Annotated in this window: 103 protein-coding genes (2 of these 103 cut by a window edge); 58 read left to right on the top strand and 45 right to left on the bottom strand. The window is 71.9% G+C overall.

Annotation, left to right across the window (positions count from 1 at the left end; genetic code table 11):
- Positions 1-1,181, bottom strand: partial view of a SulP family inorganic anion transporter gene (locus KV381_RS14495; protein ID WP_030078509.1) — the 5' portion only. The gene continues 331 nt to the left of window position 1, outside the view; the window shows 1,181 of its 1,512 coding nt (coding positions 1-1,181); its start codon is at positions 1,179-1,181; the stop codon falls past the left edge of the window.
- 397 nt (positions 1,182-1,578) lie between these two features.
- Here KV381_RS14495 and KV381_RS14490 point away from each other — a divergent pair, with 397 nt between their 5' ends.
- The 5 genes from KV381_RS14490 (at position 1,579) to KV381_RS14470 (ending at position 7,606) form a co-directional block, all read left to right on the top strand.
- Positions 1,579-1,995 (top strand): MerR family transcriptional regulator, encoded by a 417-nt coding sequence (locus KV381_RS14490; protein WP_193463133.1) that lies wholly within the window; start codon positions 1,579-1,581, stop codon positions 1,993-1,995.
- Between the two features lie 52 nt (positions 1,996-2,047).
- Entirely contained in the window at positions 2,048-3,058 is a 1,011-nt protein-coding gene (locus KV381_RS14485) for an AraC family transcriptional regulator (protein WP_086777311.1), read from the top strand.
- Between the two features lie 87 nt (positions 3,059-3,145).
- On the top strand, positions 3,146-4,273 hold the full coding sequence (locus KV381_RS14480; RefSeq protein ID WP_218785347.1) for a hypothetical protein: 1,128 nt from the start codon (positions 3,146-3,148) through the stop codon (positions 4,271-4,273).
- Entirely contained in the window at positions 4,270-5,094 is an 825-nt protein-coding gene (locus tag KV381_RS14475) for an SDR family oxidoreductase (RefSeq protein ID WP_218785346.1), read from the top strand. The genes KV381_RS14480 and KV381_RS14475 overlap by 4 nt, the downstream gene beginning before the upstream one ends.
- A 163-nt stretch (positions 5,095-5,257) precedes the next feature.
- Positions 5,258-7,606 (top strand): SpoIIE family protein phosphatase, encoded by a 2,349-nt coding sequence (locus tag KV381_RS14470; protein ID WP_218785345.1) that lies wholly within the window; start codon positions 5,258-5,260, stop codon positions 7,604-7,606.
- 126 nt (positions 7,607-7,732) lie between these two features.
- Here KV381_RS14470 and KV381_RS14465 read toward each other — a convergent pair whose 3' ends face one another.
- Positions 7,733-8,800 (bottom strand): M23 family metallopeptidase, encoded by a 1,068-nt coding sequence (locus KV381_RS14465; RefSeq protein WP_030624838.1) that lies wholly within the window; start codon positions 8,798-8,800, stop codon positions 7,733-7,735.
- Positions 8,801-9,101: 301 nt separating this feature from the next.
- On the opposite strand from KV381_RS14465, the gene KV381_RS14460 reads away from it, so the two are divergent.
- The 3 genes from KV381_RS14460 (at position 9,102) to rocD (ending at position 11,844) form a co-directional block, all read left to right on the top strand.
- Positions 9,102-9,632, top strand: coding sequence for an Lrp/AsnC family transcriptional regulator (locus tag KV381_RS14460; protein ID WP_030078502.1), 531 nt, complete (start codon positions 9,102-9,104; stop codon positions 9,630-9,632).
- A 173-nt stretch (positions 9,633-9,805) separates the two neighbouring features.
- Entirely contained in the window at positions 9,806-10,606 is an 801-nt protein-coding gene (ddaH, locus tag KV381_RS14455) for a dimethylargininase (protein WP_218787227.1), read from the top strand.
- Positions 10,606-11,844 (top strand): ornithine--oxo-acid transaminase, encoded by a 1,239-nt coding sequence (rocD, locus tag KV381_RS14450; RefSeq protein ID WP_193463129.1) that lies wholly within the window; start codon positions 10,606-10,608, stop codon positions 11,842-11,844. The genes ddaH and rocD overlap by 1 nt, the downstream gene beginning before the upstream one ends.
- A 140-nt stretch (positions 11,845-11,984) precedes the next feature.
- Here the strand turns inward: rocD and KV381_RS14445 are convergent, their stop codons facing one another.
- From KV381_RS14445 to KV381_RS14435, 3 genes are all read right to left on the bottom strand, one after another.
- The gene (locus tag KV381_RS14445; RefSeq protein ID WP_030624848.1) at positions 11,985-13,343 is read right to left on the bottom strand and encodes a lipase family protein; all 1,359 of its coding nucleotides are present in this window, start codon (positions 13,341-13,343) and stop codon (positions 11,985-11,987) included.
- A gap of 145 nt (positions 13,344-13,488) precedes the next feature.
- The gene (locus KV381_RS14440) at positions 13,489-16,725 is read right to left on the bottom strand and encodes a hypothetical protein (protein WP_256995068.1); all 3,237 of its coding nucleotides are present in this window, start codon (positions 16,723-16,725) and stop codon (positions 13,489-13,491) included.
- 164 nt (positions 16,726-16,889) lie between these two features.
- Positions 16,890-17,243, bottom strand: a complete 354-nt coding sequence (locus KV381_RS14435) for a hypothetical protein (protein WP_256995067.1) — start codon at positions 17,241-17,243, stop codon at positions 16,890-16,892.
- Between the two features lie 328 nt (positions 17,244-17,571).
- Here KV381_RS14435 and KV381_RS14430 point away from each other — a divergent pair, with 328 nt between their 5' ends.
- The gene (locus KV381_RS14430; protein ID WP_030624868.1) at positions 17,572-18,792 is read left to right on the top strand and encodes a S1 family peptidase; all 1,221 of its coding nucleotides are present in this window, start codon (positions 17,572-17,574) and stop codon (positions 18,790-18,792) included.
- Positions 18,793-18,852: 60 nt separating this feature from the next.
- Here KV381_RS14430 and KV381_RS14425 read toward each other — a convergent pair whose 3' ends face one another.
- Positions 18,853-19,971, bottom strand: a complete 1,119-nt coding sequence (locus KV381_RS14425; protein WP_256995066.1) for a helix-turn-helix transcriptional regulator — start codon at positions 19,969-19,971, stop codon at positions 18,853-18,855.
- Between the two features lie 138 nt (positions 19,972-20,109).
- Here KV381_RS14425 and KV381_RS14420 point away from each other — a divergent pair, with 138 nt between their 5' ends.
- From KV381_RS14420 to KV381_RS14410, 3 genes are all read left to right on the top strand, one after another.
- Entirely contained in the window at positions 20,110-21,666 is a 1,557-nt protein-coding gene (locus tag KV381_RS14420; RefSeq protein WP_218785343.1) for a sigma-70 family RNA polymerase sigma factor, read from the top strand.
- 69 nt (positions 21,667-21,735) lie between these two features.
- The gene (locus tag KV381_RS14415; protein ID WP_030624873.1) at positions 21,736-22,215 is read left to right on the top strand and encodes a GNAT family N-acetyltransferase; all 480 of its coding nucleotides are present in this window, start codon (positions 21,736-21,738) and stop codon (positions 22,213-22,215) included.
- Positions 22,216-22,318: 103 nt separating this feature from the next.
- Positions 22,319-23,104 carry an SAM-dependent methyltransferase gene (locus KV381_RS14410; RefSeq protein ID WP_030078484.1) on the top strand — a complete coding sequence of 262 codons (786 nt, stop codon included), beginning with the start codon at positions 22,319-22,321 and terminating at the stop codon, positions 23,102-23,104.
- Between the two features lie 94 nt (positions 23,105-23,198).
- On the opposite strand, the gene KV381_RS14405 is transcribed toward KV381_RS14410, so the two are convergent.
- Positions 23,199-23,693 carry a GNAT family N-acetyltransferase gene (locus tag KV381_RS14405; RefSeq protein WP_030078482.1) on the bottom strand — a complete coding sequence of 165 codons (495 nt, stop codon included), beginning with the start codon at positions 23,691-23,693 and terminating at the stop codon, positions 23,199-23,201.
- A 50-nt stretch (positions 23,694-23,743) separates the two neighbouring features.
- Between KV381_RS14405 and KV381_RS14400 the strand changes: the two genes are divergently transcribed.
- Positions 23,744-24,559, top strand: coding sequence for an exodeoxyribonuclease III (locus tag KV381_RS14400; RefSeq protein WP_098023793.1), 816 nt, complete (start codon positions 23,744-23,746; stop codon positions 24,557-24,559).
- 46 nt (positions 24,560-24,605) lie between these two features.
- Here KV381_RS14400 and KV381_RS14395 read toward each other — a convergent pair whose 3' ends face one another.
- Complete coding sequence (locus tag KV381_RS14395; protein ID WP_218787225.1) at positions 24,606-25,247, bottom strand: MerR family transcriptional regulator; 642 nt, start codon at positions 25,245-25,247, stop codon at positions 24,606-24,608.
- A gap of 168 nt (positions 25,248-25,415) precedes the next feature.
- Here KV381_RS14395 and KV381_RS14390 point away from each other — a divergent pair, with 168 nt between their 5' ends.
- The 4 genes from KV381_RS14390 to KV381_RS14375 all read left to right on the top strand — a co-directional run bounded on the left by KV381_RS14390 (position 25,416) and on the right by KV381_RS14375 (position 29,162).
- Positions 25,416-27,017, top strand: coding sequence for an NAD(P)/FAD-dependent oxidoreductase (locus tag KV381_RS14390; protein ID WP_086779465.1), 1,602 nt, complete (start codon positions 25,416-25,418; stop codon positions 27,015-27,017).
- Complete coding sequence (locus tag KV381_RS14385; protein WP_086779464.1) at positions 27,014-27,967, top strand: alpha/beta fold hydrolase; 954 nt, start codon at positions 27,014-27,016, stop codon at positions 27,965-27,967. The genes KV381_RS14390 and KV381_RS14385 overlap by 4 nt, the downstream gene beginning before the upstream one ends.
- Entirely contained in the window at positions 27,964-28,857 is an 894-nt protein-coding gene (locus tag KV381_RS14380; RefSeq protein ID WP_086779463.1) for an SDR family oxidoreductase, read from the top strand. Before KV381_RS14385 ends, KV381_RS14380 begins: the two co-directional genes overlap by 4 nt.
- A 110-nt stretch (positions 28,858-28,967) precedes the next feature.
- Positions 28,968-29,162 (top strand): hypothetical protein, encoded by a 195-nt coding sequence (locus KV381_RS14375; protein ID WP_030078470.1) that lies wholly within the window; start codon positions 28,968-28,970, stop codon positions 29,160-29,162.
- Positions 29,163-29,330: 168 nt separating this feature from the next.
- On the opposite strand, the gene KV381_RS14370 is transcribed toward KV381_RS14375, so the two are convergent.
- On the bottom strand, positions 29,331-32,735 hold the full coding sequence (locus KV381_RS14370) for a S41 family peptidase (protein ID WP_086779462.1): 3,405 nt from the start codon (positions 32,733-32,735) through the stop codon (positions 29,331-29,333).
- Positions 32,736-32,919: 184 nt separating this feature from the next.
- On the opposite strand from KV381_RS14370, the gene KV381_RS14365 reads away from it, so the two are divergent.
- Both KV381_RS14365 and KV381_RS14360 read left to right on the top strand, forming a co-directional pair.
- Positions 32,920-33,492, top strand: coding sequence for a TetR/AcrR family transcriptional regulator (locus KV381_RS14365; protein ID WP_030078466.1), 573 nt, complete (start codon positions 32,920-32,922; stop codon positions 33,490-33,492).
- Between the two features lie 121 nt (positions 33,493-33,613).
- Positions 33,614-35,848 carry an MMPL family transporter gene (locus KV381_RS14360; protein ID WP_218785342.1) on the top strand — a complete coding sequence of 745 codons (2,235 nt, stop codon included), beginning with the start codon at positions 33,614-33,616 and terminating at the stop codon, positions 35,846-35,848.
- Positions 35,849-36,067: 219 nt separating this feature from the next.
- On the opposite strand, the gene KV381_RS14355 is transcribed toward KV381_RS14360, so the two are convergent.
- Positions 36,068-36,493, bottom strand: coding sequence for an SsgA family sporulation/cell division regulator (locus KV381_RS14355; protein WP_103538843.1), 426 nt, complete (start codon positions 36,491-36,493; stop codon positions 36,068-36,070).
- Between the two features lie 249 nt (positions 36,494-36,742).
- Here KV381_RS14355 and KV381_RS14350 point away from each other — a divergent pair, with 249 nt between their 5' ends.
- The 6 genes from KV381_RS14350 to KV381_RS14325 all read left to right on the top strand — a co-directional run bounded on the left by KV381_RS14350 (position 36,743) and on the right by KV381_RS14325 (position 42,083).
- Positions 36,743-37,807: an energy-coupling factor ABC transporter permease gene (locus KV381_RS14350; protein ID WP_193463114.1), complete on the top strand. Its 1,065-nt coding sequence runs from the start codon at positions 36,743-36,745 to the stop codon at positions 37,805-37,807.
- A gap of 1 nt (position 37,808) precedes the next feature.
- Positions 37,809-38,570 carry a cobalt ECF transporter T component CbiQ gene (gene cbiQ, locus KV381_RS14345; RefSeq protein ID WP_030624902.1) on the top strand — a complete coding sequence of 254 codons (762 nt, stop codon included), beginning with the start codon at positions 37,809-37,811 and terminating at the stop codon, positions 38,568-38,570.
- Positions 38,558-39,349 (top strand): energy-coupling factor ABC transporter ATP-binding protein, encoded by a 792-nt coding sequence (locus KV381_RS14340; RefSeq protein WP_030078456.1) that lies wholly within the window; start codon positions 38,558-38,560, stop codon positions 39,347-39,349. Before cbiQ ends, KV381_RS14340 begins: the two co-directional genes overlap by 13 nt.
- 262 nt (positions 39,350-39,611) lie before the next feature.
- Entirely contained in the window at positions 39,612-40,778 is a 1,167-nt protein-coding gene (locus tag KV381_RS14335) for a serine hydrolase domain-containing protein (protein WP_103538853.1), read from the top strand.
- Positions 40,775-41,572 (top strand): SDR family NAD(P)-dependent oxidoreductase, encoded by a 798-nt coding sequence (locus KV381_RS14330; RefSeq protein ID WP_086779458.1) that lies wholly within the window; start codon positions 40,775-40,777, stop codon positions 41,570-41,572. The genes KV381_RS14335 and KV381_RS14330 overlap by 4 nt, the downstream gene beginning before the upstream one ends.
- Positions 41,573-41,612: 40 nt before the next feature.
- Positions 41,613-42,083 carry a GNAT family N-acetyltransferase gene (locus KV381_RS14325; RefSeq protein WP_218785341.1) on the top strand — a complete coding sequence of 157 codons (471 nt, stop codon included), beginning with the start codon at positions 41,613-41,615 and terminating at the stop codon, positions 42,081-42,083.
- A gap of 31 nt (positions 42,084-42,114) precedes the next feature.
- Here KV381_RS14325 and KV381_RS14320 read toward each other — a convergent pair whose 3' ends face one another.
- A complete protein-coding gene (locus KV381_RS14320) occupies positions 42,115-42,561 on the bottom strand; it encodes an SRPBCC family protein (RefSeq protein ID WP_218785340.1) in 447 nt (148 codons plus the stop codon).
- 127 nt (positions 42,562-42,688) lie between these two features.
- Here KV381_RS14320 and KV381_RS14315 point away from each other — a divergent pair, with 127 nt between their 5' ends.
- On the top strand, positions 42,689-43,225 hold the full coding sequence (locus KV381_RS14315) for a hypothetical protein (protein WP_086779456.1): 537 nt from the start codon (positions 42,689-42,691) through the stop codon (positions 43,223-43,225).
- 7 nt (positions 43,226-43,232) lie between these two features.
- On the opposite strand, the gene KV381_RS14310 is transcribed toward KV381_RS14315, so the two are convergent.
- Positions 43,233-43,679, bottom strand: coding sequence for a GNAT family N-acetyltransferase (locus KV381_RS14310; protein WP_218785339.1), 447 nt, complete (start codon positions 43,677-43,679; stop codon positions 43,233-43,235).
- 126 nt (positions 43,680-43,805) lie between these two features.
- Here KV381_RS14310 and KV381_RS14305 point away from each other — a divergent pair, with 126 nt between their 5' ends.
- Both KV381_RS14305 and KV381_RS14300 read left to right on the top strand, forming a co-directional pair.
- Entirely contained in the window at positions 43,806-44,366 is a 561-nt protein-coding gene (locus KV381_RS14305) for a GNAT family N-acetyltransferase (RefSeq protein ID WP_218785338.1), read from the top strand.
- A gap of 67 nt (positions 44,367-44,433) precedes the next feature.
- The gene (locus KV381_RS14300) at positions 44,434-45,324 is read left to right on the top strand and encodes an aminoglycoside phosphotransferase family protein (protein ID WP_218787224.1); all 891 of its coding nucleotides are present in this window, start codon (positions 44,434-44,436) and stop codon (positions 45,322-45,324) included.
- A 17-nt stretch (positions 45,325-45,341) separates the two neighbouring features.
- On the opposite strand, the gene KV381_RS14295 is transcribed toward KV381_RS14300, so the two are convergent.
- Positions 45,342-46,391 carry a hypothetical protein gene (locus KV381_RS14295; protein ID WP_218785337.1) on the bottom strand — a complete coding sequence of 350 codons (1,050 nt, stop codon included), beginning with the start codon at positions 46,389-46,391 and terminating at the stop codon, positions 45,342-45,344.
- Between the two features lie 328 nt (positions 46,392-46,719).
- Complete coding sequence (locus KV381_RS14290) at positions 46,720-47,160, bottom strand: ATP-binding protein (protein ID WP_218785336.1); 441 nt, start codon at positions 47,158-47,160, stop codon at positions 46,720-46,722.
- A gap of 164 nt (positions 47,161-47,324) precedes the next feature.
- Here KV381_RS14290 and KV381_RS14285 point away from each other — a divergent pair, with 164 nt between their 5' ends.
- The 5 genes from KV381_RS14285 (at position 47,325) to KV381_RS14265 (ending at position 52,610) form a co-directional block, all read left to right on the top strand.
- Positions 47,325-48,203 carry a helix-turn-helix transcriptional regulator gene (locus tag KV381_RS14285; protein WP_218785335.1) on the top strand — a complete coding sequence of 293 codons (879 nt, stop codon included), beginning with the start codon at positions 47,325-47,327 and terminating at the stop codon, positions 48,201-48,203.
- A complete protein-coding gene (locus tag KV381_RS14280) occupies positions 48,200-48,409 on the top strand; it encodes a DUF397 domain-containing protein (RefSeq protein WP_218785334.1) in 210 nt (69 codons plus the stop codon). The genes KV381_RS14285 and KV381_RS14280 overlap by 4 nt, the downstream gene beginning before the upstream one ends.
- Positions 48,410-48,718: 309 nt before the next feature.
- The gene (locus tag KV381_RS14275; RefSeq protein ID WP_218787223.1) at positions 48,719-49,735 is read left to right on the top strand and encodes a CdaR family transcriptional regulator; all 1,017 of its coding nucleotides are present in this window, start codon (positions 48,719-48,721) and stop codon (positions 49,733-49,735) included.
- Positions 49,736-49,759: 24 nt separating this feature from the next.
- Positions 49,760-50,662 (top strand): alpha/beta fold hydrolase, encoded by a 903-nt coding sequence (locus KV381_RS14270; RefSeq protein WP_218785333.1) that lies wholly within the window; start codon positions 49,760-49,762, stop codon positions 50,660-50,662.
- 406 nt (positions 50,663-51,068) lie between these two features.
- Positions 51,069-52,610, top strand: a complete 1,542-nt coding sequence (locus KV381_RS14265; RefSeq protein WP_218785332.1) for a sodium:alanine symporter family protein — start codon at positions 51,069-51,071, stop codon at positions 52,608-52,610.
- A 52-nt stretch (positions 52,611-52,662) separates the two neighbouring features.
- On the opposite strand, the gene KV381_RS14260 is transcribed toward KV381_RS14265, so the two are convergent.
- From KV381_RS14260 to KV381_RS14250, 3 genes are read right to left on the bottom strand one after another with little or no spacing between them, the layout of a single operon-like run.
- The gene (locus tag KV381_RS14260; RefSeq protein WP_030089240.1) at positions 52,663-53,514 is read right to left on the bottom strand and encodes a DMT family transporter; all 852 of its coding nucleotides are present in this window, start codon (positions 53,512-53,514) and stop codon (positions 52,663-52,665) included.
- Positions 53,511-54,038, bottom strand: a complete 528-nt coding sequence (locus KV381_RS14255; RefSeq protein ID WP_218785331.1) for a YbaK/EbsC family protein — start codon at positions 54,036-54,038, stop codon at positions 53,511-53,513. The genes KV381_RS14260 and KV381_RS14255 overlap by 4 nt, the downstream gene beginning before the upstream one ends.
- Before the next feature lie 56 nt (positions 54,039-54,094).
- On the bottom strand, positions 54,095-55,000 hold the full coding sequence (locus KV381_RS14250) for a helix-turn-helix domain-containing protein (protein WP_373461029.1): 906 nt from the start codon (positions 54,998-55,000) through the stop codon (positions 54,095-54,097).
- Positions 55,001-55,051: 51 nt separating this feature from the next.
- On the opposite strand from KV381_RS14250, the gene KV381_RS14245 reads away from it, so the two are divergent.
- On the top strand, positions 55,052-56,212 hold the full coding sequence (locus KV381_RS14245; RefSeq protein ID WP_218785330.1) for an MFS transporter: 1,161 nt from the start codon (positions 55,052-55,054) through the stop codon (positions 56,210-56,212).
- A gap of 109 nt (positions 56,213-56,321) precedes the next feature.
- Here the strand turns inward: KV381_RS14245 and KV381_RS14240 are convergent, their stop codons facing one another.
- Positions 56,322-57,194 carry a triacylglycerol lipase gene (locus KV381_RS14240; protein WP_256995065.1) on the bottom strand — a complete coding sequence of 291 codons (873 nt, stop codon included), beginning with the start codon at positions 57,192-57,194 and terminating at the stop codon, positions 56,322-56,324.
- 159 nt (positions 57,195-57,353) lie between these two features.
- On the opposite strand from KV381_RS14240, the gene KV381_RS14235 reads away from it, so the two are divergent.
- The 3 genes from KV381_RS14235 (at position 57,354) to KV381_RS14225 (ending at position 61,018) form a co-directional block, all read left to right on the top strand.
- Positions 57,354-59,717: an ATP-binding protein gene (locus KV381_RS14235; protein ID WP_256995064.1), complete on the top strand. Its 2,364-nt coding sequence runs from the start codon at positions 57,354-57,356 to the stop codon at positions 59,715-59,717.
- Positions 59,714-60,370 (top strand): response regulator transcription factor, encoded by a 657-nt coding sequence (locus KV381_RS14230; protein ID WP_030089224.1) that lies wholly within the window; start codon positions 59,714-59,716, stop codon positions 60,368-60,370. Before KV381_RS14235 ends, KV381_RS14230 begins: the two co-directional genes overlap by 4 nt.
- Positions 60,371-60,445: 75 nt before the next feature.
- Positions 60,446-61,018 carry a 3'-5' exonuclease gene (locus KV381_RS14225; RefSeq protein ID WP_218787218.1) on the top strand — a complete coding sequence of 191 codons (573 nt, stop codon included), beginning with the start codon at positions 60,446-60,448 and terminating at the stop codon, positions 61,016-61,018.
- A 26-nt stretch (positions 61,019-61,044) separates the two neighbouring features.
- On the opposite strand, the gene KV381_RS14220 is transcribed toward KV381_RS14225, so the two are convergent.
- Complete coding sequence (locus tag KV381_RS14220) at positions 61,045-61,677, bottom strand: TetR/AcrR family transcriptional regulator (RefSeq protein WP_218787219.1); 633 nt, start codon at positions 61,675-61,677, stop codon at positions 61,045-61,047.
- A 54-nt stretch (positions 61,678-61,731) separates the two neighbouring features.
- Between KV381_RS14220 and KV381_RS14215 the strand changes: the two genes are divergently transcribed.
- Positions 61,732-62,595, top strand: coding sequence for an alpha/beta fold hydrolase (locus KV381_RS14215; RefSeq protein ID WP_218785329.1), 864 nt, complete (start codon positions 61,732-61,734; stop codon positions 62,593-62,595).
- Positions 62,596-62,690: 95 nt separating this feature from the next.
- Here KV381_RS14215 and KV381_RS14210 read toward each other — a convergent pair whose 3' ends face one another.
- Together KV381_RS14210 and KV381_RS14205 are read right to left on the bottom strand one after the other, a co-directional pair.
- Entirely contained in the window at positions 62,691-65,087 is a 2,397-nt protein-coding gene (locus KV381_RS14210) for an NACHT domain-containing NTPase (RefSeq protein ID WP_218785328.1), read from the bottom strand.
- 149 nt (positions 65,088-65,236) lie between these two features.
- On the bottom strand, positions 65,237-66,874 hold the full coding sequence (locus tag KV381_RS14205) for a penicillin-binding transpeptidase domain-containing protein (RefSeq protein WP_193463099.1): 1,638 nt from the start codon (positions 66,872-66,874) through the stop codon (positions 65,237-65,239).
- Positions 66,875-67,125: 251 nt separating this feature from the next.
- Here KV381_RS14205 and KV381_RS14200 point away from each other — a divergent pair, with 251 nt between their 5' ends.
- Positions 67,126-68,547 carry a hypothetical protein gene (locus KV381_RS14200; protein ID WP_218785327.1) on the top strand — a complete coding sequence of 474 codons (1,422 nt, stop codon included), beginning with the start codon at positions 67,126-67,128 and terminating at the stop codon, positions 68,545-68,547.
- A gap of 37 nt (positions 68,548-68,584) precedes the next feature.
- Here the strand turns inward: KV381_RS14200 and KV381_RS14195 are convergent, their stop codons facing one another.
- The 4 genes from KV381_RS14195 to KV381_RS14180 form a co-directional block, all read right to left on the bottom strand.
- Positions 68,585-69,430: a hypothetical protein gene (locus tag KV381_RS14195; protein WP_103537499.1), complete on the bottom strand. Its 846-nt coding sequence runs from the start codon at positions 69,428-69,430 to the stop codon at positions 68,585-68,587.
- An 860-nt stretch (positions 69,431-70,290) separates the two neighbouring features.
- Entirely contained in the window at positions 70,291-70,938 is a 648-nt protein-coding gene (locus tag KV381_RS14190; protein WP_218785326.1) for a sigma-70 family RNA polymerase sigma factor, read from the bottom strand.
- A 141-nt stretch (positions 70,939-71,079) separates the two neighbouring features.
- Complete coding sequence (locus tag KV381_RS14185) at positions 71,080-71,229, bottom strand: hypothetical protein (protein ID WP_158688326.1); 150 nt, start codon at positions 71,227-71,229, stop codon at positions 71,080-71,082.
- 221 nt (positions 71,230-71,450) lie between these two features.
- Positions 71,451-73,217: a dolichyl-phosphate-mannose--protein mannosyltransferase gene (locus KV381_RS14180; protein ID WP_218785325.1), complete on the bottom strand. Its 1,767-nt coding sequence runs from the start codon at positions 73,215-73,217 to the stop codon at positions 71,451-71,453.
- Positions 73,218-73,270: 53 nt separating this feature from the next.
- Here KV381_RS14180 and rsmI point away from each other — a divergent pair, with 53 nt between their 5' ends.
- Complete coding sequence (gene rsmI, locus KV381_RS14175; protein ID WP_199786685.1) at positions 73,271-74,152, top strand: 16S rRNA (cytidine(1402)-2'-O)-methyltransferase; 882 nt, start codon at positions 73,271-73,273, stop codon at positions 74,150-74,152.
- Positions 74,153-74,201: 49 nt separating this feature from the next.
- On the opposite strand, the gene KV381_RS14170 is transcribed toward rsmI, so the two are convergent.
- Genes KV381_RS14170 through KV381_RS14150 form a run of 5 tightly spaced genes read right to left on the bottom strand, consistent with a single transcriptional unit; the run spans position 74,202 to position 78,159 of the window.
- Positions 74,202-75,290 (bottom strand): serine hydrolase, encoded by a 1,089-nt coding sequence (locus KV381_RS14170; protein ID WP_218785324.1) that lies wholly within the window; start codon positions 75,288-75,290, stop codon positions 74,202-74,204.
- On the bottom strand, positions 75,287-76,216 hold the full coding sequence (locus KV381_RS14165; protein WP_030633199.1) for a hypothetical protein: 930 nt from the start codon (positions 76,214-76,216) through the stop codon (positions 75,287-75,289). The genes KV381_RS14170 and KV381_RS14165 overlap by 4 nt, the downstream gene beginning before the upstream one ends.
- Positions 76,213-77,244 carry a hypothetical protein gene (locus tag KV381_RS14160; RefSeq protein WP_218785323.1) on the bottom strand — a complete coding sequence of 344 codons (1,032 nt, stop codon included), beginning with the start codon at positions 77,242-77,244 and terminating at the stop codon, positions 76,213-76,215. Before KV381_RS14160 ends, KV381_RS14165 begins: the two co-directional genes overlap by 4 nt.
- Entirely contained in the window at positions 77,241-77,972 is a 732-nt protein-coding gene (locus KV381_RS14155) for a hypothetical protein (protein ID WP_098023827.1), read from the bottom strand. Before KV381_RS14155 ends, KV381_RS14160 begins: the two co-directional genes overlap by 4 nt.
- 10 nt (positions 77,973-77,982) lie before the next feature.
- Entirely contained in the window at positions 77,983-78,159 is a 177-nt protein-coding gene (locus KV381_RS14150) for a hypothetical protein (RefSeq protein ID WP_007455151.1), read from the bottom strand.
- 452 nt (positions 78,160-78,611) lie between these two features.
- Here KV381_RS14150 and KV381_RS14145 point away from each other — a divergent pair, with 452 nt between their 5' ends.
- The 5 genes from KV381_RS14145 to KV381_RS14125 all read left to right on the top strand — a co-directional run bounded on the left by KV381_RS14145 (position 78,612) and on the right by KV381_RS14125 (position 83,207).
- Complete coding sequence (locus KV381_RS14145; RefSeq protein WP_030086337.1) at positions 78,612-78,983, top strand: hypothetical protein; 372 nt, start codon at positions 78,612-78,614, stop codon at positions 78,981-78,983.
- 63 nt (positions 78,984-79,046) lie between these two features.
- On the top strand, positions 79,047-79,913 hold the full coding sequence (locus tag KV381_RS14140; RefSeq protein WP_086779801.1) for a TatD family hydrolase: 867 nt from the start codon (positions 79,047-79,049) through the stop codon (positions 79,911-79,913).
- Between the two features lie 170 nt (positions 79,914-80,083).
- The gene (locus KV381_RS14135) at positions 80,084-81,427 is read left to right on the top strand and encodes a resuscitation-promoting factor (RefSeq protein ID WP_306438216.1); all 1,344 of its coding nucleotides are present in this window, start codon (positions 80,084-80,086) and stop codon (positions 81,425-81,427) included.
- Positions 81,424-82,299, top strand: coding sequence for a 16S rRNA (adenine(1518)-N(6)/adenine(1519)-N(6))-dimethyltransferase RsmA (gene rsmA, locus KV381_RS14130; protein ID WP_086779802.1), 876 nt, complete (start codon positions 81,424-81,426; stop codon positions 82,297-82,299). Before KV381_RS14135 ends, rsmA begins: the two co-directional genes overlap by 4 nt.
- Before the next feature lie 5 nt (positions 82,300-82,304).
- Complete coding sequence (locus KV381_RS14125) at positions 82,305-83,207, top strand: 4-(cytidine 5'-diphospho)-2-C-methyl-D-erythritol kinase (RefSeq protein WP_193463214.1); 903 nt, start codon at positions 82,305-82,307, stop codon at positions 83,205-83,207.
- 1 nt (position 83,208) lies between these two features.
- Here the strand turns inward: KV381_RS14125 and KV381_RS14120 are convergent, their stop codons facing one another.
- Positions 83,209-83,940: a hypothetical protein gene (locus KV381_RS14120; RefSeq protein WP_193463092.1), complete on the bottom strand. Its 732-nt coding sequence runs from the start codon at positions 83,938-83,940 to the stop codon at positions 83,209-83,211.
- 290 nt (positions 83,941-84,230) lie between these two features.
- On the opposite strand from KV381_RS14120, the gene KV381_RS14115 reads away from it, so the two are divergent.
- Complete coding sequence (locus KV381_RS14115) at positions 84,231-85,568, top strand: acyltransferase (protein WP_030633193.1); 1,338 nt, start codon at positions 84,231-84,233, stop codon at positions 85,566-85,568.
- A gap of 3 nt (positions 85,569-85,571) precedes the next feature.
- Here KV381_RS14115 and KV381_RS14110 read toward each other — a convergent pair whose 3' ends face one another.
- The 5 genes from KV381_RS14110 to KV381_RS14090 all read right to left on the bottom strand — a co-directional run bounded on the left by KV381_RS14110 (position 85,572) and on the right by KV381_RS14090 (position 88,874).
- Positions 85,572-85,832 carry a Txe/YoeB family addiction module toxin gene (locus tag KV381_RS14110; protein ID WP_030633191.1) on the bottom strand — a complete coding sequence of 87 codons (261 nt, stop codon included), beginning with the start codon at positions 85,830-85,832 and terminating at the stop codon, positions 85,572-85,574.
- The gene (locus KV381_RS14105) at positions 85,829-86,080 is read right to left on the bottom strand and encodes a type II toxin-antitoxin system Phd/YefM family antitoxin (RefSeq protein WP_006125193.1); all 252 of its coding nucleotides are present in this window, start codon (positions 86,078-86,080) and stop codon (positions 85,829-85,831) included. The genes KV381_RS14110 and KV381_RS14105 overlap by 4 nt, the downstream gene beginning before the upstream one ends.
- Before the next feature lie 106 nt (positions 86,081-86,186).
- Positions 86,187-87,269: a hypothetical protein gene (locus KV381_RS14100; RefSeq protein ID WP_218785322.1), complete on the bottom strand. Its 1,083-nt coding sequence runs from the start codon at positions 87,267-87,269 to the stop codon at positions 86,187-86,189.
- Complete coding sequence (locus tag KV381_RS14095; protein WP_218785321.1) at positions 87,266-88,405, bottom strand: hypothetical protein; 1,140 nt, start codon at positions 88,403-88,405, stop codon at positions 87,266-87,268. The genes KV381_RS14100 and KV381_RS14095 overlap by 4 nt, the downstream gene beginning before the upstream one ends.
- A 94-nt stretch (positions 88,406-88,499) precedes the next feature.
- A complete protein-coding gene (locus KV381_RS14090; RefSeq protein ID WP_103536636.1) occupies positions 88,500-88,874 on the bottom strand; it encodes a hypothetical protein in 375 nt (124 codons plus the stop codon).
- 148 nt (positions 88,875-89,022) lie between these two features.
- On the opposite strand from KV381_RS14090, the gene KV381_RS14085 reads away from it, so the two are divergent.
- The 5 genes from KV381_RS14085 (at position 89,023) to KV381_RS14065 (ending at position 97,823) form a co-directional block, all read left to right on the top strand.
- Positions 89,023-90,849 carry an ABC-F family ATP-binding cassette domain-containing protein gene (locus KV381_RS14085; protein ID WP_030086318.1) on the top strand — a complete coding sequence of 609 codons (1,827 nt, stop codon included), beginning with the start codon at positions 89,023-89,025 and terminating at the stop codon, positions 90,847-90,849.
- A gap of 76 nt (positions 90,850-90,925) precedes the next feature.
- The gene (locus KV381_RS14080; RefSeq protein ID WP_218785320.1) at positions 90,926-92,650 is read left to right on the top strand and encodes a PQQ-binding-like beta-propeller repeat protein; all 1,725 of its coding nucleotides are present in this window, start codon (positions 90,926-90,928) and stop codon (positions 92,648-92,650) included.
- 236 nt (positions 92,651-92,886) lie between these two features.
- A complete protein-coding gene (locus KV381_RS14075) occupies positions 92,887-94,833 on the top strand; it encodes a PQQ-binding-like beta-propeller repeat protein (RefSeq protein WP_218785319.1) in 1,947 nt (648 codons plus the stop codon).
- Positions 94,834-94,951: 118 nt separating this feature from the next.
- On the top strand, positions 94,952-96,844 hold the full coding sequence (locus KV381_RS14070; RefSeq protein WP_218785318.1) for a PQQ-binding-like beta-propeller repeat protein: 1,893 nt from the start codon (positions 94,952-94,954) through the stop codon (positions 96,842-96,844).
- A gap of 250 nt (positions 96,845-97,094) precedes the next feature.
- Positions 97,095-97,823, top strand: coding sequence for a LuxR C-terminal-related transcriptional regulator (locus KV381_RS14065; RefSeq protein ID WP_218785317.1), 729 nt, complete (start codon positions 97,095-97,097; stop codon positions 97,821-97,823).
- Between the two features lie 36 nt (positions 97,824-97,859).
- On the opposite strand, the gene KV381_RS14060 is transcribed toward KV381_RS14065, so the two are convergent.
- Both KV381_RS14060 and KV381_RS14055 read right to left on the bottom strand, forming a co-directional pair.
- Positions 97,860-98,159, bottom strand: a complete 300-nt coding sequence (locus KV381_RS14060; protein ID WP_218785316.1) for a hypothetical protein — start codon at positions 98,157-98,159, stop codon at positions 97,860-97,862.
- Positions 98,160-98,174: 15 nt separating this feature from the next.
- Positions 98,175-99,845: a sodium:solute symporter family protein gene (locus tag KV381_RS14055; RefSeq protein WP_030086306.1), complete on the bottom strand. Its 1,671-nt coding sequence runs from the start codon at positions 99,843-99,845 to the stop codon at positions 98,175-98,177.
- A gap of 236 nt (positions 99,846-100,081) precedes the next feature.
- Between KV381_RS14055 and galT the strand changes: the two genes are divergently transcribed.
- The 3 genes from galT to galK are packed head-to-tail and all read left to right on the top strand — an operon-like array spanning position 100,082 to position 103,295.
- Positions 100,082-101,125, top strand: coding sequence for a galactose-1-phosphate uridylyltransferase (galT, locus tag KV381_RS14050; RefSeq protein WP_218785315.1), 1,044 nt, complete (start codon positions 100,082-100,084; stop codon positions 101,123-101,125).
- Positions 101,126-101,139: 14 nt separating this feature from the next.
- A complete protein-coding gene (galE, locus tag KV381_RS14045) occupies positions 101,140-102,117 on the top strand; it encodes a UDP-glucose 4-epimerase GalE (protein WP_218787216.1) in 978 nt (325 codons plus the stop codon).
- On the top strand, positions 102,114-103,295 hold the full coding sequence (galK, locus tag KV381_RS14040; protein WP_218785314.1) for a galactokinase: 1,182 nt from the start codon (positions 102,114-102,116) through the stop codon (positions 103,293-103,295). The genes galE and galK overlap by 4 nt, the downstream gene beginning before the upstream one ends.
- Positions 103,296-103,331: 36 nt before the next feature.
- On the opposite strand, the gene KV381_RS14035 is transcribed toward galK, so the two are convergent.
- Positions 103,332-103,772, bottom strand: coding sequence for an N-acetyltransferase (locus KV381_RS14035; RefSeq protein WP_030086298.1), 441 nt, complete (start codon positions 103,770-103,772; stop codon positions 103,332-103,334).
- 282 nt (positions 103,773-104,054) lie between these two features.
- Here KV381_RS14035 and KV381_RS14030 point away from each other — a divergent pair, with 282 nt between their 5' ends.
- A complete protein-coding gene (locus KV381_RS14030) occupies positions 104,055-104,840 on the top strand; it encodes a response regulator transcription factor (protein WP_218785313.1) in 786 nt (261 codons plus the stop codon).
- On the opposite strand, the gene KV381_RS14025 is transcribed toward KV381_RS14030, so the two are convergent.
- Entirely contained in the window at positions 104,796-105,293 is a 498-nt protein-coding gene (locus KV381_RS14025; RefSeq protein ID WP_086777481.1) for a MarR family winged helix-turn-helix transcriptional regulator, read from the bottom strand. The genes KV381_RS14030 and KV381_RS14025 overlap by 45 nt on opposite strands.
- 89 nt (positions 105,294-105,382) lie before the next feature.
- Here KV381_RS14025 and KV381_RS14020 point away from each other — a divergent pair, with 89 nt between their 5' ends.
- Complete coding sequence (locus tag KV381_RS14020; RefSeq protein WP_030086295.1) at positions 105,383-106,192, top strand: trans-aconitate 2-methyltransferase; 810 nt, start codon at positions 105,383-105,385, stop codon at positions 106,190-106,192.
- The gene (locus KV381_RS14015) at positions 106,192-106,575 is read left to right on the top strand and encodes a VOC family protein (protein ID WP_218785312.1); all 384 of its coding nucleotides are present in this window, start codon (positions 106,192-106,194) and stop codon (positions 106,573-106,575) included. The genes KV381_RS14020 and KV381_RS14015 overlap by 1 nt, the downstream gene beginning before the upstream one ends.
- A 10-nt stretch (positions 106,576-106,585) precedes the next feature.
- Here the strand turns inward: KV381_RS14015 and KV381_RS14010 are convergent, their stop codons facing one another.
- The 3 genes from KV381_RS14010 to KV381_RS14000 form a co-directional block, all read right to left on the bottom strand.
- A complete protein-coding gene (locus KV381_RS14010) occupies positions 106,586-107,188 on the bottom strand; it encodes a Uma2 family endonuclease (RefSeq protein ID WP_030086291.1) in 603 nt (200 codons plus the stop codon).
- Positions 107,189-107,290: 102 nt separating this feature from the next.
- The gene (locus KV381_RS14005; RefSeq protein ID WP_030086289.1) at positions 107,291-107,977 is read right to left on the bottom strand and encodes a TetR/AcrR family transcriptional regulator; all 687 of its coding nucleotides are present in this window, start codon (positions 107,975-107,977) and stop codon (positions 107,291-107,293) included.
- The gene (locus KV381_RS14000; protein ID WP_218785311.1) at positions 107,974-108,969 is read right to left on the bottom strand and encodes a fatty acid desaturase; all 996 of its coding nucleotides are present in this window, start codon (positions 108,967-108,969) and stop codon (positions 107,974-107,976) included. Before KV381_RS14000 ends, KV381_RS14005 begins: the two co-directional genes overlap by 4 nt.
- Before the next feature lie 403 nt (positions 108,970-109,372).
- Between KV381_RS14000 and ppc the strand changes: the two genes are divergently transcribed.
- Complete coding sequence (ppc, locus tag KV381_RS13995; RefSeq protein WP_030086285.1) at positions 109,373-112,102, top strand: phosphoenolpyruvate carboxylase; 2,730 nt, start codon at positions 109,373-109,375, stop codon at positions 112,100-112,102.
- A gap of 63 nt (positions 112,103-112,165) precedes the next feature.
- Here the strand turns inward: ppc and KV381_RS13990 are convergent, their stop codons facing one another.
- Positions 112,166-112,636: a hypothetical protein gene (locus KV381_RS13990; RefSeq protein WP_218785310.1), complete on the bottom strand. Its 471-nt coding sequence runs from the start codon at positions 112,634-112,636 to the stop codon at positions 112,166-112,168.
- A gap of 113 nt (positions 112,637-112,749) precedes the next feature.
- Positions 112,750-113,299 carry the 3' portion of an aminoacyl-tRNA hydrolase gene (gene pth, locus KV381_RS13985; RefSeq protein ID WP_030086280.1) on the bottom strand. The gene runs 44 nt beyond the window's last position, so 550 of the gene's 594 nt are visible here — the last part of the coding sequence; its start codon lies off the right edge, out of view; it ends in the stop codon at positions 112,750-112,752.

Below are 113,299 nucleotides of genomic sequence, written 5' to 3'. Positions count from 1 at the left end.
ATGGCGGTGACGGAGCCGACGACGACGCCCACGGCGAGGTTGTGCGTGGTCACGACGCAGGCGACGGTGATCAGCATGACGGCGAGCTCGCCGGCGGGCATCCGCCTGAGCGTCCCGGGCGCGATGGAGTGCCAGTCGAAGGTCGCGAACGACACCATGACCATGACGGCTACCAGCGCGGCCATGGGGATGTCGGAGACGACCGGGCCGAAGACGATGCACAGCACCATCAGGAACGCGCCGGCGAGGAAGGTCGAGAGGCGGGTGCGGGCGCCGGACACCTTCACGTTGATCATGGTCTGGCCGATCATGGCGCAGCCGCCCATGCCGCCGAAGAAGCCGGTGACGATGTTGGCGATGCCCTGGCCGACGGACTCGCGGGTCTTGTCGGAGTGGGTGTCGGTGATGTCGTCGACGAGCTTCGCGGTCATCAGCGACTCCATCAGGCCGACCAGGGCCATCGCGAAGGCGTAGGGGGCGATCGTCGTCAGCGTGTCGAGCGTGAACGGCACGTCGGGCAGGCCCGGCACCGGCAGGGAGGACGGCAGATCGCCCTTGTCGCCGACGGTCGGCACCGCGATGGTGGCGCCGACGGTGATCGCGGTGAGGATGACGATCGAGACGAGCGGGGCAGGGATCACCGTGGTGATCTTCGGGAAGAGCACCATGAGGGCCAGGCCCCCGACGATCAGCGGGTAGACGGGCCAGGGCACGTCGGTCATCTCGGGGACCTGGGCCATGAAGATCAGGATGGCGAGCGCGTTGACGAAGCCGACCATCACCGAGCGCGGGATGAAGCGCATCAGCTTCGCCACGCCGAGTGCGCCGAGGGCGACCTGGAAGACCCCGGCCAGGATGACGGCGGCGATGAGGTAACCGAGTCCGTGCTCACGGTTGAGCGGGGCGATCACCAGGGCGACGGCGCCGGTGGCCGCGGAGATCATGGCCCGGCGCCCGCCGACGACGGAGATCACTACGGCCATGGTGAAGGAGGCGAACAGGCCGATCGCCGGGTCGACTCCGGCGATGATCGAGAACGAGATCGCCTCGGGAACCAGGGCGAGTGCGACGACCAGACCCGCCAGCACCTCGGTGCGCCAGACCTTCGGGTCGGAGATCCAGTCGGGCTTCAGGTCGCGCAGGCGCGCGGCCGGGGATGTGGCGGAGTGGGCAGAAGACAAGGAAGCGGCCTGTCGTGCTGGGGCGCACTCGCTGAGCGGGCGGGCGCGCGGGAATGTGGGCAGAGGGCCGGGTGGACCCTTGGGCCGACCCCGCGAGCGGAGCCGGAATACCTGAACGGGACGGAGCGACGACGCACAGCGGTGCGGCCGGGCTCACCTCCGAGGGCGAGGCCTCACGGCGGGCAGGCGGCGGCGCAGGGCGTCATGGGCTCGCGCACGCTCGTCTCCTGCGACAATCGGAACTTCGCCGAGGGCGCCATCGGCCTCGACACGGCACAGGCCGGGGCATCGCGGAGGAGCCTGTCGGCAGTAACTCTACCCTAACGTTAGGGTAGAGCGTGGAGGGTCCGCTCGGGCCGGCCCACGAAGAGCGAGAAGGATCAGAGGGATCACGGGCGTGGACGGCAAGCACATGCAGATCGGCGAGGTCGCCGCACGGACCGAGCTGTCCCTGCGCACCATCCGCCACTACGAGGAGACCGGCCTCGTCGTGCCCTCCGCCCGCTCGCAGGGCGGATTCCGCCTCTACACCGAGAAGGACGTCCAGCGGCTCATGGTCGTCCGCCGCATGAAGCCTCTCAGCTTCACCCTGGACCAGATGCGTGACCTGCTGGACGCCACCGACCGGCTCGACGGCGACGGTGCCGGCCTCGCTCCCGAGGAGCGAGAGGCCCTGCTCGACCGGGTCCGCGGCTACCAGCAGGCTGCCGCCGAGCAGGTCGCCAGGCTGCGCGTCCAGCTCGCCCGGGCCGAGGACTTCGAAGCCACTCTCCGTGGACGCCTGGAGCAGCCCGCGCCGCCATCGGACGCGTAGGCGGGCCCCGGCGCCACGCCGCCATGCCGTCTAGCATCGCCTGGTGGGTGCGATGATCCGGGGGGCCAGCCTGCGCGGGTTCGCGCGACTCGTCGAAGAGCTCGGCGGCGACCCCGCGGAGTTCCTGGGGCGGTTCGCGATCCCTCCCGAGGCGCTCGCCTCCGAGGACGGGCTCATCCCGATCACCAGCCACGACCTGATGCTCGACACGGTGGCCCGTGAGCTTCGATGCCCTGATTTCGGTCTCCGCCTGGCCTGCGCCCAGGACCTCAGCATCCTCGGCCGGCTGGCGCTGGCCGTTCAGGCGTCGTCCACGGTGTCGGAGGCGCTGGCCTGCGCGTCGCGGTTCATGTTCGTACACAGCCCGGTACTGAGCGTCGGTGTGGAGCCCGATCCGCGGGGGCGGCGGGAAGTGGTCGCGCTGACCTACCGGAAGGATCTGCGCGAGTCGCCGTACTCCCCGCAGGCCATGGAGCTCGGGCTCGGCCTCTTTCACCAGGTGGCGTCGGCCCTGGTCGGCGGCACGGCAGGGCTCCGGTCGGTGGAGCTGCCGCACCAGCCCCTTTCGCCGGTGTCGCGCTACACCGAATTCTTCGGCGCGGACGTCAAGTTCGGCTGCCCGGCCGCCGCGCTGCGGGTGGAACGGCGGCTGCTCGAAAAGGAGTTCCGCGGCGCGGACGAGGCGATCCGCCGGCTCGCCGTCGACTACCTGGCCGGCCATCACACCGACCCGGAGCGCCTGGTCTCCACACACGTCCGGCGGGCGCTCGCCGGGAGTATCGGCACCACCGCGGCGGCCATCGGCCCCGTGGCCCGGCTCCTCGCGATGCACCCCCGCACCCTGCAACGGCGGCTCGCCGCGGAGTCGACCGGCTTCGCCGAGATCCTCGAAGACGTACGGCGGGATCTCGCGCTGCGCTACATCACGACCACCGATCTGCCCTTCGGGCAGGTGGCGGCGATGGCGGGGTTCGCCGACCAGTCCGGTCTCGGCCACGCCGTACGGCGGTGGGAGGAAGCCAGCCCGGGAGAGGTCCGCCGCCGGGTCCGTGGCACTTCCTGAGATTGTCGTGCTGGAACAAACCCTGCCCGGCGCGGGAGGGCATTCTGCTGCTCCGACGACGAGAGCGACGAGAGCGAGGAGTGGCCCATGGCGACGTACCGAACCGACCACCTGACCGGGATCGGCGCGCGAGCGATCCCCGAGTTCGACGGCGTCCACGACGTGTGGCCGCGCGGCGAGCGGCTGCGGGCGGTCCGGGAGGCCGCCGCGGCGTACAAGGAGCGCTTCAAGGCCCAGGGGCAGGTGCGCGCGGTGAAGTCGGTGGACATCGCCGCTGCGCCGTACCCGGTGAAGTACGCCTTCCACGACGCCGTCTCGGTGCCCACGCTCCCGCTCATCTCGATGATCAACCGTATGGTCGTGGTCCAGTACGACGACTTCGACGGCCGGGCACGCACGCTGGTCTTCGAGCCGACGGTGCCGGACGGGTCCGCGGAGGCCCCTTTCTACCGCAACCTGCGGAAGATGACCGCCAAGGTCCCGGGCGGGAAAGTGATCGAGCGGACGGTTCTGCGCTACTACGCCGAACCCGGCGACGTCCTGCACGGGCTCGGGCTGGCCCCGGACGACATCGACTTCTGCACCTTCGACCACCTGCACGTCCAGGACCCGCGCATGATCCTGGGGTCCACCGAGACCATCGAGGGCGAGGCCGCGCCGCGCAAGCCGCTCTTCGGCGGTGCGCGGATGCTGGTGCACAGCCGCGAGCTGGCGACCCTGCGGTCGCTCCACCCGATGCAGTGGGCGTGGTACGTCGACGGCGGCCTGGGCGGCGTCGACCCGGACAAGTTCGTCACCTTCGACTCGGACATCGAGCTCGGGCCCGGCGTCGCACTGCTGTGGACCCCCGGGCACACCGACGGCAACCACTCGCTGGTGCTCAACACCCCTGATGGTGTGTGGGTTTCCTCGGAGAACGGGATCTCGCTGGACAACTGGCAGCCGGAGCTGTCCAGGATCCCCGGCGTGCGGCGTTACCACGAGAACTTCGGCCGGGAGATCTGCCCCAACGCCAACACGCTGGAGGACTCCCTCGACCAGTACGACTCGATGGTCAAGGAGAAGACCCTCGCCGACCGCTGCACGGCGGACCCGCGGTGGCTGCAGATCCTGCCCTCGACCGAACTCGCCCCCTGGAAGCGGTTCTGGCCGGTGGTGCCCACGTACGCCCACGGCGGCATCTCCTACGGGGAGATCAAGGGCGGTAGGCGATGAACCGCTCACCCGTGGGCGCGGTGGTCACCGGGGCGGGCCGCGGCCTCGGCAGGCTGATCGCCGCGATCCTGGTCGAGCGGGGCCATCGCGTGCTGGTCACCGACATCGACGAGGACGCGGCACACGCCACGGCGGCCGAGCTGGGCCCGGACGTTCTGTGGGCCGCCGTCGACGTGCGCGACGAAACCCGGACCGCCGCGGCGCGGGACCTCATCATGGCGCGGAGCGGCCGTCTCGATGTCTGGGTCAACAATGCCGGGGTCCTCGCCACCGGGCCCGCCTGGGAGCAGCCGTCCGAGGTGCGCCGGCTGATGCTGGAGGTCAACGGGCTCGGCACCGTCAACGGCACCGTCGCCGCGATCGAGGCCATGCGGGGCACCGGCGGGCACATCGTCAACGTCGTATCGCTGGCGGGACTGACCGCGGTCCCGGGCGAGGCGGTGTACGCCGCGTCCAAGCACGCCGCGATCGGCTTCAGCCTGAGCACACTCGCCGACCTGCGCCTGGCCGGGATCAAGGAGATCGACATCTCCTGTCTCTGCCCCGACGGCATCTGGACCCCGATGCTCCACGACAAACTCGACGACCCCGCCTCGGCACTGTCCTTCTCCGGCACACTGCTCGAACCCGAGGAGGCGGCCGCCGCGGTGCGCAAGGTGCTGGACCGCCCGCGCCCGGTCACCGCGATACCGCGCCGGCGAGGACTGCAGGTACGCCTGGCGGATGCCTTTCCCTCCCTCGGGCTGCGGGCCGTCCCGCTGGCCGTCGCACGGGGCAGGCGGGTGCAGCGGAAGATGCGGGCGGGGGCCGCGCCGAAGTAGTCAGCGGCTGCGCCCGGCGTGCGCCGGCCGGGTGCCGTACGCCGTTTTGTTCCGGGCGCTGGCCGTTCGGGGGAGTACGGCGTGCCGGGCGGCGGACACACGAGCAGAGTGGGAGTGCACGGCGGTCCTGGCCGCCCAGGGATCGAACGGAGTGGGGAGTCCGATGGCACCCGGGAGCGACGACCCTCTCGACGTGGGGCATTCGGCGGGGCTCGTGGTCGACGCGAGCGGCACGATCCTGCGGTGCACGCCGGCCGCGGAGTCCCTCCTCGGGCGCTCGGCGGCGGAGCTGCACGGCAGGCGGCTCCAGGATCTCCTCGCGGCGCCCGAGAGCTGGCCGACGGTCCTGGAGCAGCGCGACGGGCCGGTGTGGCAGGGCCGGGCGGTGCTGGCCCCGTCCCTCGGGGGCGAGGTGGAGTTCCGCGTGCTGCCCCTGACCGGCGAAGGGCCGGACGGCCGGGCACGGGAGTTCCTCGTGCTCGCCGCTCCGCACGTCCTGGTCGCACAGTGGCGCCAGGGCCACGCCTTCCTGCGGGAACTGTTCCTCCAGGACCGCATCGGACTCGCGGTGTTCGACAACGAGCTGCGGCTGGTACGGACGAACACCCATCTTCTGCCCTATCCGGGTGTGCCGGACGAGCTGTACGGGGCCCGGCTGGGCGACTTCCTCCAGGAGGCGGACGCCCGGGTGATCGACACCCGCCTGCGGAACGTCCTGACGACGGGAATCCCCCTGATCGGGTTCGAGGTCACGGTCCACACGCGGGTCGAACCGGGGGCGGGAAGGACCATGTCCCTCTCGGTGTTCCGCCTCCAGGGGGCGGACGGGCATGTCATCGGCGGCACGGGGCTGTTCGTCGATGTGACGGACCAGAAGCTCTCACGCTTCCGGCTCGACCTCCTGCACCGCGCGACGACGGTGCTCAGCACGAACCTGTCCGCCGAGGAGAGCGCCCGTGACCTGGCGGACGTGCTCGTCCCCGCGCTCGCCGACGTGGCGGTCGTCGATGTGGCCGAGGCGGTCTTCACCTACGACGAGCCCGCTCCCGAGGACCACGGCGACCACCTGGTGCGCCGTACGGCCACCGCCGGTGCCGTGCCCGACGGTTTCGCGACCGGCGCGGTGTTCGAGGTGAGCATCGGCGGGACGCTGTCCGACCGCATGTGGTCCGACCGGGCGGAGGAGGGCGCGGAGCCGGCCGACGCGCTCGGCCAGGCACACGGGATGAGTGCGTGGCTGCGAGCACGGGGATCGCTCCTCGGCCGCATCCGGGTGGGCCGCGGCCCGGACCGGCCGCCCTTCACCGCCGACGACCTCGATCTGCTGGCCGAGATCGCCTCGCGAGCCGCCCTCGTGGTGGACAACGCACGCCGCTACACCCGTGAGCGGAACGCCGCGGTCGGGCTGCAGCGCAGCCTGCTGCCGTCCCCGACGACCGACACGGCCACGGTGCACACGGCGAGCGTCTACCTTCCGACGGACACGGCGACGGGGGCCAGCGGCGACTGGTTCGACGTCATCCCGCTGTCCTCCGCACGGGTCGCGCTGGTCGTCGGCGACGTGGTGGGGCACGGTCTCCAAGCCACGGCGACGATGGCGCGCCTGAGGACCGCCGTGCGGACCCTGGCGGACCTCGACCTCGACCCCGACGAACTGCTGACGCACCTGGACGACCTCGTGTCCGCGCTCGCGATCGACTCCGAGGACGACGAGGCCGCCTTCGGGTCGTTCGGCGCGACCTGCCTGTACATGACGTACGACCCCGTCACCCGGCAGTGCCTGGTGGCCAGTGCGGGGCACCCTCCGCCCGCTCTGATGGATCCGGACGGCAGCGCCGCGCACATCGACCTCAGTCCCGGTCCACCGCTCGGGGTCGGTGGCCTGCCGTTCGAGCCCGTCGCGTTCGAGGCGGCGGACGGCAGCGTCCTCGCGCTCTGCACGGACGGCCTCATCACGCGCGGCCATGCCGATCCCGACGCGGGCATGACCGCCCTCCGGCACGCGCTCTCGGCGGCGCTCGTATCCGGCCGGTCCCTGGAGGAGATCGGTCCCGAGGTGGTCGGGGAACTGGTGCCCCGTCCACTGGCGGACGACGTGACGCTGCTGTTGGCGGAGGTGCGCGGGGTGCGCGCACGGGACCACGCTTCCTGGACCCTCGCGGCGGACCCGGCGGTGGTGTCCGAGGCACGCGCGCACGTGCTGGGCCAGCTGTCGCTGTGGGGTCTGGACGACCTGGCTTTCACCACGGAGCTGGTGGCCAGCGAACTGGTCACCAACGCCATCCGCTACGCGGGCGGGACCATCGGTCTGCGCCTGATCCGCGCGGCCTCCCTGATCTGCGAGGTCTCCGACGTCAGCAACACCCAGCCGAGGATGCGCCGGGCCCGTGCCACCGAGGAAGGCGGCCGCGGCCTGTTCCTGATCGCGCAGCTCACCGACCGGTGGGGGAGCCGGTACACGCGCTCCGGCAAGACCATCTGGACGGAGCAGGCGCTGCCGCCGAGCCCGTGACGTCCTGTCCACGGGGCCCTGACCGGGCGGCGTCGGCGGGGCGCCGCACGGCGCCGGAGGGAAGCGGAGTGACGGACCGGTACGGCGACTGCCCCGGCCCGTCACCCGCGGGCGGTACCCCGGGCGTCAGCCGGTGCGGTTGTAGATCGCCGTACCGGGGCAGGCCGTGACGCCGAGGCGGGTGCCGCAGCCGGAGTACTGGAGGGATCCGTTCCACCACGCCCAGCCGCCGATCGTGCGGCCGTTCAGCCAGGTGTACTGGCCGTTGTAGTTGGCGTCGTACGTGCGCAGGGCCCAGTGCACGTGGGCGCCGGTCGCGGAACCGCCGGCGCAGGTGTCGGTGCCGATGCTGCCGAGCAGGGCGCTGCGCGCGATCGACGTTCCGTTGTAGTAGGTCGTGTTGTGCAGGTGGTAGTAGTCCGTGGAGAAGCCGCCGGGGTGGATCACCCGGGTCCAGCCGCCGCCCGCGCCGCACATCGAGGTGGCCGTACCCTCACGCGACGAGCGCACCAGACCACTGGCGTTGCCGCCGGCGAAGTCGAGGGAGCTCCAGTAGCCGGTCGCACCGTCATGTGCGTGGGGGCCGCCGGTCAGGGTCATGTAGTAGTCGGGCATCCAGGGCAGCAGCAGCCCGTTGGTGTTGGCCAGGGCTCCGGCCGGCGAGGCCTGGGCGTCCGGGGTCACCTTGCGTTCGGCGTAGGCGGTCATCGTCCGCCGCTCCGCCGTGCCGACCAGCGGGGAGTCGGCCACGTGGTCGGCGAACTCGGGGTCGCCCTCCAGGCCCGACACCCACCGCCCGTCCTCGCGGTGGGCGATGTAGAGCCAGCCCTCCGGCGCACCGTGCCGCGTGCGCGACGCCTCGACGTAGGCGACGCCGCGGGCCCAGTCGCCCGAGACGTCGCGGACGTCGACGACCACCTTGCGGCCCTCGTCGGCGAGTTCGCCGACGGCGGCGCTCGGGGCGAGTTCCCTGGCGTCGTGGGACCGCGAGAGGACGTCCGCGGTGACGGCGTCCAACAGCGCCCGGCGTTCGGCGCCGAGACGGTCGGCGACGGCGGCCGGCATCTTCACGGCCACCCCGGCGGACGGGTGTCCGGCGCCGGCCGAGGAGTCCGCCGGAGCGGCGGGTGCGGCGGCGAGCAGTCCGGTGACGGCGAGGGCGGTGGCGGCGAGGGCGGTGACGGCGGTTCTCATGTACGCGGACACACTCGGTCTCGGCAGCACGGGAAATCCCCTGTCGTTGGTCGGTCGGTCGGATGGCCAGCTGGCTGATTGTCATGGACCTGATCGAGTGTGGTGCTCCTTGTCAACGCGCGTCAACCAGGCAGGACCGCCGCCATTTGTCGGCCCAATGGCGGCGGAGCGACCGGGCGTGGTTCCTTCGCCGATGGAGGCCGTGAGTTCGGACGTACGCCGTGGGCGGGCCGCGCGAACCGGCAGGATGGGGTGGCAGACGGCCCCTCCCCGGGGCGGCACGAGGAGGAGGTCACCCGCCATGGCCACGAAGCCCACGCCGTTCGACGAGCTCGACCGGAAGATCGTCGCGACCCTGATCGCGAACGCCCGGGCGAGTTTCGCCGAGATCGGCACGGCCATCGGGCTGTCGGCCACCGCCGTCAAACGCCGGGTCGACCGGCTGCGCGCCACCGGGGTGATCACGGGGTTCCGGGCGACCGTCCGCCCGGCCTCGCTCGGCTGGCGCACCGAGGCGTACATCGAGGTGTACTGCGACGGCGCGGCGCCACCCAGACGCCTGGCGGAGGTGGCGCGCAAGTACCCGGAGATCGCGGCGGCCATGACGGTGACCGGGGCCGCCGATGCCCTGCTCCACATCAGGGCCACCGATGTGGAGCACTTCGAGGAGGTGCTGGAGCGGATCCGCAGCGAGCCCTTCATCCGCAAGACGATCAGCTACATGGTGCTGTCCCACCTGCTGCCGGACAGCCCGGAGGCGGGAGCCAGCGAGCCCGCGCCGGGCGCCGGGAAGGGGCCGGGCGGCGACAGTGACGCACTGAACCTGCTCTGAGCGATGCATCTGCGCAGCATTCCTGCGTATGCGTGCAGCTCTTCGTTCTTGTCGGGCGTGCAGGCCGCTTTCTACGGTGAGGGCATCCCCATCGTCACCGGAGAAGGCGGAGGAGAACCGTGCCCGTAGAACGTGGCCCGCTGGACCATGGCCCGAGACTCAGGCGCTATCTGATGTGCGAGCCCCGCTATTTCGAGGTGCGCTACGCCATCAACCCGTGGATGGACACCGGCACACCGGTCGATCTCCCGCTCGCCCGTGACCAGTGGCTGACCCTGGTCGAGGCCTACCGGGGCCACGGCCACACCGTCGAGACGATCGCCCCGGTCGCCGGTCTGCCCGACATGGTGTTCGCGGCGAACGCGGCGCTCGTCATGGACGGCAAGGTCTTCGGCTCGTCCTTCCACGCGCCCGAGCGGCAGCCGGAGGCGGCGGCGTACGCGCGGTGGTTCAAGGAGGCCGGGTACGAGGTCCACCCCTCCCGGTCGGTCTGCGAGGGCGAGGGGGACCTCGTCGCGGCCGGACGGTACGTACTGGCGGGGACGGGCTTCCGTACGCACAGCTCCGCGCACCGCGAGGTGCAGGAGTTCTTCGGCAGGCCCGTGATCGGCCTCGACCTGGTGGATCCGCGCTTCTACCACCTGGACACGGCGCTGTTCCACCTCGGCGGGGAGCCGGACGGGGGCGGCGGGACGGACGCCGGGAACATCGCCTACTACCCGGCGGCCTTCTCCGCGGGCAGCCGCGAGGTCCTGCGGCGGCTCTACCCGGACGCGGTGATCGCCACGGAGGAGGACGCCCTGGCGTTCGGCCTCAACTCACTCTCCGACGGCCGTCACGTCTTCGTCGCACCGCAGGCCCACGGCCTGATCGACGAGCTCGCCCTCCGTGGCTATGTCCCCGTTCCCGTCGACCTTTCGGAGTTCCGCAAGGCCGGCGGGGGCATCAAGTGCTGCACCCAGGAGATCCGCTGATGACCGACACCGTCACCCCTTCCTCCGCCGCCTTTGAGACGCGCTCCTCGGAGCAGCTGATCCGGGCCGAGGCCCCGGTGCTCGCCCACAACTACCACCCGCTGCCCGTGGTCGTCGCCCGCGCGGAAGGCACCTGGGTCGAGGACGTCGAGGGCCGTCGCTACCTCGACATGCTGGCGGGCTACTCCGCTCTCAACTTCGGCCACCGCCACCCCGCCCTCATCGAGGCCGCGCACCGCCAGCTCGACGAACTCACCCTCACCTCACGCGCCTTCCACCACGACCGGCTGGCGGGTTTCGCCGAGCGGCTGGCCGCGCTGACCGGCCTCGACATGGTGCTGCCGATGAACACCGGCGCCGAGGCCGTGGAGAGCGCGGTCAAGGTCGCCCGCAAGTGGGCGTACGAGGTCAAGGGCGTCGCACCCGACCGGGCGACGATCGTCGTCGCCGACGGCAACTTCCACGGCCGGACGACGACGATCGTGAGCTTCTCGACGGACGGGACGGCCCGCGCCGGCTTCGGGCCCTTCACCCCGGGCTTCCGGGTCGTCCCGTACAACGACCTCGCCGCCCTGGAATCCGCCGTGGACGAGACGACGGCGGCCGTGCTGATCGAACCCGTCCAGGGCGAGGCCGGGGTCGTCATCCCGGACGACGGCTACCTCACCGGGGTCCGTGAGCTGACCCGGCGCACGGGGTGCCTGTTCATCGCCGACGAGATCCAGTCGGGCCTGGGGCGCACGGGCCGCACGCTGGCCCTCGACCACGAAGGCGTTGTCCCGGACATGCTGCTCCTGGGCAAGGCCCTGGGCGGTGGCATCGTCCCGGTCTCCGCCGTGGTCGCCCGCCGTGAGGTGCTCTCCGTGCTCGGTCCCGGTGAACACGGCTCGACGTTCGGCGGCAACCCGCTGTCGGCGGCGATCGGTTCGGCGGTCCTCGACCTGCTGGCCACCGGTGAGTTCCAGCGGCGGGCCGCCGAGCTGGGCGAGGTGCTGGACCGCGGTCTGGCCGCCCTCGTCGGCGCGGGCGTCACGGGCTACCGGGCCCGCGGACTGTGGGCGGGCGTGGACATCGACCCCGCGATCGGCACGGGCAGGGAGATCAGCGAGCGGCTCCTCGCCGAAGGGGTGCTGGTCAAGGACACCCACGGCTCGACGGTACGGCTGGCGCCGCCGCTGACCATCACCGAGGAGGAACTCGGGGCGGCGCTCACGGCCCTGAGGAAGGTGCTGTCGTAACGGCGCCGCGCCGGGGGCAGCGGTGCGGTCCCGGTCACGTACACCGGGCCGCACCGCTGCTGTACGAGTTGCTGCACGAGCTGTTGCACAAGCTGTTGCACAAGCTGCTGTACGAGTGGGGCGGTTGCCGTACGGACCGGTCAGTTCGTGACGGTCGGCTTCTCGGGCGCCAGCGAGTTGCCCGCGGGTATGCGGCCACAGCTGGTGGGGGCGGCCTTGCCCGCGAACCGGTCGTCGAGCCAGGACATCGCGCGCGGGGTCCAGTACGGCATGGCGCCGACATGGCTGAGCAGGTTGTACTGCTCGTACCGGATCGAGGTGTTGCCGGTGGCGCAGTACTGGTTGGCCAGCGCCCGCACATCTCCGGCGACCATCACACCGTCGCCCGTGCCGATGCCCGGGGGCCGGTTGAACGTTCCCTCCAGCACGCCCGCGTTTCCCTGCCCGATGAAACCGGGGACGGTCGGGGTGGCCGCCTCGCCGAGGTTGACCTTGTTGACCGCGTCGACGAAGGCGGGAATGGAGTTGGGGTCCTTGTACTCCGGCTTCGCCAGGTCCTTCCAGGTCAGCCCCGGGTAGCGGCCCAGCGCGTCGACGATCGAGCCGTGTTCGAGCTCCTCGAAGACCGCGATGCCCCTCGGGGTCAGATAGCGCTCGATGTCGATGTCGTAGGCACGGGACACGCCGATCACCGCCATCGGCAGCACACCGGTCCACACCACGGAGCCGTCTATGTACTTCAGGTTGTGCGCCGGCGCGACGAGCAGCCCGGCTTCGGCGAACCCGACCAGCTGCCGGTTCACCTCGGGGGCGTACTCGGGGGCCAGGGCCGCCGCCCAGTTGGTGGCGATGGCCCCGCCGGAGTAGCCGAGCAGGCCGAACCTGGTCCCGGCGTGCAGACCCGTCGCCCCGGCCCGGGTGCTCGCCCGGATCGAGTCGAGCGTGTTCGTCCCGTACGCGGGACCGGCCGCGAACTCGGCGGTCTGGCCCTCGGTGTCGGGGATGACGAGGTCGTAGCCCTTGAGCAACAGCGGTGCCATGACGACGGACTCGACGTTGGCGATGATTCCGCCGAGGGTGACCTTTCCGGCGATGGCCCGGGAGGGGCCGTCCTCGGGGTCGAGGGAGTCGTAGAACGACTGGTACGAGACGGCCTTGCTGCCGTCGCCGCGGTGACTGCGGACCACCGTGGTCACGTTGGCCGACGGCCGGCCCTGGGCGTCGGTCGTGCGGTAGAGCAGCTGGACGGCCTTGACCGGCGTCGGGATGCCGAGGACGTGATAGTCCAGCGTGCGCTTCTTCAGCACGTCGCCCGGCGCGTACGAGGACAGCGGCTCGCTGCCGTCGTAACGGTAGAACGGGTCGGACGCCTTGCCGTCGGTCTGCGCGGCTGCGAGGGGCGCGGCCTCGGCGGGTGTGGCCCAGGCCGTCGGCGCCGCGCCGACGGTGAGAGCGGTGACGACGGCGACGGCCAGCAGGCCGGCGGTGCTCCGGTTCATGATTCCCCCGGGATCCGAATCTGAGAGTGGATGAGGCGGCACTACCTGGCGGGCAAGGCGGAACAGCCCTTACCGCGAGGTAACTTACTGGGGGTAACGGTTCGCCGTACAGATGTGTGCGCAGGCTTCTCGGCCGCGCCGGGCCCTAGTGCTCGTTCCGGGACAGGTCCGCCAGCAGGAGCAGATGCTCCGGGGCCACCCCGGCGATGGCCTCGACCAACGGGGCCCAGGGGCCCAGGGCCAGTGCTTCGACGAGCAGGACGCGGCCCTCCGGTGTGGGGCCGTGGGCGCGGGCGATGGCTGCGAGGGCCTTGCTCCGGTGGCCCGGGTCGGTGATGGTGTCGGCCAGGGCGTGGGCTTCGTGCGGCGCGTCGGTCCGGGCCGATGCGCTGACGACCTTCTCCATGGCCTTGTCGCGCAGGCCGGGTACGGGGATCTCGTCGAGCAGGGCGACCGCGCCGGGGACGTCACCCCTGGCCGCCATGCCCGCCGCGAGGTGTATGAGGCTGCGATCGCCTTCGATGGTGCCCGCCAACTCCTCGGCGAGCCGTTCCGCCCACGCGTATTTGCCGGCCGCCACCAGTTTCTCCACGACACCGGAGCGGAAATCCGCCACCACCTCGTCCGGCAGGGAGTCCGTGAGAGCCAAGGCCTTGTCGAAGTCCCCGGCCGCCAGATAGGCGCCGGCCGCGCTGTATCTGTTCCACGCCTGCTGGTACGCGCTGTCCAGGGCGGCCGCGCCGTCCAGGAGCTCCCGGGCCACCTTCCTCGCCAGGTCGGGGTGGCCTGTTTCGCTGAAAGCCTCGGCCACGTGCTGCTGGGATTCCGCGTGTTCCGAGTGGTGCGCTCCCTCCCGTGCTTCTTCGAGCAGGGCGGACAGCATGGTCACCTTGTGGTCGTCCTGGCCGATCGCGTGCAGCCCTCCCGCCACGTCGACCAGACGCAGCAGCCGGGCATACCCGTCCTCCGCTTCGGCCGACTCCATCGCCCAGTTGACGAGCCGGTGTGCCTCGGCCTCGGCGCCCGCCGCCACCAAGGCCCTGGCGACGGCGATCTGCGCGGACACGCTGCCCCGGGGCGTCGTACGGTTCCGGGCGAGAACCGTCGCCGTAGCCGCCACGGCCTCGGCCTGTTCCCTCATGCCGGCCCGGAGGAGGAACTCCGACGTGCTGGTGAGGAGTCCCACCTGCCATACCTGGGCGTACACGACGTCGATCACCGTGAGCACCCGCCGGGCCAGCTGCTCGGTCTCCGCCGGGTCGGCGGACCGCGCCAGCTTCCTGCCGACAGCGACCAGAACACTGGCCCGGTCGACCGGATCGACGAGGCGGTCCACGACCTCCAGCGCCCAGTCCGTGGCACCGGCGCGCGCCGCCGCCCCGGCGGCGGCGCACAGCCCTTCGTCATGGTCGGCCGGATCGGGCAGGACCCGGGAGACCTGTTCCGCGCGCTCGTACTGCCCGGTCGTCGCCAGGCCCTCGGCCACCTGGGGGAAGAGCCACTCGACGCTCCGGGGGTCGTCGATCGCATGCGCCAACTCGGCCGCGTCACGGGCGATGCTCGCGGCGCGCTGCGCCAGACCTGGCGCCGGTGCGAGGCGTACGGCTATGTGACCGAGATTCTGGGCCTGCCGGAACGCCCCTTCGCCGTCCGAACGGTCCCGGACGGCCAGGTCGACCGTCTCCCGCGCCCGTTCCTCGTCCCCGAACAGGGAGAACGCGCAGGCCAGATCGGCGTACAGCTCGCCCTGCTCGACGCCGCGAACCGTCGCGACGGCGTGCAGCGCCTCGGCGAGGTGCGGAGCGATCGTCTCCGCCTCGCCCCGCCCGCCTGCCGCGTGGTCGTCGGCCGCCCGCCTGACCGTCGCGACGAGAGCCTTCGCCGACCGGTCCGTGCCCTCCATCTCCGCGACCGTCCGGAAGGCCTCGCTGTAGAGGCCCGCCTCCGCCAGCCCTTTCGCGATGGCCTCGAGGAAGCGGGCCTCGTCCTCGCGGCTGTCCGCGTCCGCCGCCAGCGCGTCCGCCCGCTCCCGGTGACCGGTGGTGGCGAGACAGGTGGCGACAGCGGTCAGGGCGCTCACCCGGTTGTACGACTTCCGTTGCGATTCCGCCAGGCTGATGGCCCGGCCGGTGTGCCCGAGCCGGGCCCACAGGCCGATGAGATCGGCGGGCAGGACAGCCGTCCGTTCGTGCAGTCCGTCGCGGGCCGCCGCCAGACGCAGAGCGGCCGAGACGTCCAGATCGCCCCGCTGTCTGCCGTGTGCCAGCAACTGGTCCAGCGAGGTCGACAGTTCACTGAGCGCCTCAAGGTCCGCCCCGGTGACCTGCCACAGCCGCTCGTGCCGTGCGGCGTCGCACACCAGCTCCACCAGCCGCCCGGTGTCGCCCAGTTCCCGCAGGAGCTGGGCGTAACCGCGCAGCAGGTACTCGGGCGTCGTGTCCGGCCAGCCCGCGCTCCGGTACGTCCGGGCCCACCGGTGCAGACGCGTGCGGCAGTCCGTCAGCTCCGCGTCCGTGATCAGGTCCGCGGCCCTGCGCTGGATCTCCTCATGGGCCAGGAGGTAGACCTCGGGACCGTCGGGCGCCCAGTGCACGGAGCGGCGGCGGAAGCTGCGGCCGGTCACCGCCGACAGTTCGCGCTCCACGAGGCGGGGGCGGCTTCCGGTCAGTTCGGCGATGTCGCTCGCGCTGAGACCACCGCCCGCCGCCACCGTCAGGCCGACCAGCTCACGGCCCAGTCCGCCGCCGTCGAGCAGGCGCAGCAGGTTCTGCTCCGCGTCCCAGCGGACCGCCTGGGCGTACGGGGAGGGCGCCAGCCAGTGGTTGATCTCCGTGGTCCGCAGCGGATGGTCGCCGGGCACGTCGCCCGGAACGGGCGGGTGCGGGCGCCCGGCCACGATGATCCGCATGCCGTGCGGGGGCGTACGGGGCAGCAGCGCGGCGATGCTGTGGCAGTCGGGACCGGCGGTGACGCCGTGGTCCTCGTCCAGCCCGTCCACCACCAGGACGAGCCGTCGGCCCTCCGCCGCGCAGCGCTCCGCCGCACGGTCCAGGGCGAGCCGCAGCTGTTCGTCCCGCGTGGCCGGCGTGCTCAGCGGCTCCTCCTCCCGCAACAGGGCGTACAGCTGCCGCTGGACGACCTCGCAGAAGGCGGCGGCGTCGTTCTGGCCCGCCATGCGGGAGGTGATGAAGAACGCCACGACGTCGATTCCGGCCGGCGGATTCAGGACGAACTCCGCCAGCAGGGCGGACTTTCCGGCCCAGGCGGGGGCCAGCCAGCGCCAGTAGTTCCTTTCGGAGACGTCTTCCGCAGGTGCCTCCGTGCTGAAGGACGCCAGTTCCGAGAGCTCGGCCCCACGTCCCCGGAATTCGGCCGCCGCCATCCTCTCGACCTGGAGAAGATAGCCCGATACGGCGGGCCGTCGCGGGGGAGAGGAAAGGGTCACCGGGCCGTTGATGACCCCGGTGTTGGAGAGAGCCGCGCCCCCTTGCGCCGACGCGTCGCCCGTTTCCCTCGCCCCGATCCTGCCGCCGGCCACAGCTCCGCCTACCCCTGCCGGAATCCGGTGTTCGCGCTGCCCCCGTCGGCTTCCGCGTCGCCGGTGTCGCTGACGGACACCGAGTCGGGTGCGGTGGTGGAGGCGGGAGCGACGAAGCCGGTGTTGGCCTCGCCGCCGCCGCGGGACACCGCCCTCCCCGTGCCCGAGACCTGCACGTCGGGGCCCCGGGCCGGGCCGAGCGCCCCGTACACGCCGACCCCCAGGGCGGCCACGCCGACCACGGCGGAGACCACTCCGGCCACCTGGTCGGCCCGGTCCCAGCTGAGGAAGGACAGCACTCCCGCGAGCACGGCGACCGCCAGGCCCGTCCACATCAGTACGGCTCTTCGGCCTCTGTTCACGCCGGTGTCCCCCCTCATTCGGAGGGCAACTCTACTGCTGAGGAATGGTGTTCGGGGTGGACTCCGGAGCGGGCGTACGTCCCGGTGCAAAGGTCCGCACCAGCGCTTTTCGCCGATCTCTCTACAGTTCTCGGCCAGTTCTGTAGAAAAGAGCACCACCGCCACTTCTTGTCGCGGCAGTTCCGGCTGCGCCAGAGTTCGAGGCGCGGCGACAGGAACATGTCATCGCCGCCGGGCAGTGTCCATGGAACACATCGCGCTTCCCCAGGCGCGGTGTGGCCACCCCCCCCATTGTCTGGACGCTCGCCTGCGTAGCGGAAGGAATCGCGTGAAGCACAGCAGGAAGAAGAACGCGCGCAGATACATCGTGGCCGCCTCGATCGGCGCCCTTCTGTCGGCCGGAGTCGCCACAGGGGCCTACGCCGGTTCGACGACGGATTCCTCGGCTCCCTCGGCCCCGGCGTACCAGCCGGAGATGGTCAAGGCGCTCGCCACCACCCTGGGCGTCAGCGAGAAGGCCGCGGTGCAGCGGCTGGACCGCGAGGCCCAGCAGCAGGACCGGTTCGCGGAGCTGCGGAAGGACCGGGTCGACACGCTCGGGGCCTTCTTCACCGCCGACGGCTCGCTGGTCGTCAACGCCGCCGACGCGGAGTCGGCCGAAGAGGTCCGCGCCGCGGGCCTCAAGGCCCGGGTCCCCGAGCGCGGTGAGACCAAGCTCGACCGCATCAAGGCCGAGCTCGACGCCAAGGCGCTCAAGAGCGCCCCGGCCGGGGTGTCCGCCTGGTCCGTCGACCTCGCTTCGGACACCGTGACCGTCGAGGTCAACGGTGACTCCGACGCCGCCACCCGGAGCTTCCTCAAGGCCGCGAAGAGCAACGGCGACGCCGTACGCGTGGTCAAGGGGCAGGAGAAGCTGGAGACCCAGGCCGTCGTTCCGCCCGGCAGCCGGATGACCTTCAACGGCTACCTCTGCTCCGTCGGCTACGGCGCCAAGGACCGTAACGGCAAGCAGGTGCTCGTCACCGCCGGGCACTGCATCGAGGACCTGCCCGAACTGGCCTACAACGGCACCCGGTTCGCCAAGGGCACGCACACCCGCTTCGCGCTGGGCACCCGCAGCGTGGACATGGGCATCGCCGCCGTCGACTCCGGCAACTCGATCGGCCTCGACGTCACCACGTACGGCAGGGCCGGCACCGTCCCGGTCAAGGGCAGCAAGCGGGCCCCCTCCGGCGCGGCGCTCTGCAAGTCCGGCCAGACCACCCAGTGGACCTGCGGCAAGGTCGGCTCGTACAACGTCAGCGTCACCTACACCGACCAGAACGGCGGCCCGGACACCGTCGTGACCGGCCTGGCCAGCTCCAGCGTCTGCACCCAGGGAGGGGACAGCGGAGGCGCGTACATCTCCGGTGACCAGGCCCAGGGCATGACGTCCGGCGGTCCCAGCAACCAGCGTTGCAACGGCCAGGTCAACTCGCCCGGCTCGTCCTACTTCCAGCCGCTCGACGACGCCCTCGCGTACTACGGGCTGACGCTCAACACCAAGTAGTCCCACCGCAGGAACAGACCGGCAGAAAAGGCCACCCCCCAGACGCGGGAGACCGTCCACTCATCCTGGGCGGTCTCCCGTTCCATCTGTTCCCGTTCCAGCCGCTTTCGTTCCGGCCGCTTCCGTTCCGCCCGTTCCGCGTCCGTAGTCCCACTCCACCCCGTGGACACCGGGCTTGCACCGGGAGGTGAGCACATGGACGTTGTGCGCGTCGCTCAGCGGGATGCGCCGCCGGCCGCGCGGCGGGGCGCCGACCTTCTCCCGTACGTAGCGGTGGCAGTCCGTCGGCAGGGCGGCCGGGTGGAAGAAGACCTGCTGGAGGTATTCGTGGAGGTTCGTCCGCGACCAGCGTTCGTAGTGGGTGGCCGGAGTGTCGGACGGGCTCACATCGACCGCGTAACTCACCACCGTGGTGTCCAGCTTGGCCAGTTCCCGGCCGAAGTGGATCTCCAGCACCAGGGACTTGAGCCCCTTCAGGTACGTGGCCTCGACGAGGCGTCCGCAGGTGACCCTGATGTCGACGGGCTCGGCCGCCTCGTCGTCGAAGCTGAGCACGAAGATCGCCCGGTCCGCCCCCGCCCGGCTGGCCCGCAGCACGTTCGTGGTGGAGATCCCGCTCAGCGTGCCGGTCTCGCCGACCCTGACGATGTCGTGGACCATCAGCGAGCTGGTCTCCTGGTTGAAGTGGCGGAAGCGGGCGCCGAGCGCCTTCTCCACCACCGAGTCCTCGCCGAGGATCTGCAGCGCCGCACCCTCCGCGTCGGGCGGGGTGGTCCGGCCGCGCGGCCGGCGCGGTCCGAGCAGCGAGCGCAGGGCTCCGGCGGGCAGCTCCAGGATCTCCTCCAGCACCTCCACCGCCCGCAGCGACCGGGCCCGTTCGGGCTGGCTGCGGCCGCGCTGCCAGCTGCTGAGGGTCGCCTGGCTGATGGTGATGCCGCGCACCCTGAGCCGCTCGCTCACCCGCTCCAGGGACAGCCCGCGGCGGTTCAGCGCCTCCCGCAGGACGCCGGGGAAGGTGTCGGCGCCGGTCGCCGCCGCGTGCAGGGCCGAGGCGGTGATGGCCTCGCCCGTCCGCGCCGCGGTGACATGCGCCTCGGTGGGGCGTGGGTCGGTGAGGCACGTATCGGTGACCCGCGCTTCGGGGGCGCGCGTCTCGTCGGTGTCCGTTCTGCTCGACATGTCCCTCCCGTTTCCGGCACTCTCTCGGCGGGACGGCCGACAGGCCCCCGCATACTGGTGGACCACCGGACGGGTGGCGGATAACAAATCCCTCAGGGGTGACCTGTCCCACATCCGGCGGCGAACCGAACGAAGGGCGTGAACGGCGTGGACAGCACCGCTCTGGTCATCGCGGCGAGGAACGGCGACCGGGCCGCCGGGGAACGGCTGGCATCCCAGTACCTCCCCCTGGTCTACAACGTCGTCGGGCGCGCCCTCAACGGCCATCCGGACGTGGACGACGTCGTGCAGGAGACCATGCTCCGGGCGCTGTCCGGACTGCCCTCGCTGCGCGATCCCGCCCGCTTCCGCTCCTGGCTCGTCGCCATCGCCATGAACCAGGTCCGCACCCGATGGTCCGGTCTCGGCCACCGCCCCGCCCCGCTGGAGGAGACCAACGACCCCGCCGACCCCGCCGCCGACTTCGTCGACCTGACGATCCTGCGCCTCGAACTCTCCGGGCAGCGGCGTGAGACGGCCGAGGCGACCCGCTGGCTGGACGACGCCGAACGCGATGTGCTGGCGCTGTGGTGGCTGGAGACGACCGGCGACCTCACCCGGTCCGAGCTGGCCGAGGCGCTGGGCCTTTCCCCGCAGCACGCCGCCGTACGCGTGCAGCGGGTGAAGAACCAGCTCGACGTCGGCCGCACGGTCGTCCGGGCCCTGGCCGCCGACCCCCGCTGCCCGGCCCTGGAGGACCTGCTGGGCGACTGGGACGGTACGCCGACGCCGCTGTGGCGCAAGCGGATCGCCCGCCATGTACGCGGCTGTGCCTCCTGCTCCGACGGCAGTACGGGGCTGGTTCCGCCGGAGGGCCTGCTCTCCGGGCTCGCCCTCGTGGTGCCGCTCTACGACAGCGGGCAGTCGGCGGCGGCCTTCGCCTCCTCGGCCGCGGCATCGGCCTCGTCCGCCGGGCCGGCCACCGGGTCCGCCGTGACCTCGTCGGCCGCGGCCCCCTCCGCGACCGCTCCTTCCGCGTCCGCCGCGTTCTCGGCCGGGAAGGCGGCGGGGCTGATAGCCGGGGCGGCCGCCGTGACCGCCCTCGCCGTACTGATCTGGCCCTCCGCCCCCGCCCCGCCCGAAGCCCGGGGCGGCGGCGCCACCCACAGCCCCGCGCCCCCGCCGCCCGCGGACGCCCCCGCCGAGCCGCTGCCCTCGCCCTCCACGGTCTCGCCCACGCCGTCGCCGTCGCCGAGCCGTACGGCTGCCGCCTCCCGGCCGCCCGCCGCCACCCCCTCGCCCTCCGCGTCGCCCGCGCCCGGCAAGCCGCGCCCCGGTCCGGACACCGGTGTGGTCACCCGGGTCAACACCCTGCGCGCCGCGAACGGCTGCCCGGAGCTGGAGACCGACCCCCGGCTGACCGAGATCGCCCAGCGGCACTCCGAGGACATGGCCGCACAGAACTACTTCGGCCACACCGACTCCTCGGGCCGGGACGCGGGCGACCGGGTCGGCGCCACGGGCTACGACTGGTCGGCCGTGGGCGAGACCATCGCGACCGGGATGAGCGACCCGGCGGCGGTCGTCGAGGAGTGGCGCAACAGCCCCGGCCGCGACGACGACATCTTCAACTGCGACTTCGTCCACGTGGGCGTGGGCATCGCCGACTCCCCGCGCGGCCCCTACTGGACCCAGGTGCTGGCCACTCCGAGGTGAGCGGCCGGGCCGGTTGTCAGTGGCGGGTGCCAGACTCGGTCGGCACAGGGGAACAGCGTGGGGAGCACCATGGAGAACAGGGCGAACAAGGCGAGCGATGTGCGGCTCAGGGACGTCGTGGAGGCGGACCTGGAGGCGTTTCTCGCGTACGAGCACGACCCGGAGGCGGTCCGCAGATCGCGGTTCCCTCCCCGGGAGCGGGACGCGTTCATGGCGCACTGGAAGACGCGGGTGCTGGGCGACCCCGCGAACCTCGTGCAGACGGTCGTCGTGGACGGTGAGCCGGCGGGGAACATCGTGGCCTGGTGGGAGGAGGACCGGCGCTTCATCGGCTATTGGTTCGGCCGTCCGTACTGGGGCCGGGGCATCGGCACCGAGGCGCTGACCGCGTTCCTGGAGCGGGAGACGGCCCGCCCGTTGTACGCGGACCCCGCTGTCGGGAACACCGGATCGGTGCGCCTGCTGGAGAAGTGCGGGTTCGTGGCGACCGGCACGCTGAAGCACGGGGAGAACGAGCACGTCCTCCTGGTGCTGGGCGGGGACACGTGATCAACCGCCCTGCCCGGGTGGTTACTTGAATGTGGGGCGGCGTACGCTTTCCGGGGTGCCGGCGGAGGTCCCGGCCCCGGTTCCGTACGGAGGAGTGGCTTCTGTGACGTCCGCCCCGCAGCGCGACCCGATCGACACGGGCAAGCCCCACCCGGCGCGCGTCTACGACTGGCTGCTCGGCGGCAAGGACAACTACGCGGTCGACCAGGAGGTCGGGGAGAAGCTGCCCGCCGAGGCGAGGGCCAACGCCGCGCGGAACCGGGCCTTCATGCACCGGTCCGCCGCCTGGCTGGCGCGGCAGGGGGTGGACCAGTTCCTGGACGTGGGCACCGGGATACCGACCGCCCCCAATCTCCACCAGATCGTCCAGCGGATCACTCCGACGGCCCGGATCGTCTACGCGGACAACGACCCCATCGTCCTGCGGCACGCGGAGGCGCTGCTGGTCAGCAGCCCCGAGGGGGCGACGGACTATCTGCACGCGGATGTGCGCGAGCCGGAGGCGATCCTCGAACAGGCGAGGAAGGTGCTGGACTTCGACCGGCCGATCGCCCTGTCGCTGATCGCGCTGATGCACTTCCTGCGGGACGAGGAGGATCCGTACGGCATCACGCGGACGCTCGTCGGCGCGCTGGCCCCGGGCAGTTTCCTCGTGCTGTCGCACGGCACGGCCGACCAGCACCCGGAGCTGCGGGAGGAGACGGAGAAGGCGTACCGGAAGGGGGCCATCGCCCTGCGGATGCGGACCCGCGCGGAGGTCGAGCCGTTCTTCGAGGGGCTGGAGCTGGTCGCGCCGGGTCTGGTGCCCGCCGCCGAGTGGTACCAGGAGCAGCCCGCGCCCGCCCAGGAGCGCAGTGGGTTCTACGTGGGGGTCGGCCGGGTGCGCTGACCGGGGGTCGCACGGGGGCGCCGACCTCCGCCCCGGAGGTTCGCACGGGGGCGCCGACCCCCGCCCCGGAGGGTGGTGTCTCCGGGGCGAAGGATCACGCTCCGGGCTGCCGGAGCGGCTTGGCCATGCAGATGCTGCTGTCGTACTCCCGGTAGTGGCCGAACTTCACTTCGCAGACGGTGTAGCCGCACGAGGTGTACAGCGCGACGGCCTCGGGCTGCTGGTCGCCGGTCTCCAGGACCATCCTGGTCCGGCCCGCGGCCCGGGCGTCCTCCTCCAGGGCGGCCAGCATCCGCCGGGCCAGGCCCCGGCCGCGGCCCTCGGGGATCACGAACATCCGCTTGATCTCGGCGTCGCCGTCCTCGTAGCCGTCGGCGTTGCGGTTCTGGGTCCGCCAGCCGCCGGTCGCCACCGGGCGCTCCTGCTCGTCGTAGGCGAGCAGATACAGACCGTGCGGCGGTACGAACATCGACGGGTCGAGCGGTGTGACATCGCCCTCGTCGCCGTAGCGCACGGCGTATTCGAGCTGCACCTGGTCGTTGAGTTTGACGGCGTCGGGGTGGTCGAAGGGCCGAGAATGAATAAGCATGCTGGATATCGTATATCTGTGCGTCGGGGTGGAGTAGGTACTGTTCGGGGATGCTGACCGTTACTTCTGTGAATGTTAATGGGCTCCGCGCCGCCGCCAAGAAGGGCTTCGTCGAGTGGCTGGCAGAGACCGACGCCGATGTGATCTGCCTCCAGGAAGTGCGGGCCGAGCTCGCCCAGCTGCCCGAAGGGGTGGGCGCCCCCGAAGGGTGGCACACCGTCCACGCGCCCGCCGCCGCCAAGGGCCGTGCCGGCGTTTCGCTCTACTCGCGGCAGGCCCCCGAGCGGGTCCAGATCGGCTTCGGCGGCTTCGGGGTGCCCGGCGCCGAGGAGTTCGACACGAGCGGCCGGTATGCGGAGATCGACCTCCCCGGTGTCACCGTCGCGAGCCTGTACCTGCCCTCCGGCGAGGTCGGCACCGAGCGCCAGGACGAGAAGGAGCGCTTCATGGCGGCCTTCCTGCCCTACCTCCAGGGCCTGAAGAGCCGGGCGGCGGCGGACGGCCGTGAGGTCGTGGTCTGCGGCGACTGGAACATCGCCCACCAGGAGGCCGACCTGAAGAACTGGAAGGCCAACCGCAAGAGCTCCGGCTTCCTCCCCGAAGAGCGCGCCTGGCTGACCCGCGTCCTGGAGGAGGCCGCGTACGTCGACGTCGTGCGCCGGCTGCACCCGGACGTCGAGGGGCCGTACAGCTGGTGGTCGTACCGCGGGCGCGCCTTCGACAACGACAGCGGCTGGCGGATCGACTACCAGATGGCGACCCCGGGGCTGGCCGGGCGGGCGGTGAAGGCCTGGGTCGAGCGGGCCGCCACGCACGGCGAGCGCTGGAGCGACCACGCGCCGGTGACGGTCGTCTACGAGCGGTAGGCCTGCGGTACGAGCGGGAGGGGGCAGTCCTGCGGCACGGGGGCCGCTACGCCTTCGGAGGCTGTCTGCCGTCCACGCGGCGCAGCCTCCGGTCCAGGGCCATCGACAGCTCCGCGTCCACCACCGCACGGGCCAGCGGGCGCAGTTGGGCCGGTTCGGTCTCGGCGGCGTGGGCATGCAGTACGCGTACGAAGATCTCGGCGAGCGCGTCCGCGTGCTCGCGGACGCGGCGGCCCGAGGAGAGCACCGTGGACAGCGGCACCCCTTCCCGTACGAGCTCGGCCGACACCTCCAGGAGGCGGCGGCTGATGTGCACGATCTCGTCCCCGTCGGTGGCGAGATAGCCCAGGTCCAGCGCGGTGGCGAGGTTCTCCGGTGTGACCTCGCCCTCGAAGTAGTCCGCGAGCTGTTCCGGGGTCAGCCGGACCGGGGTCTCCTCGGTCGGCTCGCCCAGGCCGAGCACCTCGGCGACATCGCGGCCGCTCTCGAAGGTGGCGGCCAGGTCGGCGATGCCGTTGAGGGTGTGGCCGCGCTCCAGCAGGCCCGCGATGGTCCGCAGCCGGGCCAGGTGGTGGTCGTCGTACCAGGCGATGCGGCCCTCGCGGCGAGGCGGCGGAATCAGCCCGCGCTCCCGGTAGAAGCGCAGGGTCCGCACGGTGATGCCGGCCTCCTTGGCCAGCTCCTCCATGCGGTATTCGCGGTGCTCGCGTCCTTCAGCCACAGGGGCACCCTATGTTGTACCGCCGGTAACTTTCCTCGGTCGGCCCCCTACCCATCAGTACGGTCCTGCTCTACTCTCCGAACCATGCCAGTGATTGCTGGCGTGATCGCGTGACGTACCGCGGGAGGCGGCAGCATGGCCCAGCAGGAGCACGTACGTGTGGCGGTGATCGGAACCGGATTCGGGGGCCTGGGGGCCGCCGTCCGGCTGCGCCGCGAAGGCATCACCGATTTCGTCGTCCTGGAGCGGGCGGACTCGGTGGGCGGCACCTGGCGCGACAACAGCTATCCCGGCTGCGCCTGCGACGTACCGTCCCACCTCTACTCCTTCTCCTTCGCGCCCAACCCCGACTGGCCGCGCACCTTCTCCGGGCAGGAGCACATCCGCGCCTACCTGGAGCGCGTCGCCGACACCTTCGGGCTCCGCCCGCACATCCGGCTGAACCACGAGGTGAAGCTGATGAGCTGGGACAAGGAGAACCTGTACTGGGTGATCGAGTCCGCGGGCGGCACCACCCTCCACGCGGATGTCGTCATCTCCGCCACCGGGCCGCTCTCCGACCCCAAGATGCCCGACATACCCGGGCTCGACTCCTTCCCCGGCAAGGTCTTCCACTCCGCGCGCTGGGACCACGACTACGACCTGGCCGGCAAGCGCGTCGCGATGGTCGGAACGGGCGCCTCCGCGATCCAGATCGTCCCGGCGATACAGCCGAAGACCGCGAAGCTCACACTCTTCCAGCGCACCCCGCCCTGGGTCATGCCGCGCATGGACCGCACCATCAGCAAGGCCGAGCGCGCCCTCCACCGGGCGGTCCCCGTCACCGGCACCGCGCGCCGCGGACTGCTGTGGGGCATACGGGAGTTGCAGGTCAGCGCCTTCACCAAGCACCCCGACCAGCTGGGCCTGGTGGAGAAGATAGCCAAGTCCAACATGGCGCGGGCGATCAAGGACCCGGCTCTGCGGGCCAAGCTGACCCCGGACTACCGCATCGGCTGCAAGCGGATCCTGCTCTCCAGCACGTACTACCCGGCGCTCGCCCAGCCCAATGTGGATGTGGTCGCCTCCGGTCTCAGCGAGATACGCGGCTCCACGGTGGTCGCCGCCGACGGCACCGAGGCGGAGGTCGACGCGATCATCTTCGGCACCGGCTTCCATGTGACGGACATGCCGATCGCGGAGCGGGTCGTCGGCGAGGAGGGCATCACACTCGCCGAGTCCTGGAAGGACGGGATGAACTCGCTGCGCGGCGCGACCGCCGCGGGGTTCCCCAACTGGATGACGATCATCGGCCCCAACACGGGCCTCGGGAACTCCTCGATGATCCTGATGATCGAGTCCCAGCTGAACTACATGGCCGACTACCTGCGGCAGTTGAACGTCCTCGGCGGCCGCGCCGCGCTCGGCGCCCGGTCCGCCTCCGTCACCGCGTGGAACGACAAGGTCCAGCAGCGGATGAAGCGCACGGTGTGGAACACCGGCGGCTGCACCAGCTGGTACCTGGACGATTCGGGCCGCAACACCACGGTCTGGCCGGGCACGACGGGTGAGTTCCGGCGGCAGACGCGTTCGGTGGACCTCGCGGAGTACGACGTCATCCGGGCCGGCGCGGCGGGCGGTGCCCGACGGGCCGCCGGATCCGGGCGCGTACCCGAACAGCCCGGCCGCACCGACCGCGAGACCGTGACCGCCGCCGCGCCGGAAGCCGGTCCCGTCGCCGAGGAGGCCACGCGATGAGCCGCCTCCTGCACCGCGACGCCGTACCTCCAGTGCCCGCCGCCGAGGTGACCGTACGGTCGGCCGACGGCTCGCGGATACACGTCGAACTGCACGGCCCCGAGGACGCGCCCGCCGTCGTCCTCGCCCACGGCTGGACCTGCAACACCCGCTTCTGGGACGCCCAGATACGCGAACTGGCCGCCGACCACCGGGTCATCGCCTACGACCAGCGCGGCCACGGCCTCACCCCCGAACCGGGCCCCGGCGGCTACAGCACGAACGCGCTGGCCGACGACCTCGAAGCGGTCCTCGCCGGGACGCTCGCCCCGGGCCGCAAGGCGGTGCTCGTCGGGCACTCCATGGGCGGGATGACGCTGATGGCCGCTGCCGCCCGCCCCGGGCTGCGCGAGCACGCCGCCGCCGTTCTGCTCTGTTCCACCGGCAGCACGCGGCTGACCGCCGAGGCGCGCGTCCTGCCGCTGCGCGCGGGCGCGCTGCGCACCCGGCTCACCACCGTCGTACTGGGCGCGAAGGCGCCGCTCGGCCCGGTCACCCCGGTCTCGAAGAAGATCCTCAAGTACGCGACGATGGGCCGGGGTTCGGCTCCGGACCGGGTCGACGCCTGCGCCCGCATCGTGCACGCCTGCCCGCGCCGCGCGAGGGTGGAGTGGGGCCATGTGCTCGCCGACCTTGACCTCGCGACGGGCGTACGCGAGCTGCGGGTGCCGACCGCGGTGATCGCCGGCACGGACGACCGGCTGACCCCGCCGGTCCACGCCCGGACCATCGCCGCCGCGCTGCCGGTCGGCCTCGGCCTGACCGAGCTGGCCGGCATGGGGCACATGACGCCGGTGGAGGCCCCGGAGGCCGTCACGGCGAAGATCAGGGAGCTGGTCACCCGGTACGTCGCCCCGGGGGCGGCCGGCACGGGCACGGCCGCCACGGCGGAGAGGGAGGATGTCGCATGAGCAGCAGGCGGAATCTGGAGGGCCAGGTCGTCGTCGTCACCGGCGCGGCCCGGGGCGTGGGCGAGCTGCTGGCCCGCAAACTCTCCGCGCGCGGAGCGACGCTCGCCCTGGTCGGCCTGGAGGCGGACGAGCTGAAGCAGGTCTCCGAGCGGCTGCACGGCGAGAGCGACCACTGGTTCGCCGACGTCACCGACCACGCGGCGATGTCCCAGGTGGCACGCGAGGTGAAGGAACGCTTCGGCAAGGTCGACGTGGTCGTCGCCAACGCGGGCGTCGCCTCGGGCGGCCCGTTCGTCGACTCCGACCCGGACGCCTGGCGGCGGGTCATCGAGGTCAACCTCATCGGCGGCGCGGTCACCGGCCGGGCCTTCCTGCCGGTGCTGATGGAGAGCCGCGGCTACTTCCTCCAGATAGCGTCGCTGGCCGCGATCACCCCGGCCCCGATGATGACCGCGTACTGCGCGTCCAAGTCGGGCGTCGAGGCCTTCGCGCACAGCCTGCGCGCCGAGGTCGGCTACAAGGGTGTCAAGGTCGGCGTCGGCTATCTCTCCTGGACCGACACCGACATGGTGCGCGGCGCGGACCAGGACGACGTGATGCGCGAGCTGCGCCAGCGGCTGCCGTGGCCGATGAACCGCACGTACCCGCTCGGCCCGGCCGTCGACCGCATCGTCGACGGCATCGCGCGGCGCTCCGCGCACGTCTACGCCCAGTGGTGGCTGCGCGGGATGCAGTCGGTCCGGGGCTATCTGCCCTCCGTGATCGCGATCGGCGGACAGCGTGAGATGCGGCGCTTCGAACCGCGCCTGCACACGGTCTCGAAGGGCTTGGTGGGCGCCGGGGGAGCGGCGGACCAGGACGCGCGGGCGGAGCGCGCGGACCGGGGGTGACGGTGGGTAGCTGTCCGACATGCGTGAGATGTCGGGCCGTGTAACGCTGGGCACGGCCCCGCAGGGGGCCATCCCCCACGTACCCCACGCATCCCACAGGAGTGAACAGCATGGGTATCGCAGACCAGTTCAAGGACAAGGCGCAGGAGCTCGCCGACCAGGCCAAGCAGAAGGCCGGCCAGGGCAAGGACCAGGCCAAGGAGCGCGGCGAGCAGGCCCGCGACCAGAAGTCGGACTCCTCCTCGGGCATGAAGGACCGTGCCCAGGACGCGGCGGACCAGGCGCGCGAGCGTTTTGACCGTTGACGGTCGTTGAGGTGTGACGCGTACGCGCTGCGGTTCGCGCGTGCGTACGCGTTACGTCAGGAGGCGCACCCGGGTGACCGGGGGCGCCTCCTTCTTTGTCCTCAAGCGCCGGACGGGCTGAAAGACGCCCTCAAGCGCCGGGCGGGCTGGAGATGGCCGGCGCCGCCCTCAGGCGTTCCGCGGGGGCAGCGGTGGCCTCCTCAGGTCCGGGGCCGTGTCGTACGACGGTGGGGTCGCCGCCGGGTGGGCGGCCAGGAGGTCCAGGGCCAGGCGGACCGCGTCGTCCAGGACCGCGTAGCGGCCCTCCGCCCAGTCCAGGGGGGTGCGCAGGGCCTCCACGTCCGGTTCGACGCCGTGGTTCTCCACCGACCAGCCGTACGTGTCGAACCAGGCGGCGTTCATCGGGACCGTGATCACCGTGCCGTCGCCCAGCCGGTGGCGGCCGGTCATGCCGACCACGCCGCCCCAGGTGCGCTGGCCCACCACCGGGCCCAGTTTCAGCAGCCGGAACGCGGCGGTGATCATGTCGCCGTCGGAGGACGTCGCCTCGTCGGCCAGGGCGACGACCGGGCCGCGGGGTGCGTTGGAGGCGTAGCTCACCGCCTGGGCGTTGCGGGTGAGGTCCCAGCCGAGGATCGTGCGGGTGAGCTTCTCCACGACCAGTTCGCTGATGTGGCCGCCCGCGTTGCCCCGGACGTCCACGATCAGGGCCGGGCGGGAGACCTCCAGGCGCAGGTCGCGGTTGAACTGGGCCCAGCCGGAGCCGCCCATGTCCGGGATGTGCAGGTAGCCGCACTTGCCGCCGCTCAACTCCCGTACGACGTCGCGGCGTTTGGCCACCCAGTCCTGGTAGCGGAGCGGGCGTTCGTCGATCAGGGGCATGATCGCCACCCGGCGGGAGGGGCCGCCGCCGGCCGGGGAGAACGTCAGCTCGACCGTGGTGCCCCCTGCTGCCGTCAGCAAGGGGTACGGGCCCGTCACCGGGTCCACCGGGCGGCCGTCCACGTGGGTCAGGACCGCGCCCTCCCGGATGCCCGTACCCGCCAGCGGGGAGCGCGCCTTGGAGTCCGAGGAGTCGCCGGGCAGGATGCGCTGGAGCACCCAAGCGCCGTCCCGGCAGACCAGGTTGGCGCCGAGCAGACCGATCGCGCGCTGGTAGTGCGGCGGGCCCTCGTTGCGGCGGGCGGGGGAGACGTACGCGTGCGAGGTGCCCAGCTCGCCCAGTACCTCGCGCAGCAGATCCGCGAACTCGTCGGGTGAGGCGACCCGTTGGACGAGCGGGCGGTACTGGTCCAGGACGCCGTCCCAGTCGATGCCGCACATGTCCGGCTCCCAGAAGTAGGAGCGGATGATCCGGCCCGCCTCGCCGTACGCCTGCCGCCACTCCGCGCCCGGGTCGACCTCGTGCAGGATGCGGCGCAGGTCCAGATAGACCGTGGAGTCGGTGTCGCCGGGCTCGGTCGCCGGTACGGCGCGCAGTTCGCCGTCGTCCATCACGACGAGGCGGGTCGCGTCGCCGCTGACCGCGAACCAGTCGAGGTGGTCGACCAGTTCGGCCTTCCGGGCCTTCGCGATGTTGAAGTGCTCCAGGGTCGGCCGCCCCGACATGTCGGCCGGGTTCGCGAAGGTCTCGCCCAGCGCGCCCGAGATCGGCCAGCGCAGCCAGACCAGGCCGCCGCCGCTCACGGGGGCGAGCGCCGAGTACTTGGAGGCGGAGACCGGGAACGGCGTCACCCGGCTCTCCAGGCCCTCGAACTCCACCATGACCGTGGAGCCCTCGCCCGTACCTCCTGCTTCCGGAACGTCTATCGGGTCCAGGCCGCCCGCCGCCGGGCGTCCGTCCGGCGAGAGCGCGAAGGGCGAGGGCGTCGCCGAGGAGAGCGGGACCAGGTACGGGCGGCAGCCGAGCGGGAAGGAGAGGTCGCCGGTGTGAACGTCGTAGACCGGGTCGAAGCCGCGCCAGGAGAGGAAGGCCAGATAGCGGCCGTCCTCCGTGAAGACCGGGTTCTCGTCCTCGAAGCGGCCGTTGGTGACGTCGACGATCACCGGGGCGCCGGGGCCGGAGATCCGGGCCAGCTTGATCTGCCGCAGCGAGCGGCCGACGCCCGGGTGCGACCAGGTCAGCCAGTCGCCGTCGGGGGAGAAGGCGAGGTCGCGGACCGGGCCGTTGACGGAGCGGATCAGCTCGGTGAGGCCCGGGTGCTCGTCGACCGGCGCCGCGCTGTCCGGGGTCGCCGCGCCGGTGGCCGCGTGGAGGTCGGCCCGGGTCGAGCCGCTGGGGGGCTTCTCCGCGGTTTCCAGGGGCTCCGCCGCCTCCGCCTCGGGCTCCGCCGTGTCCAGGAGCAGCAGGCGGCCGTCGTTGGATGCGATGGCGAGGCGTTCGCCGTCCGGGTCGGAGATCATCTCCTGGACCCGGCCCAGCTGCCCGGTGGCCAGCCTGCGCGGCGGGCGGTCGCCGCTGGCGCGCGGCAGATAGGCGATCTCGACCGCGTCCGGCCCGTCCGCGTCGGTGACGTACGCGACCTGCCCGCCGCTGCCGAGCATCTCCGGCAGCCGCACCCGTACGCCGGGGGTGTCGGCGATGGTGCGGGCGGGGCCGTCGCGGTGGGTGAGCCAGTAGAGGCTGCCGCGTACGGTGACGGCGCTGGCCCGGCCCGTCTCGTCGACGGAGAGCGAGTCGACGTTGCTGGCGGCGGGCACCTGGTGGACGCGCCGGCCGGTGCGCGGCCCCCCGAGGCGTACCTCCAGCTTGCGCGGGGTGGCGTCGGGCGCCTCCAGGTCCTCGACGAGCCAGAGGTCGCCGGCGCACTGGTAGATCACCCGGTGGCCGTCGCTGGAGGCGTTGCGGGCGTAGAAGGCGTCGTGGTCGGTGTGGCGGCGCAGGTCGGTGCCGTCCATCAGGCAGGAGTAGAGGTTGCCGACGCCCTCGTGGTCGGAGAGGAACGCGATGCGGCGGCCGACGAACATCGGGTTGGCGAGGTGGCCGTCGATGTCCGGGAGCAGGCGTTCGCCGTGCAGCCACAGGCGGCCCATGGCCCCGCCCCGGTAGCGCTTCCAGGCGGCCGGTTCGTGCGGGGGCGTGCCGGTGAGCAGCAGGGTGCGGCGCTCGCCGTCGATGTCGGCGACCGCGATGTCGGAGACCGGGCCCCAGGGCAGCCGGCCGCCGGGGCTGCCGTCGGTGGGGACGCTGTAGGCCCAGGAGAAGTAGGAGAACGGCTGGTTGTGCGAGGACACGGCGAGGATCTGGCAGGCCTCGCCCGGATCGGGGCTCCAGCCGCAGACCCGGGCGTCGGTCGAGCCCCAGTACGTGAGCCGGCGGGCCGGTCCGCCGGCCACCGGGGCGAGGTGGATCTCGGGGTCCAGCGTGCGCCAGGTCGTGTAGGCGATGGAGGCGCCGTCGGGCGAGAAGCGCGGATGGCTGACCCGGGTCCGGTCGACGGTCACCCGCCAGGCCCGTTCCGGGCGGTGCCCGGCGCGGGCGAGGGGCGCGACCCAGAGGTCGTCCTCGGCCGCGAAGCACAGCAAGTCCTGGTGGAGGTGCGGGAAACGGAGATACGCGACGTCGTCACTCACCCCCCAATGTTTTCGGTGTGCGGAGCCCGGGGCAACTTGTGGTGCACGACACAAGCGAAACGATTTCGTTTCGCTGGGCGGTGGGGGTACGGTTCAGGTGTACGAAACAGTTTCGTTCGATGCCGAGCGGGACTGAGTGAGCATGAGCGGGACACCGGACAGGTGAAGCGAAGGAGGTCGGACCATGGCACGCACCAGGCTGACCCCCGAGCGTGAGGGCGAGCTCTACGAGGCCGTTCTCGACCTGCTCCGCGAGGTCGGCTACGACGCCCTGACCATGGACGCCATCGCCGCCCGCACCCGGTCCAGCAAGGCCACCCTCTACCGCCAGTGGGGCTCCAAGCCCGAGCTGGTCGCGAAGGCGCTGCGGCACAACAAGCCGGGGAACCTCGCGGACATCGACACCGGTTCGCTGCGCGGTGACTTCCATGCCGTGCTGAGCCGGACCGACGACTGCCAGATGGAGAAGGACGCCGCGCTGATGCGGGGTCTGAGCCATGCCGTCCATGAGTACCCCGAGCTGCTCCAGGCCCTGCGCGAGCTGCTGATCGAACCGGAGATGACCGGTTTCGACCAGATGCTGCAACGGGCGGTGGACCGGGGTGAGCTGCGTTCGGACAATCCGGCGCTGAAGTACATCCCGCACATGCTGGTCGGCGCGCTGGCCGCCCGGCAGCTGATCGAGGACCGTCCTGTCGACCAGGCGTTCCTCATCGATTACGTGGACTCCGTGGTTCTCCCCGCCCTCGGCGTCTGACGTCCCCGACCCACCCGCACGGCCCTCTCCCCGACGCTCCACCTGACACGCCGCTCTCGTCGTCGGGCTGGTTCCTCACGCCCAATTTCCACTCATACGACCTGACCGGGAGTACGCCCCCGTGGCCACTTTCCTCTACAAGCTCGGACGGCTCACCTTCCGCCGCCGCGGCTTCGTCGCCCTGATCTGGGTGGCGTTGCTGGCGGTCGCCGGAATCGGTGCGGCCACCGCGTCCACCGCCACCTCCAGTTCCTTCTCGATCCCCGGTACGGAGGCGCAGCGCGCCTTCGACCTCCTGGAAGAGCGCAACCCCGGCGGCAGCGCCGACGGTGCGACCGCCCGGGTCGTCTTCCAGGCGCCCGAGGGCGAGAAGGTGACCGACGCCGGGAACAAGCGCGAGATCAGCGGCATCGTCAAGGAGCTGCAGTCCGGCTCGGACCAGATCGCCGCGGTCGCCGACCCGTTCCAGCAGCAGGCCGTGAGCCAGAACGGTTCGACGGCGTACATCTCGGTCTCCTACAAGGTCAACTCCATGGAGCTGACCGACGCGACCCGCGACGCCCTGGAGGACGCGGGCAAGGAGGCGCAGAGCAGCGGCATGAAGGTGGAGATCGGCGGTGACGCCCTCCAGGTCATGCCGCACACCGGGACCGCCGAGATCATCGGCGTCGTCATCGCCGCCATCGTCCTCGTCATCACCTTCGGTTCGCTGATCGCGGCGGGTCTGCCGCTGGTGACCGCGCTCGTCGGGGTCGGCATCGGGGTCTCCACGATCACCGCCCTGGCCAGCGTGATGGACCTGGGCTCCACCACCTCGATCCTCGCCATGATGATCGGCCTCGCGGTCGGCATCGACTACGCCCTCTTCATCGTCTCCCGCTACCGCGCCGAGCTGGCGGAGGGCCGGGAGCGCGAGGAGGCCGCCGGACGGGCCGTGGGAACCGCCGGATCCGCGGTCGTCTTCGCGGGTCTGACCGTGGTCATCGCGCTGGCCGGTCTCGCCGTCGTCAACATCCCGATGCTGACGAAGATGGGCCTCGCCGCCGCCGGTACGGTCGCCATCGCCGTCCTCATCGCGCTCACCCTCGTCCCGGCCGCCCTCGGCTTCGCGGGCAAGCGGATCATGGGACGCAAGGTGCGCAAGGCCGCCGAGGCGGAGAAGAGCCCCGACGTCAAGCCGAACATGGGCACCCGCTGGGCGCGGTTCGTGCTGCGCAAGCCGGTCTGGGTGATGCTCGTGGGCGTCCTCGGCCTCGGCATCATCGCCGTACCGGCCGCCTCGCTGGAGATGGGCCTGCCCGACGACGGCGCCCAGCCGAAGTCGACCACGCAGCGCCAGGCGTACGACATGCTCTCGGACGGCTTCGGCCCCGGGTTCAACGGTCCGCTGCTGACCGTCGTCGACACGAAGAACAGCTCCGACGGGAAGGCCGCCGCCGACCGGGTCGCCGAGGAGATCGAGGCGCTCGGCGTCAGCGCCGTCATCCCGCCCGTCTTCAACAAGGCCGGCGACACCGCGACGATCACGGTCATCCCGAAGGACCGGCCGTCCTCCCACGCCACGGAGGAGGTCGTCCACGACATCCGTGACGCGGGCAAGGACATCAAGGCCGACACCGGGGCCGAGGTCCTGGTCACCGGCGCCACCGCGATGAACATCGACTTCTCGCAGAAGATGAACGACGCGCTGCTGCCCTACCTGGCGCTCGTCGTCGGCCTCGCGTTCCTGCTGCTGATGCTGGTCTTCCGCTCGATCCTCGTCCCGCTGAAGGCGGCCCTGGGCTTCCTGCTCTCGGTGGTCGCGGCCCTCGGCGCGGTCGTCGCGGTCTTCCAGTGGGGCTGGCTCGGCTCGCTCTTCGGCGTCGAGCAGACCGGTCCGATCATGAGCATGATGCCGATCTTCATGGTCGGTGTGGTCTTCGGTCTGGCGATGGACTACGAGGTCTTCCTCGTCACCCGGATGCGTGAGGCGTACGTCCACGGCGAGAGCCCGGGCCAGGCCATCGTGACCGGCTTCAACCACGGGGCGCGCGTGGTCACGGCGGCGGCCGTAATCATGATGGCGGTCTTCTCCGGCTTCATCGGCTCCAGCGAGCAGATGATCAAGATGATCGGCTTCTCGCTCGCCATCGCCGTCTTCTTCGACGCCTTCGTGGTGCGCATGGCGATCGTGCCCGCCGTCCTGGCGCTGCTGGGCCGGAAGGCCTGGTGGCTGCCCCGCTGGCTGGACCGCGCGCTGCCCAACGTGGACGTGGAGGGCGAGAAGCTGCAGAAGCAGCTGACCGACGAGCACGGCTCCGGGCAGGGGTCCGGTGACGGCGGCGGCGAGGGCGAGCGCGAGCTCGTCCGCGTCTGACCCGATCGCCGTGAGGCCTGCGAGGTTCGTGAGGCCTGCGAGCCCTTCGAGCTCCTGAGCCGTCCGCGCTCCTGAGCACCCCCGGCTCCGGGATCCGCGTCTGAGCGGAGCGCGGCCCCGGAAGCGCCGGTTACCTGTGGGGACGGGGACCGGGGCACAGCGAAAGCCCCCGTGCCGAGACGGCGCGGGGGCTTTCCGTGTTTCCCGGGGCCCGAGGGCTCAGCCGCGGGCCGGCTGAGCGCCTGCCTCCGGGCGGGTGGTGGTGGTCGTACGGGACGGCGGCTGCGGCTCCCGGCCGCCGTCCTTCGGCGCGGTCGACGCCTGCGCGCGGGCGCGGGCGAGGAAGCGCATCAGCGTCCGGATCTCGAACTGGAACACCTCGACGCCGTCGGTCGAGTGCAGCTCCACGATCAGCTGCGTACGGCCGCACGGCCAGACGCGGACGGCGCCGCGCTCGATCGGGGTGCGCAGGCCGCGTTCCAGGAGGTCGAGCCCGAACGCCCAGTCGACGCCGTCGGGCAGCCCGATGTGGACGGTTCGCCGTTCGTCGGCCGGGTCGTAGCGCAGGTCCACGGGGACCGGACGGGTCAGAGGGCCATCGGTGATGAGCCGGGCCCGAGCATGTACTTCGACGACAGGGGACATAGGCCGGCTCCTCCTATATGTGTAGCTCTGCCCTCTAATGTCCCATATTTCGCGGAAGTGGCACGGTGAGCGTGCGCTCACGTGACAGCGGGTGAGCCCGAGGGCTCGTGCGGCCCAGATGCTGGACTGCTGCTCTTGCGCATGGTTCGCAGGAGGGCACTATTATTGATGGGTTCATGACCCCGCCCCGCAGGACCGCGTCCGCAGGGCGCGGAGACCGCGTGGACCCCGCAGGAAGCGGAGCCTCCCATGCATGTACCCGATGGATTCATCGATGCACCTGTCTCCGTGGCCGCCGGGGTGGTGGCCGCCGGTGCGGTGGCGGTCAGCCTGCGCGGCGCGCGCCGCGAGCTGGACGAGCGCACCGCCCCGCTCGCCGGACTCGTCGCCGCCTTCATCTTCGCCGTGCAGATGCTCAACTTCCCGGTGGCCGCCGGCACCAGCGGCCACCTGATGGGAGGGGCGCTGGCCGCGATCCTCGTCGGGCCCTACACCGGGGTGCTCTGCGTCGCGGTGGTGCTGCTGATGCAGGGCGTCTTCTTCGCCGACGGCGGCCTCACCGCCCTCGGCGTCAACATCACCGTCATGGGCGTCGTCACCGTCGTCGTCGCGTACGGCCTGTTCCGGCTGCTGACCGGGGTGCTCCCGCGCACCCGGCGGTCGGCCACCGCCTCCGCGTTCGTCGCCGCCCTGGTCTCCGTACCGGCCGCGGCCGCCGCCTTCACGCTCCTCTACTGGATCGGCGGCACCACCGACATCCCGATCGGCAAGGTCTTCACCGCCATGGTCGGCGTACACGTCCTGATCGGCATCGGCGAGGCGGTCATCACCGCGCTGACCGTGGGCGCGGTCCTGGCCGTGCGCCCCGACCTCGTCCACGGCGTCAGCGGACTCGCCGCCCCCCTCAAGCTCCGGATCGACGGCGAACTGGTCGACGCCCCGGCCGCCACCCGCGACCCCGAGCCCGCCACCGCTCCCCGCTCCAACCGGGGATTCTGGATCACCGGCCTGGTCTCGGCCTTCCTCCTCGCCGGGGTCGTCTCCTTCTACGCCTCCGCCAACCCGGACGGCCTGGAGAAGGTCGCCGCCGACCAGGGCATCGACGAGAAGGCGGAGGAGCACGGCGCGGCCGACTCCCCGCTCGCCGACTACGGCGTCGGCGACATCGCCGACGCCCGGCTCTCCGGCGGCCTCGCCGGGGTGATCGGCGTCAGCGCCACCGTCGTCGTCGGCACCGGGGTGTTCTGGGTCGTGCGCCGCCGCAGGGAAGAGCCCGGCGCGGCGCCCCACGACCGCGACCACGAGAGCGTCTGACATGGGTGCGGGCCACGCCCACAAGCTCTACCGGCAGGGACACTCGCCGGTCCACGACCTGCCGCCGCACTGCAAACTCGCGGCCGTGTTCTGCTTCGTGCTCGTGGTCGTCTGCACCCCGCGCGAGGCGATGTGGGCCTTCGGGCTGTACGCGGCGCTGCTCGCCGCCGTCGCCGCCGTGGCCCGCACACCCGCCGGCTTCCTGCTGAAGCGGCTCGTCGTCGAGGTGCCGTTCGTCGCGTTCGCCCTGCTCATGCCGTTCGTGGTGCCGGGCGAGCAGACGACCGTGCTCGGCCTCTCCGTCAGCGTCCCCGGCCTCTGGGGCGCCTGGAACGTGCTGGCCAAGGCCACCCTCGGCGTCGCCGCCTCGGTGCTCCTGGCCTCCACCACCGAACTGCGCGCCGTCCTGCTCGGCCTCCAGCGCCTCAAACTGCCGCCGCTGCTCGTCCAGATCGCCTCGTTCATGATCCGGTACGGGGACGTCGTCACCGACGAGATGCGGCGCATGGCCATCGCCCGCCGCTCCCGGGGCTTCGAGGCGCGCGGCGTACGGCAGTGGCGGGTGCTCGCGGCCTCGGCGGGCGCCCTGTTCATCCGCTCCTACGAACGCGGCGAACGCGTCCACCTCGCCATGGTCAGCCGGGGATACACGGGCACGATGCCGGTGATCGACGAGGTGACGGCGGACCGGACCCAATGGGCGTACGCGGCGACGCTCCCCGTACTCGCGCTCGCGATCTGTCTGCTGGGATGGACCCTGTGACCCCTGCCGTGGAAGACACCCCGCCGACCGCCCCGTCGCTCGAAGTCAGCGGCCTCGCCTACGCCTACCCCGACGGCCACCAGGCCCTCTTCGGGGTGAACCTGACCGTCGGGCGCGGCGAACGCGTCGCGCTGCTCGGTCCCAACGGAGCGGGCAAGACCACCCTCGTCCTGCACCTCAACGGCATCCTCGACGCCGGCTCGGGCACGGTGCGCGTCGCCGGACTCCCGGTCGCCAAACGGAATCTCGCCGAGATCCGCCGCCGGGTCGGCATCGTCTTCCAGGACCCCGACGACCAGCTGTTCATGCCCACCGTCCGCGAGGACGTCGCCTTCGGTCCGGCCTCCGCCGGACTGCGCGGTCCGGAGCTGGAGGAGCGGGTGCTGCACGCCCTGAAACAGGTCGGCATGGCGGAGTTCGCCGCCCGGCCGCCGCACCACCTCTCCTTCGGGCAGCGCCGCCGCGTCGCCGTCGCCACCGTCCTCGCGATGGAGCCGGAGATCCTCGTCCTGGACGAACCCTCGTCCAACCTGGACCCGGCCTCCCGCCGCGAACTGGCCGACATCCTGCGGTCCTTGGACGTCACCGTGCTGATGGTCACCCACGACCTGCCGTACGCCCTGGAGCTCTGCCCGCGCGCCGTGATCCTCAGCGAGGGTGTCATCGCCGCCGACGACCGTACGCAGGACCTCCTCTGCGACGAGGAGCTGATGCGCTCCCACCGGCTGGAGCTGCCGTTCGGCTTCGACCCGCGTTCGGTCACGGTTCCATCGCCGTAAACAGATCGTGACAGTGCGGTGGTCACGGCGACCCGCTCCGCGAACACCCCGCCGGGACGTGCACCATGGAGGGATGAGCGGGAGCGCGGGAGTGAGTACGACGGGCGCGGAAGCGGAAGCGGAACCGGAACCGGCCACGGAGGCGAGAGCGGGAGCGGGCACGGACGAGGCGGAGGCCGTGAACGCGTCCGCCTCCGGGTCCGGGTCGGGGACGGGGGCCGCGTCCACGTCCGGCTCCGCCTCCGGGGCCGTGGCCGGTGCCGTGGACGTACGGGGCACGGTGGCGCCCGGGTTCGAACCGGTCGCGGACGCCTTCGTCCGCAACTTCGAGCAGCGCGGGGAGCGCGGCGCGGCCGTCGCCGTCTACCGCCACGGGCGCAAGGTCGTCGACCTGTGGGCCGGTACGAGGGACGTCGACGGCACCGAACCGTGGGCCGTCGACACCGTCCAGATCGTCCGCTCGGCCGGCAAGGGCATCGCCGCCGCCGTCCCGCTCCTCCTCCACCAGCGCGGACAGGTCGACCTGGACGCCCCGGTCTCCACCTACTGGCCGGAGTTCAAGACGAACGGCAAGGAACGCGTCCTCGTCCGCGACCTCCTCGCCCACCGGGCCGGGGTGCCCGCCCTGGACACCGCCCTCACCCCCGCCGAGGCCGCCGACGGGGTCTCCGGGCCCGCCGCCGTCGCCGCCCAGCGCCCGCAGTGGGAGCCCGGCACCGACCACGGCTACCACGCCCAGACCTACAGCTGGCTGATCGGCGAACTGGTCCGCCGCGCCACCGGCCGCACCATCGGCCGCTGGATCGCCGAGGAGATCGCCCGCCCGCTCGGCCTCGACTTCTGGTTCGGGCTCCCCGCCGACGAGGCCCACCGCATCGGACGCATCGGCCCCGTGGAACCCCCGGCCGCGGCCGCCTCGTCGGGCGCCCTGCGCGTACGCCCCAAGCGCTCCGTCGTCGAGGCGTACAACGACCCGGAGTCGCTCACCCGCCGGGCGTTCGCCGCGATCGACCCGTTCCCCGACGAGAACGACCCCGCCTACCGCGCGGCCGAACTCCCCGCGTCGGGCGGCATCGCGACCGCCCGGGGCCTGGCCCGCTGCTACGCCGCGATGATCGGCCCGGTCGACGGCCACCGCCGGCTGTTCGCCCCCGCGACGCTCACCCTGGCCCGCACCGAGGAGTCGGCGGGCCCGGACCGCGTCCTGGTCGTCAACACCCGGTTCGGCCTCGGCTACATGCTGCACGGTCCGGCCTCGCCGCTGCTGGGCCCCGGCTCCTTCGGCCACCCGGGACGCGGCGGCTCCCTCGGCTTCGCCGACCCGGAGTCGGGCATCGCGCTCGGCTATGTGACCAACGGTCTCCAGAAGGGAGTCACCGCCGACCCCCGTGCCCAGGCACTGGTCAGGGCAGTACGGTCGGCGCTATGAGACACGAGCGGACATCAGCCCGGTTCGACGGCTACAGCGTCCTGATCACCGCCGCCGGCCAGGGCATAGGCGCGGCAACGGCCCGCCGCCTGGCGGCGGAAGGGGCCTCCGTCCTCGTCACCGACCTGGACGCCAAGCGTGCCGCGCACACGGCGGCGGCGATCCGCGAGGCGGGCGGCAGCGCCGCGTCCCTCGTCTGCGATGTGGCCGACCGGGCGGCGGTGGAGGCGGCGGTGGCGTACGCCGTCGAGACCTTCGGCGGCCTGGACGTCCTGGTCAACAACGCGTACGCGGCGGGCCAGGACGAGCCGCTCTTCGAGGACGAGTCGGACGCGACCTGGGAACGCGACCTGGACATCACCCTCTCTGGCCCGTTCCGCTGCGCCCGCGCCGCGCTGCCGCACCTGGTCGCCTCGGGCCGGGGCGCGATCGTCACCATCGGCTCGGTCAACGGCGAACAGGACTTCGGCGGCCACGCGTACAGCGCCGCCAAGGCGGGCCTGGCCAGCCTGACCCGTACGCTCGCGGGCCACGCGGGACCGCGCGGTGTCCGCGTCAACCTGGTCGCCCCCGGCACGATCCGCACCGACGCCTGGGCGGGCCGCGACGCGGAGTTGGCCCGGGCGGCGGCCCTCTACCCGCTCGGCCGGGTCGGCACCCCCGAGGACATCGCGTCCGCCGTCGCCTTCCTCGCCTCCACCGACGCGGCCTGGATCACCGGGACGACGCTGCGCGTGGACGGCGGGATCCTCGCGGTGAACACCGGCTTCCGGCAGGCGATGGCGCAGCCGTAATTCCGTGGCCGGGTACCGCGAGGGGGCCTACCCTGCGCGGATGATCGACCACGGACACACCGACAAGACCGGCCGCCCCGTCACCCTCCACGAGGTGGACGCGGACAACTGGCGGGCGGTCGCCGACAGCGCCCCCCACGACGACCAGCGCGACTGGGTCCCGGCCCTGGCCGCCCGTTACCTGGTCCTGAGCAGCCGGGAGGACACCTGGCACTCGCTGGCGGTCCTGGCCGGCGACCGGGTGACCGGCCACATCATGTGGGGCCGGGACGAGGAGGACGGCTCGTACTGGATCGGCGGCATGCTGATCGACGCCGCCCACCAGGGCACGGGCATCGGCGGAGCCGCCGTACGCACCCTGGCGGCCTGGCTCTCCGCCCGCGAGGACAGCACCGCCGTACGCCTCTCGTACGCCCCGGAGAACGAGGCCGCCGCCCACCTGTACACCGCGCTCGGCTTCCGGCCGACGGGGGTGGAGGAGGACGGGGAGGTGGTGGCGGAGCTGCGGTAGGACGTCATCTCATCCGGCGAGCCCGGAGGACCTACGAGTGACGGCTCACGATCGAGTCGGCGTAGGACGCGAGATCGTGGACCCAGACCTGCAGACGCCGCCTCCTGGGTGTGTCCAAGAAGGGGAGGGCGTGCCGGTAGGTCGCCGACCAGGTGATGTCGGTGCCGCCACGGGGGGCTCGGGCAAGGTCCACGGACCCGCGATGAGAGGTGAACAGCCCCGAGGTCTGTTCGTAGCTGAACCGCTGGTCGGGAACCATCTCCACGACGCGCTCGTGGCAGTGCACACGTCCGGTGAGGGTGCGGATGGTGCGCCGGTCACCCACGCGTGCCGGTCGGTCGATTCCCGCGGGCACATCCCACTCGACGTCGGCGTGGGCGGACCACAGCGGCCAGGACTCCGCGTGCAGAAGCGCCGCGTAGACGACGGCGGCGGATGCCGATGAGTGCGAAGAGGCAGTGACAGTGAGGGACGACACCCCGACAAGGTAGACCGACGGCACGAGTCGGGAAGGTCTCCCCCGGGAGCACCCTGTGCCGAGGCCGGCGTGACAGGCGCGGGAACGCCCGGGTGGAATAGCTGGTTCCTCACCTAGTCTCCCGATCATGTTCAAGTCAGGGGTGGGGTTCTTCGCGTTGTTCGGCCTCGGCTGGTGGCTGCTGGCCACGAGCGCGTTCGGCGGCACGGTCCGGCTGGTCGCTGTGGGGGCCGGCTGCGCGGTCACGGTGGGGCTGATGCTCGCCGCGCGCCGTTTCCTTCCCGCGTCGGCCGGAGGGCCGTTCCCCGCCGACCGGCGGCGGCGGTTCAACCGGATCAACGGTCTCCAGTGGCTGTTGATCGTCGCCATCGCGGTGGTGTGCTCGCGTGCCGGGGCGCCGGTGCTGATTCCCCCGCTGGTCGCGCTGGTCGTCGGGGCGCACTTCCTCCCGCTCGCCGCGGTGTTCGAGCAGCCCCGGCTCCGGGTGCCCGCGGCACTGCTGGGCGCGGCCGGATCGGCGGGCCTGGCCGTATGGCTGGCGGGCGGCCCGGACAGCGCCGTGCGCCTGACCGTGGGCCTCCTCTCCGCGCTCTGCCTGTGGGGCCTGGCCCTGTGGACGGTCGCCGGGGCGGCTTCCGCCGCCGGGCGCGGCGTCACGGAGTGAGGGCCGGTCAGGTCGTCGGGCTCAGGATCATCAGCATCTTCGGGTCGGACACGGGGACGAACCCGACCTTGGCGTACAGCTCGTGGGCGTCGAGCGTGGCGAGGAGGATCCGCTTGAGTTCGTACGGGGCGAGGTGGTCGCGCACGGCGGTCGCCAGACGTACGCCGAGGCCCCGGCCGCGGTGCGCGGGGTCCACGTAGACGTCGCAGAGCCAGGCGAAGGTGGCATGGTCCGTGACGACCCGGGCGTAGGCGACCTGCGTCCCCTCGCCGTCGTACACACCGAAGTTGAGCGATCCGCGCAGGGACCGCTCGACGAGGTCCCGGCTGCGGCCGAGCGCCCAGAAGGCGTCGGTGGAGAGCCAGTGGTGTACGCGATCGAGGTCGATGCGGTCCGGGTCGGTGTCGACCTCGTACGCGTCGTCGCCGGGCTGGGCGCTGGTCGTGGTGGTCATGGGCCGGGATGGTAGCCGCGGCGCGGAGACCGGGCTGTCGGCGGGGGTGGCCGTCCGTGATGCCCGCACGGCGACACCGCCGATAACGGATGGCGGAGGCGGGCGTCACTCGGCAGGATGCTCCGCATGACGCTGCCCACCCCCGAGTTGCCCACCGAGCGCCTGCGCCTGCGGCCGTTCACCGACGCCGACGCGGAACCGCTCTACGCGCTCCAGAGCGACGCCCACGTACTGCGGTACTGGGACTCCCCGCCGTGGACCGACCCCGCCCGCACCCAGCGCTTCCTCGCGACCTGCCGGAGGATCGAGGAGGAAGGCTCGGGAGCCCGGGTGGCCGTCGAACGAGTCTCCGACGGCTCGTTCCTCGGCTGGTGCGGCCTGACCGGCTTCAACCCGGACTTCCGCAGCGCGTCGCTGGGCTACGTCTTCGACTCCACCGCATGGGGCAACGGCTACGCCACGGAGACCGCGCACGCCGTCCTGCGGTGGGCGTACGACACCCTGGACCTGAACCGCGTCCAGGCCGAGACCGACACCCGTAACGTGGCGTCCGCCCGGGTCCTGGAGAAGCTCGGCTTCGTCCACGAAGGCACCCTCCGCGAGGACTGCGTCGTCAACGGCGACGTCTCCGACTCCTGGGTCTTCGGCCTCCTCCGCCGCGACTGGGACGCGACGGCCGACCACTAGGACCGGGAGAGTTGAACCGGTGAGCGTTCCCGACGCGTTGGCCTCCGACGAGGTCCCGCAGCGACTGATGGCGTCGTACGTCACGGGCTTCGGCGAGGAAGGAAGCGCCTGGATCGCCGAACTGCCGTCTCTGGCAACAGACATGCTGGACCACTGGCAGCTGCGGCGGGATGGCGCGGTCCGGTCCGGCCAGGCCTCCTTGGTGCTGCCGGTACTGCGCCACGACGGCACCCGCGCGGTTCTCAAACTCCAGATGCCCAGGGAGGAGACCACGGCCGCGCTGATCGGGCTCCGTACCTGGAACGGCGACGGAACGGTCCGGCTGCTCGATCACGACCCCGCGAGCGGCAGCATGCTCCTGGAACGGCTGGACGGAGCCCGCACCCTGGCCTCCGTCGACGATGACGACATGGCGATGGGCATCCTCGCCGGACTGCACGCGCGACTGGTCGCGCTCCCCGCGCCGCAGGGGCTGCGCGGCCTCGGTGACGTCGCCGCCGAGATGCTGGAGCAGGCCCCGCAGGCGGTCGCCCAGCTGACCGACCCGGCCGACCGGCACCTCCTGCGGGGCTGGGCGTCGGCCGTCGCCGAACTGGCCGACGACCCCGGGGACCGGTTGCTGCACTGGGATCTCCACTACGACAACGTTCTTGCCGCGCAGCGTGAGCCGTGGCTCGCCATCGACCCCGAACCGCTCGCCGGCGACCCGGGGTTCGACCTGTGGCCCGCCCTGGACAGCCGGTGGGACGATGTCGTCGTCGCGCAGGGCGAGCCGCTGCGCGTGGTGCGACGCCGGTTCGACCTGCTCACCGAAGCCCTCGGCCTGGACCGCGCCCGGGCCGCCGGCTGGACGCTGGGGCGGCTGCTGCAGAACACCCTCTGGGACATCGAGGACGGCAAGACCCGGCTCGCCGCGTCCGCCGTGGTGATGGCGGAGGCCCTGGGCAGCCATCGGTGACCTCGGCGCGCGGCCGGTCAGGCGGCGGCCTGTGCGTGTTCGGCATGCTCTGCGTGTTCAACGTGTTCCGCGCGGCAGTCGCGACAGTGGCCGGGGACGGGTGAGCGGAAGGCCCGGTCGCAGTCGTCGCAGGTCTGGAAGGGCGTGACGGTGACGCGGGGGCGAGCCAGCGCCGAGAGGTCGTCGACGCCGGGAGGTGCGGGCGGGAGCAGCTCGGTGAGCCGGTAGGTGAGCAGCTTGGCCGGGTGCTTGAGGGGGAGGGGCGGGTCATCGGTGAGGGCACGGCGGATGGCGTCCGGACGGGCCGCGCGTTCGAGCCATGCCGCCACGCCGGGAACCAGCCGATGGACGTCGGCCTCGGACAGGGCGAACTGGGGTGCGTGGCGGTGCAGATCGCTGAGGAGCGCGGTGGCTGCGCGGCCGAGCTCCGGGGTGAGTTCGCTGGGCTGGGGGAGTGGCCGACGAGGCGTCTTGGGTGCGGTCGGGGGCGGTACACGCGGTACGAAGAGCGGGGCTGAGGGTGTGGTCGGCGGTACGGAGACGGGCGGGGCCACGGGTGCCGCCTCCGGCGCGGGGGCTTGTACGGGGATGACCGCTGGTACGCCTACGGGGGCCGACGGGATGACCGCCGGTACGCGTACGGGCGCTGGTGCGGCGGGCCGGGGGCGTAACTCCGCCGCCGGGCGACAGGGGTGCACCAGCGCGGCGGGCTGGTTGCAGAAGAGGGTGCGGGTGATGACCTTCTCGCCGGGCAGCCGGTGGCGGAAGCGTTGCAGATAGCCGTGGGCTTCGAGTTCGCGCAGGGCGGCGGCGATGCGCTTCTCGCCTTCCTGGCAGCGGGCGGCGAGCGCCTTGATGCTGACCTCGGTGCCCTGGGGGAGCGACTGGATGCGTACGGCGATGCCGACGGCGGTGCAGCTGAGGTGGGGGTGCTGGGCGAGGTGGTTGCCGACGACGGTGAAGCGGTCGGTGTGCGGGAGGCTGATGTGGATGACGCCGGAGGTGGGAAGAGGTCCGGGAACCTCCGCCAGGGCGCGGGTGAGGGCAGTATTCTGCTGGGTATCCATCGGGAAGGTCGATTCTTCCTAGGTGGTCAGGCCCTCGGTTGGGATTGCAGTCCCGGTCGGGGGCCGACGTATGTGTGGGATGTGGTCTGGCGTGAGCATATGCCGGGCAACCTGCGCGAAAGCGAGCCGAGTTGGGAAATGTCACCCGTGTGAGTGACGAGGCCCCGCACGCCTCTGGGGTCCGTCAGGTGGCCAGCGGGGGTGGGGTCGGGTGGGGTTCTTTCTCTTGGTTCTTTAGTAGTTGATGTCGCGCCGCAGTGGGTCGCGCCGGCGCACGTTCCGGTGGGGCCGCACCGGAACGCGACGGGGCGCGATGCGGTGAGGGCGGCTACCGTACGAGGTCGATTTCCGCCCACACCGTCTTGCGGGGGACCGGCCCGGGGACGACGCCCCAGTGGTCCGCCAGCGCCTCGACGATGAGCAGACCGCGCCCGGACTCCGCGTCGTCTTCGGGCGGCTTCACGGCTCCGGGGCCGGGCGGGAGGCTGTCACCGCGCGTGTCCGTGACTTCGATCCGCAGCCTGTTTGCGCTGACGGTGAGGGCGAGTTGGAAGTCCCGGCCCTTCACGCGGCCGTGGACGGTGGCGTTGGCCGCCAGCTCGGCGACGATGTGCGCCGCCGCCTCTGCCTCCGACGGGAGCCCCCACGCTCCGAGATGGGCGGCGGTGAGCAACCGGGCGAGCCGGGCCCCTCGGCGGGTGGGGGAGAGCAGCACGGTGAACGCGCGCTCGGTGGGCGTGTGTTGGGTGCGGATGACTTCTTGGTTCATGTCACTCAGCGTGTCCGCGCGTGCGTACCGTGCCCAGAGGAAGAGCCCTTGCGTACGGTCGCTGTCCGAGCCTTGTCCGGTGTTGTCCGGGCTGTCGGCAGTGACGTGCGGGGAACGGAAGCGGTTGGGACGAGAACGGCACGCACGTCGGAAGTGGGGCTCGCATGAGCGTGGTCGAAGACGGTACGGAGCACGGCAACGACGCGGTGGACGAGCCCGGTTGGGAGGTCGACCCGGATGACGAGTCCGGGGCGGCGGTCGTCGCGGCGGTGGGCCGCCAGATCAAGACCTGGCGCGAGGCGGCGGGCCTGCGGGCGGCTGAGCTGGGGTCGCTGCTGGGGTACGGCGAGGACTTGATCTACAAGGTGGAGGGCGGAAGCCGTATCCCGCGCCCTGAGTTCATGGACGCGGTGGACGTGGCGGTGGGAGCGGGTGGAAAGCTCGCGGCGATGAAACCGGATCTTGCGGAGGTGCGGTACCCGAAGAAGATCCGGGACTTGGCGAAGCTTGAGGCCAAGGCCGTCGAGCTGGCCGCGTACGGCAGCCACAATCTCCACGGTCTGTTACAGACGGAGGAGTATGCGAGGGCCTTGCTCGGCACGCGACGCCCGATCCTGACGCCGGACGAGCTGGAGCGGGCTGTTGCGGGACGCATGGCCCGGCACTCCATCTTCGACCGATCGCCCGCTCCCCAGCTCGGTTTCGTCCAGGAGGAGGCGTCATTGCGCCGCCCTATCGGCGGGCGTGCCATCTGGCGTCGCCAGCTTGAGAACCTGCTCCGCATCGGGGAGTTGCCCTTCGTCGACATACAGGTCATGCCGACTTCCCGGTGGGATCACGCAGGAACGGGCGGGCGGATCCAAGTGCTGAAGTTCGCCGATGGTTCAGCTGTCGGCCGAGCCGACGACGAGTTCGCCGGCAGGCCCATTTCTCACCCGAAGCAGCTCCGTATCCTTGAGCTAGGGTTTGGAAACATCCGGGCTCGGGCTCTCACGCCGGAGGAGTCCCAGGCCTTCATCGTGCAAGTTCTGGGAGAGACATGACCAACAGGCCCTCTGCCGGGGAAGTTTCCGAGCTGCACTGGTTCAAGAGCAGCTACAGCGACAGCAGCAACCCCAACGACTGCGTCGAGGTCGCGACCGCCCCCGACACCGTCCACGTACGCGACTCCAAGAACCTCCAGGGCCCCCGCCTCGCCGTCACCCCCGCCGTGTGGACCGGCTTCGTCGCGTACGCCGCAGGGCGCTGATCTCCCGCCCGCCACTATGATGCGGGCAACGCGTCGCTAAGCGCGCTGGTGTGCCGGGAAGTCTGGTCGGCGTCGGAGGGGCAGCCGCCCCTCGGCCTGCCGAGACCTCGGAGGGTTGTCCGTCATGGACGAAATCCTGCTCCAGCGACTGAAACGGCCCGATCCACCGCATGCGCCCTGCCGGAGACCTCGGCCCCGCGGTCGCAGGTGAAGCCGCCGCAGGGCGGGCAGCAGGCTTCCGCGTCCGCGTCGAGTGGACCCGGCGGTTCCCCGTCGTCCTGTGCACAGACGTATCCCGGATTCGAAGCTCTGCTGGACGCGGTCGCGGCAACGGGCGTGGGGCCCGCCGAGGCCGAGTTGGAAGGACTCCGGTCGTTCGGGGAGGAAGCCGCGATCAGCGGCATCACTCTGCGGGCCCTGGTCGTGCACCACCTGTCCCGGACCCGGGCTGCCTGGCCCGCCGGGGCCGCAGGCTCCGGCCGCGTGCTCGCCGCCGTGCAACTGGCCGTCGAAGCGCTCTGCGAGGGCTACGAGCGTGCCGAGCAGCTCGCCGTCCGGCAGCAGGAGGCGGCACGCCGGGAGTTCATCGACGATCTTCTGTACGGGAGCGGCGAACCGGGGATCCTGGCCGAACGCGCTGAGCGGCTCGGGCTGCGGTTCTCCGACGCGCACGCCGTCGCTGTGGCCGAAGGTCCCGTCCCGTACGCCGAGGGCGACGCCGTGCCCCGGCTCGTCGAACGTGCCGTGACTCGCCGCTTCGGGGAGCGCAGCATTCTGCTCACCACCAAGGACGGACGGCTGATCTGCATCGCGCCCGGGGACCGACGCCAGGTCCTCACCCACTTCGCCAAGCAGGCCCACGCCGCGACCGGCGGCGGACGGGCCGCGATCGGACGGCCGCACCCCGGAGCGGGCGGCGTCGTCCACTCGTACGGGGAGGCACTCCGGGCCCTGGACCTGGCGGGCCATCTCGATCTGGAGGACCCGGTGCTCCACGCCGCGGACCTTCTCGTCTATCCGGTGCTGACCAGGGACCGGCAGGCCATGGAGGACCTGGTCCGGGCCACCCTGGGGCCGCTTCTGAAAGCCCGGAATGGCCCGGAACCGCATCTGGAGACCCTCGCGGCTTACTTCGACTCCGGTTGCGTCACCACCCAGGCCGCCCGGCGCCTTTCCTTGAGCGTCCGGGCTCTCACGTACCGCCTCGAACGCATCCACCAGCTCACCGGGTCCGATCCCGCCGACCCCCGGCACCGCTACGTCCTGCAGACGGCTGTCATCGGGGCTCGGATCCTCGGCTGGCCCGCACACAAGACCAAGGCATAGAGGACAGCGAGAAGCGTTCCCTTCATGGTCGACGACGACAAGGACGGTCACGTGGCCTCGGTCTACAAGAACGACAACGCGCGGCGGGAGGTGCGGTCCTGGTGTGTGAACCGGATCGCGGACTGGGACACCGCCCATGTCCGCGGGGAGGTGGTGACGCCGGCGGGAGTCACGGGCGTCGTGAGCGCAGGCCCGGAGCCGAGTGGCGGGGGCCTGAGGGTCGTGCTGCTGCCGGGGACGAACATGAACGCCGCGCTGTGCCTGCCACTGGTGGAGGCGATGGCCCGGGAACGGCGCGTGACCGTCCTGGACCTGCCCGGCCAGCCGGGGCTCAGTGCGGGCCGACGTCCTCGCGTCCGGCGCATGGCCTGGTACGGGAGCTGGCTGAGCGAGGCGCTGACGCAAGCCGTTCCGGGGCCGGCCGTGGTGGTGGGCCATTCCCTGGGGGGCGCGGTCGCGCTCGCCTGCGATTCTCCGCGCATCGTCGGCCGAGTGGTGCTCTCCGGCGCCGGCATCACGCGCCTGCGGGTACCCGCCCCGCTCCTGGCCGCCACCGTCCCCTGGCTCCTGCGGCCCTCGGTCGCCCGGTCGACGGCGTTGCTGCGCCGCATGGCTGCTCCGGGGCAGGGCGAGCTACCCGGGCACCTGAGTTCCTGGATGTGCCTGGTCGCACGCCACTGTCGTACCAGCCTCGCCCCGCCGCCTCTGCCGTCGCGCCTGCTCGAACAACGGCGAACCGTGCCGACGCTGGTGGTCGCCGGCCGGTTCGACCCCTTTCTGCCCCCGCGCGCCCTGGGCCCGGCAGCGCGGCGGCGGCTCGGGGCGGAGTTTCAGGTGATCGAGGGAGCGGGGCACCTTCTGCTGGACGAGGCGCCGGTGGAGGTCTCCGCTGTGGTGGAGGAGTTCTGCGCGGCTCTGGAGGACTGAATGCGCCACGCCGGTCTGTGCACATGGCGGCCGGAGGCCGCAACCACCGGCCACTGGAAGCTGCTCAGCCCCGCACATAGGTGCCCGATAAACGTATCTGGAGATCCGCATAACGATGACGTCACCTGCTCAGCATCTTCACCGCCAATATCCCGGAATGTGACCCACACCACTAAAGATTGGGTAAACGGCGTGGTACAAATGCCCAACTTCGCGGGCGGAACCACCGTCCCAGCGGAGTGCCGGGCCCCACTCGGCAGCAGGCCAGAGCGATCACCGTCGTAGCCCACCCGTGCGGCAGGCGGTATCGCCATCCGGACAGCGTCGTTCGCTCATCCCCCCATCGCACACCGACCGGCGAAGGCACCCCCAAGTCCGCCGCTCCCGCGTCATCGAGGTAGCCAACGTGTCACTCGACTCCATCACCGAGAACATCGACGAATCCGTCAGCGGATTCTTCGAGCCCATAGCCGACTGGCTGGGCGGGATCGTCTTCTACTCCGTCACCATCGCCGGGGCGGACGTACCGCTCATCGTCACCTGGCTGGCGGTGGCCGGTCTCGTCTTCACCGGCTGGTTCGGCTTCGTCCAGGTGCGCAAGTTCCGCCTCGCCGTGGACGTGGTGCGCGGCAAGTACGACGACAAGGACTCCGCGGGTGAGGTCAACCACTTCCAGGCCCTGACCGCCGCCGTCTCCGGAACGGTCGGTCTCGGCAACATCGCGGGTGTGGCCGTCGCGGTCTCCATCGGCGGCGCCGGAGCCACGTTCTGGATGATCATCTGCGGTCTGCTCGGCATGGCCACCAAGTTCGTCGAGGTCACCCTCGGTGTGAAGTACCGCGAGGTCCACGCCGACGGCACCGTCTCCGGCGGACCGATGCACTACCTGCCCAAGGGGCTGGCCGAACGCTTCGGGAAGAACGGCAAGAGCCTCGGCAAGGTCCTCGCCGTCCTCGCCTCGATCATGATCCTGTTCTTCGGGCTCTTCGGCGGCAACCTCTTCCAGGTCAACCAGTCGTACGCCCAGCTCGTCTCCGTCACCGGCGGCGAGGACGGTGCGATGGGCTCCTCCGGCGGTGCGCTCTTCTTCGGCATCCTGGTCGCCGCGCTCGTCGGCATCGTCCTGCTCGGCGGCATCCGTTCCATCGCCTCGGTCACCAGCCGGCTCGTGCCCGCGATGGCCGGGATCTACGTCGTCGCCTGCCTGATCGTCATCCTCGTCAACGTCACCGCCGTGCCCGCCGCGATCGGCACGATCATCGAGGGCGCGTTCAACCCCGAGGGCGTCGCGGGCGGCATCCTCGGCGCACTGATCATCGGCTTCAAGCGCGCCGCGTTCTCCAACGAGGCCGGCATCGGCTCCGCGCCGATCGCCCACTCCGCGGTGAAGACCAAGCACCCCGCCAGCGAGGGCCTGGTCGCGCTGCTGGAGCCGTTCATCGACACCGTCATCATCTGCACCATGACCGCCCTGACCATCGTCATCGCCAACCCGGCCAGCTGGGGCGAGGCCCGTGACGGCGAGTCCATCGGCGGCGTGACGATCACCTCGGACGCGTTCGAGACCGTGCTGCCCTGGTTCCCGTACATCCTCACCATCGCGGTGATGCTCTTCGCCATCTCCACGGTGCTCACCTGGGGTTACTACGGCCTCAAGGCCTGGACGCACCTCTTCGGCCGCAGCCGCACCAGCGAGACCGTCTACAAGTCCCTCTACACCCTGTTCGCCGTCGCCGGGTCGCTGCTCACGCTGCAGACCCTCATCGACCTGGCCGACGCGGTGCTCTTCACCCTCGCCGTCATCAACATCATCGGCCTGTACCTCCTCGCCCCCGTCGTCAAGCGCGAGCTGAACAGCTTCCTTGAATACGTGCGGGTCCGGAAGGCGGGCGGCTCCGACGGGACCGGCGGGGACACGGACGATCAGACGACGAAGGTCACCGTCTGATCCGAACAGCTCCTGATGTCCCCATTCCTGCCCGTACGGAGGGATGGGGACATCAACTCGTGTGCAGCATCAGCCCGATGCCCACCACCATCAGCCCCGCCGCCGCGATCCTCGGAGCCCCGAAGCGCTCCTTGAAGAACAGGGTGCCGATCGCGGCGCCCACGATGATCGACGACTCGCGCAGTGCCGCGATCGGGGCCAGCGGGGCTCGCGTCTGGGCCCAGAGCACCAGCCCGTACGCGACCACCGAAAGGGCCGCGCCGAGCAGGCCGCGTGCCGCGAACGGCCTCAGTTGTGGCAGCAGTTCGGCGCGGCGGCGGTAGTACGCGTACGCCGGGATCGCCAGGCCCTCCAGGACCATCAGCCATGCGACGTAACCCAGCGGGGTGCCGGAGGCGCGGACGCCGACGCCGTCGACCGTCGTGTACCCGGCGATGGCGAGCCCCGTGCCGAGGGCCGCCACGATCGCCGGCCAGTGCGGGCGCTTCCCGGAGCCCCGGATGCCCCACAGTGCCAGCCCGACCAGTCCGGCCGAGGCCACCGCCACGCCCGCCGTCGCCCAGCCGTCCGGGCGCTCGCCGACGAACACCGCCGCCAGGACCGTCACCACCAGCGGGGCCGTGCCCCGGGCGATCGGGTACATCTGGCCGAAGTCGCCCAGCGTGAACGAGCGCATCAGCAGCATCATGTACGCCACGTGCAGCGCGGCCGAGACCAGGAGGTACGGCCAGGCGGCCGCCGCCGGGAACGGGGCGAACAGGGCCATCGCCGCGCCGATCAGCAGACCGCCGCCGGAGATCAGCGTGAAGGAGAGCAGCTGATCCTTGATCGCGTGGGCGATGGCGTTCCAACTGGCGTGCGTGATCGCGGCTATGAGGACCGCGAGCGCGACCAGCGGGGTCACTTGGCGGGCTCGCGCACATCCGCGACCGTCGCGCCCGCGTGGGCGATCAGCGTTTTCGGGTCGAGCGGGAACACCGTGTGCGGGGTGCCCGCGGCCGCCCACACCACCGCGTGGTCCAGGAGGCGTCGGTCGGCCAGGACACGGGTCCTGGTGGCGTGGCCGAACGGGGGTACGCCGCCGATCGCGTAACCCGTCGTCTCGCGGACCAGGTCCGCGTCCGCCCGCTTGACCTTCTGCGCGCCGAGTTCGCGGCGTACCAGCTCGACGTCCACCCGGGACGACCCGTCCATCAGGACCAGTACCGGTACGCCGTCCGCCGTGAAGACCAGCGACTTGACGATCTCGCTCAGCTCGCAGCCGACCGCCGCCGCGGCCTCGACGGCGGTCCTGGTCGCGTCGGGGAAGCGGCGCACCTCGACCTGGAGGCCCAGTTCGGCCAGCGCCTCGGCGAACCGGGGGTGGGCGTGGGAGACGGGGGCGGCCGGGGCCGCGGGTGTGGTTTCGGTGGGTTCGGGGGTGCTCATGGCTGCACGCTAGCGGTCGGTGCAGTATGCATGCGAGCGGGTTCCGGAGCGTGGGCTCACCCTGCCGGATGCGAGCCCGGGGTGTGGCCGAACGTACGGCGGAAGACCTCGATGAACGCGCTCGCCGACGACCAGCCGCACTGATGCGCCACCGCGGTCACCGGCGTCCGTTCGGTCAGCAGGATCAGGGCGTGGTGAAGGCGGAGCTGGGTGCGCCACTGCGGGAACGTCATGCCGAGGTCGCTGCGGAACAGCCGGGACAGGGTCCGGTCGCCGGCCCCGACCTGGCGGCCGAGTTCGGCGAGCGTACGGCCGTCGCCGGGGTCGGCCCGCAGGATGGCGCACAGGTCGCGGAGCGGCGGCGCGGTGGGCGTGGGCAGGTGCAGCGGCTGCTGGGCGTCCGACGCGCGCAGTTGGTCGAGGAGCACCGCGCGCAGCCGGGCCCGCTCGGGGCTTTCGCCGTCGTCCTCGGCACGGGTGTAGGCGATGAGGAGTTCGCGCAGCAGCGGGCTGACGGCGAGGACGGTCGGTGCGTCGAGGCCGAGCGGGTTCTCGATGACGGGCAGCCCGACCAGGTGCAGATCGAGTTCGCCGTACGCCCGGTGCGCGTGCACGACGCCCGCGGGGACCCAGATCGCGCGGGTGCCCGGGGCGACCCAGGATCCCGCGTCGGTCGTGACGGTCAGGACGCCGCGGCCCGCGTAGACGATCTGGTGGTCGTCGTGCCGGTGGGCGTCGATCGAGCCGCCGGGGGCGAGCCGGCGGGTGCGGGTCGGGGCCACGGGGGCGTGACGGACGGCGGTCGCTCCACCGACGGCGGCCGGGTGGGCGGCAGCCGGGCGGGAGGCAGCCGGGTGGGAGGCAGCCGGGTGGACGGCAGCCGGGCGGGCGGCAGCTTGACCGGTGGCGCCTTGACCGGTGGCGCCTTGACCGGCGGCAGCGTGGCGGATGTTCGGCATCATCTGGCAGATTATCGAAAGCGCGACAGAGTGCCCTGGCCGGACCATGGCGGCATGCGAAGGAACACGCCGATCGTCCTGCTGTCCGTGGGCCATGCCTGCGTCGACGTCTACCAGGGCTGCGTCGCGGCCCTGGTGCCGTTCTTCATCGCCGAGCGCGCCTATTCGCTCGCGGTCGCCTCGGGCATCGTGCTGGCCGCCTCGCTGCTGTCCTCGGTGGCGCAGCCGGTGTTCGGGGTGCTCACCGACCGGTGGGCCATGCCGTGGCTGCTGCCGGTCAGCACCCTGCTCGGCGGGGCCGGCATCGCGCTGAGCGGGCTGAGCGGGTCCTACCCGCTCACGCTCGCGTTCGTGGCGCTGTCGGGGATCGGGGTGGCCGCCTACCATCCCGAATCCGCCCGCGTCGCCCGTATCGCGGCCGGGGGCAGCCACCGGGCGATGGGCTGGTTCTCCATGGGCGGCACGGTCGGCTTCGCCCTGGCCCCGCTCATGGTCGCCGTCGCGATGGCCGCCGGCGGGCTGCGCTGGACACCCCTGCTCGTGCTGCCGGCCCTCGCCGGAGCCGCGTTGTGCCTGCCGGTGGTCCGTGTCCTGCAACGGCGGCAGACGGCCGACGGCTCCGGTACGTCCCTGGCCGTGGTCTTCCGGTCGATCGCGTTCATCGGCCTGAGCACCTTCATCGCGCTGTACGCCCGCCAGCGCCTGGGCGGCGGCACGGCGGTGGGCACCGCGGCCCTGACCGTGCTCTACCTGGGCAGTACGGTCGGCTCGGTGCTCGGCGGATCCCTGGCCGCCCGGTGGGACCGGGTGGTGGTCGCTCGCTGGGCGTACCTGATCTCGGTCGTGGCCGTCGCGGGCGTGGTGTGGGTGCCGGGCCCGGCCTTCTACCTGTTCGTGGCGCTGACCTCGGCGGGCCTCTACGTGCCCTTCTCCCTCCAAGTCACGCTGGGACAGGACTACTTGCCCTCCCGGGTCGGCACCGCCAGCGGGATCACCCTCGGCCTGACCGTCAGCATCGGCGGCCTGGCCGGCCCGGCCGTCGGCAGCCTCGCCGACGCCACGTCCCTGCGGACCGCGCTGGCGCCTCTGGCGCTGATGCCGTTGCTGAGCTGGCTGTTCTTCCGGAGCCTGCCCGAACCGGGTGTGTCGCGCGCCGAGTTGGCGGAGGGCGCAGCCGCCCCGAGTTCCGGGGGCGGTGCGGTGAAAGCTGGGTGACCATGCACATGAACCGCGTTCGCCACGTGAAAGGTGCGGCCGCCCTCGCCGGGGCGACCGCACCTTTCACGTGGCTCCGCGTCTCAGCGGGCAGCCGGATGTGCGGACATCAGGTCGTGGCGTGCCAGTAGACCGCCAGGCGGGCCTGTTCCACGGGTGAGACGCGCTTGTGGAACTTGGTCCACTTCGTGGAGTACTTGATCCTGCCGTTGTACGAACCGGTGGTCTTGGTGATGAGTTGGCCGTGATTGATCCCGGCCTTGTACTGGACTTCGTGGTTCGCGGTGCCCGCGATGCCGGAGGACTCGGAGACGGTTCCGTCGTTGTACGAGGAGACCGTGGTCCAGTCGGTGCTCATGTTGCCCTTCTTGGTGGTGCTCGGCATCTTGCTCCCGAGCGCCTTGAGGAAGGCGCTGCCCGGCGTCATGTCCTTGCACTGCCGGGCCTTTCCGCAGAGCGTCACCCTGCTCTTGGTGATTCCGGCGTGCGGGGTGCCCAGCGTGACGACGTCCTCGATGTAGAGCTTGTCCGGGAAGCCCTTGGCGCCCTTGTGGGTGTAGTGCAGGGCGGCGCGGACGACGAGACCGCCCATGGAGTGGGCTACGACGTCGACCTTGATGCCCTTCTTCGTGTAGTTCTTGGAGACGTAGTTCGCGAACTTCTTGGCCACGTCCTTGATGGGCGTCTCACGGCTGCCGGTGACATTGGCCGAGCACTTCTTGTTGTTCGTGTAGTAGCCGAAGGTGAGCAGGTTCCCCTTCCACTTCTTGTTCGAGAAGTGCTTGCGGGCGTCCTTGAACGTCTTCGTGCAGTCGTGCTTGCCGAAGGGGGAGTGCCCGTGGACGAAGATGACCCGGGTGCTCGCGCTGTTCGACCGGGACGGCTTGCCCGCCGCGCCGGCCGGTGCGACGGCGAGCATGGTGAGGACGGCTGACAGTGCCGCGGCGAGAAGCAGCGTGAACCGCCTCTGAGTTCTCTGCATGGAATGTTCCCCGATTCCCCGTATACGCGTCTCCGCGTGTGGTTCTCGTCGGGCACGTTAGTCCGGCCCGGTCGAGGGGTGTGACGGTCGTTCGCCCCACATCCGGTGCCGCTCGTTCGCCGGTCAACTAACCTCGCCCTCATGCGGCGTGGGGGTCACGTGGGAAACAGCGAGCGCCTGGTGAACCGGACCGTCGAGCGGTACGGGGTGTGGCTCAGGTCAGCCGTGGTCCTTCTCTGCGGTGCGCTGGGCCTCGTCTGGGCGGGCGCGTCGGATGTACCCCGGGCGCTGGCGCTGCTGGCACCGGCCGTCCTCGCCTGCGGTGTACGTCTTCGGGCGCTGCGCCGTCCGCTTCCGCTCGCCCTGATCTGGACGCTGGACGCGGCGGTGGTCGCGCTGTTGGGGCTCGCGCAGCCCGTCCTCGGCGGTGAGGGCGCGAACGCGATGGTGGAGGTGGCCGTCGGCATCAGCGTCATCGCGTTCCAGTTCGAGTGGGCGACGCGTCCGGCGGCCGGGGCCGCCCTGGCGGTGGTGGGGGGCGTCGCCTGTGTGCTGGGTGACCTTCTCTCCTCGCCCGCGCACGGTCCCGACGTGGTGCCCCTGGTGCGCATGCTGATCCAGGTGGGCCTGTCGAGGGCGGGCTACCTCATCGTCCGGGCGCGGGCCAGGGCGGCCGACCGGTCGGCCGCGGTGAGGGCCGCCCTGCGCCGGGAGGCCGACATCGCCGCGGCGCGGCGGGCGACCGAGCGCGAGTACCTGGCGACCTTGCACGACACGGCCAGCGCGACCCTGCTGATGGTCTCCCAGGGCGACAGCCGGGACTGGGCGTGGCTTCCCCCACGTGCCCGGCAGGACCTGGAGGCGCTGTCCGCCATGCCCGGGTTCGAGACGGGGAGCGTCGACCTCGCGGCGCTCCTGAGCTGTGTGCCCGAGGGGGAGGGGCAGGCCAGGGTGCGGCTCACGACGCACATCGAAGGGCCGCTCGCGATTCCCTCCGGCCCGGGTCTCGCGATATTCAACGGCGTCCGCGAAGCCGTCACCAATGTGTCGCGCCACTCCGGGGTGCGGGAGGCGGAACTCCGAGCGTGGAGAGAGGAGAGCGACGGCGTCGTCGTTGTCGTCGTCGAACTGTCCGACGCGGGACGGGGCTTCGACCCTGACTCCGTCCCGATGCATCGCCGGGGCGTCTCCGGTTCCATCATCGGCAGGATGCGCGCGGTCGAAGGCACCGCCTCCATCACCTCGCGTCCGGGCGCCGGAACCCGCGTGCGGTGGCGCTGGCCCGACGGGGACCGGGAGCCACGCGCGGGGGACGGAGGGCGAGCCGCGGACGTACCGTGTCCGCCCCGCGCCCAGGCACAGCAGACGGCCGCGGTCCGCTTCATCCGCGGACAGCTTCTCTACGGGGCCCAGTTGGTCGCGCTGCTGATCTGCCTGGTGTGGCAGTTCACCATCTCGCTGCGCCGGCTCCTGGCCCACCAGGACGTCTACCACCCCGCGTGGGCACAGACCGCCGGCTTCGTCTGCCTCGTCGCCGTCGCGGTGACCGGCGGTGCCCATCTGCTGCGCGGCAGGCGGATCCCACCGGGGGTGCGCGGCTGGTGCCTGGGTGCGGTGCTGGCCGTCTCGGCGGTGAGCGCGTACACGCTTCCGCCGGGTCACGCGACGGGCCCGGCGGACTGGGCGTTCGGCGTGGTCGGCTGGCATGCGCTGTTCCTGCTGGCCGACCTGCGGGTCAGGGTGTACGCGGCGTTCCTCGGGGCGCACATAGGGATCAACGCGGCAGCCGTGGTCTGGCACGGGGCGCCGGCCGCGGCCGAGGCGGCCGTCCTCGGGATCGCCACGGTCGGCAGCTGCGGCCTCCAGCTCGCCATCGGTGTCCTGATGACGCATCTGCTGCGCGACACGGCTCCGGCGGCGGGGTCGGCGGCCGCGCGGGAGGAGGAACTGCGCACCCGGGAACGTATCCACGAGCACCTGCAGAGCGACCACAAGGAGCGCTACCGCGCGCTGACGGCGACGACCGTGCCGCTGCTGGTGGGCCTCGGCCACGGGGTGCTGAGCCCGTACGACGAGGAGGTCAGGCTGCGGTGCGGCGTGGAAGGCGCCCGTATGCGCCGCTTGTTCGCCGAAGGCGATGCCGTCGCCGACCCGCTGCTGAACGAGTTGCGCGCCTGCGTCGAGGTGGCCGAACACCAGGGGGTCAAGGTGAACCTGGCCGTGCGCGGCCGGCCGGGCGAGGTGCCGGTGGCGGTGCGCAGGGAGCTGATCGACCCGGTGGCGGTGACTCTGGGCCGTACCCGCTCGACCGCGCGCGTCACGGTCGTCTGGACCCCCGCCGCCGTCCGGGTGAGCGTCGTGGGCGTCGAATGCGCGGACGATCGCACCGAGGCTGCGGCCGTCCCGTCGCAGAACCGCGCCGCGGACCCGCGCGTGTCCGTGGTAAGAACCAGACGCGGTGAAAGTGTGTGGGCAGAAGCGAGTTGGAGCAGATCGGTGTCATCGGGAGTTGACCTGCCATGAGTAACGACGCACCGGTCAGCGTGGTCGTCATCGACGATCATCCCGCCATCCTCTCGGGCGTGCAGATGTGGTACAGCGCCTCACCACGGCCCATCACCGTGGTCGCGGCGGGAGCCTCCGTACGGGAGGCCTGGACCGCCCCGGGCAGTACGGCCGATGTGGTCGTCCTGGATCTGCAACTGGGCGAGACCGTCCCCGCCTTCAGCAGCCTCCGGAGACTCGTCGACGCCGGGCGGCAGGTGGTCGTCTACTCGATGCGGGACGACGAGAAGACCGCGCTCACCTGCCTGGACCTCGGAGCCGCGACGTTCCTGACCAAGAGCGAGGGCCAGGAGCACCTCGTCGAGGCGACGCTGGCGGCGGCCGACGAGCGGCCCTACATGCCGCCCGCGCTGGCCGGCGCGCTGGGCACGAACGCCCGCGCGGACCGCCCGCAGCTCTCCTCGCGCGAGGAGAACGTGCTGATCGAGTGGTTCCAGTCGGAGTCGAAGGAACTGGTCGCGCAGCGCCTCGGTATCTCCGTACGGACGGTCAACTCGTACCTGGACCGGGTGCGGATCAAGTACGCGAACGTCGGCCGCCCCGCCCGGACCAAGGCGAGCCTGGTGGCCCGGGCGGTCCAGGACGGCCTCGTCGACGTGGACGACCTCTGAGAGGTCGCGAGAGGCCGTCGTGAAACCCGGGTGACCCGGGGCAGCGGCCGCTTCTACGCTCGCCCCATGGACATGATGGACATGGGGGAGCAGGGCGAACATCTGCTGAACGTCGTCGATGTCGAGGCGACCTGCTGGGAGGGGCAGCCGCCGCCCGGCCAGGTAAGCGAGATCATCGAGATCGGTCTCACCGTCGTCGACCTGCGCGCGGGCGAACGGCTCGCCAAGCACCGGCTGTTGGTCCGGCCCGTGCGCTCGAAGGTCAGCCCGTTCTGCACGGAGCTGACCGGGCTGACGCAGGCGGAGGTGGACGGCGGCCTGCCGTTCGCCGAGGCCTGCCGGGTGCTGGCCGCCGAGTACCGTACGGGGCGGCTGCCCTGGGCCAGTTGGGGCGACTACGACCGTAACCAGTTCATCCGCCAGTGCCGGGCGACGGGTGCGGAGTACCCCTTCGGGCAGCGGCACACGAACGCCAAGATCGCCTTCACCGCCGCGTACGGGCTGCGCCGCCGGCCCGGTATGGCCCAGGCCCTGGAGGTGGCCGGCCTCCCGCTGGAGGGCCGCCACCACCGGGGCGACGACGACGCGTGGAACATCGCCGCCCTGGTGCTGGACCTGGCGGGGCGGGGGGAGTGGGCGGCGGGGTAGGGGGCTTGAGCGGCGTTCCGCCGGTCTTACGTCGCGGCAGGGTGCTGGTGGGCCTGGGGGGCGGGGCCGAACAGCTCGTCCAGGTGGTGGTGCAGGACGTCGGAGGCCGCCTCGCCGGTGCGCTGGCCGCCCAGCACGCTCGCGCCGAGGCCGTTGACCATGGCCAGCAGTCCGGCGGCCACCATGGCGGGATCCTTCCCGGGGTCCACCGCGCCGGCCCCCTGCGCCAGGCGGAGCTGTTCGGCGAGGAAGCCCTCCAGCAGGGCGGGTTGGGGGGTGGCGTGCTCCTCCAGTGAGCTGTCATCGAGGACGAGCGCGTAGTAGGCGGCGTAGATCCGGGTGATCTGACGGCTCTCCTCGTCGGTCGGCAGGATGCTGGAGAGGATGGCGGTGACCGTGGAGCGTGGTTGCGGCGGAGAGCCCGCGGCACGGACCCATCGGTCCATACGGGCCTGGAACCGGGTGCCGAGCCGGGCGAGGGCGTCCAGCACCAGGGCCTGCTTGGTCGTGAAGTAGTACTGCACCAGCCGGAGAGAGACGCCCGCCTCGGCGGCGACCGCCCGCATGCTCACCGACTGAAGCCCCTCGGCGGCGGCGATACGCAGCAGAGCCTCCGCGATCTGTTTTCTGCGTTCCTCGTGATCGACGCGCGCGGCGATGGTCCGACCTCCCGCTAGTGGTACACGTGTACCAAGTTGTGATACGTCTGTACCATGAGCATAGGCGAGTTCAGGAACGACAAGAGCCGTGAGCGTTTCCACGCCGTCTACGGACGCCTGCTCGGCCGGCTCTGGCCGGGCGCCGGAGACCCCCTCGACCTGCCGACGTCCTTCGGCACCACCCGCGTCCACCGTGCCGGACCGCCCTGCTCCGACCCGGTCGTCCTGCTGTCGGGCGCCAACGGCAACTCCCTGATGTGGCACCGGTACATCGAGCCGATCGCCCGCCGTCGTACGGTGATCGCCGTCGACACGGTCGGCGAGCCGGGCGCCAGTGTCCAGAGCGCGGCCCTGACCGGCGCCGAGGACGGTGCCCGCTGGCTGGAGGAGGTACTCGCCGGGCTGGAGGCCACCGCCGCCCATGTGGTCGGCTGCTCCTACGGCGGCTGGCTGGCGCTCGGCCATCAGGTGCACCGCCCGGGCCGCACGGCCGCCCTCACCTTGGTGGAACCCGCCGGATTCGAGGACCCGGGCCGCCGTTTCTACGCCTGGCTCATCGCCGGCGGTCTGGCGGGCATGGCGCCCCGCGTGCTGAGGCCCTGGCTCGCCCGCCGGGTCGGCAACAGCGCCATCCTGGAGACCGAGCTGATGGAACTGGGCCGGGTCTCCGTCGGCTTCCGGCGCGCCCTTCCACCGGCGCGGGTCTTCTCCGACGAGGAGTTGCGCCGGGTGCGGGTCCCCGCGCTCTTCCTGCTGGGGGAGCGGAGCACCCTGCACGACGCATGCCAGGTCGCCGAGCGGGTGCGGGCCCTCGTGCCCACCGCCGAGGCGGAGATCGTGCCCGGTGCGGGCCACGCCCTGCCGACCGACGATCCGGAGCTGGTGATCACCCGCATCCTGCGGGGCGCGGCAGCGTGACGACGTCCTCCCCGACGTGACGGCGTCTCCCCGACCCGGTGGGGCCCGAACCGGGGGCTGTGAAGCCGGAGCGGTCCGGGGTACAGCGCGGCGGATCACCCCGCGCGCGCCGCCGCCTCGTGGAAGCTGCGTACCGCCTGACCGGCCCGGTCCCGTAGAACGGCTTCCGTCTCCGGGTCCACGGCGCCGGTGGCCAAGTGGTCCGCCCACGCGCGCAGCGCCGTTTCGGCCCTCGCGCCCGCTGTGCCGATGCTCATCATGCAGGTGGCGTACAGATCCACGCGGTTCCGGTCGAGCGTGTCCAGCTGCTCCAGCATCCGCCGCCCCGCCCGGGCCGGCCGGTCCGCCGCCGCTTCCCCGGTCCGGAGGGCGGCGTCCGCGGCGGCCAGACACGGGGGGAGGATCTCGGGCCGCCAGTGGGAGCGCCACAGGTACTGCTCGAACTCGTCGTGCCGGAAGCGGTAGGCGTGACCGTCCACGCGCAGCAGGCCTCCCTCGTGCGCCCAGTCCAGGAAGCGGCCCAGCCGCAGCGGAAGACGGCCGCTCAGTGCGGCGCAGATGAGGAAGATCTTGTGGCGCTGTCCGGGCAGCGAGCCCCTGACGGTGGTGTAGGTCTCGGCCGACCGGTTCTGCAACAGCGGGATCCCCAGGAGCGCTCCGGCCGCCGTCGCCACCCACACGGTCGTGGGGACGTCGGGCAGCGGTGCCCGGGTGAGGTTCGCCGAGACGATGAACCCGAACATGCCACCGGAGCAGACACCGAGCATCGGCATGCCCACGGTCTTCATGTACAGGTCGAGCAGCCCGCCCGCCCTTCCGCCCATGCGGATACGGCTCGCCGGGTCGATGTCCGCCCGGTCGGACCACGCCAGGTGCGCCGAGAAGCCCGCGGCGACGACCACGGGAAAGCAGAGCGCGACTTCCAGGGGATCGCGCACGGCGACGACGGCCAGACCCGCCACCACCAGTGCGAAGAGGGTGTACAGCGAACCGTGCAGGGTCCGCACGAGACGACGGCCGCCCAGCGGCCACAACTGGTGCGGGGTCAGATCCGCCCGGAGGCCGGCGATCAGGCTCAGATACCGGGGCCCCGCGAACCTGTCGACGTCTCGGTGCGTCGACAGCAGGGTGAGCCATGCGGAGACCCGTTCGGCCGGGTAGCGGCCGGGGTCGTGCGGATGCTCCGCCACGACGGAGGGGGCGAAGAGCGACAGCAGGTACTCCTCGGCCTCGCTGCTCATGGCGTCCGCCGCTGGGGAGTCCTCCGCACTCCGCAGCCGTTCCTCCGGCGAGAACAGGCTCCACAGCCGCCCGGGCAGGCCGTGTTCGGCGGCGAAGTCCTCCGACTCCGCCCGGTAGCGCTCCCAGAGGACGTCGCGCCCCCACCGCGTCACCAGCTCCGACGGATCCCTGAGCCATCCCGCCCCGCCCTCGCCCCGCACATGGAACGCGTTCGCGGTCATGGTGAGCCGCCACGGGGTGCTCAGGGCGCGCGCCAGCGGCCCCCGGGGCGAGACCCGCATCTCGTCCAGCACGCCGTCCCAGCGCTCGGTGAGGCCGCTGTGGGACCACTCGCTGCGGCTCTTGAGGTAGTCGAGCGCCATGTCCGGCGGGACCGGCAGCAGTTCGGCGCGGCCCGCCCCGGCCAGCGGGGCCGGACCCTCGAACCGCTCGTAGACGTCGCTGCGGCAGGTGACGACCACATGGCGGAAGCAGTCCCGGTTCACCGCGAGATAGCGGAGCAACGCGGCTGCCCGGGGACGTGCTTCCGCCCCTGTGGGATCCAGCTCGTCCAGACCGTCGAGGACGAGGACCGCCTTGTCGGTCAGCGCCTCCTCGACCTGCGCGGAGGGCTGCCCGTACGTCTGGGCGGCCTGCTGGACGGCCCAGCGGCGGAACGCCAGATGGAAGCCCTCGCTCCGCGGATCCTCCCGGTCCGGTGGCCCGTCCCACGAGGAGAGGGAGAGCAGCACCGGCACCCCGTCGCCCGCCGCCTCGTCATGGCGCGCGGCCAGCGCCCGCGTCAGCTCCCTGGCCAGCAGGGACTTGCCCGTACCGGGGCCACCGGTCACCGCGAGCCGCCGTACGGGTCCGGGCAGCCCGAGGTAGCGGTCGACGACGGTCCGCCACTCCTCGGAGCCCGCGGCGTCGGGGCTGCCGTCCGGGGCCGCCGTAAAGCGGAAGCGCACCGGCAGGAAGGCGCTGCCCGGGCCCAGGATGTTGCGGTACTGCTGGTCCTCGTGCCCCTCGACCGCGCGGACCAGGGCCCGGACCGCGCCCTCCCGGCGGCTCTGCCGGTGCTCCCAGAAGGGCAGGAGCAGCCCGGCGACGCCGATCACCGCCCCCACCACGCCGACCAGGGCGCCGAAGGGGTCCACGTCGCCGGTCGGCCGGGAGCGGAGGATGACGACGGCTCCCGCGCCCACCATCAGCACGCCGAGGACGGCCGCTGCCCGACGCCAGAAGGAACCCGGCCGCGGCCGCCGCCCCATACGTCACTCCTCCGTGGTCGAACGTGAATGGTGGACCGTGAGCCGTGAGCCGTGAGCCGTGAGCCGTGAGCCGTGAGCCGTGAGCCGCGGACCGCGTAACCCGAACCCGTCCGGGCCCGGCGCCCGCGCGTACCGGCTCCGGGCTCAGCTCAGCCGCCCGCGCGCAGCACCTCCGCCACGACCGGGCCCGCCGCGTCGCCGCCGTGGCCGCCGGACTGGACGACCGCCGCCGCCGCGAGGTCGTTGCTGAAGCCGGTGAACCAGCTGTTCGAGGTGTCCTGACCGCCGACCTCCGCCGAACCGGTCTTCGCGCCCTTGTCGCCGCCGACCGAGCCCATGGCCTTCGCGCCGGTGCCCCAGGCCGCCGTGGCGCGCATCATCGTGTTCAGCTGCTGGACGACGGAAGAGGACAGCGAGCGCGAGGCCGTCGCCAACTCCCGGTCGTCCAGGGACTGCGGGACGATGATCGGCTGCCGGAAGGTGCCCGTGTGGGCGGTCGCGGTGATGGACGCCATGTTGAGGACGTTCATCTGGACCGTGCCCTGCCCGATGTACTGGGCGGCCGCCTCGCCGCCCACCTCCTCCGGCACGCTGCCGTCCGTGGTGACCACGCCGGTCTTCCAGTCCAGACCGATCCCGAAGACGTCCTTGGCGATCTTCGGGAGAGCGGCGTCGTCCTTCGTGTCGTCGATGAGCTTGATGAAGGCGGTGTTGCAGGACTGGGCGAAGCTCTGGGTGAAGGTGGAGCCGTCCGGCAGATCGAAGTGGTCCAGGTTGTGGAAGGAACGCGTTTGGTACATCACGTCCTTGGGGCACTCCGCCGCCCCGTTCGCCGTGACCAGGCCCTTCTCCAGCAGCATCGCCGCCGTCATGATCTTCAGCGTCGAGCCGGGCGCCTGCTTGCCCTGGAGCGCCACGTTGAACTCGGTCACCGGGTTGTTGGCCACCGCGCGGATCGCCCCCGTGGACGGCTTCACCGCGACCACCGACGCCTGCGCGAACTTCTTCACCGCCCGCTCGGCCGCCGCCTGCGCGCCCGCGTCCAGCGTCGTCTGCACCTTGCCGGGCTTGCCCTTGGACAGGGTCACCAGGTTGACGTCCGGCTGGGACTCGTCGGCGGGCTCGATCCAGGTCTCGATGCCGGCCGAACCGCCCGACGTCTCACCGTACTTCTGGCGCAGAGTGTCCAGGATCGGCCCCAGCGAGGGGTACTTCTCCTTGGTCAGCACCGTCCCGTTGCGGTCGACGGCCTCGATCGCCGGCGTCGAGGACTCACCCGTCTTCAGCGTCGCGCCCTCCGTCAACTGCGGGTGTACGACGGTCGGTTCCCAGTCGACGAGTGCCTTGCCCGTCGTGAGGCCGCGGACGACGGTCAACTCCGAGGCGTAGGAGATGGGTTTCGACTTCCCCTCGTACGCGACAGTTGCCTTGACCGTGTACGGCACCTTCGTGCCGGTCGCCGGGCCCGGGGTGATCTGCACCTTGCCGATGTGGGCGTCCTCGCCGTACGAGGCGAGCACCGGCTCCGCGCCCGACTCGTTGTTGGTCAGGAGCGCCGCCGCCGACGCGTCCCCGGCCGCCCACGCGTCGAAGAAGCCCTTCGACGTCTCGGCTATCTCCTCCGCGCTCGGCGGCCCCGTCTTCACCTTCGACGACTCGGACGCGCTCTGCGTACCGCCCCCGCCGTCGCCCGTGTCACCGAGCATGCTGTACGCCCCGTAGCCGATCCCGCCGGCCACCAGGACGAACGCTCCGCCGATCACGGCGACCTTCGCTCCACTGCGCATCTCGCAGTCCCCCTCCCCAGGAGAGCCCCTTGAACATGTTCAAGGGGCAACTGTGAGGAACCCTAAAGGGCTGTGGCGGATGGTGAGGGCGTTGTTACCGGACCGGAATGCTTGGCCGGAAAGCGCTCTCCGCAGTGTCGCGGAGGACCGTCGTGGGCAGACTGGCGGGGAAACACACGGGGGAGCGAGCGTCGGGGGGCGTGCGGCATGGGCGGCGGCGTGGGCATACGCGGGTGCGCGGCGGTGGACCGGTGACGGCGTATCACATCAAGCATCTGCCGCCCGAGATCCTGCCCGACGGCGGTTCCGTCACCTGGTCCGTGGCCGGAAACGGCACGGTCTCCCGGCTGTCCGGCGGGGTCGCCCGCTGGCCGGCGGCCGAGGCCGAACGGTGGCGGAAGGCAGGGGTCCCGGCCGTGCTCGCCCCGGTCCTGGGCGGCTGGATCCTGGCTGCCCTGGTGGTGGCGGCGTACATCCTCCTGTTCGGGATCGGGGCCGAGCCGGGGGCCGGTTCGGTGGTCCGGGGCGACGGGGACGGAACGGACTGGTCGCGGTATCCGGGCGTGGTCCTGCTGACCGCGCTGCCCTTCTGGTACCGGTACGTTCCGGTCGCGGCCGTTCCGGCGGCGCTGTACGTGGCCGTGGAGATGGCCGTGGAGGCGGGCCTGTCGACGGCTTCGACCGGAGCCTCCGGCGGCGTGGCGACGGCCGGGCGGCTGGTCGTCCTCACCGCCTGCGCCATGACGCTCACGGGAAGCTGTCTGCGGCTGTTCGCCCGCCGTCGGCAGCGGGCCCTGGCCCTCGCCTCGGCCGGAAAGCGTCGCTTCCCGCTGCCCGAGCGCGTCCCGGAATCGGACGGCTACCGAGGCCACGCCCAGGTGTACCTCGGGCTGGCTCTCTGCGTCGTCGCCGCGGGCATCCTGACCGACGGCCTGGTCGAGGACCTGACCTCGGGCGGCATCGCGTACGACGCCGTCGGGCAGCAGCGCATCGGCCTGGTGCTCCTCGTGGCCGGGACGACCTTCGGCGGCTGGGGCCAGCTCGCCCACCTGGCGGCGCGACGGCTGTACGAGAAGGAGCAGCCGGCCCTGATCGTGGGCGTGCGCGCCGGGGCGGACGGACGCCACTGGATCTGCGCGGACGCCCGCACCCGCACGGCGCGGCCGCTGGTCGCGTACGTCCCCCGCAACCGCGACACCCGGCACATGACACGGCTGCTGGGCAGCGGTTCGGCGTACGGGGTGGGGAACGGGCACCACGACATCGACCCGAGGCACGAGCCGTTCGAAGCGGTGCTGTACGGAACCCTCGCGGAGGGCGACGAGGTCGTCCTCGAATACGCCTGCGCCGAATATCACCGCCATCAGGACACGGGCCGGATGTCCGCGACGGTGACCACCGCCCCGCTCCGCCCGGGCCGGCGCCACGGGCTGAGCTCAGGGGAACCGACGGACGGCCCCACCCGGCAGCGCGAGCGGCTCCGCGAGGCCCAGGAAGAGGCGGAACGCCGGCGGGCGGCGGACGAGCGGGCGAGACGCGAGGCGGAGGAGCGCCGCAGGAACCCGCCGCGGTCTTCGTCCGGCCGGTCGAGCGGCAGCGGCAGGAGCGACAGCCACTCCAGCAGTTGCGGTGGCGGCTGCGGATCGAGCTGCGGCGGCTGCGGGGGCGACTGAGCCCGGTCACCGTCGGCGCGGTAGCGAGGCCCCCCGGCTACTGCGCCCAGTCGAAGACGCCCGACTCCAGGTCGAGCTGCGCGTTGCCACCGCCGAAGTTGACCCCGCCGACGCCGTCCTCCAGCTCGAAGACGTACGGCGTCAGCCCCTCCGGCAGCCCCTGGCAGGGCATCACCGTTCCGCCGAGGTGCGAGACGCCGTGGACGGACGACCAGAACGCTTCGAGCTCCTCGTCGTCCGAGGACCAGGCCTCCACATAGCCGCCCTCGCCGTCCTCCGCCGGGGCGATGCCGGTGTTCGGGTCGCCGGTGCGCTCGCCGATCCACACCGTGCTCTCGGGGGCGCTGTCGTCCCAGGCGTTCTGGCCGCGGCTGTACCTGTCGCCGAGCCCGTCCGGCCGGATGTCCGCCGGGGGATCGATGCGCGGGGCGGCGAACTCCTCGGCGGTGAGCCGGACGAGGGCGTACGCGCCGCCGATGAGGTCCTCCAGCTCCTGCTGGAGCGGGTGGCGTGCGGCCGCCGCCGCGATCACCTCGGCGAGGAACGGATCGGCACCCTGCTCCGGGGTGGGCTCGGCGCCCGCCAGCAGCTCGTCGACGCCCTCGATGTCATCGGCGACGTGGTCGTCGGCCTGGAAGAGGGAGACGGCCACCAGGTCCGCGCCCTTGCGCCGGTAGTCCTCCGGCAGTTCGAGGGTGATGACATGGATCATCGGCAGCCCGGTGACCGGACTGCGGGGCCAGGCGGCCGTCCCGATACCGGGCGCCCGACCACCGCACCACCCGGCGACGCGGGCCCCGGGCAGACCGATCTCGGCGCCACCGCCGGGCCGGACCGACAACGCGTCCGCGGATTCCCCGAACCCCAGGTCGTACGCCTTCACCGTGTACCCCGTTCCTCCCGTTCGACTGCGACGGCGCTCAACCTACGCGAGGCCTCTGACACCGGTGCACAGGAACTGCCCATCCTGGACTCCGATCTCGCCGCGTCCACGCGGTACGGCGCACGAGAGGCGCGCTGTTCCCCGCCCCTGTCCGGGAAACAGCACGCCTCAGGTCAGAGACATCCGCGATGAATGTTCCCGAAGACGCCCCCTGGTTCCGCCGTCGAACCTTCCCCCTGGAGTTCCGACGGCGAAGGAAAACCATTCCGGCTCATCGAGAGCCGACTCCTCGGTTTTCTGCCGCGAACGAGTGTTAAAGAGCTGTCACTCTCCTCTCCGGGTGAAAGGCGCCGATCCTGTCCCGCGAAAGGGACATCGGTCGCCATAATCCGGCCAATGCCACACCGGCGAAAAGGAATTGAGCGGTCGGCTCGCCGCCGAACGCGGCAGGGACGAGAGCGGCGCCCAGGACGCCTCCCGCGACCAGCGAGGGAGTGAGAGCGGCCTGTGCGCGCGTGCGTGCCGCGGAAGGGGGGCTCTGCTCCGTGGAGCGGCGATCGTCGTCCCCCTCGTCCTCGTCCAGCTGGTCCTCAACACGGTCGAGGAGTGCTTCCCAGCCGACGGGATCGATTCCCCCATGCCGTCGGCGGGCCGCCGCCCGGCTGTTCTCCGCTGCGGAGCGGAGCAGTTCGAAAGTTTCGTGCATTCGTGTGCTCCTCCAAATGGGTGCTGTACGGGCGCAGTCGGGGTTGCAGCCCTCTTTCCGCGCCGTTCCTTCGGACTACGGGTCGCTAGGACCCAACCTGGACCCACGGGAGAGGGCGTCAGCCCACGGCCTCCCGTGGGTCCGAGAAGTGGCACTAGCTCGTCACGTCCCCCAGCACCTCGTCGTGGACGGTGGCCCTGTGGGGCTCCAGCGCCTCGCCCACCTTCTTGAGGCGACGGCCCACGGTGTGGCGGTCGATGCCGAGAGTCCTGGCGATCTCGCCCTGGGTGAGGCCCTCGATGATCGCCAGGTGGCCGACCGGGTAGAGCTTCTCGGGGAGGTTGTCCCGGAGGAACGTGCCGATCGACTTGAGCCGGTCGTCGCGGACGTGTTCGCCTTCGTCGGGTTCCACCGCCACCTCGTCCGGGATGGCGCCCATCGGCGAGGAGAGGTTGCGGTCGTTGGCCCGCGCGGCATCGGCGATGACGTTCCGCATCACCTTGCGGGCGAAGGCCCGGCCGCCGTCCTGCCGGTCCAGCACGAAGTCGGGGTTCGTCCAGGCGCGGATCAACTGGAGGGCCGCGTTCTGGACGAGGTCGTCCATCAGGTACTCCATGCGCGCCTGACGCGTCATGTTCTCCAGGAACGGCTTCAGGCGGGTCAGCTCGTCGACCTGCTGGGCCGTCAGCCGGCGGCGCGGCTTCGGCTCCGGTAACTCGCGGGCCCGGGGTACGGAGCCCTGCGGCGTGCTCGACAGGTGGTGCGGGTCCGCCGGCCCTCGAATGTCGGGGGCATTGTGCATGGGACCAGTCCTTCCCGTATATCGGTCAACTCGGCTTGGCGAGGCGTCGGTTCGTGCCTCTCGTGTAGGTGTGCCGTTCAGGGCGGGCGGTGTGGTGCGTTCGGGGTGAGAAAAATACGCCGGACGGGCCCGGTGGCCGGGTCAGCCGAGGATCTGGTGGAGGAACAGCGCGACCCCGACGCCCACCAGAAGTGCGGCTCCGAGGAGCGGATTGAGGAAGGCCACACAGGTGACCAGCCCGGCGATGATCAGAATCAACAGGACGCGGTGGAGCTTCTGCACGGGGTCCATGCGCGTTTCTCCCGAGTGAGGGTGAGGATGAGGATGCAGGCGAGGGGGCGGCCTGTACCGGGCGGTCGGCCGGAGGGCCCGCATCGGATGCCGGTACACAGGAAGAAGCCGCCCCGGGGCGACCGGAGGGCGCGCCGCCTTCTGTCGCGCTCATCACACGTGAGGGAGGGCCCGGCGCATGCGCCGGACCCTCCCTCACATTCCCGTCACCCCTGTTTCGCCTACACCCAGGTATCCAGCCACATCCGGTCCCGCCACAAGTCCTCCGGGATCGACGTCCCCGTGTACAGCGGCCAGAAGTAGATGAAGTTCCAGATGATCAGGAGCACCAGCACGCCCACCGCGATCGCGCCCAGCGTGCGGCGGCGTTCGCCGGTGGGGTCGTGGGTGGTGAGGCCCAGTTCGGCGCGGGTGCCCGTGTCCGTCGCCGGGCCCACGATCGCGCCCAGCATCATCGTCACGGCCAGGCAGAGGAACGGGACGAAGACCACCGCGTAGAAGAGGAAGATCGTGCGCTCCTGGTAGAAGAACCAGGGCAGCCAGCCCGCCACCACGCCGCAGGCGATCGCGCCCGCCCGCCAGTCGCGGCGGAAGAACCAGCGCCACACCATGTACGCGAGGGCGAAGCACGCCAGCCACCACAGCAGCGGGGTGCCGATGGCCAGGACCTCGGCGGCGCACTTGCCCGTCGACGACTCCTTGCAGCCCGTCTGCTCCTCGTAGAAGTACGAGACGGGGCGGCCGAGGACGAGCCAGCTCCACGGGTTCGACTCGTAGGTGTGGCCCGAGGTCAGGCCGACGTGGAAGTCGTACACCTGGTTCTCGTAGTGCCACAGGCTGCGCAGCCAGTCCGGCAGCCAGTTCCAGGAGGAGTTCTTGCCCTCGGTGGCCGCCCAGTTGCGGTAGTAGCCCTTGTCCGTGACGATCCAGCCGGTCCAGGACACGAGGTACGTGACGATCGCCACCGGCACCGTGGAGAAGAAGGCGGGGATCAGGTCGCGGCGCAGCACCGCCTGGTACGGGTGGACAGCCCCTGCCGTACGCCGCGCCCCTACGTCCCACAACACCGTCATCAGGCCGAACGCGGCCAGGACGTAGAGGCCGTTCCACTTCGTGGCGAAGGCCAGGCCCAGCATCACGCCCGCTGCCAGCCGCCACGGCCGCCACCCCAGGCGCAGGGTCTCCGCGATCCGGGCGTCCGGGCGCAGCACCCCCTCGTCGTCCATCGGCAGCGCGTCGGAGAGTCTGCGCCGGGCGTGATCACGGTCCACGACCAGGCAGCCGAACGCGGCCAGCACGAAGAACATGACGATCAGGTCGAGCAGCGCGGTCCGGCTCATCACGAAGTGCAGCCCGTCCACCGCGAGCAGCAGGCCCGCCAGGCAGCCCAGGAACGTCGAGCGGAAGAGGCGCCGGCCGATCCGGCAGAGAAGGAGGACGGAGAGCGTGCCGAGCACCGCCACCATGAACCGCCAGCCGAAGGGCGTGAAGCCGATCAGCTGCTCGCCGAAGCCGATGATCCACTTGCCGACCGGCGGATGCACCACATAGCCCGGGTCGGTCGGGATCGGGACGGAGGACGGGTCGTTCAGGATCTGCTTGTCGACGTCCTTGGGCCAGGACCCCTCGTACCCCTGGTTGACCAGCGCCCACGCGTCCTTCGCGTAGTACGTCTCGTCGAATATCACCGCGTGCGGCTGGTCCAGCTTCCAGAAGCGCAGCAGGCCCGCGACCAGGGTGACCAGGAGGGGGCCGCCCCAGCCGGACCAGCGCACCAGGAGGTCCGCCACGTGCGGCGGGATCGCGAGCACCGACCACATCTGCCGTCCCGGCCGGGTGTACGGCGGGTCCAGCCGGTCGCGGAGAGAGGTCTCCGGGCGCGGAACATGGCCGAAGCGGCGCAGCCGCCGTTGCCAGGAGGTCGGCTGTTCGCCGAGCGGGTCCCCGGCGTCTTGGCCCCGCTGGGTCTCGGATGCGGTACTCGTCACCGCGCCATCGTAGGGAACGCATCTGTGCGAAGGGTGCTGCCCGTGCTGCGAGGATGGCTGATGTGACTGGAACGACTGGAACGCTCGTGCTCGCAGGAACCCCCATCGGTGACGTGGCGGACGCCCCGCCGCGCCTCGCCGCCGAACTGGAGCGGGCCGACGTCGTCGCCGCCGAGGACACCCGGCGGCTGCGCCGGCTCACCCAGGCGCTCGGCATCCACACCTCGGGGCGTGTCGTCTCCTACTTCGAGGGGAACGAGTCCGCCCGGACACCCGAGCTGGTCGAGGCGCTGAGCGGTGGCGCCCGGGTGCTTCTTGTCACCGATGCCGGGATGCCCTCCGTCTCCGACCCCGGCTATCGGCTTGTCGCCGCCGCTGTGGAGAAGGACATTCGCGTCACCGCCGTGCCGGGGCCCAGCGCCGTGCTCACCGCCCTTGCCCTCTCCGGGCTGCCCGTCGACCGGTTCTGCTTCGAGGGGTTTCTGCCGCGCAAGGGCGGTGAACGGCTCTCCAAGCTCCGTGAGGTCGAGGACGAGCGGCGCACCATGGTCTTCTTCGAGGCCCCGCACCGGCTCGACGACACCCTCGCCGCCATGGCCGAGGTCTTCGGCGCCGAGCGCCGCGCCGCCGTGTGCCGCGAACTGACCAAGACGTACGAGGAGGTCAAGCGCGGTCCGCTCGGCGAGCTGGCCGTGTGGGCGGAGGACGGGGTGCGCGGCGAGATCACCGTCGTGGTGGAGGGGGCGGCGGATGCCGGTCCCGGGGACCTCGACGCCGAGGAACTCGTGCGGCGCGTGCGGGTGCGCGAGGAGGCGGGGGAGCGGCGCAAGGAGGCCATCGCCGCCGTCGCCGCCGCTGCCGGGCTGCCGAAGCGGGAGGTGTTCGACGCGGTGGTGGCCGCCAAGAACGCGGAGAAGGCCCCGCCGAAGCCGTAGCCCTAGCCGAAGCTTCCTAGCCGAAGCCGAAGAGGTGTACCGCCCGCTCCTACGGTGTTTCCGTCAGCAGTCCGTACGCCGTCGCCACGAACGTGTCACCCCGGTGCACCCGCCGCGTCGCCGTCGCCGCCACCGCCAGACCCGTGTCCGGGCGGAAGCCCAGGAACGCCTGCTGGCCGAGTGTCGCCCCGGCGTGGAAGAGGACCGGGCCGTACGGCGACGGGTGGCGGAACCACGTGAGCGTGTGGGTGTGCGCGTGCCGCCAGCCGCGCCGCAGCACCGGACGCCGGACCTCCGCCAGCGGCCCGGCCAGCGCGGGGTCCGCCAGTGCGGGGTCCCCCGGCCCGGGCCCGTCCGCATGCGTCCCCGGGCCCACGTGCGCCTCCAGGAACGTCAGCAGGTCCAGCGGGGTCGCCCGGACCGCGCCCGCCGCCGTGAAGCCGCCGGTGTCCAGCGCGGGCACGGGCGTGCCGTCGCGGCGGTGGCCCACCGCCTCCGTGCTCTCCGGGCCCGGGCGCACGCGGGTCGCCGCCAGGCCGAGCGGGGCCAGCACCTGCTGGTGCAGCAGGACCTCCCACGGCGTGCCCGTGGCCGCCGCCAGGGTGTGGCCGAGGACCGAGACGGCGAAGTTCGAGTAGCGCCAGCGGGTGCCGGGGCGGTGGCGCGGTCGGGCCCGCAGGAAGGCCCGGACCACCCGGTCGGCCGGGTAGCCGCCGTACGGGTCGGTCGACCAGCGGGGCACCGCCTGCGGGTAGAAGTCCGCGGGCAGGCCCGGCAGCCCCGAGGTGTGGGTGAGTAGATGGCGCAGGGTGATCCGGCGCACCGCCGGGTGCACCGGGAAGCCCGGGGCCAGCAGATCCGCCGCCCGGTCCTCGTACCGCACCCGGCCCTGCGCCACCAGCCGGGCCAGCAGCAGCCCCGCGTACGGCTTCGACGCCGAGCCCAGCTCGTACGCCATCAGCTCGCGCGCGACCGGGCCCGGCTCGGCGCTGCCTCCGGTGTGGACGGTGCGCACGCCGTCGCGGCTCACCGCGAGCACCAGGTCCGGCGCGTCGACGGCCCGCGCCGCCTCGGCCAGCAGGCGGGCGGTGGCCGGGGAGCCGGGGGCGGTCGCGGGGGCCGCCGTCACCTCGGTCATGCCGGGGCCGGGGCGGCGGAGAGGTCGGACAGGGCGCGGGACATCGCCAGCGCCGAGGCGAACGCGGCGACCAGCGTCGGGTGGTAGACGAGGTCGAACACCGACTCCGCGTCGCCCTCCGGCATCCCGCCCACCACCGGCATCGCCCCGTCCGGCTGCTGGGCCTGCGCGAAGCCCTGCCAGGCCGCCGGGTCCAGCGTCGGTTCGGGCAGACAGGCGTCGACCACCAGCAGCTCACCCAGCAGGTCCCAGCGCTTCAGGTCCAGCCAGTCGTCCAGCCAGACCGGCAGCCAGAGGGCCAGGTACTCCGCGATGTCGGCCGGCAGCCCGGCCGGCTTCTCGCCCCAGTCGGTGAGGTGGAACACCGTGTGCGTGATGTCGTAGCCGATATGGCCCTCGGCCGTCCACGGTTCGGGCCGCCGTGCCAGCCAGGTGTGCGCCAGTGCCGCCGTCTCCGGAAGGCTCGGCTCCACCCCGAACCGCCGCTCGATCGCGCTCAGCCCGAGCCGCCGCACCGGCAGCACCTCCAGCGCCGCCCAGCTGGCGAGCCGGTGGTTGAGGCGGATCGCGGACTCCAGGTCCGGCTGCCGGTAGCCCAGCTCCCGGAACGGTACGTAGACCTCCAGCGGCACCGGCGAGAGCGGTTCGCGCCGCTGGCCCTCCAGCAGCCGGGCCCCGGAGTCCAGCAGCTCGTGCCAGGCGTGGTCCAGCAGCTTGTGGGCGAGCGAGGACTGCTGCGATCCGGCCACGCCCTCGCGGAAGATGACCTTCCCGATCAGCGCCAGCTCGCCCAGCGGCTTGAACCGGTCCAGCATTCCCGCCTCCGGCGACGGATCGGCCTCCAGCCGGAACCCCTCCCGGTGTTCGTACAGCCAGCCCAGGGCCTTCGCCCCGACGTCGTGGATCTGCTGGATGCCGCTGCTCATGCGGTGTGCCTTTCCCGGCCGGGCGCGGACCCGTCCGTCTGCCCCGGCGACCGCAGCGACCTCAGGGACAGGGCCGCGGCGAAGGCCGTGACGAGCGTGGAGTGGTAGCAGTCGATGAAGGGGTACGGGTCCGGCGCGGCTGTGTCCTGCGCCGGTGGGCCGGTCTCGGGGACGCAGCCGGTCGGGTGCTGTACGTCCGCGAGCACCGGCCACACCGCGTCCAGCAGCGGTTCCGGGGCCGGGCCCGGCAGCGAGGCCGCCACCGCCAGCAGTTCGCCCGTCAGGTCCCACTGGCCGCTCTCCAGACAGCCGTCCGCCCACGCGGGCAGCCAGGTCCGCAGATAGCCGTCGATCTTCTCCGGCACCCGGTCCGGCATCCGGCCCCAGTCCGTGAGGTGGAACACCGTGTGGGTCAGCGCGTAGCCGGACGGGCCCTCGAACATCCACGGCTCCGACAGACCGCCGAGCCAGGTCCGGGACAGGACCGCGCCCGCGTCGGTGTGGGTCACCACGCCGACCCGCCGCTCCGAGTTGACCAGGCCCAGCTGCCGGTTGGCGTGCTGCTCGGTGTGGGCCCAGGCGCGGGTCGCGGTCAGCGGGCGGGCCAGCGCCTCGAACCCCTCGTGGCGCAGCCCGTACCCGGCGAAGGCGGCGTAGATCTCGTACGGGTACGCGGCGAACGGCTCGGCGCGCAGCAGCTCCAGGAGGAGGTCGCCCGCCGCCACCTGCTCCCAGGCGTACGCGACCAGGTCGCCGGCCCGTTCGTGCTCCGGGGTGCCGGGGGCGGTGGTGCGGCGGATCGTGGAGCCGAGCTGGGCCAGCTCGCCGAGCGGTTTGAGCGTGGCGTTGACCTGGGTGTGGGGTTCCAGGACATCGCCGGGGAGCGCGAAGTCCGCCCGGTGCGCGTCGGTCCAGGCGAGGGCGGCGCGCAGGACGTCGGGGAGGACGGCGAGCGCGGCGCCGGGGGTCCGGGCCCGGTCCGGGCGGCTCTCCGGCCCCGGGCGGTCCTGGGTGGCGGTCGTCGTCACCGTGCCCTCGCCTCGGCCATCAGCCGGGCGGCCCGGATGTGCAGGGTGACCCGGGGGTCGTGGCCGCCCATCAGCTCGACGAAGTCGAGGCCGCGCTCCAGGCCCAGCGTCGCCGGTTCGCCGCCGATCGCCGCCAGCCAGCGGCCCGCGCCCGCCGCCTGGAGCCAGTCGCGCCGCCGGACCGCACGGACGAAGCCGCGGGCCAGGTCGACGGCCCGGTTCGCCGCGGCCCGCTGCACGGCCGAGGGGGCGGCCGGGACGGCGAGCGGCGCGAGCACCGAGAGCTGGTGGGTGAACGCCTGCCAGGGGGCCTGCTCCAGCCAGGAGGCGTCGGGCTCCGCGTACGTCGTTCCGGGTCCGGAACGGGGCGCGTCGGGACCGGCCGCTCCCGACGGGGGCGGCGCCATCCGCTGGAGCGTGGAGATCATGTGCCAGTGGCTCCAGGCCGTGGCCGCCGGGGCATCGGGCTTGGGCGGGAATTCCCGCACCGCCCGGTCGAGTACGGCGATATCACCCGGATGCGGATGACGTCCGTAAAGAACACTGGGCAGCAGCAGGTCGGCCCCGATGACCCGTGCCGCGGCGATTCCGGTCCGATTCTCCTCGTCGATTCCCGCCGCGCCGCACACCGTGGCGAGGTGGTCCCCGCTCCGAAGAGCGAGGACCACCTCTGTTGCCAGGTCATGCACGGCACCCGCTAGCGGGGACGACGCATGTGTCTGGTCCATGTTCCGACGTTCAGCCCTTCTTCGGGCGGGGGGTCGGGGGCGAAAGCAGCAGGGCGCCGCCGCCTGCGAGAAGCGCGAGGTAGGCGCACTCGCGGGAGTCGCGGTACAGACCTTCGACCTCGCCGGGGTTGAGAGCGGCGTCGAGGTCGAGCTCGATGTCGGTGGCAGTGGTGTCCGTGGTGAACATGGGTTGTTCCCCGTCCTGTGGGAAATGGGGTGGACGTAATGAGTGAAAAGGAGGAATGCGGGCGTCGCAAATCGGGGGCGGGCATCCGGGTAAATCACGCATTCAATTGAATGATGAATTCATGGGGTGCGGGCGGGGTGAAAGCCCGGGAATTCCGGGAAGGAGGAGGGTGTGGGCGGGGGTGGTGCGCGGGCGCGTTCACGGTCGGCGCCGGGCGCGCTCGGGGGCGCTCGGTGGCCCGGCGGTCACGCGCTGTCCTGCCGTGGGCCTGTCCCGCGCCATGCGGCGGCAAAGGGCGGCAAAAGGAGGCCAAGAACGCATCAACAATGGCTCTGAGCTGGTGCGTCCGTCCGGGTGCAGGTGTCCACTGGAAGGGACGGGCCACCTGTTCGAACCCCTCGGGCGGGCCGCCCGTCCCCGGAGCGCTTGACCGGCGGCCAGGAGGAACAGGCATGAGCGAGATCGCAGCTACCACTGTCCACGAGGCGTATGCCTTCGCCTGCATGAAGTGCGGGTACGGCTGGGAGCAGTCCTACGAGATAGAGCACCACGTCGACGTCGACGGGCACGCGTTCGTCGTCTACACGGCGGACGGTGAGCGCGTGCCGTCCCCGCTCTCCACGCCGACCTGCACCAACTGTGGTGGACACGTGGTGCGCATCATGCGGGCCGGGCGGGTCGCCGGCGTCCAGGAACTGCTGCGGAAGCAGCAGACGCCGCACACCGCGGAGGCCGTCGCGAAGGACCGTACGGTGTCGACCGCCGCGGACCCGGACCGCCACTGGCGGCTGTCCGACCTGCTGCACCCCTTCCAGCGCAGGTGAACCTCCTCCGGTGCGCCGGAGGCCGACGTCGTACGGGCGCGGGGCCCTCGTAGAGTCGTCGGCATGAGCCGTACCGAAGCCCCGCCGCTGCCCGAGCCCCTGCGGGTGCCGGTCGCCGACTCCCACACCCACCTGGACATGCAGGACGCCACCGTCGAGGAGGCCCTCGCCCGGGCCGCCGCGGTGAACGTGACGACCGTCGTCCAGGTGGGCTGCGACGTGGCCGGCTCCCGCTGGGCCGCCGACACCGCCGCCGCCCACCCCGCCGTCCACGCCTCGGTCGCCCTGCACCCCAATGAGGCCCCGCGCATCGTCCACGGCGATCCGGACGGCACCGCGCGGCAGGGGGCGCGGGAGCCCGGCGGCAAGGCGGCCCTGGACGAGGCGCTGGCGGAGATCGACGCGCTGGCCGCCCTCGACCACGTGCGCGGGGTCGGCGAGACGGGCCTGGACTTCTTCCGTACGGGCCCCGAGGGCATCGCGGCCCAGGAGGAGTCCTTCCGGGCCCACATCGAGATCGCCAAGCGGCACGGCAAGGCCCTGGTCATCCACGACCGGGACGCGCACGCGGACGTGCTGCGGGTGCTGGCGGACGCGGGCGCACCCGAGCGGACCGTGTTCCACTGCTACTCCGGCGACGCCGAGATGGCCCGGATCTGCGCGCGGGCCGGGTACTTCATGTCCTTCGCGGGCAATGTGACCTTCAAGAACGCCCAGCCGCTGCGGGACGCGCTGGCCGTCGCCCCGGCCGAGCTGATCCTCGTCGAGACGGACGCCCCGTTCCTCACCCCCGCCCCCTACCGCGGACGGCCCAACGCGCCCTACCTCATTCCGGTCACGCTCCGCGCCATGGCCGAGGTGAAGGGCCTGGACGAAGACGTGCTGGCCGCCGCGATCTACGACAACACCGCGCGGGCGTTCGACTTCTGACCCCGATCGGGCCCTGTTTCCGACCCCGATCGGGCCTGTTTCCGACCCCGGTCGAGCACGGTGCGTAGCCGTGTCGCTTTGGAGAGTCACCGGGGCTCCGCTATCGTCCCCGCGCACGACGGGGTGGCGGTGAGCGGGTCTCCGGCAGTGGGCTGATCTTCGGGAGCGGCGTGAGTATTTCGCAGGACAGCGGCGTGCGTACGGCGTGGGACGGGCGCTTCGGCGCGTTCCACGAGCAGCTGACCCTGGCCGACGGGGTGGGGACGGCGGGCCCCGCCCACGCCCCGCCCGCCGCTCACGCCCACGCCCCGACGGTCGTCGACACTCCGCTCGCCGGGCCGCCGCCCGTGGTGCCCCGGCAGGGCCCCACCCGTGCCGACGCCCGACGGGCCGCCAAGCGCCGCCGCAGGCTCGTCGCAGGCCCCGAGAACCTCAAACGCCTCGTACCGAAGGCCCTCGTCGTCGCGTTCCTGGCCGGCGGCACCACCGCGTTCGTCGCCCAGGACAAGGCGGTCCGGCTGGAGGTCGACGGCACGCCCCGCACCCTGCACACCTTCGCCGACGACGTCACCGAGCTCCTGGCGGAGGAGGGCGTCGCCGTCGGCCCGCACGACGTCGTCGCGCCGGGCGCAGGCGCCGCCCTCGACCACGGCGACGAGGTCGTCGTCCGCCACGGGCGGCCCGTCACCCTCACCCTCGACGGCGTCCGCCGCCAGGTCTGGACGACCGCCGACACCGTGGCCGGGGCGCTGCGCGAATTCGGCATCCGCGCCGAGGGGGCGCACCTGTCCGCCGCCCGCTCCGCACGGATCGCCCGCACCGGCCTGACCCTCACCGTCCGCACCGAACGCACCGTGACCTTCATGGCCGACGGCCAGGAACGCACCCTGCGCACCAACGCCGCCACCGTCCGCGATGCCCTCGCCCAGGCGGGCATCACCCTGCACGGCCACGACACCACCTCCGTCGACCCCGGGCGCTTCCCGCGCGACGGCCAGACGATCTCCGTCATGCGGATCACCGACACCCACGAGGTGCGCGAGGAGACCGTCCCGTACGCCGTCGAGCGCAGCGAGGATCCCGCCCTGTTCCGGGGCACCGAGGTCGTCGAGCGGGCGGGCCGCAACGGCGTGCGCCGGGTCACGTACGCGGTACGGACCGTCAACGGCGTCCGGCAGAAGCCGCGCAGGGCCGCCGAGGAACTGGTCCACCGGCCGGTCAGCCGCGTCGTGCGCACCGGCATCCGGCAGCGGCCCGACTCCGTCGCCGGGGCGGACGGGCTGAACTGGTCCGCGCTCGCCGCCTGCGAGTCCGGCGGGCGGCCCGGCGCGGTCGACCCGAGCGGCACGTACGGCGGGCTGTACCAGTTCGACACCGGGACCTGGCAGTCGCTCGGCGGCAGCGGCCGGCCCCAGGACGCACCCGCCGCCGAGCAGACGTACCGGGCGAAGAAGCTGTACGTGCAGCGGGGGGCGAGTCCGTGGCCCCACTGCGGCCGTAGGCTTACCGGGTGAGCAGCACAGAGCCCGACGCCCTCCTGGGGCCCGCAGACATCCGCGACCTGGCCGCGAAGCTGGGCGTACGCCCCACGAAGCAGCGCGGTCAGAACTTCGTCATCGACGCCAACACCGTCCGCCGGATCGTGCGCACGGCCGAGGTCCGCCCGGACGACACCGTCGTCGAGGTCGGCCCCGGGCTCGGCTCGCTGACCCTGGCGCTGCTGGAGGCGGCGGACCGGGTGATCGCGGTGGAGATCGACGACGTGCTCGCCGCCGCCCTGCCGGCCACGGTGAACGCCCGGATGCCGGAGCGCGCCGACCGCTTCGCACTGGTGCACTCCGACGCGATGCTGGTCACCGAGCTGCCCGGCCCGGCTCCGACCGCGCTCGTCGCGAACCTCCCGTACAACGTGGCCGTGCCCGTCCTGCTCACCATGCTGGAGCGCTTCCCCAGCATCGAGCGGACCCTCGTCATGGTCCAGGCCGAGGTCGCCGACCGGCTCGCCGCCCGCCCGGGCAACAAGGTCTACGGCGTGCCGTCGGTGAAGGCCAACTGGTACGCGGACGTCAAGCGCGCCGGGTCCATCGGCCGCACCGTCTTCTGGCCCGCCCCGAACGTCGACTCCGGCCTCGTCTCGCTCGTCCGGCGCACCGAGCCCATCGCCACCACCGCGAGCCGCGCCGAGGTCTTCGCGGTCGTGGACGCGGCCTTCGCCCAGCGCCGCAAGACGCTGCGCGCCGCGCTGTCCGGCTGGGCCGGCTCCGCACCCGCCGCCGAGGCCGCGCTCGTCGCCGCCGGGATCTCGCCGCAGGCGCGCGGCGAGGCGCTGACGGTGGAGGAGTTCGCGGCCATCGCGGAGCACAAGCCGGAGGTGTCGTCCCTGTGAGCAAGATCCGTACGGGCGTCACCGTCCGCGTCCCCGCCAAGGTCAACGTCCAGCTCGCCGTGGGCGCCGCCCGCCCCGACGGCTTCCACGACCTGGCCAACGTCTTCCTCGCCGTCGGCCTGTACGACGAGGTCACCGCCACCCCCGCCGACGAGCTGCGCATCACCTGCTCGGGCCCGGACGCCGCCCAGGTCCCGCTGGACGCCTCCAACCTCGCCGCCCGCGCCGCCCTCGCGCTGGCCGGGCGGTACGGCATCGACCCCGCCGTCCACCTCCACATCGCCAAGGACATCCCGGTCGCGGGCGGCATGGCCGGCGGCAGCGCCGACGGGGCGGCCGCCCTGGTCGCCTGCGACGCCCTGTGGGGTACGGGCGCGAGCCGCGACGAACTCCTCGCGATCTGCGCCGAGCTGGGCAGCGATGTGCCGTTCAGCCTGGTCGGCGGGGCGGCGCTCGGCACCGGGCGCGGCGAGAACCTGACCCCGATCGAGGTCGGCGGGACCTTCCACTGGGTCTTCGCCGTGGCGGACGGCGGCCTCTCCACGCCCGCCGTCTACGGCGAGTTCGACCGCCTCACGGCGGAGACGGACGTCCCCGAACCCACCGCGTCGCCCGCCCTGCTGGCCGCCCTGCGCTCCGGCGACTCCGGCGCACTCGCGGGCGCCCTGAGCAACGACCTCCAGCCCGCCGCGCTCTCCCTGCGCCCCTCCCTCGCCGACACCCTGGCCGCGGGCACGGAGGCGGGCGCCCTGGCCGCGCTGGTCTCCGGGTCCGGGCCGACGACGGCGTTCCTGGTGGAGGACGAGGCGGCGGCCCGCAAGGTGGCCGACGCGCTGATGGCCTCCGGAACGTGCCGCGAGGCGCGCGTGGCGGTGTCGCCGGCGCCGGGGGCCACGGTGGCCGGGTGACTCACTGCCAGCGGTACGGCGTGATGCTGGGGTCGTAGGAACAGGTGACCATCGTCCGGTTGGTGGCCATCAGGGTGCGGCCGCGGTCGGCCTTCGCACAGAACTGGCCGTCGACGACGGGGTGGCCGTTGGAGGTGCACGCGAACCCCGGCTTGCCGTCGGAGCAGGTGATCATCGAGCCGCCCGCGGGCTTCGGCGCGGCCTTCGTGGGGGCCGGTGCGGGCGCCCGGGTGGCGGCGGGCTCCGGCTTCGGGGCGGCGGTCCTGGGCGGGACGTAGGCCGGGTCGTTCTTCTGGTGCAGATAGCCGTGGAAGCTGGTCGTGCAGTCGCTGAAGTCCTGCGCGAGCCGGACGGTGACCGTGGCGTCGGCGGTGAGCCGGGTGCCGCGCCCGGGGCTGGTGTCGCAGATGTACCAGCCGTCGTACTTCTGCGGGAGGGTGACGTCCTTGTGCTGGGCGGCGGCCTTCAGACGCGCGGTGGATATGTCCTGGCGGTCGAACTCCGCCCGCGCCTCCGCGTAGGTCCGGCTGTGCAGCGCGGGCACGACCTGATCGGGTGCGACGGTCGCGGTGGGCGTGGGGGAGGGCGTGGCCGTGGGGGTGGCCGAAGCGGTCGGCGTGGCGGCGGACGGGGCCGCCGGGGCGCTGTCGTCGGTCGGGGAGCTGTCCTCGCACCCTGTCAGGGCGAGCACGCCGAGCAGGACGACAGGGGCGAAGTGGCGAGAAAACCGCACGGTGTCGGTACTCCGGTTCTCGGGAACGGCGGGCGTCCCGGCAGATCGCCGAAGGGCCGCCGGCGTGCCCGCCCAAGAGCGGATTTTGTGCTTGTTTTACTCGTCAACGACCGCCCTGTCCAGATCTACGACGCGGTAGGCCGCTTCGACATCATTTTGGCTCTTCCTGGCTCTTTATTCTGCTTCCTGACGCTTTTTGAGCTGATCGGTTCGCCGACTCGGCTACTCAGATGCCGAATTGAGTACGCGCACCCTGCCGCGCCCCACCCGGCTCGCGCGACGTTGAGTCCATGGGATCAAGTGTTCGTGAACTGGCCGGGGCGACGCCCGCCACCCGGGACCGTTACGTCGACCTCCTGCGGGTCGCCTCGCTCGCCGCGGTCGTGCTCGGCCACTGGCTGATGGCCGCCGTCACCCCGGACGGGGTCGGCAATCTGCTCGCCGTCGTCCCCGCGCTCCAGCCGCTGACCTGGCTGCTCCAGGTCATGCCGGTGTTCTTCTTCGTCGGCGGCTTCTCCCACGCGCTGTCCTACCGCTCCCTGCTCCGCAAGCGCCCGGGGGCCACGGCGGACGCCTCCCCGGTCTCCGTCTACTCCGCGTTCCTGCGCGCCCGGCTCCAGCGGCTGCTGCGCCCGACCATGGTCTTCGTCCTGGTGTGGGGCGCGGCCGCGCTGCTGGTCCAACTCCTCGGCGGGGGCGGCGGGCTGACCGGCGTCACGCTGCGCATGGTGACCCAGCCGCTGTGGTTCATCGGGATCTATCTGGCGATGGTCGCGTTCACCCCGCCGCTGCTGAAGCTGCACGAGCGGTACGGCTGGGGGGCGTTCGCCGCCCTGGCGGGCGCGGCCGCCGCCGTGGACGTCCTCCGGTTCGCGGCCGGAGTGCCGTACGTCGAGTTCCTGAACTTCGCGTTCGTCTGGCTGGCGGTCCACCAGCTCGGCTTCCTGCGCGCCGACGGCCACCTCCGCCTGCGCCGCCCCGCCCTGCTCGCCGGCGGCGGCCTGGTCACCGCCTGCGCGCTGGTGGCGTTCGGGCCGTACCCGCTGTCCATGGTCGGGATGCCCGGCGAGAAGGTCAGCAACATGGCCCCGCCCACCCTCGCCCTGCTGGCCCACGGCCTCTGGCTCGTCGGCGCGGTCGAACTCCTCCGCGCCCCGGCCGCCCGCCTGCTGGAGCGCCCGCGCGTCTGGCGCACGGTGGTGGCGGCCAACGGGGTGGCGATGACCGCGTTCCTCTGGCACCTCACGGCGATGTTCGGCGTGTACGGGGCCATGCTCACCCTCGACGTCCCGCTGCCCGAGCCCGCGTCGGCCGCCTGGTGGGCCCAGGTCCCGCTGCGGATCGCCCTCGCGGCGGCCCTCACCGCCGGACTCGTGGCGGCCTTCCGCATCTTCGAACGCCCGGCCCCCGCCCTGCCCGCCCAGGGCCACGGCCCCCTCGCGGCACTCGGCGCGACGCTCTGCCTGCTCGGCGTGCTGGGCCTGTCCATGGTCGGCTTCAACGGCCTGCTGGACGGCCGCACGGCCCTGCTGATCGCGATCCCGGTCAGCGCCCCGGCCGCCGTGGCGATGACCCTGGGCGGCTGGCTGCTGGTGGAGCGGGCGGGGCGGGGGGCGGGGGTGAGGTAGGGGTCAGTTGCCGTAGTGGTAGCGGCAGGCGGCGATGCGGACCTCGTCGCCGACCACCTTGGAGATGAGCCGGTGCTCATCGGTGATGCGGCGGGACCAGTACCCGTGGAAGCCGTGCTTCAGGGGTTCCGGCTTGCCCATTCCTTCGTTGCCGTTCCGGGCGATGTCCTGGAGCAGTGTGTTGATCCTCTTGAGGATCTTGCGATCCTGGTTCTGCCACCAGACGTAGTCGTCCCACGACGACTGGTCCCACACGAACTTCACTCCGCAAGCTCCTGCACCGTGCCGCCGCCGCTCTCCAGGCGGTCGATCGAAGCCAGCAGCCGACGGGCGTTCTCCGGGCTCCGGAGCTGGTACGCGGTCTCCTTGAGGGACTCGTACTCGTCGAGAGCCACTATCACCACGGGCTCGTGCCCGGCACGCGTGACCACGACCTCTTCACGGTCGTCCACGACCGCGCTCAGGGTCTCGGCGTACTTCGCGCGGGACTCCGTGTAGGTCATCGTGCGCATGATCGCCTCCCGTGCTCGATGTACATCATCCCGTACGTACGGGAAAGCGTACAGCCGCCTGGGAGAGTGCGGCAAGGAACCCGGTCGGCCGCAGCCCTCCCCGCCCCTACACCGCCCCCGGCGCCTCGCAGCCGTGCTTCTTCGCCGAGCGCTCGGCGAAGCGCTGGAGCGCCGCCCGCAGCCCCCGGTGGTCCACGACCGGCGCCGCGAGCTTCGGGTTGTCCTCGTCGCCGAGGGTGTCCACCTCGAACAGGGCCGACCCGCCCGCTCCGGGGCACCGGGCGCCCAGCGCGTAGGAGCCGCTCAGCGCGTCCGGTCCCCTGCGGGCGGCGGCGGCGCTGTCCTGCCATTGGTCCAGCCGCATGCGGGCGTACCGGGCGGACGGCCCGTAGGACGCGGTGAAGCCGTACAGGAACGCACCGCGCAGACCGCCCAGGACGCACTCCTCCAGAGGCGCCGGGTCCGCCGTGATCTCCTGCACCGTGCTTACGCCCCACCGGGCGGCGGTCTTCTCGTCCAGCACGCCCGCGCAGCTTCCCGTGGCCGACGCGACGGGTTTGTAGTCCCTGCGGTTCGTCGAGACGCCGACGTCCTTCACCCGCTCGCCGGCCGGTGCCGCGCACCCGGTGCGCCGCGTGTACGCCGTCGCCGTCTCCGTGAGGACGGCCACGAGCCGTTCCCGGGCCACCGGATCGTCGAATGCGCCCCGTCCGAGGTTGGCGTCCACCGTCATCACCCGCCCGTGACCGGACTCCTTGCCGCAGCTCAGCAGCAGGACGGCCGCCGCCTCGTCCGGGCTTTCGCTGTCCGGGTTGTACCGGAAGGAGCCGGTCCAGCCGTGCCCCAGAGGCGCGTCGAAGCCGCCGGAGTTCTCCAGATTCATCATGCGTTCCGTCTGCCCGACCCACAGCGCCAGGCCGATGTCCGAATCGTCGTCGGACGCGCTGACCGTGCAGCGCCGCCGGTCGCTCCAACGGCCCGACGAGGTCAGGGAGATGCCGTCGAACAGCTCCCGCACCGCACCGGCCGCCAGATCGCCGTCGCAGGCCGAATCCAGGGCCCGGTCGTCGCGCCAGGAGCCGTAGCCGCCGGAGACCCAGAAGAGCCCTCCCGCCAGCACCGCCGCGGTCACGGCCCAGGCCGCCGTGCGGCGCACCCGTCGCCTGCGCCGGAAACGGACGTCGCTCACTTCCACACCTTTCCGAGAACCTTCACCGCACGGCAGCCGGACGAGGTCAGATACGCGTCGAGGACCCGGTCGGCCCGGGAGGCGGCGAGAGAAGCCGCGGCCGTCGTCACGGTCACCCGGCTCAGCGTCCGGGCCCCCGAGCACGAGGACTCGGCCCAGACGGCCAGCGTGTACGACTGCTCGCCGCCCACCGGTTCCGGGGCCCGGGACAGGGCGGCCAGCTCGGCCCCGTACGCCGTGCGCGCCTCGGGCAGCAGCGGGCCCCGCCAGCTCACCGAATCCACCTGGGCGAAGTGGTCCAGCCGGTTCGCCGGCTTCGCCCGCGGCACCCTCTGGGAGCAGGCGTCCGCGTCCTCGCCCGTGACGCCTCGGCCGTCCCGCTCGTCGGGGCCTGGTTCCTTCGCGTCGAGCAGCTCCGGCCGGAACCAACGGCAGGCGGGCGGGGCCTCGTCGGACTCCTCGGACCCGTTCTCCGCGGGCCTCGGCAGCGGCCGTACGTCCGAGGGCTCCACCGCCGGACCCCCGCAGCCGCCCCGGTCCCGTACGTGGTTGGCGACGGCCGCCACCGCGTCGCTCAGCTCCTCCGCCGTGCGCACGTGCTCCGGATCGTCGGACCAGGACGTGGCGTGGACCCGGAAGCGGGTCACCGGGCGCGGGTAACCGGGCAGTCCGGCCGGGCAGTCGGCGGTGACCTGGGTGGTGGCGGTCCGGTACGCGGTGGCCCGGTCGGGCTCCTTCGCGGTCCGTGCGGAGAGGATGTCCCCGAGCCGTACGCCGGACAGCGGAACGTCCAGCACCGGTACCGCCGCGAGCTTCAGACTCCCGGACGTGCTTCCCCAGAACGCGTCCCACCCCACCGAGCACCGCAGCAGGGTGCGCGGACCGTGCCCGGACGGCCCGGTCAGGTCCAGGTCGCCGTACAGCTCCCAGGTCTCGTCCCCGGGCAGCAGATCCCGCGTCGTCGCGCGCGGCAGGGCACCCCCGCAGGCCGTTTCCAGGACCTCGGCGTTACGGTCGTCGCGCCGCTCGGACCGTACGAGCAGGAACCCGGCCACCAGCGCCGCGGCGAGCACCACCACGGCCGCTTTCGGCAGCACCCGGTGACCGATGAACCGTTCCCACGCCGATGCCGCCACTCCGACCCCCCAGGCCCCATGATCAGTCGGCGCACGCTACCGCACGTCCCGGAGCCGTCACGGAGAGGGGCTGACCCGTGAGGCCCCCGGGCGCTCACCAGCCCGTCATCACTCCGCCCAGCAGCAGCGGAGCGGCGATCAGCACGAGCGGCTTCACCCGGAACGGCCCGGCGGCCCGGCAGACGACGAACGCGGCGACGATGCCCAGCGGGGCGAGGACGGGCACGGACTCGGTGATCGGCGCGCGGGTGCCGCCCGCCCACTCCACGGCCCAGGACCCGGCGAGACCCGCCAGCACGGCGAGGAACACCCGGTTCATGGCGAACCACCGGTCCTCCAGCACGTCGGCCAGCTCGCCGAAGCCGGTGCCCGCGCGGCGGGCCCGGACGGCGGTGACCAGGAACGCGGTCAGGATGCCCAGGGCCGTCGTGAGAAGGATCCACCGCAGTACCGTCGCGACGACTACCACCCGTCCGCCCCCGATTCACCTCTGCCGCCACACGTCATGGACGAGGGTATGCGACCCCTCCCGCCCGGACGGAGAGGCCGCGGGACCGGCGCCCGGCCGCCGCGCCGTACCCTGGAACGGTCGAATCAACCCACCCGGCAGGAGTGAAATGGCCGTCAATCTGGTCAATGTCGAGCAGGTCAGCAAGGTGTACGGCACCCGTGCCCTGCTCGACGGTGTGTCCCTCGGGGTGTCCGAGGGCGACCGGATCGGTGTCGTGGGCCGCAACGGCGACGGCAAGACCACCCTCATCCGGATGCTCGCCAAGCTGGAGGAGGCGGACACCGGGCGCGTCACCCACAACGGCGGGCTGCGGCTCGGCGTCCTCACCCAGCACGACTCGCTGGACCCGGCGAAGACCATCCGCCAGGAGGTCATCGGCGACCTCGCCGACCACGAGTGGGCGGGCAGCGCCAAGATCCGCGACGTGCTCACCGGGCTCTTCGGCGGCCTGGCCCTGCCCGGCTTCGAGCACGGGCTCGACACCGTCATCGCCCCGCTCTCCGGCGGTGAGCGCCGCCGTATCGCGCTGGCCAAGCTCCTCATCGACGAGCAGGACCTGATCGTCCTCGACGAGCCCACCAACCACCTCGACGTCGAGGGCATCTCCTGGCTGGCCGGCCATCTGCGGGCCCGCCGCTCCGCCCTCGTCTGCGTCACCCACGACCGGTGGTTCCTCGACCAGGTCTGCACCCGCATGTGGGACGTCCAGCGCGGCACCGTCCACGAGTACGAGGGCGGCTACAGCGACTACGTGTTCGCCCGCGCCGAGCGGGAACGCATCGCCGCCACCGAGGAGTCCAAGCGGCAGAACCTGATGCGCAAGGAGCTGGCCTGGCTGCGCCGCGGCGCCCCGGCCCGTACCTCCAAGCCGCGCTACCGCATCGAGGCCGCCAACGAGCTCATCGCCGACGTGCCGCCGCCGCGCGACACCAGCGAGCTGATGAAGTTCGCCAACGCCCGCCTCGGCAAGACCGTGTTCGACCTGGAGGACGTGACCGTCCAGGCCGGGCCCAAGACCCTGCTCACCCACCTCACCTGGCAGCTCGGCCCCGGCGACCGCGTCGGCCTGGTCGGCGTCAACGGCGCGGGCAAGACCTCGCTGCTGCGCGCCCTCGCCGAGGCCGCCCGTACGCAGGGCGACGAGCAGCCCGCGGCCGGGAAGGTCGTCGTCGGCAAGACCGTCAAGCTCGCCTACCTCTCCCAGGAGGTCTCCGAGCTGAACCCGAACCTCCGGGTGCTGGAGGCGGTCCAGCAGGTGCGCGACCGGGTCGACCTCGGCAAGGGCCGCGAGATGACGGCGGGCCAGCTCTGCGAGCAGTTCGGCTTCACCAAGGAGAAGCAGTGGACGCCCGTCGGCGACCTCTCCGGCGGTGAGCGCCGCCGGCTCCAGATCCTGCGGCTGCTGATGGACGAGCCCAACGTCCTCTTCCTCGACGAGCCCACCAACGACCTCGACATCGAGACCCTGACCCAGCTGGAGGACCTCCTCGACGGCTGGCCCGGGTCGATGATCGTGATCTCCCACGACCGGTTCTTCATCGAGCGGACCACGGACAAGGTCATGGCGCTCCTCGGCGACCGCGCCCTGCGCATGCTGCCGCGCGGCATCGACGAATACCTGGAGCGCCGGCAGCGGATGGAGGAGGAGTCCACCCCCTCCGCCGCCGCAGCCCCCCGTCCGTCCGGAGCCGCCGCCCCCGCCGCCGCCCCGGCCGTCTCCGCGCAGGAGGCGCGCGCCGCGAAGAAGGAGCTGCAGAAGGTCGAGCGGCAGCTCGACAAGCTCTCCACCCGCGAGACCACGCTGCACAAGCAGATCGCCGAGCACGCGACGGACTTCGAGAAGGTCGCCAAGCTCGACGCCGAACTGCGTGAACTGGTCACCGAGCGGGACGAGTTGGAGATGCGCTGGCTGGAACTGGCCGAGGACGCCTGACCGGACCCGTGGGGCCGGTGGGGCGGGTGGTAGAACGGGGCGGCAGGGACCGTACGTTCGAGGGGGACCAACACCGATGTCGCAGCCGCCGCCGCAGCAGGGCAGGCCGGGAGAGCCGGAGGGCTTCGGCGCTCCGTACGAACCGCAGCCCGGCGCGTACGGAGCCCCCGTGCCGTCCCAGCCGCAGCAGCCCGGCCCGTACGGTCAGCCGCCGACCGGGCCGTACGGCTACCCGCAGCCGCAGCCGCAGCAGCAGCCGCAGCAGCCCGCCGGGCCGTACGGCTATCCGCAGGCGCAGCCCCAGCCGCCCACCGTGCCCTACGGACAGCCCCAGCAGCAGCCCTCCGGCGGGCCCGGAGGCGGCGGCGGGCGTTCGCGGGGCCGGGTCGCCGGTCTCGTCGCCCCCGTGCTCGCCGGGGTCCTCGTCATCGGGACGGGCGTCTGGTTCGCGGTGGGCGGCGATGACGACGCCGACGACCAGAAGCCCGTCGCGAAGGAGAGCACCGCCCCGACGAAGCCCGGCACCGATCCGAGCCCGAAGCCGACGCCCGCCCCGGGCGCAGCGGAGTTCAACAAGGAGCTCAAGGAGGGCGAGGCCAAGGTCCGCTGGATCCTGAAGAACGACGTGGACGTGCCGTCGGGCGGCGTCCCCGTGCGCGGCCCGTGGACCACGGGCGACATCGTGGCCAAGGCCATGTACCGCACGGCGTCCGGCCACTCCCTCGACGACGGCTCGCAGAAGTGGAGCCTGCGCCTGCCGGCCGACGTCTGCGCCGCGCCGTCGCAGCCGAGCCCGGACGGCAAGATCGTCATCGCCCTCAGGGAAAGCACCGAGGAAGGCGCGGACTGCGAGAAGCTCCAGATGATCGACCTGGTCACCGGCAAGGCGGGCTGGACCGCCACGCTCGACCGTTCCTCGATGTCGGACGGGCTGTCGCACGTCGTCATGGCCATCAACGGCGACGTCGTGACGGCCGGCCGGACGACCCGCACCGACGCCTACCGGATCAGCGACGGCAAGCACCTGTGGGACCGGCTGCCGGGCACCTGCCAGCCGTACGGATTCGCCAGCGGCGACGTCCCGCTCGCCGCGGTCGACTGCCTCAAGGCGCCGAGTGACACGTACGACGAGGAAGTGCGGCGCATCGACCCGGCCACCGGGAAGACCGTGTGGACGTACAAGGTCAAGAAGGGCTGGCGGATCGACAAGTTCTACTCCGTCGACCCGCCGGTCGTCTCGCTGCGGCAGGACGAGCCGGAGCCGAACTGGGCCATCGCGCTCCTGAGCAACGACGGCACCCTCCTCGCCCAGCCCGATCCCGGCAAGGAGGAGTTCGCGATGGAGTGCGGCGAGCGGGACGAGAACCTCGACGACTGCCTCGGTGCGACCGCCGGCGGCGACACGTTCTACCTCGCCACGAAGCCCACGCATGTGAACGGCGCGTTCACCAACTCCGTCGTCGCCTTCGACATGAAGACCGGCAAGATCAAGTGGAAGGTGCCGGCGCCGCCCGGGCAGACGCTGAAGCCGATGCGGGTCGAGAACGGCAAGGCGCTGCTGTACCTCGCCGCGCCGGACTCGAAGGCCACGACCGGCGGCGGCATCATGGCGCTCGGACCGCAGGGCGGCGCCCTGCAGACGGTCCTTCGCCATCCGACGTCGGCCGCGACGACCGAGCACGTCTTCGATCCCACGATCCGCTATGCCGACGGGCGCTCGCTGATCGCCATCGGCCGCGTCGGCGGTGACTCCGACGAGGAGGAGATGGACGTGCGGACGATCATCACCTTCGGTGACTGACCATCACCTCCGGCCTCGGCGTAACGACGGCATCACAAGGCGGTTCTCCCTTGGGAACAGGGGCGGGACCGATCCGGTGCCGGGTGGCGGACGGGTGGTACAAAGAAGCCCCGCCCGACTGTCGTAACACCGCGGAAGCCATGCCCGATTCGCTCCTTTCCGAGGGGGATTGCCCCCACTCGGAATCGCGGGGGAGACCGGATCGGGCACCGGACCGCACGAAGGGGGACGTGCTGATGAGCCAGCCGCCCAGCCAGCAACCGCCGCAGGGAGGCTTCGGGGCTCCGCAGGAGCCGCCGAACGGAGCTCCTCAGCCGCCCCAGGACCAGCCGGACCTGGCGAAGCCGCCGCAGACGCCGCCCGGCCAGCCGCCCCAGGGCCCGCCCCCGGCCCAGCCGCCCGCACCCCCGGCCGGCCCGCCGCAGACGCCCCCGCCGGGCACCCCGGCGTACGGCTACCCGCAGCAGCCCCCGGCGGGGCCCGGTTACGGCTACCCGCAGCAGCCCGGCCAGGCCCCCGGTCCGTACGGTCAGCAGCCCGGTCAGCCCACCGGCCCGTACGCCCAGCAGCCCGGCCCCTACGGTCAGCAGGCCCCGGGCCCGTACGGCCAGCAGGCTCCCGGACCGTACGGTCAGCCGACCCAGCCCGGTTACGGCTACCCGCAGCAGCAGTACCCCGGCACCCCCGGCCCCGGCGGACCGGGCTCCGGCGGACCGGGCTCCGGCGGCGGGTTCCTCAAGAACAAGACCGCCGTCATCGTCGCGGCGGCCGTCGCCGTGGTCCTGGTCGCCGGTACGGGCACCTGGTTCCTCGTGAGCGACAGCGGCGACGAGGACCCGAAGAAGCCGCTGGCCAACACCAGCAACGACCCCAAGCCGCCCAGCGAGTCGCCCACGGTCGACGAGGGCGACGGCAGCGGCGACGGCCGTGAGGGCAACGACGACCTCAACGCCGGGCGCAAGCCGGGCGAGGCGAAGGTCGCCTGGCTCCAGAAGAACGACATCGACCTGCCCCGCAGCGGCGCTTCCGTGTACGGCCCGTGGTTCGCCGGCGATGTGGTGGCCAAGGCCATGTACCGCGGCGTCTCCGGCTACTCGGTCGCCGACGGCAAGCAGAAGTGGACCGTGCCGCTCCCCGCCGACGTGTGCGCCGCGCCCAACGGCCCCACCGCCGACGGCAAGATCGTCATCGGGGTGAAGAACGGCACCACCGACAAGGCCAACTGCTCCGTCCTCCAGATGATCGACCTCAACACCGGCAAGCCCGGCTGGAAGAAGGAGGTCAAGAAGAACGGCAACTGGGACTTCCTGTCGGACATCGGTCTGGCGATCAGCGGGGACACCGTCACCGTGGGGCGCACCAGCAACTCCAACGCCTACCGCGTCAGCGACGGCAAGGAGCTGTTCGGCAACCCCGACGGCAACTGCAAGCCCTTCGCCTTCGCCGGCGGCCCGAAGCTCATCGCCGCGGCCAGCTGCCGCACCGACGACGTCAAGAACCCGCAGCACCAGGTCCAGGAGCTGAACCCGACCACCGGCAAGCCGAAGTGGACCTACCAGCCGCCGCGCGGCTGGGAGATCAGCAAGGTCTACTCGGTCACCCCGCTCGTCGTGCGGCTGGAGCACGAGGAGAAGAAGCAGTACGCCATCGCCGCGCTCACCGAGAACGGCAAGCTCCGCTCCCAGCTCGCGCCCGCCAAGGGCGACAAGCTCACCCACGACTGCGGGAGCAGCTTCGCCATCTTCGGCCAGAAGCTCGAAGGGTGCAGCGGGGTCGCCGCCGACGCCAACACCTTCTACATCGCGACCGAGGACGACAGCAGCGGGACCGCCCGGACGAACAAGGTCATCGCCTTCGACCTGAACACCGGAAAGCCCAAGTGGGAGGCGCCCGCCCCGGCCGAGCGCGTGCTGAAGCCGCTGGGCATGGAGGGCGGTGACCTGGTGCTCTACATGCGGCCGAAGTACGACGCGGCCGGCGCCATCGTGACCCTCCCGCCGACCGGCGGCACCACCAAGACGCTGCTCCAGCACCCGGACGCGACCGGCCGGATCGAGAACGGTTTCTTCTCCGCCAAGGTCGCCTACCAGGGCGGCCGCTCCTTCATCTTCAGCAACCGCGTGAGCGCGAGCAACGACAAGGAAGAGCTGGAGCAGTCGACGATGCTGGTGTTCGAGAAGTGACGGCCCCCGAACCCGGCACGATCCGCACGACCGCTCCCGGCCGCGGCATCCGACCGCAGCCGGCCCCTTCCGGCCCCACGCGCCCCCACACCCACTCGTCCCCCGAGGTACGCACGCCATGAGCCAGCCGCCCCAGCCACCGCAGCAGCCGCCCAACGAGCCGCCGAACACGCCCCCGGGCCCGCCCGCCGGTCCGCCCTCCGGTGGCTTCGGCGCGCCGCAGGACCCGCCGCCCGGAGGGTTCGGCCAGCCGACCCCGCCGCCCGCGGACCCCTTCGGCAAGCAGCCGCAGCAGCCTCCGCAGCAGCCGGACGCGCCCGCCGGGGGCTACGGCACCCCGCCGCCCGCGGCGCCGGGCAACTACCCCACCCCGCCCGCGCCGCAGCCCAACGGATACGGCTACCCCCAGGCCCCGCAGCCCGGGTACGGCTACCCGCAGGGGCCCGCCGGCCAGCCCGGACAGCCCGGCCAGCCCGGGATGCCGCAGCAGGCGTACGGCTATCCGACCCAGCCCATGCAGCCGCAGTACGGGGCCCCGCAGCAGCCCGGCGACGGCAAGAAGTTCTCCACCCAGATGCAGATCATCGTCGCCGCGGCCGTCGCCGTGGTGCTGATCATCGGCGCCGGGGTCATCTACGCCGCCACCGGCGACGACGAGGGCGGCAAGAACGAGGCCTCCTCGTCCGGCTCCACCGGCGGCGAGGCCAAGGGCGGCGAGGGCGGCGGCCTGGCCGGCGGCGAGGAGAAGCCGCCCGCCAACACCAAGTCCAAGGTCGCCCTCCAGCTCCCGGAGCCGCAGGTCACCGACATCACCACGGTGATGGGCTCCTGGATCACCGACAAGGCGTACGTGAAGTCCGGCGTCGCCGAGATCGTCGCCTACGACCTCGACAAGGGCACCAAGCTCTGGTCCGTCCCGCTGCCCGGCGAGGTCTGCTCCGCCTCCCGGCACATGAGCAAGGACTACAAGACCGCGATCGTCTTCGAGGAGACGAAGGCGACCAAGGAGAACAAGTACCCGTCGTGCAACCAGGTCGGCGTGGTCGACATGGCCACCGGCAAGCTCCTGTGGAGCAAGGGCGTCACCTCCGCCACCGGCGGTGACCAGCAGGTCCGCTTCGACGAGGTCACGCTCAGCGGGTCCACCGTCGCCGCGGGCGGCACCTCGGGCGGCGCGGCCTTCAAGCTGGAGACCGGCGCCGAGCTGTGGAAGCCGAAGGTCGGCTCGGACGGCTGCTACGACCGCGGCTACGGCGGCGGCGAGGCCCTCGCCGTGGTCCGCAAGTGCGGTACGTCCGACAGCCCGCAGCTCACCGTGCAGGCGCTGAACCCGACGACCGGCGCACCGCTGTCCTCGTTCCAGATGCCCGCCGGCGTCGACTACGCGAGCATCGTCTCCACCAAGCCGCTGGTGGTCGCGGCCGATGTCGGCGACACCGCCGGCGACGGCAGCGGCATCTCCGACTTCTTCTCGATCGACGCGGCGACCGGCAAGCTGATCGTGCGCATCCCCGCCGACGCCGAGCAGTACGCGGCCCGTTGCGGCTCCACCGAGGTCGAGCGCTGCCAGAACCTGGCCGTCGGCAACAACCGGCTCTACCTGCCGACCGAGAACCACGACGGCACCAGCGAGTACGGCGACACCAACGAGGTCGTCGCCTTCGACCTGGCCACCGGGAAGCTCCTCGGCGCCCGGGCCGACGCGGGCGACCGCTACAGCCTGGTCCCGCTGCGGATGGACGGCACCAGCATCATCGCGTACAAGGAGCCCCCCTACGACAAGGGCGGCCAGATCGTCTCCATCGACGGCGAGACCTTCAAGCAGACCCTGCTGATGGAGAACCCGAGCGACGAGGCGGTCCGTGAGGCGGAGCGGCGCTTCTCCAACGACCACTCCGAACTCCTGTACTCCGACGGGCACTTCTTCAAGTCGAAGCGCCTGGTCAGCAAGCGCAGCGTCGTCGACGCCGACGACAAGCTCTACCTCGTCGTCGGGTACCGCACCGACTGACCGCGGTTCGGTCCCCCGAGCGGCGCGAGCCGTTCGCCAGGCCCTGCCGGTCGATCACCGACCGGCAGGGCCGATCGTTTTCCGCCCAGGAACCGATCACCGGGCAACGGTCAACGAGCCCCGAATGACGCAGAATTCGGCATTCTGGGGGGCTTCTCCCACGTAAGGGCGGCGCGAGGTCGAACAAGCGTGTAACTTGCCGGGTCAGGCGGCCGGGGGGCCGGGTGAACGGGGCTGGGAGGCTTGGTCGATGGGCGTGCGGCTCATGGTGGTCGACGATCACCGACTGCTCGCCGAGGCACTCGCCTCGGCGCTGAAACTGCGCGGGCACCGGGTGCTCGCGGCGGCCGCGCCGACCTCCGGGACCGCGGAACTGGTGGTCAGCAGGGCCCCGGAAGTCTGCCTGTTCGGTACGGCATCGCCCGCCGCCCCCGGGGTCTTCGACCCGATCGTGCGCATCGGCCAGGAGCGCCCGCAGGTGGCGGTGGTGGTCCTCGGCCCGGTGCCCAGCCCGCGCGGGATCGCTGCGGCGTTCGCGGCCGGGGCCGCGGGGTACGTCCGGCACGACGAGCGCATCGAGGGCGTCGAGCGGGCCATGCTCAAGGCGCGGGCGGGGGAGAGCGCCATCGCCCCGCAGTTGCTGCGGGGCGCCTTCGCGGAGCTGCTCAACCCGGCGGCCCAGCCCGACGACGAGGGCCGCCGGCTGCTGCGGATGCTCACCCCGCGCGAGGCGGAGGTGCTGGTGCGGGTCGCCGAGGGCGAGGACACCCGGCTGATCGCGGCCGGCATGGACATCGCCCCGAGCACCGCCCGCACCCATGTCCAGCGGGTCCTGATGAAGCTCGGCGTCGGCTCCCGCCTGGAGGCCGCCGCGCTCGCCGCCCGTACGGGGCTGCTGGAGCGGGCCGCGGGCCACGGCGACCACGGCGACCACGGCGGCACGCAACAGGGGCCGTACGTCCCCGGGCGGAGCGGGTGACGTACGGCCCCTGCGGGCGGCGCGGCAGGCGGCGGGTCAGTCCGCGTCGGACTCCGGGGCGTCCGGTTCCGGGGCCGCGGGGGCCTCGGCCGGGCGCAGCTTCATCCAGGCCAGGAAGAACAGGCCGAGCGCCAGCATGGCCAGGCCCGTCCACAGGTTGATGTGGACGCCCTCGGCCTTCTCCAGGTCGGCGTCGGACGGGCTGATGCCGGCGATGGTGACGATCACTCCGTAGACCACGAACAGGCCGCCGATGATCCGCCGGATGTCGAAGAGACGGGCCGCGGTCGCGGACTTGCGCTCCAGCTCGGAGACTTCCTTGTGCAGGTCGGACATGGTGAGTTCCTCCGATCAGAACGAGTAGGGGATGTAGCACGCGGCGGCGAGGACGACCGCGCCCCAGCCGAGCAGCGCGGGCTTGCGATACCAGGCGCTGTCGGCCTCGTCGAGCGCCTCGTCGGGGTCCGGCGACTCGGTCCCGTACACCAGACCGGCCAGTTCGGCGTCGGGCTTCGGTGCCGTGAAGAGGGTGACGGCGACCATGACGACGGCTCCGGCGACGAATCCGACGATCGCGGAGACGAAGTTGGCGCCCTGGTCGGACGGGATGTCGATGATCCCGCCCTTGTAGATCCAGAAGTAGTTGATCATCGCGGCGGCGGTGCCCGCGACCAGGCCCCAGACACCGGACTTCATCGAGGCGCGCTTCCAGAACATGCCGATGATGAACACGACGAACATCGGGACGTTGAAGAACGAGAACAGCGTCTGGAGGTAGCTCATGATGTTCGAGAAGCTGGCGGCGATGAACGCCGTGCCGATCGAGGCCAGCACACCGATCGCCGTGATCAGCCGTCCGAACTTCAGGTAGTACGTGTCCGGCTTGTCCTTCACCACGTACCGCTGCCAGATGTCGGTGGTGAACACCGTGTTGAACGAGGACACGTTGGCCGCCATGCCCGCCATGAAGGCGGCGAGCAGACCGGTCACCGCGATGCCGAGCACGCCGTTGGGCAGCAGCTCCTGCATCAGCAGGGGTATCGCGTCGTTGTAGGTGAGGTCGGAGCCCGGGGTGCCGATCTTGGGCACGATCACGGCGGCGACCAGGCCCGGGATCATCACCGCGAAGACGATGAAGATCTTCGGGAAGGCGGCGATCAGCGGGGTGCGCTTGGCGGCGGAGAGGTTCTTCGCGGACAGCGCGCGCTGCACCTCGGCGAAGTTGGTCGTCCAGTAGCCGAAGGACAGCACGAAGCCGAGGCCGAGGATGATCGTCAGCCAGTTGGCGCCCAGCGGGTTGGCGTCACCGATGCCGGTGCCGCCCCACGCGGTCATGAAGTCGCCGCCGTGCTGCTTGGTCAGCGAGTCGCTCATGGCGTCCCAGCCGCCGACGCGCTTCAGGCCGAGGACGGTGAGGGGGATCAGTGCGGCGAGGATGACGAAGAACTGGAGCACCTCGTTGTAGATCGCCGAGGAGAGCCCGCCGATCGTGATGTAGACCAGCACGAACAGGCCCGCGACGACGATCGCGACCCACTGCGGCCAGCCGAGCAGCGCCTCCACGACGATCGACAGCGCGTAGAGGTTGACGCCCGCGATGAGGATCGCCGCGAAGGCGAACAGCACGGAGCTCAGCAGATGCGCCGACCTGTCGAACCGCTGGAGCAGGAACTCCGGCACGGAGCGCACCTTGGAGCGGTAGTAGAACGGCATCATCACCAGGCCGAGGAAGACCATGGCCGGGATCGCGCCGATCCAGTACCAGTGCACCACCGCGACGCCGTACTGCGCGCCGGTGGCCGCCATGCCGAGGATCTCGGTGGCGCCGAGGTTCGCCGCGACGAAGGCGAGCCCGGTCACCCAGGCGGGCAGCGACCGTCCGGAGAGGAAGAAGTCGAGGCTCGTCTTCACGCTGGCACGGGCCGCGAAGCCGATGCCGAGTACGACGACGAAGTAGATCGCCAGGATGGCGTAGTCGAGCCCGTTCGTGGGGAGCCGAAGCCCTTCGGCCAGTGTCTGCATGGGGGGTACTCGCTTCGTTGCGCGAACTGAACCCGTCGGAACTTACGCCTCCATGTTCGAGAAATGAACACTCTCGTTGGGGTTCTTTGTTCGATCGTGATCGAGTGCGGGTGAATGTCCGGGTATGCCGCCCATGGGGTCGGTCACAGTCGTTCGCGAGCTGGGGCATTGACGCGTGTGTTTGCTTGTGGTTTCTTATGTGCGATTATGTTGGGAGGATCTGGTGGAGGACCCTGGTGAAGAAAACGGTTACGACCCTCGCCGACGGCCGTGAGCTGATCTATTACGACTCCGCGGACGACACCGTCCGCGACGCCGTCGACCACCGCCCGCTGGACCCCGTCTCCACCTCGTCCGAGATCCGCCGCGATCCGCTGCTCGGCGATGCGGTCGCCATCGCCTCGCACCGCCAGGCCCGCACCTACCACCCGCCGGCCGACGCCTGCCCGCTCTGCCCCACCCGGGACGGACGGCAGAGCGAGATCCCCGACGACCACTACGACGTCGCGGTCTTCGAGAACCGCTTCCCCTCGCTCGCCGGCGACTCCGGCCGCTGCGAGGTCGTCTGCTTCACCTCCGACCACGACGCGTCCTTCGCCGACCTCACCGAGGAGCAGGCCGCCCTCGTCCTCGCCGCCTGGACCGACCGCACCGCCGCGCTCGCCGCCCTCGACCAGGTCACCCAGGTCTTCTGCTTCGAGAACCGCGGCGCCGAGATCGGCGTCACCCTCGGTCACCCGCACGGCCAGATCTACGGCTACCCCTTCGTCACCCCGCGCACCGAGCTGATGCTCCGCTCGGCCGCCCGCCACCGCGAGGAGACCGGCGCCAACCTCTTCGACGACGTGGTCGCCCGCGAGGAGAAGGACGGCTCCCGCGTCGTCCTCGCCACCGACCACTGGATCGCCTACGTCCCGTACGCGGCGCACTGGCCCTACGAGGTCCACCTCCACCCCCGCCGCCGCGTCCCCGACCTGCGGGAACTGGACGAGGGCGCGCGGACGGAGTTCCCACAGGTCTATCTGGAACTCTTGAGGCGCTTCGACCGGATCTTCGGACCCGGCGAGCCGCCGACCCCGTACATCTCCGCCTGGCACCAGGCGCCGTTCGGGGTCGACGGCCGGGAGGAGTTCGCCCTGCACCTGGAGCTTTTCACCATTCGCCGGACCTCCGGCAAGCTGAAGTTCCTCGCGGGATCCGAGTCCGGCATGAGCGTGTTCATCAACGATGTGCCGCCGGAGGCCGCGGCCGAGCGACTGCGAGAGGTAGCGAGCGAGTGAGCAGCCCCCAGAACGTGAGCAACCCGAAGAAGTACCTGGTCACCGGCGGTGCCGGATACGTCGGCAGCGTCGTCGCCCAGCACCTGCTGGAGGCCGGGCACACGGTGACCGTCCTGGACGACCTCTCCACCGGTTTCCGCGCGGGCGTCCCGGCCGGCGCCGCCTTCGTCGAGGGCCGCATCCAGGACGCCGCCCGCCACCTCGACCCCTCCTACGACGGCGTCCTGCACTTCGCCGCCTTCTCCCAGGTCGGCGAGTCCGTGGTGAACCCCGAGAAGTACTGGGTCAACAACGTCGGCGGCACCACCGCCCTGCTCGCCGCGATGCGTGAGCACGGTGTGCGCACCCTCGTCTTCTCCTCCACCGCCGCCACCTACGGCGAACCGGTCTCCAGCCCCATCACCGAGGCCGACCCCACCGCCCCCACCAGCCCCTACGGCGCGTCCAAGCTCGCCGTCGACCACATGATCAGCGGCGAGGCCACCGCCCACGGCCTGGCCGCCGTCTCGCTGCGCTACTTCAACGTGGCCGGGGCCTACGGCCGGTGCGGCGAGCGCCACGACCCCGAGTCCCACCTCATCCCGCTCGTCCTCCAAGTGGCCCTCGGCAAGCGTGAGTCGATCAACGTCTACGGCGACGACTACCCGACCCCCGACGGCACCTGCGTCCGCGACTACATCCATGTCGCCGACCTCGCCGAGGCCCATCTGCTGGCCCTGACCGCCGCCGCCCCCGGCGAGCACCTGATCTGCAACCTCGGCAACGGCAACGGCTTCTCGGTCCGCGAGGTCATCGAGACCGTCCGCAAGGTCACCGGCCACCCCGTCCCCGAGACCGCCGCCCCCCGCCGCGGCGGCGACCCGGCCGTCCTCGTCGCCTCCGCAGCCACCGCGACCGAGCGCCTCGGCTGGCAGCCGTCCCGCGCCGACCTCGCCGGAATCATCGCCGACGCCTGGCAGTTCGCCCGCCGAGAGGACACGACCACCTCATGACCCAGCACGCCGAGCCGGCCGGGGCCGAACCCGCCGCCACCTTCGCCGAGCTGTACGGGACCGAGCCCGAGGGCATCTGGGCGGCACCCGGACGAGTGAACCTGATCGGTGAGTACACCGACTTCAACGACGGCTTCGTCATGCCGCTCGCTCTTCCGCACACCGCCGTCGCCGCCGTCTCCCGCCGCGACGACGGCGTGCTGCGCCTCTACTCCACCGACGTCCCCGGCGGTGTCGTCTCGCTCCGCGTCGACGAACTCGCCCCGCACTCCGGCCACGGCTGGGCCGCCTACCCGGCGGGCGTCCTCTGGGCGCTGCGCGAGGCCGGGCACCCGGTCACCGGCGCGGACATCGCCCTGACCTCCACCGTGCCCACCGGCGCCGGACTCTCCTCCTCCGCCGCCCTGGAAGTCGTCACCGCACTCGCCCTGAACGACCTCTTCGACCTCGGCCTGAGCCCGGCCGAACTCGCCGTGACCGGCCGCCGCGCCGAGAACGACTTCGTCGGCGTGCCCTGCGGGATCATGGACCAGATGGCCTCCGCCTGCTGCACCGAGGGCCACGCGCTGCACCTGGACACCCGCGACCTCTCGCTGCGCCAGGTCCCCTTCGACCTCGCCGCCCAGGGCCTGACGCTGCTGGTCGTCGACACCCGGGTCAAGCACGCGCTCGGCGACGGGGCGTACGCGGAGCGCAGGGCCGGCTGCGAGGAGGGCGCCCGGCTGCTCGGCATACCGATGCTCCGCGATCTGCCGTACGCCGGTCTCGACGCGGCCCTCGCCACGCTCGCCGACGCCGGGGCGGACGAGTCCGTGATCCGTTACGTACGCCATGTCGTCGGCGACAACCGCCGGGTCGAGCAGGTCATCGCCCTGCTCGACGCGGGCGACGTCCGCGCGGCAGGACCCGTCCTGAACGAGGGCCACATCTCGCTCCGCGACGATCTGCGGGTCTCCTGCCCCGAGTTGGACCTGGTGGTCGAGGCGGCGAACGCGGCCGGGGCGCTCGGCGCGCGGATGACCGGCGGCGGCTTCGGCGGCTCGGCGGTCGTCCTGGTGGAGGCGGCGGCGGCCGAAACCGTGGCCAAGGCGGTCAGCGAGGCGTTCGCGGCGGCCGGACACGCGGCCCCGGGCATCTTCGACGCCGTACCGTCGGCCGGGGCGCGCCGGCTGCGCTGAGCCGGGAGCTTCCGGGGCTGCCCCGGGGACCCGGGCTCACAACTCCTTGACCAGGATGAACTCGGTGACGCCCGGCGGGTAGTCCTCGACCCGGCCGATCTCCTCGTACCCCTGCCCGCGGTAGAAGCCGGGGGCCTGGAAGTCCCAGGTCTCCAGCCGCGAGCGGGTGCAGGCGCGCTCGGTGCGGGCGGTCCGTTCGGCCTCGGCGAGCAGGCGCGCGCCGAGGCCGAGGCCCCGGTGCGGGGCGTCCACCCAGAGCAGATCCACATGCAGCCAGTACGCCCAGGTCCGCCCGGTCAGCCCGCCGGCCACCGCCCCGTGCTCGTCCAACGCCCACACCTCCAGCGGGACTTCGTGCTCGGCGGAGGTGGCGAGCAGGGCCCGCAGACCGGCCGAGGCCGCGACGTTGTCCTGGTGCAGACGCCCGCTCAGCAGAATGCGACGTTCTCTGTCCACTTCTCTCTCAAGACGGAACATGAAGCAACCCTAAGACCCGTCGGCGACCGGGTGAGGGAGTCGCGGGCCGGACACCTGAGGCGACCAGTTCGCCGAATCGCCTTCCCCCTGGGGCCCCCGCCCGTACGCTGATGCTCAGCACCGGTGGGGGCCGGTGCCGATTCAGGGGAGCGAGAGAGCCGGGTACGGCGTCCGGGGCAGGGCGGCAGGCGGTTCGACGACGGCGGTCGTCGGGCATGGCAGGCCGCAGTGGAGCCCCGGACGCCGTACCCGCAGCTGTCCGCCCCCACAGATGGGGGTTCTGTGGCGCGTATCCGGGTTCTGGTGGTCGACGACCACCGCATCTTCGCCGAGTCGCTCGCGGCCGCCCTCGCGGCCGAACCGGACGTCGACGTCTCCGCCGCGGGCAGCGGCCCGGCCGCGCTGCGCGCCCTGGAGCGCGCGGCCGCCGAGGGGCGCGGCTACGACGTGCTGCTGGTCGACGCCGAGCTGGGCGCCCAGGCCGCCGGGGACGCGCCCGCCGTGCCGGGGCCCCGGCAGCCGGAGGCGCCCGCCGTCGACGGCATCGCGCTGGTCGCCGGGGTCCGCGCGAACCGGCCCGCCGTACGGTCGGTGGTGCTGGCCGAGAAGGACGACCCGCGGGCCGCCGCGCGGGCGCTCCAGGCGGGGGCCTCGGGCTGGGTGGCCAAGGACTGCTCGCTGCAGCGGCTGCTGTCGGTCATCCGGGGCGTGCTGCGCGACGAGACGCATCTGCCGCCCGCGCTGCTCACCGGCGTACTGCGGGAGCTGACCACGGCCCGCAAGCACCGCACCGACAGCGAGCGGCTGGTGGAGTCGCTGACGCCCCGCGAGCGGGAGGTGCTGCGCTGCATGGTGGCGGGGCTGGGCCGCAAGGCGGTGGCCGAGCGGCTGTTCCTGTCGCCGCACACGGTGCGCACCCATATGCAGAACGTGCTGGGCAAGCTCGGGGTGCACTCGACGCTGGCGGCGGTGGCGCTGGCCCGCCGGGCGGGGGTCGGCCCGGCCGAGCCGGCGGTGCGCCCGCTAGGTGGGGATGTTGTCGAACGGGGCGGTCAACTGGCGCAGTAGTCCGGCCAGTTCGGCGCGCTGGTGGCGGGAGAGCTCGGCGAGGATGGCGCGCTCCTGGGCGAGCAGCCCGGCCAGCGACTGGTCGGCCTTGTCGCGGCCCTCGGCGGTGAGCCGGACGAGGACGCCGCGCCGGTCGCTCGGGTCGGGCAGCCGCTCGACGAGGTTCTTCTTGGTCAGCCGGTCGATGCGGTTGGTCATCGTGCCCGAGGTGACCAGGGTCTGGGTGAGGAGCTGCCCGGGGGAGAGCTGGTACGGGGCGCCGGCCCGGCGCAGCGACGTCAGTACGTCGAACTCCCACGGCTCCAGGTGGTGCTCGGCGAAGGCTATGCGGCGGGCCCGGTCGAGGTGGCGAGCCAGACGGGAGACGCGACTGAGCACCTCGAGTGGTTCCACGTCGAGGTCGGGGCGCTCCCGGCGCCATGCAGCGACCAAACGGTCGACCTCGTCCTCCATGTCGATCAGTGTAGAGGGTCCCTCGACATGAAGTCTCTTGAATTCAAGTGTCTTGACATCAAGATAGTCGCGGCGTGATCCTGATGCCCATGACGACCACTCCCGAACCCACCTGGGATCCGCGGCAGTACCTGCGCCACGCGGACCATCGCACCCGCCCCTTCCAGGACCTCCTGGCCCGCATCGGCGACCTCCCCGGCCACCCCGCACCCCGCATCGCCGACCTCGGCTGCGGCGCGGGCAACGTCACCACGCTCCTCGCGGACCGCTGGCCACAAGCCCGGATCACCGGCTACGACACCTCGCCCGAGATGCTCGCCGAAGCCGCCGCCCACGCCCGGCCGCCACTGCTCGACTTCGCCGAGGCCGACGCCGCCACCTGGCGGCCCACCGAGACGTACGGCCTGATCGTCTCCACCTCCGCGCTCCAGTGGATCCCCGGCCACGCCGACCACTTCCCCCGCTGGCTCGACGCCCTCGCGCCCGGCGGCACCCTCGCCTTCCAGGTCCCCGGCAACTTCACCGCCCCCAGCCACACCCTCCTGGCCCGCCTCCGCGAATCCGACCGCTGGCGCCCCCGCCTCCACGGCGTCGGCGACCGCACCGCATCCGTCCTGGACCCCACCGACTACCTCACCCGCCTCCGCGACCTGGGCTGCGAAGCGGACGTCTGGGAGACCACCTACCTCCAGACCCTGCACGGCGACGACGCGGTCCTCGACTGGGTCAAGGGCACCGCCCTGCGCCCCGTCCTCACCGCCCTCGCCGACGACCCGGCCGCCCGCGACGCGTTCCTCGCCGACTACCGCGACCTGCTCCGCGAGGCGTATCCGCCGGGCCCGTACGGCACGGTCTTCCCGTTCCGCCGCATCTTCGCCGTGGCCCGCAAGGAGAAGTGATGACCGCCTCCGCGCCCGTCGGCCTCGCCGCCGTCGACCACGTACAGCTCGCCGCCCCGCCCGGCTCCGAGGACGCCCTGCGCGCCTTCTACACCGAGGTCCTGGGCATGACCGAGATCCCGAAACCCCCGGTGCTCGCCGCCCGCGGCGGCTGCTGGTTCGCCGCCGGGCCCGTCCAGCTCCACCTGGGCGTCGAGGAGGACTTCCGCCCCGCGAAGAAGGCCCACCCGGGCCTGCGGGTCACCGGCATCGAGGCGTACGCGGCCCGCCTGGAGTCCCACGGCGCCGACGTCACCTGGGACGACCACCTCCCCGGCCACCGCCGGTTCTACGCCCACGACCCGGCCGGCAACCGGCTGGAGTTCCTGGAGCCGGACGCCTGAGCGGCCGGCTCTAGAGCGCCGCGAGTGCCTCGGCCGAGATGTCGATGTCCACGGGGAACGGCACGCCCGTCTTCAGCCGGTCGTGATGGATCCCGGTCAGCGCGTACGCCTTCGTCACCGGGTCCAGCTCGTAGACGCGTACGACGGGGTGCTGGTCGGTGCCGGTCATCTCGACCAGCCAGAAGTGCGGGATGCCGGCGGTCGCGTACTTGTGCGGCTTGGCCTCGTGGTCGCGGGCCTCGGAGTCGGGGGAGACGACCTCGACGGCGAGGAGGACGTCGGCGGCCTGGTAACGCGTCACGTCCAGCCCGGTGACCGCCTCGGTCCGTACGACGGAGATGTCCGGCTCCGGAGCGTTCCGCCGATCCAGCACCACGGTCATCTCCCGGCGCACCTTCACCTCCGGCGGTGCCGTACTGCGCAGTCCTGTCATCAGCAGATCGATCATCGTGCTGTGAAAGTCTCGCTGCGGACTCACGAAAACCAGGCTCCCGTCGATCAGCTCGGTGTGCGGCGGGAGATCGGGCAGCGTGAACAGATCGTCCACGGTGTATCCGTCCTGCGGGGGCACCGGCCAGCGGGAGCTGTGCGCGGTGGTCGACTCGGCGGTCATGGTTCCTCCCATGGACGAATCCTCTGCCCTGCGGACCACACTACGGCGGGAAATCCGTACCCGTCATCACAACGGGTGACGACGTGCGGAAGGGTTACGCGATCAGCTCTTCCGGTGCCCTATCAGGCGCGGCTTCGACTCCAGGTTCTCCAGCCCGTGCCAGCACAGATTCACCAGATGGGCGGCGACCTCCGCCTTCTTCGGCTTGCGCACGTCCAGCCACCACTGGCCCGTCAGCGCCACCATGCCCACCAGCGCCTGCGCGTACAGCGGGGCCAGCTTCGGGTCGAAGCCCCGGGCCTTGAACTCCAGGCCCAGGATGTCCTCCACCTGCGTGGCGATATCGCTGATCAGCGACGCGAACGTGCCCGTCGACTGCGCCACCGGCGAATCCCGCACCAGGATCCGGAAACCGTCCGTGTACGACTCGATGTAGTCCAGCAGCGCGAACGCCGCCTGCTCCAGCAGCTCCCGCGGATGGCCCGCCGTGAGCGCCCCCGTCACCATGTCCAGCAGCTGCCGCATCTCGCGGTCGACCACCACGGCGTACAGCCCCTCCTTGCCGCCGAAGTGCTCGTACACCACCGGCTTGGACACCCCGGCGCGCGCCGCGATCTCCTCCACCGACGTGCCCTCGAAGCCCTTGTCGGCGAACAGGGCGCGCCCGATGTCCAGCAGCTGCTCGCGGCGCTCCTTGCCCGTCATCCGGACCCGCCGGGCCCGCCGGGAGGGGGAGGGCCTGCTCTTCTCGCTGCTCGTGCTGGAGTCGGTCGCCACGTCGTCAATCATGCCGCGTCGGCGGGGACGGACGTGCGCCGGGAGTCGATACGCGCGGCATCGGGCCACCGCACGTCATGGGCCCAGCCCAGCTTCTCGAACCAGCGGATCAGCCGGGCGCTGGAGTCGATCTGCCCCCGCATCACCCCGTGCCGCGCGCTCGTCGGGTCCGCGTGGTGCAGGTTGTGCCACGACTCGCCGCACGACAGCACCGCCAGCCACCACACGTTCCCCGACCGGTCACGGGACTTGAAGGGCCGCTTGCCCACCGCGTGGCAGATCGAGTTGATCGACCAGGTCACATGGTGCAGCAGCGCGACCCGCACCAGCGAACCCCAGAAGAACGCCGTCGCCGCACCCCACCACGACATCGTCACCAGACCGCCGACCAGCGGCGGAATCGCCAGCGAGACGATCGTGAAGGTCAGGAAGTGGCGCGAGACCGCCCGGATCGCCGGGTCCTTGATCAGATCGGGGGCGTACTTCTGCTGCGGCGTCTGCTCCTCGTCGAACATCCACGCGATGTGCGCCCACCACAGCCCCTTCATCAGGGCCGGCAGCGTCTCGCCGAACCGCCACGGCGAATGCGGGTCGCCGTCCGCGTCCGAGAACCGGTGGTGCTTGCGGTGATCGGCCACCCACCGCACCAGGGGCCCCTCCACCGCCAGCGAGCCCATCACGGCCAGCGCGATCCGCAGCGGCCGCTTCGCCTTGAACGAACCGTGCGTGAAGTACCGGTGGAAGCCGATCGTGATCCCGTGGCAGCCGATGAAGTACATCGCCACCAGCAGCCCCACATCCAGCCAGCTCACCCCCCACCCCCACGCCAGCGGCACCGCCGCGACCAGCGCCACGAACGGCACCACGATGAACGCCAGCAGCGCGAACTGCTCGATCGAGCGCTTGCTGTCGCCGCCCAGCGTCGCGGAGGGCAGCGGGGCCGCGGCGGGCCCGGGCGGCTCGGTCTCGTCGATCACATGGGGAGCATGGGGAGTGCTCGGCATCGGGGAATACCTCGGAGGGTGAGGGAGCGGTACCAGGACCGCCGTGGCTACGGTTCCGTAACCTACGGCTTGGTAAGTATGGCAGTGACGGGCCCCACAACACGAGAGGCCGCTCCCACCCGTCCCACGCGGTAGCCCGCCCGCCTCCGGGGTAGGGGACAACCGCCCGGGTGTCTCCCCGGGCGGCGACCGCGACCCCCGCCGGGGCAACGGACACGCCGCCTGCGACGACACCTATCCTGGGAGCGTCGGACAGCGCGGTCCGCACCCGCTCGTCGGGGCGTGGCGACAGCACCGCTGCCAGCCGCAGGGCCCCGGACCCCGCCACCCGCCCCCCACCACCGGACACAGGGGGACGGCGAAGCGAACGCACCTCCTCATTCACTGCAAGGAGCCGCACACTGTGAGCAGTGCCGACCAGACCCCTGCCGCCAGCCCCGCGCTGCGCGCCGACATCCGCCGCCTCGGCGACCTCCTCGGCGAGACCCTCGTCCGCCAGGAGGGCCAGGAGCTCCTCGACCTCGTCGAGCGGGTCCGCGCCCTGACCCGCACCGACGGCGAGGCCGCCGCCGAGCTCCTCGGCGACACGGACCTGGAGACCGCCGCCCAGCTCGTGCGCGCCTTCTCCACCTACTTCCACCTCGCCAACGTCACCGAGCAGGTCCACCGCGCCCACGAGATGCGCGACCGCCGCTCGGCCGAGGGCGGCCTGCTGGCCCGCACCGCCGACCGGCTCAAGGACGCCGACCCCGAGCACCTGCGCGAGACGGTCAAGAACCTCAACGTCCGCCCCGTCTTCACCGCACACCCCACCGAGGCCGCCCGCCGCTCCGTCCTCAACAAGCTCCGCCGCATCGCGGCCCTCCTGGAGACCCCGGCCATCGAGGCCGACCGCCGTCGCCTGGACCTCCGGCTCGCCGAGAACATCGACCTCATCTGGCAGACCGACGAACTCCGCGTCGTCCGCCCGGAGCCCGCCGACGAGGCCCGCAACGCCATCTACTACCTCGACGAGCTGCACGCCAACGCCGTCGGCGACGTCCTGGAGGACCTCGCCGCCGAACTGGACCGCGTCGGCGTCGAACTGCCCGCCGGCACCCGCCCCCTCACCTTCGGCACCTGGATCGGCGGCGACCGCGACGGCAACCCCAACGTGACGCCCGCCGTCACCTGGGACGTCCTGATCCTCCAGCACGAGCACGGCATCACCGACGCCCTGGAGATGATCGACCACCTCCGCGGCCTCCTCTCCAACTCCATCCGCTACGCCGGAGCCACCGAGGAACTCCTCACCTCCCTCCAGGCCGACCTGGAACGCCTCCCCGGCATCAGCCCCCGCTACAAGCGGCTGAACGCCGAGGAGCCCTACCGCCTCAAGGCCACCTGCATCCGGCAGAAGCTCGTCAACACCCGCGAGCGCCTCGCCGAAGGCACCCCCCACCGCCCCGGCTGCGACTACCTCGGCACCGCCGAGCTCCTCGCCGACCTGGAGCTCATCCAGACCTCCCTGCGCGAGCACCGCGGCGGCCTCTTCGCCGACGGCCGGATGGACCGCACCATCCGCACCCTGGCCGCCTTCGGCCTCCAGCTCGCCACCATGGACGTACGCGAACACGCCGACGCCCACCACCACGCCCTCGGCCAGCTCTTCGACCGGCTCGGCGAGGAGTCCTGGCGCTACGCCGACATGCCCCGCGACTACCGGCAGAAGCTGCTGGCCAAGGAGCTGCGCTCGCGCCGCCCGCTGGCCCCCACCCCGGCCCCGCTCGACGCGGCCGGCGAGAAGACCCTCGGCGTCTTCCACACCATCAAGCAGGCCTTCGAACGCTTCGGCCCCGAGGTCATCGAGTCCTACATCATCTCGATGTGCCAGGGCGCCGACGACGTCTTCGCCGCCGCCGTCCTCGCCCGCGAGGCCGGACTGATCGACCTGCACGCCGGCTGGGCCAAGATCGGCATCGTGCCGCTCCTGGAGACCACCGACGAGCTCAAGGCCGCCGACGTCATCCTCGACGCGATGCTCGCCGACCCCTCCTACCGCCGCCTCGTCTCGCTCCGCGGCGACGTCCAGGAGGTCATGCTCGGCTACAGCGACTCCTCCAAGTTCGGCGGCATCACCACCTCCCAGTGGGAGATCCACCGCGCCCAGCGACGCCTCCGCGACGTCGCCCACCGCTACGGCGTACGGCTGCGCCTCTTCCACGGCCGCGGCGGCACCGTCGGCCGCGGCGGCGGCCCCTCCCACGACGCGATCCTCGCCCAGCCCTGGGGCACGCTGGAGGGCGAGATCAAGGTGACCGAGCAGGGCGAGGTCATCTCCGACAAGTACCTCATCCCCGCCCTGGCCCGCGAGAACCTGGAGCTGACCGTCGCGGCCACCCTCCAGGCCTCCGCCCTGCACACCGCGCCCCGCCAGTCCGACGAGGCCCTCGCCCGCTGGGACGCGGCCATGGACACCGTCTCCGACGCGGCCCACGGCGCCTACCGCAAGCTCGTCGAGGACCCGGACCTGCCCGCGTACTTCCTCGCCTCCACCCCGGTGGACCAGCTCGCCGACCTGCACCTGGGCTCGCGGCCCTCCCGCCGCCCCGGCTCCGGCGTCTCGCTCGACGGCCTCCGCGCCATCCCGTGGGTCTTCGGCTGGACCCAGTCCCGCCAGATCGTGCCCGGCTGGTACGGCGTCGGCTCCGGCCTCAAGGCCCTGCGCGAGGCCGGACTCGACACCGTCCTCGAAGAGATGCACGAGCACTGGCACTTCTTCCGGAACTTCCTCTCCAACGTGGAGATGACGCTCGCCAAGACCGACCTGCGCATCGCCCGGCACTACGTCGACACGCTCGTCCCCGACGAGCTGAAGCACGTCTTCGACGCCATCGAGGCCGAGCACGCGCTCACGGTGAGCGAAGTCCTCAAGGTCACCGGATCCACCGAATTGCTCGGCACCAGCCCGGTGCTCCAGCAGACCTTCGCCATCCGCGACGCCTACCTGGACCCGATCTCCTACCTCCAGGTCTCGCTGCTGGCCCGCCAGCGCCAGGCCGCCGAACGCGGCGAGGAGCCCGACCCGCTGCTCTCCCGCGCCCTGCTGCTCACCGTCAACGGTGTCGCGGCGGGCCTGCGCAACACCGGCTGACCGTCAGCACCGGCTGACCGGTCAACACCGGCCGGCCGTACGGAACGCCCCGGGGCGGTCCTGCTACAGCGCGACGAACGTCGCCACCAGCAGGGCCGCCCCCGCCGTTCCCGTACCCCACGCCGTACGCGTCAGCCGCAGCCCGCCGCCGATCACGAACGCGGCCAGCACCAGCGCCCCGCCCAACGGCACCCAGGCATGCAGAAAGCCCGGCAGCCCCGTGCGGACCACCGCATCGGTACCGGGCTTCACCACCACGGGGAAACGATCCCCCTTCCGCGCCGCGACGGACGCGTCCAGCGTCACCCGCGCACGCTCCCGCGACACCGAGTCCGGCTCGTACGACCCGGTGCAGGTGTCCTCGCCGCACCCCGTCACCGTCACGGTCCCGTGGTCACGGCCCTTGGCCAGAACGATGTGGTGCGCGGTGTCCCACGACGACCACGCACCCGCGACCAGCAGCACCAGGACGACCAGCCCCATGGCCGCCCGACGGCCCGCGACCGCCGCACGCCGGGAAGAGCTCCGCTTCATGGGGGCCGATCCTTGGCCAGACCCGCACCCCCGGTCAACCTGTGGCCGAAAAACGCCCCACCAGGGAAGGGAATGTCAGGAGTTGTACGCGGCGGGGGACAACGGCCCGCCGCTCAGGAGTTGTACGCGCTCTGCGCCCGCTCCAGCCCCTCCGCCAGCAGACACTCCACCGCGTCCGCCGACCGGTCCACCAGGAACTCCAGCTCCTTGCGCTCCGTCGACGAGAAGTCCTTCAGCACGAAATCCGCGACCTGCATCCGCCCCGGCGGCCGCCCGATCCCGAACCGCACCCGGTGATAGTCCGGACCCATCGCCTTCGTCATCGACTTCAGCCCGTTGTGCCCGTTGTCGCCGCCGCCCAGCTTCAGCCGCAGCGCCCCGTAGTCCACGTCCAACTCGTCGTGCACCGCCACGACATGGTCCGTCGGCACCTTGTAGAAGTCCCGCAGCGCCGTCACCGGCCCGCCCGACAGGTTCATGTACGACATCGGCTTCGCCAGGATCACCCGCCGGCTCGCCGGACCCGGCGGACCGATCCGCCCCTCCAGGACCTGCGCCTGCGCCTTCTGCGCCCGCTTGAACTTCCCGCCGATCCGGGCCGCCAGCAGATCGGCGACCATGAACCCGACGTTGTGCCGGTTCGCCGCGTAGTCGGGACCCGGA

The sequence above is a fragment of the Streptomyces sp. WY228 genome (genome assembly GCF_019287315.1).
Lineage (GTDB): Bacteria > Actinomycetota > Actinomycetes > Streptomycetales > Streptomycetaceae > Streptomyces > Streptomyces caviscabies.
The sequence above is the reverse complement of the archived record's forward strand: the minus strand, read 5'-3'. Positions and strand labels throughout refer to the sequence as shown.

Excerpts from the sequence above, each read along its gene's own strand:
- KV381_RS14485 (WP_086777311.1), top strand. The coding sequence starts at position 2,048 with ATGATCCGGGGGGCCAGCCTGCGCGGGTTCGCGCGACTCGTCGAAGAG.
- KV381_RS14480 (WP_218785347.1), top strand. The coding sequence starts at position 3,146 with ATGGCGACGTACCGAACCGACCACCTGACCGGGATCGGCGCGCGAGCG.
- KV381_RS14475 (WP_218785346.1), top strand. The coding sequence starts at position 4,270 with ATGAACCGCTCACCCGTGGGCGCGGTGGTCACCGGGGCGGGCCGCGGC.
- KV381_RS14470 (WP_218785345.1), top strand. The coding sequence starts at position 5,258 with ATGGCACCCGGGAGCGACGACCCTCTCGACGTGGGGCATTCGGCGGGG.
- KV381_RS14465 (WP_030624838.1), bottom strand. The coding sequence starts at position 8,800 with ATGAGAACCGCCGTCACCGCCCTCGCCGCCACCGCCCTCGCCGTCACC.
- KV381_RS14460 (WP_030078502.1), top strand. The coding sequence starts at position 9,102 with ATGGCCACGAAGCCCACGCCGTTCGACGAGCTCGACCGGAAGATCGTC.
- ddaH (WP_218787227.1), top strand. The coding sequence starts at position 9,806 with ATGTGCGAGCCCCGCTATTTCGAGGTGCGCTACGCCATCAACCCGTGG.
- rocD (WP_193463129.1), top strand. The coding sequence starts at position 10,606 with ATGACCGACACCGTCACCCCTTCCTCCGCCGCCTTTGAGACGCGCTCC.
- KV381_RS14445 (WP_030624848.1), bottom strand. The coding sequence starts at position 13,343 with ATGAACCGGAGCACCGCCGGCCTGCTGGCCGTCGCCGTCGTCACCGCT.
- KV381_RS14440 (WP_256995068.1), bottom strand. The coding sequence starts at position 16,725 with ATGGCGGCGGCCGAATTCCGGGGACGTGGGGCCGAGCTCTCGGAACTG.
- KV381_RS14425 (WP_256995066.1), bottom strand. The coding sequence starts at position 19,971 with ATGTCGAGCAGAACGGACACCGACGAGACGCGCGCCCCCGAAGCGCGG.
- KV381_RS14415 (WP_030624873.1), top strand. The coding sequence starts at position 21,736 with ATGGAGAACAGGGCGAACAAGGCGAGCGATGTGCGGCTCAGGGACGTC.
- KV381_RS14405 (WP_030078482.1), bottom strand. The coding sequence starts at position 23,693 with ATGCTTATTCATTCTCGGCCCTTCGACCACCCCGACGCCGTCAAACTC.
- KV381_RS14400 (WP_098023793.1), top strand. The coding sequence starts at position 23,744 with ATGCTGACCGTTACTTCTGTGAATGTTAATGGGCTCCGCGCCGCCGCC.
- KV381_RS14395 (WP_218787225.1), bottom strand. The coding sequence starts at position 25,247 with ATGGAGGAGCTGGCCAAGGAGGCCGGCATCACCGTGCGGACCCTGCGC.
- KV381_RS14390 (WP_086779465.1), top strand. The coding sequence starts at position 25,416 with ATGGCCCAGCAGGAGCACGTACGTGTGGCGGTGATCGGAACCGGATTC.
- KV381_RS14385 (WP_086779464.1), top strand. The coding sequence starts at position 27,014 with ATGAGCCGCCTCCTGCACCGCGACGCCGTACCTCCAGTGCCCGCCGCC.
- KV381_RS14380 (WP_086779463.1), top strand. The coding sequence starts at position 27,964 with ATGAGCAGCAGGCGGAATCTGGAGGGCCAGGTCGTCGTCGTCACCGGC.
- KV381_RS14375 (WP_030078470.1), top strand. The coding sequence starts at position 28,968 with ATGGGTATCGCAGACCAGTTCAAGGACAAGGCGCAGGAGCTCGCCGAC.
- KV381_RS14365 (WP_030078466.1), top strand. The coding sequence starts at position 32,920 with ATGGCACGCACCAGGCTGACCCCCGAGCGTGAGGGCGAGCTCTACGAG.
- KV381_RS14355 (WP_103538843.1), bottom strand. The coding sequence starts at position 36,493 with ATGTCCCCTGTCGTCGAAGTACATGCTCGGGCCCGGCTCATCACCGAT.
- KV381_RS14350 (WP_193463114.1), top strand. The coding sequence starts at position 36,743 with ATGCATGTACCCGATGGATTCATCGATGCACCTGTCTCCGTGGCCGCC.
- cbiQ (WP_030624902.1), top strand. The coding sequence starts at position 37,809 with ATGGGTGCGGGCCACGCCCACAAGCTCTACCGGCAGGGACACTCGCCG.
- KV381_RS14340 (WP_030078456.1), top strand. The coding sequence starts at position 38,558 with ATGGACCCTGTGACCCCTGCCGTGGAAGACACCCCGCCGACCGCCCCG.
- KV381_RS14330 (WP_086779458.1), top strand. The coding sequence starts at position 40,775 with ATGAGACACGAGCGGACATCAGCCCGGTTCGACGGCTACAGCGTCCTG.
- KV381_RS14325 (WP_218785341.1), top strand. The coding sequence starts at position 41,613 with ATGATCGACCACGGACACACCGACAAGACCGGCCGCCCCGTCACCCTC.
- KV381_RS14315 (WP_086779456.1), top strand. The coding sequence starts at position 42,689 with ATGTTCAAGTCAGGGGTGGGGTTCTTCGCGTTGTTCGGCCTCGGCTGG.
- KV381_RS14310 (WP_218785339.1), bottom strand. The coding sequence starts at position 43,679 with ATGACCACCACGACCAGCGCCCAGCCCGGCGACGACGCGTACGAGGTC.
- KV381_RS14305 (WP_218785338.1), top strand. The coding sequence starts at position 43,806 with ATGACGCTGCCCACCCCCGAGTTGCCCACCGAGCGCCTGCGCCTGCGG.
- KV381_RS14300 (WP_218787224.1), top strand. The coding sequence starts at position 44,434 with ATGGCGTCGTACGTCACGGGCTTCGGCGAGGAAGGAAGCGCCTGGATC.
- KV381_RS14295 (WP_218785337.1), bottom strand. The coding sequence starts at position 46,391 with ATGGATACCCAGCAGAATACTGCCCTCACCCGCGCCCTGGCGGAGGTT.
- KV381_RS14290 (WP_218785336.1), bottom strand. The coding sequence starts at position 47,160 with ATGAACCAAGAAGTCATCCGCACCCAACACACGCCCACCGAGCGCGCG.
- KV381_RS14285 (WP_218785335.1), top strand. The coding sequence starts at position 47,325 with ATGAGCGTGGTCGAAGACGGTACGGAGCACGGCAACGACGCGGTGGAC.
- KV381_RS14280 (WP_218785334.1), top strand. The coding sequence starts at position 48,200 with ATGACCAACAGGCCCTCTGCCGGGGAAGTTTCCGAGCTGCACTGGTTC.
- KV381_RS14270 (WP_218785333.1), top strand. The coding sequence starts at position 49,760 with ATGGTCGACGACGACAAGGACGGTCACGTGGCCTCGGTCTACAAGAAC.
- KV381_RS14255 (WP_218785331.1), bottom strand. The coding sequence starts at position 54,038 with ATGAGCACCCCCGAACCCACCGAAACCACACCCGCGGCCCCGGCCGCC.
- KV381_RS14250 (WP_373461029.1), bottom strand. The coding sequence starts at position 55,000 with ATGATGCCGAACATCCGCCACGCTGCCGCCGGTCAAGGCGCCACCGGT.
- KV381_RS14245 (WP_218785330.1), top strand. The coding sequence starts at position 55,052 with ATGCGAAGGAACACGCCGATCGTCCTGCTGTCCGTGGGCCATGCCTGC.
- KV381_RS14240 (WP_256995065.1), bottom strand. The coding sequence starts at position 57,194 with ATGCAGAGAACTCAGAGGCGGTTCACGCTGCTTCTCGCCGCGGCACTG.
- KV381_RS14230 (WP_030089224.1), top strand. The coding sequence starts at position 59,714 with ATGAGTAACGACGCACCGGTCAGCGTGGTCGTCATCGACGATCATCCC.
- KV381_RS14225 (WP_218787218.1), top strand. The coding sequence starts at position 60,446 with ATGGACATGGGGGAGCAGGGCGAACATCTGCTGAACGTCGTCGATGTC.
- KV381_RS14215 (WP_218785329.1), top strand. The coding sequence starts at position 61,732 with ATGAGCATAGGCGAGTTCAGGAACGACAAGAGCCGTGAGCGTTTCCAC.
- KV381_RS14210 (WP_218785328.1), bottom strand. The coding sequence starts at position 65,087 with ATGGGGCGGCGGCCGCGGCCGGGTTCCTTCTGGCGTCGGGCAGCGGCC.
- KV381_RS14205 (WP_193463099.1), bottom strand. The coding sequence starts at position 66,874 with ATGCGCAGTGGAGCGAAGGTCGCCGTGATCGGCGGAGCGTTCGTCCTG.
- KV381_RS14190 (WP_218785326.1), bottom strand. The coding sequence starts at position 70,938 with ATGCACAATGCCCCCGACATTCGAGGGCCGGCGGACCCGCACCACCTG.
- KV381_RS14185 (WP_158688326.1), bottom strand. The coding sequence starts at position 71,229 with ATGGACCCCGTGCAGAAGCTCCACCGCGTCCTGTTGATTCTGATCATC.
- rsmI (WP_199786685.1), top strand. The coding sequence starts at position 73,271 with ATGGCTGATGTGACTGGAACGACTGGAACGCTCGTGCTCGCAGGAACC.
- KV381_RS14170 (WP_218785324.1), bottom strand. The coding sequence starts at position 75,290 with ATGACCGAGGTGACGGCGGCCCCCGCGACCGCCCCCGGCTCCCCGGCC.
- KV381_RS14165 (WP_030633199.1), bottom strand. The coding sequence starts at position 76,216 with ATGAGCAGCGGCATCCAGCAGATCCACGACGTCGGGGCGAAGGCCCTG.
- KV381_RS14155 (WP_098023827.1), bottom strand. The coding sequence starts at position 77,972 with ATGGACCAGACACATGCGTCGTCCCCGCTAGCGGGTGCCGTGCATGAC.
- KV381_RS14150 (WP_007455151.1), bottom strand. The coding sequence starts at position 78,159 with ATGTTCACCACGGACACCACTGCCACCGACATCGAGCTCGACCTCGAC.
- KV381_RS14145 (WP_030086337.1), top strand. The coding sequence starts at position 78,612 with ATGAGCGAGATCGCAGCTACCACTGTCCACGAGGCGTATGCCTTCGCC.
- KV381_RS14140 (WP_086779801.1), top strand. The coding sequence starts at position 79,047 with ATGAGCCGTACCGAAGCCCCGCCGCTGCCCGAGCCCCTGCGGGTGCCG.
- KV381_RS14115 (WP_030633193.1), top strand. The coding sequence starts at position 84,231 with ATGGGATCAAGTGTTCGTGAACTGGCCGGGGCGACGCCCGCCACCCGG.
- KV381_RS14105 (WP_006125193.1), bottom strand. The coding sequence starts at position 86,080 with ATGCGCACGATGACCTACACGGAGTCCCGCGCGAAGTACGCCGAGACC.
- KV381_RS14085 (WP_030086318.1), top strand. The coding sequence starts at position 89,023 with ATGGCCGTCAATCTGGTCAATGTCGAGCAGGTCAGCAAGGTGTACGGC.
- KV381_RS14080 (WP_218785320.1), top strand. The coding sequence starts at position 90,926 with ATGTCGCAGCCGCCGCCGCAGCAGGGCAGGCCGGGAGAGCCGGAGGGC.
- KV381_RS14075 (WP_218785319.1), top strand. The coding sequence starts at position 92,887 with ATGAGCCAGCCGCCCAGCCAGCAACCGCCGCAGGGAGGCTTCGGGGCT.
- KV381_RS14070 (WP_218785318.1), top strand. The coding sequence starts at position 94,952 with ATGAGCCAGCCGCCCCAGCCACCGCAGCAGCCGCCCAACGAGCCGCCG.
- KV381_RS14065 (WP_218785317.1), top strand. The coding sequence starts at position 97,095 with ATGGGCGTGCGGCTCATGGTGGTCGACGATCACCGACTGCTCGCCGAG.
- KV381_RS14060 (WP_218785316.1), bottom strand. The coding sequence starts at position 98,159 with ATGTCCGACCTGCACAAGGAAGTCTCCGAGCTGGAGCGCAAGTCCGCG.
- KV381_RS14055 (WP_030086306.1), bottom strand. The coding sequence starts at position 99,845 with ATGCAGACACTGGCCGAAGGGCTTCGGCTCCCCACGAACGGGCTCGAC.
- galK (WP_218785314.1), top strand. The coding sequence starts at position 102,114 with ATGACCCAGCACGCCGAGCCGGCCGGGGCCGAACCCGCCGCCACCTTC.
- KV381_RS14035 (WP_030086298.1), bottom strand. The coding sequence starts at position 103,772 with ATGTTCCGTCTTGAGAGAGAAGTGGACAGAGAACGTCGCATTCTGCTG.
- KV381_RS14025 (WP_086777481.1), bottom strand. The coding sequence starts at position 105,293 with ATGGAGGACGAGGTCGACCGTTTGGTCGCTGCATGGCGCCGGGAGCGC.
- KV381_RS14020 (WP_030086295.1), top strand. The coding sequence starts at position 105,383 with ATGACGACCACTCCCGAACCCACCTGGGATCCGCGGCAGTACCTGCGC.
- KV381_RS14015 (WP_218785312.1), top strand. The coding sequence starts at position 106,192 with ATGACCGCCTCCGCGCCCGTCGGCCTCGCCGCCGTCGACCACGTACAG.
- KV381_RS14010 (WP_030086291.1), bottom strand. The coding sequence starts at position 107,188 with ATGACCGCCGAGTCGACCACCGCGCACAGCTCCCGCTGGCCGGTGCCC.
- KV381_RS14005 (WP_030086289.1), bottom strand. The coding sequence starts at position 107,977 with ATGATTGACGACGTGGCGACCGACTCCAGCACGAGCAGCGAGAAGAGC.
- KV381_RS14000 (WP_218785311.1), bottom strand. The coding sequence starts at position 108,969 with ATGCCGAGCACTCCCCATGCTCCCCATGTGATCGACGAGACCGAGCCG.
- KV381_RS13990 (WP_218785310.1), bottom strand. The coding sequence starts at position 112,636 with ATGAAGCGGAGCTCTTCCCGGCGTGCGGCGGTCGCGGGCCGTCGGGCG.